The 115,343-nt window shown below is 72.3% G+C and carries 83 protein-coding genes, 1 tRNA gene, 1 rRNA gene and 1 other annotated feature (2 of these 86 running past the window's edge); of the genes, 28 read left to right on the top strand and 57 right to left on the bottom strand.

Features of this window, described 5'->3' with window-relative positions; translation table 11 throughout:
* Positions 1-2,412 carry the 5' portion of a discoidin domain-containing protein gene (locus ACFVS6_RS06675; protein ID WP_389701271.1) on the bottom strand. 1,875 nt of this gene lie to the left of the window's left edge, so the window shows 2,412 of its 4,287 coding nt (coding positions 1-2,412); its start codon is at positions 2,410-2,412; the stop codon falls past the left edge of the window.
* Between the two features lie 213 nt (positions 2,413-2,625).
* Here ACFVS6_RS06675 and ACFVS6_RS06670 point away from each other — a divergent pair, with 213 nt between their 5' ends.
* Positions 2,626-4,242: an ATP-binding protein gene (locus ACFVS6_RS06670; protein WP_389701269.1), complete on the top strand. Its 1,617-nt coding sequence runs from the start codon at positions 2,626-2,628 to the stop codon at positions 4,240-4,242.
* An 11-nt stretch (positions 4,243-4,253) separates the two neighbouring features.
* A complete protein-coding gene (locus tag ACFVS6_RS06665) occupies positions 4,254-4,937 on the top strand; it encodes a response regulator (RefSeq protein WP_389701602.1) in 684 nt (227 codons plus the stop codon).
* A 25-nt stretch (positions 4,938-4,962) separates the two neighbouring features.
* Here the strand turns inward: ACFVS6_RS06665 and ACFVS6_RS06660 are convergent, their stop codons facing one another.
* The 3 genes from ACFVS6_RS06660 to ACFVS6_RS06650 all read right to left on the bottom strand — a co-directional run bounded on the left by ACFVS6_RS06660 (position 4,963) and on the right by ACFVS6_RS06650 (position 9,310).
* The gene (locus ACFVS6_RS06660) at positions 4,963-6,555 is read right to left on the bottom strand and encodes a cation acetate symporter (RefSeq protein WP_389701268.1); all 1,593 of its coding nucleotides are present in this window, start codon (positions 6,553-6,555) and stop codon (positions 4,963-4,965) included.
* Positions 6,552-7,037, bottom strand: a complete 486-nt coding sequence (locus tag ACFVS6_RS06655; RefSeq protein ID WP_389701266.1) for a DUF485 domain-containing protein — start codon at positions 7,035-7,037, stop codon at positions 6,552-6,554. The genes ACFVS6_RS06660 and ACFVS6_RS06655 overlap by 4 nt, the downstream gene beginning before the upstream one ends.
* A 152-nt stretch (positions 7,038-7,189) precedes the next feature.
* Entirely contained in the window at positions 7,190-9,310 is a 2,121-nt protein-coding gene (locus ACFVS6_RS06650; protein ID WP_389701264.1) for a type IIA DNA topoisomerase subunit B, read from the bottom strand.
* Positions 9,311-9,757: 447 nt separating this feature from the next.
* Here ACFVS6_RS06650 and ACFVS6_RS06645 point away from each other — a divergent pair, with 447 nt between their 5' ends.
* On the top strand, positions 9,758-9,994 hold the full coding sequence (locus ACFVS6_RS06645) for a hypothetical protein (RefSeq protein ID WP_266573543.1): 237 nt from the start codon (positions 9,758-9,760) through the stop codon (positions 9,992-9,994).
* Positions 9,995-10,213: 219 nt separating this feature from the next.
* On the opposite strand, the gene ACFVS6_RS06640 is transcribed toward ACFVS6_RS06645, so the two are convergent.
* The 8 genes from ACFVS6_RS06640 to ACFVS6_RS06605 form a co-directional block, all read right to left on the bottom strand.
* Positions 10,214-11,050, bottom strand: a complete 837-nt coding sequence (locus tag ACFVS6_RS06640) for a S1 family peptidase (RefSeq protein ID WP_389701262.1) — start codon at positions 11,048-11,050, stop codon at positions 10,214-10,216.
* Positions 11,051-11,191: 141 nt separating this feature from the next.
* On the bottom strand, positions 11,192-12,766 hold the full coding sequence (locus ACFVS6_RS06635; protein WP_389701260.1) for an RNA polymerase sigma factor: 1,575 nt from the start codon (positions 12,764-12,766) through the stop codon (positions 11,192-11,194).
* 360 nt (positions 12,767-13,126) lie between these two features.
* On the bottom strand, positions 13,127-14,068 hold the full coding sequence (locus ACFVS6_RS06630; RefSeq protein ID WP_389701258.1) for a FadR/GntR family transcriptional regulator: 942 nt from the start codon (positions 14,066-14,068) through the stop codon (positions 13,127-13,129).
* A 147-nt stretch (positions 14,069-14,215) separates the two neighbouring features.
* Entirely contained in the window at positions 14,216-16,621 is a 2,406-nt protein-coding gene (locus tag ACFVS6_RS06625; RefSeq protein ID WP_389701256.1) for an ATP-binding cassette domain-containing protein, read from the bottom strand.
* 122 nt (positions 16,622-16,743) lie between these two features.
* The gene (locus ACFVS6_RS06620; protein WP_389701255.1) at positions 16,744-17,490 is read right to left on the bottom strand and encodes an NUDIX domain-containing protein; all 747 of its coding nucleotides are present in this window, start codon (positions 17,488-17,490) and stop codon (positions 16,744-16,746) included.
* Between the two features lie 294 nt (positions 17,491-17,784).
* The gene (locus tag ACFVS6_RS06615) at positions 17,785-19,860 is read right to left on the bottom strand and encodes a glycogen debranching N-terminal domain-containing protein (RefSeq protein ID WP_389701254.1); all 2,076 of its coding nucleotides are present in this window, start codon (positions 19,858-19,860) and stop codon (positions 17,785-17,787) included.
* A 422-nt stretch (positions 19,861-20,282) separates the two neighbouring features.
* Positions 20,283-21,572: a DUF4192 domain-containing protein gene (locus tag ACFVS6_RS06610; RefSeq protein WP_389701252.1), complete on the bottom strand. Its 1,290-nt coding sequence runs from the start codon at positions 21,570-21,572 to the stop codon at positions 20,283-20,285.
* A 121-nt stretch (positions 21,573-21,693) separates the two neighbouring features.
* Positions 21,694-22,944 carry an MFS transporter gene (locus ACFVS6_RS06605; RefSeq protein ID WP_389701251.1) on the bottom strand — a complete coding sequence of 417 codons (1,251 nt, stop codon included), beginning with the start codon at positions 22,942-22,944 and terminating at the stop codon, positions 21,694-21,696.
* A gap of 167 nt (positions 22,945-23,111) precedes the next feature.
* On the opposite strand from ACFVS6_RS06605, the gene ACFVS6_RS06600 reads away from it, so the two are divergent.
* Positions 23,112-24,014 carry a LysR family transcriptional regulator gene (locus tag ACFVS6_RS06600; protein WP_389701249.1) on the top strand — a complete coding sequence of 301 codons (903 nt, stop codon included), beginning with the start codon at positions 23,112-23,114 and terminating at the stop codon, positions 24,012-24,014.
* A gap of 41 nt (positions 24,015-24,055) precedes the next feature.
* Here ACFVS6_RS06600 and ACFVS6_RS06595 read toward each other — a convergent pair whose 3' ends face one another.
* Positions 24,056-26,215, bottom strand: a complete 2,160-nt coding sequence (locus tag ACFVS6_RS06595) for a RecQ family ATP-dependent DNA helicase (protein ID WP_389701247.1) — start codon at positions 26,213-26,215, stop codon at positions 24,056-24,058.
* A 351-nt stretch (positions 26,216-26,566) separates the two neighbouring features.
* Here ACFVS6_RS06595 and ACFVS6_RS06590 point away from each other — a divergent pair, with 351 nt between their 5' ends.
* Positions 26,567-27,196, top strand: coding sequence for a hypothetical protein (locus ACFVS6_RS06590; RefSeq protein WP_389701245.1), 630 nt, complete (start codon positions 26,567-26,569; stop codon positions 27,194-27,196).
* Positions 27,197-27,256: 60 nt separating this feature from the next.
* On the opposite strand, the gene ACFVS6_RS06585 is transcribed toward ACFVS6_RS06590, so the two are convergent.
* From ACFVS6_RS06585 to nrdR, 8 genes are all read right to left on the bottom strand, one after another.
* Positions 27,257-27,889 (bottom strand): hypothetical protein, encoded by a 633-nt coding sequence (locus ACFVS6_RS06585; protein ID WP_389701243.1) that lies wholly within the window; start codon positions 27,887-27,889, stop codon positions 27,257-27,259.
* Positions 27,890-27,948: 59 nt separating this feature from the next.
* Entirely contained in the window at positions 27,949-28,659 is a 711-nt protein-coding gene (locus ACFVS6_RS06580) for a ribonuclease HII (protein WP_281204858.1), read from the bottom strand.
* A 556-nt stretch (positions 28,660-29,215) separates the two neighbouring features.
* Positions 29,216-30,139: an ADP-ribosylglycohydrolase family protein gene (locus ACFVS6_RS06575; RefSeq protein WP_389701241.1), complete on the bottom strand. Its 924-nt coding sequence runs from the start codon at positions 30,137-30,139 to the stop codon at positions 29,216-29,218.
* 11 nt (positions 30,140-30,150) lie between these two features.
* Entirely contained in the window at positions 30,151-30,810 is a 660-nt protein-coding gene (locus ACFVS6_RS06570) for a histidine phosphatase family protein (protein WP_389701239.1), read from the bottom strand.
* Positions 30,811-30,885: 75 nt separating this feature from the next.
* On the bottom strand, positions 30,886-31,491 hold the full coding sequence (locus tag ACFVS6_RS06565) for a YdbC family protein (RefSeq protein WP_389701238.1): 606 nt from the start codon (positions 31,489-31,491) through the stop codon (positions 30,886-30,888).
* A gap of 32 nt (positions 31,492-31,523) precedes the next feature.
* Positions 31,524-32,381 carry an arylamine N-acetyltransferase gene (locus tag ACFVS6_RS06560; protein WP_389701236.1) on the bottom strand — a complete coding sequence of 286 codons (858 nt, stop codon included), beginning with the start codon at positions 32,379-32,381 and terminating at the stop codon, positions 31,524-31,526.
* Positions 32,382-32,670: 289 nt separating this feature from the next.
* Positions 32,671-35,562 carry a vitamin B12-dependent ribonucleotide reductase gene (locus ACFVS6_RS06555; RefSeq protein ID WP_389701234.1) on the bottom strand — a complete coding sequence of 964 codons (2,892 nt, stop codon included), beginning with the start codon at positions 35,560-35,562 and terminating at the stop codon, positions 32,671-32,673.
* Positions 35,563-35,700: 138 nt separating this feature from the next.
* Positions 35,701-36,213 (bottom strand): transcriptional regulator NrdR, encoded by a 513-nt coding sequence (gene nrdR, locus ACFVS6_RS06550; RefSeq protein ID WP_281204864.1) that lies wholly within the window; start codon positions 36,211-36,213, stop codon positions 35,701-35,703.
* A 588-nt stretch (positions 36,214-36,801) separates the two neighbouring features.
* Between nrdR and lexA the strand changes: the two genes are divergently transcribed.
* Entirely contained in the window at positions 36,802-37,593 is a 792-nt protein-coding gene (gene lexA / locus ACFVS6_RS06545; RefSeq protein WP_389701232.1) for a transcriptional repressor LexA, read from the top strand.
* Positions 37,594-37,766: 173 nt separating this feature from the next.
* Here the strand turns inward: lexA and ACFVS6_RS06540 are convergent, their stop codons facing one another.
* The 5 genes from ACFVS6_RS06540 to ACFVS6_RS06520 form a co-directional block, all read right to left on the bottom strand.
* The gene (locus tag ACFVS6_RS06540; protein WP_389701230.1) at positions 37,767-39,737 is read right to left on the bottom strand and encodes an ATP-dependent DNA helicase; all 1,971 of its coding nucleotides are present in this window, start codon (positions 39,735-39,737) and stop codon (positions 37,767-37,769) included.
* Positions 39,738-39,789: 52 nt separating this feature from the next.
* Positions 39,790-41,646, bottom strand: a complete 1,857-nt coding sequence (locus ACFVS6_RS06535) for an IucA/IucC family protein (RefSeq protein WP_389701228.1) — start codon at positions 41,644-41,646, stop codon at positions 39,790-39,792.
* 75 nt (positions 41,647-41,721) lie between these two features.
* A complete protein-coding gene (locus ACFVS6_RS06530; RefSeq protein WP_389701226.1) occupies positions 41,722-42,402 on the bottom strand; it encodes a GNAT family N-acetyltransferase in 681 nt (226 codons plus the stop codon).
* Positions 42,403-42,430: 28 nt separating this feature from the next.
* A complete protein-coding gene (locus ACFVS6_RS06525; protein WP_389701600.1) occupies positions 42,431-44,437 on the bottom strand; it encodes an IucA/IucC family protein in 2,007 nt (668 codons plus the stop codon).
* A gap of 1,817 nt (positions 44,438-46,254) precedes the next feature.
* On the bottom strand, positions 46,255-47,610 hold the full coding sequence (locus tag ACFVS6_RS06520) for a diaminobutyrate--2-oxoglutarate transaminase family protein (RefSeq protein WP_389701224.1): 1,356 nt from the start codon (positions 47,608-47,610) through the stop codon (positions 46,255-46,257).
* A 308-nt stretch (positions 47,611-47,918) separates the two neighbouring features.
* On the opposite strand from ACFVS6_RS06520, the gene ACFVS6_RS06515 reads away from it, so the two are divergent.
* Positions 47,919-49,094, top strand: coding sequence for a trypsin-like serine peptidase (locus ACFVS6_RS06515; RefSeq protein WP_389701222.1), 1,176 nt, complete (start codon positions 47,919-47,921; stop codon positions 49,092-49,094).
* A 240-nt stretch (positions 49,095-49,334) separates the two neighbouring features.
* Here the strand turns inward: ACFVS6_RS06515 and hflX are convergent, their stop codons facing one another.
* The 6 genes from hflX to miaA form a co-directional block, all read right to left on the bottom strand.
* A complete protein-coding gene (hflX, locus tag ACFVS6_RS06510; RefSeq protein WP_389701220.1) occupies positions 49,335-50,840 on the bottom strand; it encodes a GTPase HflX in 1,506 nt (501 codons plus the stop codon).
* A 253-nt stretch (positions 50,841-51,093) separates the two neighbouring features.
* A complete protein-coding gene (locus ACFVS6_RS06505) occupies positions 51,094-52,575 on the bottom strand; it encodes a M1 family metallopeptidase (protein ID WP_389701218.1) in 1,482 nt (493 codons plus the stop codon).
* Positions 52,576-52,706: 131 nt separating this feature from the next.
* Complete coding sequence (locus tag ACFVS6_RS06500; protein ID WP_389701217.1) at positions 52,707-54,788, bottom strand: RelA/SpoT family protein; 2,082 nt, start codon at positions 54,786-54,788, stop codon at positions 52,707-52,709.
* 140 nt (positions 54,789-54,928) lie between these two features.
* Positions 54,929-55,804: a diaminopimelate epimerase gene (gene dapF / locus ACFVS6_RS06495; protein ID WP_389701215.1), complete on the bottom strand. Its 876-nt coding sequence runs from the start codon at positions 55,802-55,804 to the stop codon at positions 54,929-54,931.
* A 74-nt stretch (positions 55,805-55,878) separates the two neighbouring features.
* Positions 55,879-56,418: a hypothetical protein gene (locus tag ACFVS6_RS06490; RefSeq protein WP_389701599.1), complete on the bottom strand. Its 540-nt coding sequence runs from the start codon at positions 56,416-56,418 to the stop codon at positions 55,879-55,881.
* 111 nt (positions 56,419-56,529) lie between these two features.
* Entirely contained in the window at positions 56,530-57,468 is a 939-nt protein-coding gene (gene miaA, locus ACFVS6_RS06485; RefSeq protein ID WP_389701213.1) for a tRNA (adenosine(37)-N6)-dimethylallyltransferase MiaA, read from the bottom strand.
* Positions 57,469-57,653: 185 nt separating this feature from the next.
* Here miaA and ACFVS6_RS06480 point away from each other — a divergent pair, with 185 nt between their 5' ends.
* Together ACFVS6_RS06480 and ACFVS6_RS06475 are read left to right on the top strand one after the other, a co-directional pair.
* Positions 57,654-57,884, top strand: coding sequence for a gliding motility protein (locus tag ACFVS6_RS06480; protein WP_389701211.1), 231 nt, complete (start codon positions 57,654-57,656; stop codon positions 57,882-57,884).
* 25 nt (positions 57,885-57,909) lie between these two features.
* Positions 57,910-58,158 (top strand): antitoxin, encoded by a 249-nt coding sequence (locus tag ACFVS6_RS06475; RefSeq protein ID WP_389701209.1) that lies wholly within the window; start codon positions 57,910-57,912, stop codon positions 58,156-58,158.
* A gap of 169 nt (positions 58,159-58,327) precedes the next feature.
* Here ACFVS6_RS06475 and ACFVS6_RS06470 read toward each other — a convergent pair whose 3' ends face one another.
* Together ACFVS6_RS06470 and miaB are read right to left on the bottom strand one after the other, a co-directional pair.
* The gene (locus ACFVS6_RS06470; protein WP_389701207.1) at positions 58,328-59,035 is read right to left on the bottom strand and encodes a class III extradiol dioxygenase subunit B-like domain-containing protein; all 708 of its coding nucleotides are present in this window, start codon (positions 59,033-59,035) and stop codon (positions 58,328-58,330) included.
* Between the two features lie 34 nt (positions 59,036-59,069).
* Entirely contained in the window at positions 59,070-60,548 is a 1,479-nt protein-coding gene (gene miaB, locus ACFVS6_RS06465) for a tRNA (N6-isopentenyl adenosine(37)-C2)-methylthiotransferase MiaB (protein ID WP_389701205.1), read from the bottom strand.
* 170 nt (positions 60,549-60,718) lie between these two features.
* On the opposite strand from miaB, the gene ACFVS6_RS06460 reads away from it, so the two are divergent.
* A complete protein-coding gene (locus tag ACFVS6_RS06460) occupies positions 60,719-61,714 on the top strand; it encodes a TAXI family TRAP transporter solute-binding subunit (protein WP_389701203.1) in 996 nt (331 codons plus the stop codon).
* Between the two features lie 72 nt (positions 61,715-61,786).
* On the opposite strand, the gene ACFVS6_RS06455 is transcribed toward ACFVS6_RS06460, so the two are convergent.
* Positions 61,787-62,773 carry an ROK family protein gene (locus ACFVS6_RS06455; protein WP_389701201.1) on the bottom strand — a complete coding sequence of 329 codons (987 nt, stop codon included), beginning with the start codon at positions 62,771-62,773 and terminating at the stop codon, positions 61,787-61,789.
* Positions 62,774-62,800: 27 nt separating this feature from the next.
* Entirely contained in the window at positions 62,801-64,114 is a 1,314-nt protein-coding gene (locus tag ACFVS6_RS06450) for a LacI family DNA-binding transcriptional regulator (protein WP_389701199.1), read from the bottom strand.
* A gap of 345 nt (positions 64,115-64,459) precedes the next feature.
* Here ACFVS6_RS06450 and ACFVS6_RS06445 point away from each other — a divergent pair, with 345 nt between their 5' ends.
* Positions 64,460-65,719 (top strand): glycosyl hydrolase, encoded by a 1,260-nt coding sequence (locus ACFVS6_RS06445; RefSeq protein ID WP_389701197.1) that lies wholly within the window; start codon positions 64,460-64,462, stop codon positions 65,717-65,719.
* Between the two features lie 156 nt (positions 65,720-65,875).
* Positions 65,876-68,059, top strand: a complete 2,184-nt coding sequence (locus ACFVS6_RS06440) for an endo-beta-N-acetylglucosaminidase (protein ID WP_389701196.1) — start codon at positions 65,876-65,878, stop codon at positions 68,057-68,059.
* 63 nt (positions 68,060-68,122) lie between these two features.
* On the opposite strand, the gene ACFVS6_RS06435 is transcribed toward ACFVS6_RS06440, so the two are convergent.
* Positions 68,123-69,535, bottom strand: a complete 1,413-nt coding sequence (locus ACFVS6_RS06435; protein ID WP_389701194.1) for an ATP-binding protein — start codon at positions 69,533-69,535, stop codon at positions 68,123-68,125.
* 12 nt (positions 69,536-69,547) lie between these two features.
* A complete protein-coding gene (locus ACFVS6_RS06430) occupies positions 69,548-70,264 on the bottom strand; it encodes a response regulator transcription factor (protein WP_389701192.1) in 717 nt (238 codons plus the stop codon).
* A gap of 282 nt (positions 70,265-70,546) precedes the next feature.
* On the opposite strand from ACFVS6_RS06430, the gene ACFVS6_RS06425 reads away from it, so the two are divergent.
* From ACFVS6_RS06425 to ACFVS6_RS06390, 8 genes are all read left to right on the top strand, one after another.
* Entirely contained in the window at positions 70,547-71,332 is a 786-nt protein-coding gene (locus ACFVS6_RS06425; RefSeq protein WP_281204886.1) for an amino acid ABC transporter ATP-binding protein, read from the top strand.
* A gap of 84 nt (positions 71,333-71,416) precedes the next feature.
* A complete protein-coding gene (locus ACFVS6_RS06420) occupies positions 71,417-72,274 on the top strand; it encodes a glutamate ABC transporter substrate-binding protein (RefSeq protein WP_389701189.1) in 858 nt (285 codons plus the stop codon).
* Positions 72,275-72,357: 83 nt separating this feature from the next.
* Positions 72,358-73,032, top strand: a complete 675-nt coding sequence (locus ACFVS6_RS06415) for an amino acid ABC transporter permease (RefSeq protein WP_319195874.1) — start codon at positions 72,358-72,360, stop codon at positions 73,030-73,032.
* Positions 73,029-73,907, top strand: a complete 879-nt coding sequence (locus ACFVS6_RS06410) for an amino acid ABC transporter permease (RefSeq protein ID WP_389701187.1) — start codon at positions 73,029-73,031, stop codon at positions 73,905-73,907. The genes ACFVS6_RS06415 and ACFVS6_RS06410 overlap by 4 nt, the downstream gene beginning before the upstream one ends.
* A 203-nt stretch (positions 73,908-74,110) precedes the next feature.
* Positions 74,111-75,691 carry an FAD-dependent oxidoreductase gene (locus tag ACFVS6_RS06405; RefSeq protein ID WP_389701185.1) on the top strand — a complete coding sequence of 527 codons (1,581 nt, stop codon included), beginning with the start codon at positions 74,111-74,113 and terminating at the stop codon, positions 75,689-75,691.
* A gap of 33 nt (positions 75,692-75,724) precedes the next feature.
* The gene (locus ACFVS6_RS06400) at positions 75,725-75,811 is read left to right on the top strand and encodes a putative leader peptide (protein WP_311318651.1); all 87 of its coding nucleotides are present in this window, start codon (positions 75,725-75,727) and stop codon (positions 75,809-75,811) included.
* 78 nt (positions 75,812-75,889) lie between these two features.
* On the top strand, positions 75,890-76,453 hold the full coding sequence (locus tag ACFVS6_RS06395; RefSeq protein WP_389701183.1) for a cysteine dioxygenase: 564 nt from the start codon (positions 75,890-75,892) through the stop codon (positions 76,451-76,453).
* Positions 76,450-76,839, top strand: a complete 390-nt coding sequence (locus ACFVS6_RS06390; protein ID WP_389701181.1) for a rhodanese-like domain-containing protein — start codon at positions 76,450-76,452, stop codon at positions 76,837-76,839. Before ACFVS6_RS06395 ends, ACFVS6_RS06390 begins: the two co-directional genes overlap by 4 nt.
* 97 nt (positions 76,840-76,936) lie before the next feature.
* Here the strand turns inward: ACFVS6_RS06390 and ACFVS6_RS06385 are convergent, their stop codons facing one another.
* The 4 genes from ACFVS6_RS06385 to ACFVS6_RS06370 all read right to left on the bottom strand — a co-directional run bounded on the left by ACFVS6_RS06385 (position 76,937) and on the right by ACFVS6_RS06370 (position 82,608).
* Entirely contained in the window at positions 76,937-79,492 is a 2,556-nt protein-coding gene (locus tag ACFVS6_RS06385; protein WP_389701179.1) for an FtsX-like permease family protein, read from the bottom strand.
* Between the two features lie 140 nt (positions 79,493-79,632).
* The gene (gene recX / locus ACFVS6_RS06380) at positions 79,633-80,211 is read right to left on the bottom strand and encodes a recombination regulator RecX (RefSeq protein WP_389701177.1); all 579 of its coding nucleotides are present in this window, start codon (positions 80,209-80,211) and stop codon (positions 79,633-79,635) included.
* Between the two features lie 3 nt (positions 80,212-80,214).
* Complete coding sequence (gene recA, locus ACFVS6_RS06375) at positions 80,215-81,330, bottom strand: recombinase RecA (RefSeq protein ID WP_389701175.1); 1,116 nt, start codon at positions 81,328-81,330, stop codon at positions 80,215-80,217.
* A 684-nt stretch (positions 81,331-82,014) separates the two neighbouring features.
* Positions 82,015-82,608 (bottom strand): MBL fold metallo-hydrolase, encoded by a 594-nt coding sequence (locus ACFVS6_RS06370; protein ID WP_389701173.1) that lies wholly within the window; start codon positions 82,606-82,608, stop codon positions 82,015-82,017.
* Between the two features lie 149 nt (positions 82,609-82,757).
* Here ACFVS6_RS06370 and ACFVS6_RS06365 point away from each other — a divergent pair, with 149 nt between their 5' ends.
* Positions 82,758-83,666 carry a GlxA family transcriptional regulator gene (locus ACFVS6_RS06365; protein WP_389701597.1) on the top strand — a complete coding sequence of 303 codons (909 nt, stop codon included), beginning with the start codon at positions 82,758-82,760 and terminating at the stop codon, positions 83,664-83,666.
* A gap of 74 nt (positions 83,667-83,740) precedes the next feature.
* Positions 83,741-84,508, top strand: coding sequence for a Clp protease N-terminal domain-containing protein (locus ACFVS6_RS06360; RefSeq protein ID WP_389701171.1), 768 nt, complete (start codon positions 83,741-83,743; stop codon positions 84,506-84,508).
* On the opposite strand, the gene ACFVS6_RS06355 is transcribed toward ACFVS6_RS06360, so the two are convergent.
* Together ACFVS6_RS06355 and ACFVS6_RS06350 are read right to left on the bottom strand one after the other, a co-directional pair.
* Positions 84,456-85,550: an AI-2E family transporter gene (locus ACFVS6_RS06355; protein WP_389701595.1), complete on the bottom strand. Its 1,095-nt coding sequence runs from the start codon at positions 85,548-85,550 to the stop codon at positions 84,456-84,458. The two genes, ACFVS6_RS06360 and ACFVS6_RS06355, sit on opposite strands and share 53 nt — an antisense overlap.
* A 228-nt stretch (positions 85,551-85,778) precedes the next feature.
* The gene (locus ACFVS6_RS06350) at positions 85,779-85,973 is read right to left on the bottom strand and encodes a DUF3046 domain-containing protein (RefSeq protein ID WP_389701169.1); all 195 of its coding nucleotides are present in this window, start codon (positions 85,971-85,973) and stop codon (positions 85,779-85,781) included.
* Between the two features lie 81 nt (positions 85,974-86,054).
* On the opposite strand from ACFVS6_RS06350, the gene ACFVS6_RS06345 reads away from it, so the two are divergent.
* Entirely contained in the window at positions 86,055-87,110 is a 1,056-nt protein-coding gene (locus tag ACFVS6_RS06345) for a hypothetical protein (protein ID WP_389701167.1), read from the top strand.
* Here ACFVS6_RS06345 and ACFVS6_RS06340 read toward each other — a convergent pair.
* The 3 genes from ACFVS6_RS06340 to ACFVS6_RS06330 form a co-directional block, all read right to left on the bottom strand.
* Entirely contained in the window at positions 87,079-87,387 is a 309-nt protein-coding gene (locus tag ACFVS6_RS06340) for an AzlD domain-containing protein (protein WP_281208991.1), read from the bottom strand. The genes ACFVS6_RS06345 and ACFVS6_RS06340 overlap by 32 nt on opposite strands.
* Positions 87,384-88,088: an AzlC family ABC transporter permease gene (locus ACFVS6_RS06335; protein ID WP_389701593.1), complete on the bottom strand. Its 705-nt coding sequence runs from the start codon at positions 88,086-88,088 to the stop codon at positions 87,384-87,386. The genes ACFVS6_RS06340 and ACFVS6_RS06335 overlap by 4 nt, the downstream gene beginning before the upstream one ends.
* A gap of 101 nt (positions 88,089-88,189) precedes the next feature.
* Positions 88,190-89,026, bottom strand: a complete 837-nt coding sequence (locus tag ACFVS6_RS06330) for an AraC family transcriptional regulator (RefSeq protein WP_389701165.1) — start codon at positions 89,024-89,026, stop codon at positions 88,190-88,192.
* Positions 89,027-89,106: 80 nt separating this feature from the next.
* Here ACFVS6_RS06330 and ACFVS6_RS06325 point away from each other — a divergent pair, with 80 nt between their 5' ends.
* The 4 genes from ACFVS6_RS06325 (at position 89,107) to ACFVS6_RS06310 (ending at position 96,500) form a co-directional block, all read left to right on the top strand.
* The gene (locus tag ACFVS6_RS06325; protein ID WP_389701163.1) at positions 89,107-93,714 is read left to right on the top strand and encodes an ATP-dependent helicase; all 4,608 of its coding nucleotides are present in this window, start codon (positions 89,107-89,109) and stop codon (positions 93,712-93,714) included.
* 164 nt (positions 93,715-93,878) lie between these two features.
* Positions 93,879-94,577: a hypothetical protein gene (locus ACFVS6_RS06320; RefSeq protein WP_389701161.1), complete on the top strand. Its 699-nt coding sequence runs from the start codon at positions 93,879-93,881 to the stop codon at positions 94,575-94,577.
* 294 nt (positions 94,578-94,871) lie between these two features.
* Complete coding sequence (locus ACFVS6_RS06315) at positions 94,872-95,696, top strand: Fpg/Nei family DNA glycosylase (RefSeq protein ID WP_389701159.1); 825 nt, start codon at positions 94,872-94,874, stop codon at positions 95,694-95,696.
* Positions 95,697-95,729: 33 nt separating this feature from the next.
* Positions 95,730-96,500, top strand: coding sequence for an SDR family NAD(P)-dependent oxidoreductase (locus tag ACFVS6_RS06310; protein ID WP_389701158.1), 771 nt, complete (start codon positions 95,730-95,732; stop codon positions 96,498-96,500).
* Positions 96,501-96,889: 389 nt separating this feature from the next.
* Here ACFVS6_RS06310 and ACFVS6_RS06305 read toward each other — a convergent pair whose 3' ends face one another.
* The 8 genes from ACFVS6_RS06305 to ACFVS6_RS06270 all read right to left on the bottom strand — a co-directional run bounded on the left by ACFVS6_RS06305 (position 96,890) and on the right by ACFVS6_RS06270 (position 110,787).
* Complete coding sequence (locus ACFVS6_RS06305) at positions 96,890-97,267, bottom strand: helix-turn-helix domain-containing protein (RefSeq protein ID WP_281208997.1); 378 nt, start codon at positions 97,265-97,267, stop codon at positions 96,890-96,892.
* A gap of 109 nt (positions 97,268-97,376) precedes the next feature.
* The gene (locus tag ACFVS6_RS06300) at positions 97,377-97,916 is read right to left on the bottom strand and encodes a CinA family protein (RefSeq protein WP_389701156.1); all 540 of its coding nucleotides are present in this window, start codon (positions 97,914-97,916) and stop codon (positions 97,377-97,379) included.
* A 17-nt stretch (positions 97,917-97,933) separates the two neighbouring features.
* Entirely contained in the window at positions 97,934-98,590 is a 657-nt protein-coding gene (gene pgsA, locus ACFVS6_RS06295) for a CDP-diacylglycerol--glycerol-3-phosphate 3-phosphatidyltransferase (protein ID WP_389701154.1), read from the bottom strand.
* Positions 98,587-100,080 (bottom strand): 30S ribosomal protein S12 methylthiotransferase RimO, encoded by a 1,494-nt coding sequence (rimO, locus tag ACFVS6_RS06290; protein WP_389701152.1) that lies wholly within the window; start codon positions 100,078-100,080, stop codon positions 98,587-98,589. The genes pgsA and rimO overlap by 4 nt, the downstream gene beginning before the upstream one ends.
* Before the next feature lie 125 nt (positions 100,081-100,205).
* A complete protein-coding gene (locus tag ACFVS6_RS06285; RefSeq protein ID WP_389701150.1) occupies positions 100,206-101,102 on the bottom strand; it encodes a helix-turn-helix domain-containing protein in 897 nt (298 codons plus the stop codon).
* A gap of 204 nt (positions 101,103-101,306) precedes the next feature.
* A complete protein-coding gene (locus ACFVS6_RS06280; RefSeq protein ID WP_389701148.1) occupies positions 101,307-104,135 on the bottom strand; it encodes a DNA translocase FtsK in 2,829 nt (942 codons plus the stop codon).
* A 232-nt stretch (positions 104,136-104,367) separates the two neighbouring features.
* Entirely contained in the window at positions 104,368-105,051 is a 684-nt protein-coding gene (locus ACFVS6_RS06275) for a two-component system response regulator (protein WP_389701146.1), read from the bottom strand.
* Between the two features lie 243 nt (positions 105,052-105,294).
* Complete coding sequence (locus ACFVS6_RS06270) at positions 105,295-110,787, bottom strand: HAMP domain-containing protein (RefSeq protein ID WP_389701144.1); 5,493 nt, start codon at positions 110,785-110,787, stop codon at positions 105,295-105,297.
* A gap of 202 nt (positions 110,788-110,989) precedes the next feature.
* On the opposite strand from ACFVS6_RS06270, the gene ACFVS6_RS06265 reads away from it, so the two are divergent.
* Complete coding sequence (locus ACFVS6_RS06265) at positions 110,990-113,539, top strand: SpoIIE family protein phosphatase (RefSeq protein ID WP_389701142.1); 2,550 nt, start codon at positions 110,990-110,992, stop codon at positions 113,537-113,539.
* A gap of 139 nt (positions 113,540-113,678) precedes the next feature.
* On the opposite strand, the gene ACFVS6_RS06260 is transcribed toward ACFVS6_RS06265, so the two are convergent.
* A tRNA-Thr gene (locus ACFVS6_RS06260) sits at positions 113,679-113,751 on the bottom strand.
* A gap of 5 nt (positions 113,752-113,756) precedes the next feature.
* Positions 113,757-113,873: ribosomal RNA gene (gene rrf, locus ACFVS6_RS06255) — 5S ribosomal RNA — on the bottom strand.
* A 74-nt stretch (positions 113,874-113,947) separates the two neighbouring features.
* Positions 113,948-115,343 (bottom strand) — a sequence feature (mutual gap in cmsearch alignment for this rRNA model is longer than 100) (it continues 1,648 nt past the right edge of the window).

Raw genomic sequence — 115,343 nt, 5'->3', positions numbered from 1 at the left:
GGTCGCGTCCTGGAGGGTGAGCGTGACCGCGTGCGGGCCGGGCGCCGAGGCGACCGTGCCCTGGTTGCGGACCGTCACGGCGAAGGCGACGGGTCGCCCCTCGGACGGGGCGGACGGCGACCAGCTCACCTCGGAGGCGACCAGGTCGGAGCTGTCCACCGCGCGGACCACCAGCGGGGAACCGGTGAAGGAGTTGTTGCTGTCGTTCTGCTCCACCACGGTGTTCGCCTCGTCGACGACGGCGGTGGGCTGGTACGTCCCCGCGTCGCGCGCGCCGATCCCGGCGCCGACGGTGGCGCTCGCCCCGGCGGCCAACGCGGGCACGGCCGCCGTGCCCACCTTCGTACCACCGAGCGTGAAGGTCACTGCGGTGGCGGGGGCGGGCGCCGAGCCACTGTTCCTGACGGTGGCGGAGAGGGTGACCGGGTCCGACTCCACGGGGGCCGCCGGTGCGGCGCTCAGCCCCGTGACCTCCAGGTCCGGGTTGGGGGCGGGCACCCCGATCACCTGGAACTCGGCGATCTGCCCGTTGGAGGAGCCGGTGTTGGAGGTGAAGCGCAACTGGACGTCCGCGACGCGGGCGGTCAGCGGGATGGTGACGGTGTTGCCGGACGCCGGGTCGAAGGCGTAGTCCTTCGCGGCGACCAGACCGGTGGTCGCGGAGGCGCCCTGCTCCCGTCCGAGGACCTGGATGTTCTGGGCGCGGGCGCCCCAACCGCTGTCCGGGTTCAGCTTCAGGACGAGGCGCTGCACGTCCGCGTTGGCGCCCAGCTTGACCGTCAGCGTGCTCGGGTACGCCCCCGCGGCGCCCTCCCAGTAGGTGGCCGTGTTGTTGTCGTTGGCGTTCTCCGCGACGAAGGTGTGGATCACGGATGAGCCGCTGACCGGCTTGCCGACGGCCAGGTTGGAGCCGCCGCCCCCGGTTCCGTTGCGGGTCACGGAGTTGCTGTCGCCCGAGCGGTTGCCCGCCGCGTCCCTGGCTCGGACGACGTAGCTCACCGTGGCGGTGGCCGGCTGGGTGTCGGTCCAGGAGGTGGTGTTCCCCGCGACGGTCGTGCGCAGCACGTTGTTCGCGTACACCTCGTAGCCGGTCACCCCGACGTTGTCGGTGGCGGCCTGCCAGGACAGTGCGATCCGGTCGGCGGCCGGTTCGGTCAGGGTGAGGGCGCCGGGGACCGTCGGGGCCTGGGTGTCGCCGGTGTCCGCCGCCCGGGTCACGCTGTTGCTGTTGGGCGACTGGTTGCCGGCCGCGTCCCTCGCTCGGACGTGGTAGGTGATCGCGGTCCCGGTGGGCTGCGTGTCGGTGTAGGTGGTGACGTCCCCGGCCACGCTCGTGCGCAGCTGGTTGTCGGCGTAGACGTCGTACCCGGTGACGCCGGTGTCGTCGGTCGCCGCCGTCCAGGTGAGCCTGATCCGTCCGGTCGCCGGTTCGGTGTACGCGAGCCCGGTGGGGGCCGTCGGCGCGGTGGTGTCACCGGTGCGCGGTCCGTAGACCTCCAGTTCGGAGAGCTGGCCGCCGGGTTGTTCCGTGTTGGCGGAGATCAGGACGCGCAGGTGGCGGGTGGTGGTCGCGTCGAAGGCGATGGTCACGGAGTTGCCGCCGGCGGCATTGAACAGGTAGCCCTTCGAGGCGGTCAGGTCCGTGTGGTCGGCGCCGTTGAGGCTGCCCTGGATCTTCAGGGTCTGGGTGCGGGCGCCCCAGGTTGCGGGCAACCGCAGCACCACCCGGTCGACGCGTACGGAGGCGCCGAGGTCCACCTGGAGCCACTGGGGCAGGGCGCCGTTCGCGCTCTCCCAGTAGCTGGCGGTGTTCCCGTCGTTGGCGTTGGCCGGCAGGTAGGTCTGGGTGCTGCTGCTGGCGGTGAGGGTCTTGCCGCGCGCCAGGTCGAGCGACGACTCGTCCGGGGTCCGCACCTGCAGCTCGGAGAGCTGCGCGGCCTGCCAGCCGGTGTTCGCGGTGACGGCGATCCGTACGTACCTGCTCCGGGTGGCGGGGAAGGTGATGGTGACGGTGTTCCCGTTGCCCGGGCCGAAGACGTACGCGGCCGACGCGACCAGGGTGGCGAAGCTCGTGCCGTCGTCGCTGCCCTGGACCGCCAGGGTCTGCGTGCGGCTCTCCCACGACGCCGGCAGCCTCAGTACCACCTGGTCGACACGGGTGGTGGCGCCGAGGTCGGTCTGCACCCACTGCGGAAAGGTTCCGCCCGCGCTCTCCCAGTAGGTCGAGGGGTCACCGTCGGTGATGTGGGCGGCGCTGTGGGCGCCGTTGCTGCTGCTCGCCGTGGCGGGCCGGCCGGCCGCGATGCCCGGACCGCCCGCGGCCGCGGCGGTCAGGGCGGGCCAGCCCATGATCAACAGGGCCGTACTGAGGACGGCGGCCAGCGCCCGCCACCTCCAGGTGTGCCTTCTCATAGGTCCTCGTCCCTCGACATGAACTTCCGGAAGCGGGTGAGACAGGAATTTGCGTGCTGCCGTGCGAGAATTGCAGAGCCCTGCTCAACCGTCCACACTTCTGACCGCACTTCCGTGCCTGCATCACTTGCGCAAGCTGGGCGTAAATAACGCAAGCGATTTGCGTGGACGAGGGAATTCCGCTGAGGCCGAAGCCGACCTACGGTGCTAGTCATGCGGTTCCTCCCCACCAGCGCTCGGCGCCTCGGGCTGCCCAGACGGGCCGTCTCCCAGATCCTGCTGACCCAGCTGGCCCTCGCGGCCGGGGTCCTCGCGCTGGCCACCGGACTGTTCCTGGCACCGCTGAGCGCCCAGCTGGACGACCAGGCCATGCGCCGCGCCCTGGCCATCGCCCAGAGCGCCGCGGCGGACCCGTCACTGGCCGCCGACCTCCTGGTGTCGGGCCCGGCGGCGGACACCCCGGTCCAGGCCGCGGCCGAACGGATCCGCCGGGCGACCGGGGCCGAGTACGTGGTCGTCCTCGACCTGACCGGCATCCGCCGCTCCCATCCGAGCACCGACCGGATCGGCCTGCCCGTGTCCACCGACCCCGCCGACGCGCTCGCCGGCCGCGAGGTGATGGAGATCGACGAGGGCACCCTGGGACGCTCTGCACGGGGCAAGGTCCCGCTCGTGGCCGCCGACGGGGAGATCGTCGGAGCCGTGTCGGTCGGCATCGCCTACGACAACGTCCGCGATCGACTGGTCGGAGCCATCCCCGGCCTCCTCGCCTACGCGGGCGGCGCCCTCGCGGCCGGCGCGCTCGCCGCCTACCTGCTGTCCCGCAGGATCCACCGCCAGACCAGGGACCTGGCCTTCTCCGACATCGCCGGCCTCCTCGCGGAGCGCGAGGCGATGCTGCACTCCATCCGGGAGGGAGTCATCGCCCTCGACGGGAGGGGCCGGATCAGGCTGGTGAACGACGAGGCCGCCCGACTGCTCGGTCTCACCCCTGACACCGCGCACACCCTCTCCGGCCTCCCCCTCGACGAGGTCCTCGGCGCCGGTCGCACCACGGACGTCCTGTCGGGCCGCGTCACCGGCCGCGACCTCCTCGCCGTGCAGGGCCCCCGCGTCCTGGTCGCCAACCGGATGCCGACCTCGGACGGCGGCGCCGTCGCCACCCTGCGCGACCGCACCGAACTGGAACACCTCGGCCGCGAACTCGACTCCACCAAGGGCCTGATCGACGCCCTGCGCGCCCAGGACCACGAACACGCCAACCGCCTGCACACGCTGCTGGGCCTGCTCGAACTGGGCCTGCACGACGAAGCCGTCGAGTTCGTGACCGAGGTCGTGGGAGTGCACCGCACCACGGCCGAGCAGGTGACCGAGCGGATCCACGACCCGCTGTTGGCAGCCCTGCTGGTGGGCAAGGCCACGGTCGCGGCCGAGCGGGGCGTCCCGCTCCGGCTCGCCCCGACGGCCCTGCTCCCCGACCGGCTGGTGGATCCCGGCGGTCTCGTCACCATCCTCGGCAACCTGGTCGACAACGCCCTGGACGCGGCGGCGGGCTCGGCCGCGCCCCTGGTGGAGGTCGACATCCGCGCGGACGGCCGCAGCGCCGTCCTGCGCGTGCGCGACAGCGGTCCGGGCATTCCCGCCGGACACCGCGAGGAGGTCTTCACGGAGGGCTGGTCGACGAAGCAGCCCCGGGCCCACCGCGAGCGCGGCCTGGGCCTCGCCCTCGTACGCCGTCTCGCGGAGCGGCAGGGCGGGAGCGCCCGGGCCGGTGAAGCAGCGGACGGAGGGGCGGAGTTCTCCGTCGTACTCCCGGAGGCCCTGCGGTGAACGAGACCCCGATGCACGTATTGGTCGTCGACGACGACGTGCGTGTTGCCCTGATCAACGCGGCGTACGTGGCGAAGGTTCCCGGGTTCCGGGTCGCCGCCCAGGTCCATTCCGCCGCCGAGGCACTGGAGTTCCTCACCGCCCACCCGGTGGACCTGATCCTCCTCGACCACTACCTGCCGGACGAGAACGGGCTCGACCTGGTCCGGCGCCTGCGCCAACTCGGCCACCACACCGACGTGATCATGGTCACCGCGGCCCGTGACCTGGCGACCGTCCGGATGGCCATGCGCCTCGGCGCCCTCCAGTACCTGGTCAAGCCCTTCACCTTCGCCGGCCTGCGCGGCAAGCTGGAGGCCTACGCCACCCTCCACCGCTCCCTGGCCGGCGGCGGCGAGGCCGAACAGGCCGAGGTGGACCGGATCTTCGGCGCGCTCGCCGCGGCCGGTACCCCCAACGAACTGCCCAAGGGCCACTCCCCCACCACGGCGGAACTGGTCCGCCAGGTCCTGCGCGCCGCAGAGGGCCCCCTGTCCACCCAGCAGGTCGCCGACCGGGCCGGGATCAGCCGCCAGACCGCCCAGCGCTACCTGAAGCTCCTCGACCGCGCCGGCCGCGTCACCCTCGCCCTGCGCTACGGAGAGACCGGCCGCCCGGAACACCGCTACTCCTGGCGGCCGCCCGGCGGGGCCTGACGGGACCGGGGGCCCGCCCCCGGACTCATACCGCCCCGGCCCCCGTCAGGGAGCGGACCTCGGTCTGCGCGTGCTTGCGCTCGTCCGGCTCCTCCCCGGACGTCACCGTGCCCAGCCAACCGGCCAGGAAGCCCAACGGGATGGAGACGATCCCCGGGTTCTGCAGCGGGAAGTACTGGAAGTCCACCCCGGGGAAGAGGGACTCGGGGCTTCCGGAAACCACCGGCGACAGCGCCACCAGCAACACCGAGGGAACCAGCCCCCCGTACACCGACCAGACGGCCCCCCGCGTGGTGAACCCGCGCCAGAAGAGCGAGTACAGCAGCACCGGCAGGTTCGCCGACGCCGCCACCGCGAAGGCGAGCCCCACCAGGAAGGCCACGTTCAGGTTCTGGGCGAGCAGCCCCAGGGCGATCGCCACCGCACCGATGCCGACCGCCGCCATCCGCGCGACCGCCACCTCGCTGCGCTGCCGGGCGTGCCGGCGCTTGAGCGAGGCGTAGAGGTCGTGCGCGACGGAGGCCGACGAGGCCAGGGTGATCCCGGCGACCACGGCGAGGATGGTCGCGAAGGCGATGGCGGCCACGAAGGCGAACAGCACGGCACCTCCCGTGGTCCCGGCGCCCCCGCCGAGGAAGGCGGCCAGTAGCGGTACCGCCGTGTTCCCCGAGGCGTTGGAGGCCCGCACCGCGTCGGGCCCCACGAGCGCGGCCGCGCCGAAGCCGAGCACGATGGTCATCAGGTAGAAGCCGCCGATCAGGCCGATCGCCCACACCACCGAGCGGCGCGCGGCCCGCGCGGTGGGGACGGTGTAGAAGCGCGACAGGATGTGCGGCAGGCCCGCCGTCCCGAGGACCAGCGCGAGCCCCAGGCTCATGAAGTCGAAGCGGGAGGTCCAGTCGCCGCCGTACTTCAGGCCGGGACTCAGGAACCGGCTCCCGTGCCCGCTGCGGTCGGCGGCGGTCGTCAGCAACTGGTCGAAGTTCCCGTGGAAGCGCAGCAGGACGAGGACGGTCAGGGTGACGGCCCCGCCCATCAGCAGCACGGCCTTCACGATCTGGATCCAGGTGGTGGCCCGCATCCCGCCGAAGGTCACGTAGACCACCATCAGCGCGCCGACCCCGATCACGGTCAGGGTCCGGGCCCCGGGCCCCGAATCCCCGAGCAGCAGGCCCACCAAACTGCCCGCGCCGACCATCTGGGCGATCAGGTACAGCACCGAGACCACCACCGAGGAGGTCCCGGCGGCGATCCGCACGGGCCGCTCGGCCATCCGCGCGGCGACCACGTCGGCGAGGGTGAAGCGCCCGCAGTTGCGGACCAGTTCGGCGACCAGGAAGAGGACCACGAGCCAGGCGACGAGGAAGCCGACCGAATAGAGCAGGCCGTCGTAGCCGAAGAGGGCGATCAGCCCGGAGATGCCCAGGAACGACGCGGCCGACATGTAGTCACCGGCGATGGCGAAACCGTTTTCCAGCGGGGAGAACAGCCGCCCGCCCGCGTAGAACTCCTCCGCGGAACCGTGCCGGTTGCGGCTGACCCAGGTGGTGATGCCCAGGGTGACGGCGATGAACAGGCTGAACAGGATCAGCGCCAGGGTCTGGTGTTCGGTGGTCACCGGAGCTCCCCCCGGGCCCGGTTCCGCTCCTGGTCGCGTTCCTGCTCGAAGACCGTCCAGCGCAGGTCGAGCGCGGCCCGGTCCCGCCGCAGTCGGGCGTGCCGGGCGTAGGCCCAAGTCAGCAGGAAGGTGCTGAGGAACTGCCCGAGGCCCGCGACCAGGGCGACGTTGACCGCGCCCACCACGGGCCGGGCCATCAGGCCGGGCGCCATCGTCGCCGCGATCACGTAGGCGACGTACCAGAGGAAGAAACCGACGGTCGCCGGGACGACGAACCTCCGGTAGCGGCTGCGGACCTCCTGGAAGGCGGCGCTGCGCTGCACTTCCAGGTAGATGTCGGATGCCCCGGGCGCGGGGCGGCCCCCGGGGACCTGGCGTGGAGGGACCGTTTCCTCGACCTCGCCCCAACCCACGGCGAGCGCGTCGTACCAGGGGTCGTCCAGCCGGATCGTTCCGGCATCGCGACCATCGTGCTTGTCCACCGAACTCTCCTTGTCCGCTGCCGCATTGGCCGCGTGCCCACAAGGATGTGCGGAATGAACGGTTTCCGGACTGGTGTCCCGGTCCTCTTCACTCCTTCAGGTGATGGAGTGAAGAGCACCGGTGTGCCGTGGCGCCGGAGGTGTCCGCCCGGTCAGGCGTCGATGCGCGAACGGTCCAGGGTCGCCGCCGAGCTGGTGATGAACTCCTTGCGCGGAGCGACCTCGTTGCCCATGAGCAGGTCGAAGACCTGCTCCGCGCCGTCCAGGTCACCGATGTTGATCCGCCGCAGGGTGCGGAAGCGGGGGTCCATGGTGGTCTCCGCGAGCTGGTCGGCGTCCATCTCACCGAGGCCCTTGTAGCGCTGGATGGCGTCCTTGTACCGGATGTTCTTGCGCTGGTACTCCAGGAGCGTCTGACGCAGCTCGTTGTCCGAGTACGTGTAGACGTACTTGTCCTGGCCGCGCTTCGGCTGGACGAGTTCGATCCGGTGCAGCGGCGGCACGGCCGCGAAGACCCGGCCCGCCTCGACCATCGGCCGCATGTACCGCTGGAAGAGCGTGAGCAGCAGGCAGCGGATGTGCGCGCCGTCCACATCGGCGTCGACGAGCAGGACGATCTTGCCGTAGCGGGCGGCGTCGAGATCGAAGGTGCGGCCCGAGCCGGCTCCTATGACCTGGATGATCGCGCCGCACTCGGCGTTCTTGAGCATGTCCGAGACCGACGACTTCTGGACGTTGAGGATCTTGCCCCGGATCGGCAGCAGCGCCTGGAATTCCGAGTTCCTGGCGAGCTTGGCCGTACCGAGGGCCGAGTCCCCCTCGACGATGAAGAGCTCGCTGCGGTCCACGTCGTCACTGCGGCAGTCGGCCAGCTTGGCCGGCAGCGAGGAGGATTCCAGCGCGGTCTTCCGACGCTGCGCCTCCTTGTGCTGACGGGCCGCGATCCTGGTCCGGGCGGCCGCGACGATCTTCTCCATCACGGAGCGGGCCTGCTGCTTGTCGTCGCGCTTGGTGGAGGTCAGGAAGGCCTTGAGCTCCTTGGCGACGACGGCGGCGACGATCCGGGTGGCCGCCGAGGTGCCGAGCACCTCCTTGGTCTGGCCCTCGAACTGCGGCTCGGCGAGGCGGACGGTGACGACGGCGGTCATGCCCTCCATCGCGTCGTCCTTGACCACGTCGTCCTCGGCGACGCGCAGCAGCTTCGCCGAGCGCAGGACCTCGTTCACGGTCTTGGCGACCGAGCGCTCGAAGCCGGAGACGTGCGTGCCGCCCTTGGGGGTGGCGATGATGTTGACGAAGGACTTGACGTTGGTCTCGTAGCCCGTGCCCCAGCGCAGGGCGATGTCGACGCCCAGCTCGCGGGTGACCTCGGTCGGGGTCATGTGGCCGCGGTCGTCGAGGACAGGGACGGTCTCCTTGAAGGTGCCCGTGCCGGTCAGGCGCAGCACGTCGCACACGCCCTTGTCCTGCGCCAGGTACTCGCAGAACTCGCTGATGCCCCCGTCGAAGCGGAAGGTCTCCTCGGTCTTGCCGGCACCCTCCAGGGCGCGCTCGTCGCGGACGACGAGGGTCAGGCCGGGCACGAGGAAGGCGGTCTGGCGGGCGCGCTGGTAGAGCGTCTCCAGGTTGAGCCGGGCGTCCTTGAGGAAGATCTGGCGGTCGGCCCAGTAGCGGACCCGGGTCCCGGTCTTGCCCTTGGCGATCCGCTTGACCTTGCGCAGGGCGTGGTCGGGGTCGAAGGGGCCGTCGGGGCCCTGCTCGGTGAACATGCCGGGGACGCCGCGACGGAAGCTGATCGCGTGCGTCGAGCTGCCCCGGTCGACCTCGACGTCGAGGCGGGCCGACAGGGCGTTGACGACGGAGGCGCCGACGCCGTGGAGGCCGCCGGAGGCCGCGTACGACCCGCCGCCGAACTTGCCGCCGGCGTGCAGCTTGGTCATGACGACCTCGACCCCGGAGAGGCCGGTCTTGGGCTCCACGTCGACGGGGATGCCTCGGCCGTTGTCCCGCACCTCGACCGAGGCGTCCTCGTGGAGGATCACCTCGATGTGGTCGCAGTACCCGCCCAGGGCCTCATCGACGGAATTGTCGATGATCTCCCAGAGGCAGTGCATCAGGCCTCGACTGTCGGTGGAGCCGATATACATGCCGGGGCGCTTGCGAACGGCCTCAAGGCCTTCGAGGACGAGCAGGTGCCGCGCGGTGTAGTTGGAACCGTCCCGGTCTGCTCCGGACAGCAGCGCGCTGGAAGGCACGGACGTGTCGGCGGTCACGCAGTTCGCTCCTCGCTGAATTTCTTTTCTGGCCCGGTCGGGCGCAGGGGTGGCACGGGTGCCGGTCCGAGGGTACCGAGGCCTGGTAGAGCCGATGCAACGCCACCCTCTCGCGTTCCTCAGCCTAGTGCAGATCCGTACGGGTGTTCGATCCCCCGGGAGGGTGAAGCAAACATCACGTTCCCTTCCAGGCATGAACCATTTAGTGTTCGGGCACGTCCTCATGAACAACCGGCGCTCGTGCCGGGGAGGACGGGAACTGCTACAAGCGAACGACTGACAACGCGAAACCGTAAAGCAACGCAATACGGCTCCTTCGCCGCCAACCGGCAACAGCCGGCCAGCTTCGGAAGGAAGTTTCGAGGAAAAGCCGCGAGCGGGAACGTTTTCGGCCTGGTTGGATGTTGACCCTGGTACGACAGCTCGTCGAGCTAGAGAAGAGGCGACGTGACTACTGTTCTGACACCCGCGACCCCGCTGACGGCCGCTGACCGATGCGACCGCTGCGGCGCCCAGGCATATCTGCGCGTCGTCCTCCTGAGCGGTGGTGAACTGCTCTTCTGCGCCCACCACGGGCGCAAGTTCGAGCCGGAACTCAAGAAGATCGCCGCGGAAATACAGGATGAGACCGAGCGGCTTACGTCCGCTCCGGCGGCCGCTGCCGCCGACACCGAGGACCGCTGACACTTAGGCCTGCACCTCGCATCCGACGAGCAAGGACCGGCCCAGGCCGGTCGACGGGCGGTGTCCCTGAGACCCAGGGATACCGCCCGTCCTCATGCTCGGGGCCCCTCCACAAACCCCCGACGTCCCCCGAACCCCAGGCACCGCTCCACGAGGCCTTGAGGGGTGCCTGTGGCCCCTCCCGACGACCCCCGGGTGTACTCACACCGCGCCGGGCCGCTAGCCCCTCTGTCGGCCGCTCACGAATTCGATCAACGGAGCCACCCGGGTGTAGACGCCGGGGCTGTCCGCCCGCCCGCAGCCGCGCCCCCAGGACACCAGGCCGATGAGTCGTCCACGGGCCACCAGCGGCCCGCCGCTGTCTCCCTGGCAGGCGTCCTTGCCGCCGTCGGCATCGCCCGCGCACACCATGGAATCGGCCCGGTACTCACCGTCCCGGTCCCCGGGGTAGGCCCGCCGGCAGGTGTCGTCGTCCAGCACGGTGACCGACGCGGCCCGCAGCCCGTACGCGTAGTCGCCGTACCCGCTCGTGTCGCCCCAGCCGTACACGGTCGCCCCGGTCCCGGGCTCGTAGGCGGCGTCGCCCGCGCCGGCCATGGGCAGCACGTGGTCGGCGGGCACCGCCTCGGCCAGTTCCAGGACGGCCAGGTCCCCCGCGTTGCTGGCCGGGTCGTAGCCCGGGTTGATCCGGGCCGCGCGCACCGCGATCTCCCGGCCGTCGGCGGCGCGCAGCTCCGTGCGCCCGGTGATGACCCGGAAGTCGGCCACGGATTCGACGGGGCCGCCCAGCACCTGGCCGCCCAGGCAGTGGGCGGCCGTCACCACCGTGGTCGGGGCGACGACGACGCCCCCGCAGAACTGACCGTCGCGGGTACCCCCGAACCGGTCACGGCTGGCGAGGGCCACCACCCAGGGGTTGTCGCCCGAGGTCACGGGCTTCCCGCCTATGACCACGCTGTCCGCGACCGCCCGGGGCGCCTGGGTGAGCGGCCCGGCGGCCGCTCCGGTCACCAGCGTCAGCGCACCCGCCAGGGCGCGGGCAAAGGGACGACGCATGAGGCCTCCTGACTCCGAGTGTGTATGACTCCACCCAGAGTGGTGTGCCCGGTGGCCGTGCGCACCCGCGCGGCCACCGTCGTACGCACCTCGGGACCGGTCCGACGCCCGGACCGGTCCCGAGGTCCCGCCACGAACCGATCAGTCCAGGTAGTCGCGCAGCACCTGGGAGCGGGAGGGGTGCCGGAGCTTCGACATGGTCTTGGACTCGATCTGCCGGATGCGCTCGCGGGTGACGCCGTAGACCTTGCCGATCTCGTCGAGGGTCTTCGGCTGGCCGTCGGTGAGGCCGAAGCGCATCGAGACCACGCCGGCCTCGCGCTCGCTGAGCGTGTCGAGGACCGAGTGCAGTTGCTCCTGCAGGAGCGTGAAGCTGACGGCGTCGGCCGGGACGACCGCCTCGGAGTCCTCGATCAGGTCGCCGAACTCGCTGTCGCCGTCCTCGCCGAGCGGGGTGTGCAGGGAGATCGGCTCGCGGCCGTACTTCTGGACCTCGATGACCTTCTCGGGGGTCATGTCGAGTTCCTTGGCCAGCTCCTCCGGGGTGGGCTCGCGGCCCAGGTCCTGGAGCATCTGGCGCTGCACGCGGGCGAGCTTGTTGATCACTTCCACCATGTGCACCGGGATGCGGATGGTGCGTGCCTGGTCGGCCATGGCGCGCGTGATCGCCTGGCGGATCCACCACGTGGCGTACGTGGAGAACTTGTAGCCCTTGGTGTAGTCGAACTTCTCCACCGCGCGGATCAGGCCCAGGTTGCCCTCCTGGATCAGGTCCAGGAAGAGCATGCCGCGGCCGGTGTAGCGCTTGGCCAGGGAGACCACGAGGCGGAGGTTGGCCTCCAGCAGGTGGTTCTTGGCGCGGCGGCCGTCCTCGGCGATGATCTCCAGCTCGCGCTTGAGCTTGGGTGCGAGCTTGTCGGAGTTCGCCAGCTTGTCCTCGGCGAAGAGGCCGGCCTCGATGCGCTTGGCGAGCTCGACCTCCTGCTCCGCGTTGAGGAGGGGGACCTTGCCGATCTGCTTGAGGTAGTCCTTGACGGGGTCCGCGGTGGCGCCGGCCACGACGACCTGCTGGGCGGGGGCGTCGTCCTCGTCGTCGGAGATGACGAAGCCCTTGTTCTCCCCGCTCTCCTCCTCCTCGTCCGCCTCGCCCTTCGCGGCGTCGGGCCCCTCCTCGGTGGTCTCCCCGTCGCCGTCGTCGGAGTCCTTCTTGCCCGCGGTCTTCTTCGCCGCCGTCTTCTTGGCGGCGGTCTTCTTCGCGGGTGCGGCCTTCTTGGCAGCCGTCTTCCGTGCCGCGGTCTTCTTGGCGGCGGGTTCGGTTCCGGGCTCGGCGGTGACCTCGTCGGTGGCGGGGTCCGTGGCCGCGACCCCTGCGGGTGCGGCCTCGTCGGCCGCGGTGCGGGCCGCCGTCGTCGTCGTCGCGACGGTCTTGGTCGCCGTCCGCTTCGCGGGGCTCTTGGCCGCGACGCTCTTGCGGACGGTGCGCTTGGGCGACTCCGCGGCACTGACCATCAGCGTCACACCCTCTTCCTCAAGGATCTGGTTGAGGCTGCGCAGGACATTCTTCCACTGGGTCGCAGGAATCTGGTCAGCCTCGAAGGCCCGACGCACGTCATCGCCGGCGATCTGCCCCTCGGCCTTGCCCCGCTCGATGAGCGCCATCACAGACTCGGAATCGGCGATCTCCGACGGGAGCGTACGGGATGTGCTGGCCGACACGAACAACCTCTCGGAACGATGGAAACGGCTTCCGACCCCGGCCTGGTGCTGGACCGGAGCCGACGACCACCGACTGGGGATGGGCCGGGGGCGCGGGCAGGGGCCGGGGAGCTGCACAGCATCCCCAAGGGCTGCTGTCTTCCCTCCGTCGGCCATCACCTCTTACGTCATCGCGTGACGTCGCGGAGCGTTACGCGACATCTTGGTGGCCAGGGTCACACCAGGCCCGGTCCGACACCGTTCGTACGGTCACACAAGCGCGTCCGGGGGCTGCGGACGACCCCCGGACGCCGGTGTCGCCGGACCCGAAACGGGCCCGGCGACCGGTGCTGCACCCCCGCGCCCCCGCGCGTCGGCGCGTCAGTGCTCGCGCGGGGCGGGAACCACGCGCTCGACCTCCGGATGCACCGTCAGGAGCTGGCGCATGGCGTTCTCGGCTCCCATGGCGTCACCGGCGGCGAGGGCCTCCACCATCCGCGCGTGGTGGGCCACGCAGGTCTCGCTCGGGCGGTCGCAGGCGGTGACGGGGCTACCGGAAACCTGGAGGGCGGCGGAGACGATGCCGGAGAGGTGTTCGAGCATCCGGTTGCCGGCGACCTGGATCAGCAGGGAGTGGAACTCGTGGTCGGCGCGACCGAAGGTGATCACGTCCCCCTGGCCGAGGGCGTGGCCCATGATCTCGACCATGTCGGCGAGGCGCTGCTGGACGTCGGGGCGACCGTGGCCCGCGGCGAGACGGGCGGCGAGCGGCTCGATCGTCAGGCGGAGCTCGCCCAGCTCGCGGCGCTGGTCGTCCCGCTGGGGTCCGAAGGCGCGCCATTCGATGATGTCCGGGTCGAGGAGGTTCCAGTCGGCGACGGGGCGGACCCGGGTGCCGACGTTCGGGCGGGCGCTGACGAGGCCCTTGGCCTCCAGGACCCGCAGGGACTCCCGGACGACGGTGCGGGAGACCTCGAAACGCTGGCCGATCTCCTCGGGAACCAGCGGGCGGTCGGCGCCGAGGTCACCGGAAACGATCATCTGGCCGAGCTGTTGGACGAGTTGGCCGTGCAGGCCGCGGCCACGGCTACCGGCGGCGCGGCGGCCGACACGGCTCAACTCGATGTCGGCGCCGTCCCAATGGGGAGGCCCGACCCGGTCGGACCCGGAGGTCTCCGCGTAGGGGTAGCGGTCGAGTTCGCCCGAGCCGGCGAGGCCGGTGTCGGCATGGCGGGCGGCGGTCATCATGGTGTGCGCAAGGGTACTCACGAATCCTTTGTCGGCCGTGCCTCCTTCGCCCTTGAGGTCTTTGGTGAAAAGCACACGAAAGGGTGATCGGTGCCACCTACGCAATTGACGACTTATCGTAAAGAACCGGGCCTTTCGCGGGGAGTTGTGATCCGCTTCACGTGATTTCGAGTGATCCGGTCTTCCGTGGTCCTCGGGACGTCGTCACCCGCACCCGAACGGTCACCAACGGACTCGGGCACGCAGTCCTGTGAACCCATAGGCGCACAACAGGACCATCAGCGACAACACCAGTGCGATCCCGACGGGTTGGGCCATCACCCGCAGTGCTCCGAGGACGAACCGGTCGGCCTCCGGCGGCCACTGTCCCCAGGACAGGCTCCGGATCCGGGAGCCGAGTCCGCCCACGGGGTAGGCGGACGGCCCCTCCAGGACCCTGCGGACCAGCGGTACGACCATCACCGGTACGGCGAGCACCGCGGCCAGGCCCGCCGTGGCGGACCGGAACACGCCGGAGGCGAGCACGCCCGCCCAGGCGCAGCCGACCAGGAGCCCGGCCCAACTCGCGGCCGGGGAGATCCACTCCGCGGGCGGGCGCAGGGGCGACGTCTCGAAGACGATGCGCAGGACCGCTGCGTCGGCGATGACCGCCAGGGCGCCGAGCAGCAGCGCGAAGGCGCCGCAGACCCCGAGTTTGGCGGTGAGCAGCCCCATGCGGCGCGGCACCGTGCCGCGGTCCGCGGCGAGCGCCGGGTACCGGTACTCCTCACCGAAGGCGAGGGCGCCGAGCAGTCCCGCGCCCAGTGCCGCGGGGGGCAGCGGGAGCAACTCGGGCCAGGCGGCGAGGAGGCGGCTCTGCGGGGTGTGGCCCGCGCGGGCGAGCACGAGGGAGATGAGCGTGGAGGCGACGACGACGGCGGCCGCCGTCAGGAGCGGCGTGGCGGTGCCGAGGATCCGGCGAAGTTCGTAGCGCAGCGGACGCAACGGTCCGCCGACGCGGCGCACTCCGGAGGTGGCCCGCCCCGGGTCCGCGCAACGGGGGCGTGCGGCTCCGGGGTACGCCGCATCGGCGCGCGCTGCCCCGAAGTGCGTCGCTCCGGAACTCGGCTGCTCGGTGCGCGGGACGTCCGGACGTACGTCATCCGACGGCCGCACTGCGAAGCGCGTGGCTTCGGCACGCGACAGTGGGTCACGTGAACCATCCCGACGCGCCACTTCGGGGTGTGCGGCGTCGGGACCCGTCGCCCCGGAACCCGCCGTTTCGGCAGCCGCTGTTTCGGAGCCCGCAGTTTCGGGGCGGTCGGCCGCGGAACGCGCGGCGCCGGTGGCTTCCCGCGCCGGATCGGCATCCACATGGGCTCCGGCGAAGCCCTCCGGACGGCTGTCCACGCCGCCCCCGGGGCCGTTGTCGTGGCGGGGGCCCGCGTGGGACGACGAACGGGGAGCGCCTTGGCCGCCGGGATCGACATCGGGCCGCGTGTCGGCCCGGGTCGCTCCCGTCGCCGTCTCGAAGCCTCCGCCGGCGCGGATCCGGGCGCCGACTTCGAGTCGGACGTCGGCGCGGGCCTCCGCGCGCGTCTCGGAACGGATGTCGGAGCCGGTCCAGGGGCCGGTCCCTGATCGGAGTTCCGGGCGCTGATCGGAACGGAGTTGGGCGCCGGCACGGGTGCGGGCCTGCGGGACGGGCGGTACCGGCGCCGCGGAGTCACCGACGATCCCGACGCCGATGCCCAGGCCGCCGGTGTCGCCCGTGTCGCCGGTCTGACCCGTCTCGTCGGCGAGCTGGTGGACCAGGACCCCGTGCCGGAAGGCGGCTTCGCCGATCTCGGCGCAGTCGCTGCCGTACACCGACAGGCGGCTGCCGCTCTCCTCGACGATCTCCACGGCGCGTTGGGCCGCCCGCGCCTCCCGGGTCAGCACGTCGGCCAGTCTCGCCGCGTGCGGGGTGCGCACCGCGACGCGCGGCCGCAAGCGGGTGCGGGCGAAGTCCACGGCATCCTGGTCGGCGACGAGCCGGCCCGACGCGATGGAGACGACCCGGTCGGCATGGCCGGCCGCTTCCTTGGCGTCGTCGGTGGTGAACAGCACCGCACCGCCGAGGGAGGCGTGGCCGCGGAGCAGCCCGTGCAGCCAGGCACGTTCCTTGACGGAGAGTCCGGCGCCGGGTTCGTCGAGGAGGAGGGTGCAGGGATCGGCGAGCAGGGCGGCGGCCAGCCCGACCCGGCGGTCCATGCCGAGGGAGAGCGATCCGAGCCGCTCGTCGCGCAGGCCCGCGATGCCGACGACCTCCATCATCGTCTCGGCGCGGGAGGCCGGCACTCCGGCGGCGGCGCACAGCATGCGCAGTTGGTTGCGGACGGTCCGCGCCGGATGGCCGGGCACGTCGCCGAGGAGCACGCCGACCTCACGGCCGGGATGCGGGATCCGATGGAGCGGGCGCCCCCGGAAGTACGTGATGCCCCGGCCCGGTTCGAGTTCGAGCATGAGCCGCAGGGCCGTGGTCCTGCCCGAGCCCGGATCGCCGAGCAGGGCGGTCACGCAACCCGGGCGGGCCTCGAAGCTGAGGCCGTCCACGAGGGGCGGGAGTTTCCGACGGGGGGTGCTGGTGAGTCCAATGGCCTGGAGCATCGCTTCTCTCGCGGGGGGTGAGACCGCTTTGCGGCAGTGTGAGTACCGCAAGCAAGATAACGCGATATGTCCGATTTTCTGCGCAGCCGGTCCGTGGTGGGACCGGTGTCGCATCGGGTGGCTCAGACCTCGGGGCGCAGCATCGGGGGGTTGAGGAGGGTCGCCCCGCCGGCCCGGAACAGTTGGGCGGGCCGACCTCCCTGACGGGTCGTGGTCCCCCCGGCGGGCACCAGGAATCCGGGGGTCCCGGTGACCTTGCGGTGGAAGTTGCGCGGGTCGAGGGACACGCCCCACACCGCCTCGTAGACCCGGCGCAGCTCGCCGACGGTGAACTCCGGCGGGCAGAAGGCGGTCGCCAGGGAGGAGTATTCGATCTTCGAGCGGGCTCGTTCCACGCCGTCGGCCAGGATCGTCGCGTGGTCGAAGGCGAGTCCGGCGGACGCCTCCGCGGGCACTTCCAGGAGTTCGTCCACCGGTGCCCAGCGGGCGCTGTTGGCATCGCCTCCCGCGCGGGGAGCGGGCAGGTCCGGGGCCAGGACCAGGTGGGCCACGCTGACCACCCGCATCCGGGGGTCCCGATGGGGATCGCCGTAGGTGGCGAGCTGTTCGAGGTGCGCCCCGTTTCCCGCGTCGGGTGCCGCCGGATCGTGGGCGCACAGCCCGGTCTCCTCGGCGAGTTCCCGGGCCGCGGCACCCGCCAGGTCCTCGTCCCCTCGGACGAAGCCGCCGGGCAGTGCCCAGCGGTCCTGGAACGGCTGCTCCCCGCGTCGCACCACGAGCGCGCAGAGCGCGTGGCGCCGCACGGTGAGCACGACCAGGTCGACGGTGACGGCGAAGGGCGGATAGGCCGACGGGTCGTAGGGCGACATGCCGCGATCATAGTCGTCTGCCTGACGATAAACAGGGCTTTGGTGATCCTGGAGACCGTGATCTGGAACCCAGCGGCCATCCTGCCGATCGCGTCGCCCCGGTCGAACCGTCGCAGGAGCTTCGCCGCGGCTGCGACCCAACGGTGATCCGGGCCGGCGGGAGCCGGTGCGGGCCGGCGTGGGGCACCGGGCCGGCGGCCGCCGGAGCGTCGACGGCCGCCGTCGCGGTGGCCGTGATCGCGTTGGCCGTGTGCACCGGGCACCGCCGACCCGACGGAACCGGGCGGGTCCGCCCTATCCACGGAGTTGGAGCACATCGGCGGCCTCCTCCACCATGCCGACGCCGAGCCTGCTGATCCGCACGGTGAACGGTTCCCCGACGACGCGTAGCCCCGAGAGGCGCAGGGCGCCGAGCGGCGCGCCGGCCGGCGGGGCCACCGCGACCGTCTCGGCCGGGGCGTCGGGCCGGATCCCGGCGAGGGCCGTCAACGCGTGGATCCCGGCGGCGGCGGCCACCGCGGCGGGCCTGCAGGCGGCCGGATGGGGAAGCGGGGCGCTGCCGGCGGTGCGCTGCTCGGCCGCGTACATCTCCGGGAGGCGGTATCCGAAGGTTTCCGCCGCGTCCAGGAGGCCGCGGAGCAGTCCGGCGGCTTCCTTCTCGAAGCCCGCCTGGACGAGGCCCGCGACGGCGACGGCGGTCTCGTGGGCCCTGACGGCGCCCGACCGGTGACCGAAGGGGTTGTGGCCCGGCTCCCGGGTGGCCATGCTCCGCAGTCCCCAACCGGAGTCCATGGCGGGGGCTCCGAGGAGGCGGGCCAGGTGTTCGGTACGAACCGGATCCAGCAGGCCGGGGGCGAGTCGGCCGCCGCCCAGCAGCCCGGTGTCCAGCAGGTGGGCGGCCGCGCCCGTGAGCCGGGGCAGCGGCCGCCCGTCGGGGTGCAGGGCCGCGGCGGGTCGGCCCCCGTCCGGTCCGTCGATCCAGAAACCCGCCCGGAACCTAGCCCTCAGCTCGGCGGCCCGCTCGCGCCATTCCGGGGCTCCGGACCGACCGCACGCGTCGAGCAGGTCGGCGCCGAGCAGCGCGGCCCGGTGTGCGTGGGCCTGGGTTTCGACGCGACGGGGTCCCCGTTCGGGGTCGGCCACGAAACCGTCCTTCCCGAAGGCTCCGCGCAGCCAGTCCAGGCAGCGTTCGGCCGCGGGGAGCAGGCGGGCCACTTCGTCCTCGGAAAGCCCCCATCGCCGCGCCTCGGCCAGGAGTGCGGGGAACCCGAGGGTGGCCTCCGTACCGGTGCACCCCGGTGGCAGCTGCGGTCCGGCGGCGCGCAGTGGACCGGGGATCTTCCCCGTGTCGGGGCCGCTGCCGACGGTTTGACTCCGGGCCAGGGTCCGCAGCGTGGCGGCGGCCAGTCCGGTGCCGAGCGGCAGCGCCATCCGCGCGGCCCAGAGGGACTCCGCCGGGGCCAGTCCGAGCCGCCACGGCACTCCTGCCGCCGCGAAGGCGTCGCCGGGTGAGTCGGGGGCCCTGAGGAGCAGGGCGCCGAGGTCGTCGAGGCTGGTGCGGAACCAGGCGTCGGCCCTCGGGTCGTCACCTTCGGCGCGGGCTGCGGAGAGCGGGTTCGCCACCTGTCCGGCGGGGGCTCTGCCGGTGCGGTCGTGCGTGGTCCGCAGCCCGATGGCGCGGGACTGTCCCGGCGCCAGTTCCATTTGCCAGCGCAGGAGTCCGGCGGAGGCGAGGGCGTCGTCGGGGGCGGGTTCGGCGGTGGTGACGGCCAGGGCCTCGCCGGCGCTCCAGCGCAGTCCGGCGGCGTGGACGGCCGCGGGCAGTTCGGGCCCCGGTCCACCCGCGGCCAGCGTGGCCAGTTCTGCCAGGTCGGTACCGAGGAAGACCTCCACGGTGAGCCGCATCGGGCGGGAGGCGAAGCTGCGCAGGGTGATCCGCTCGGTGCCGTCGGCGTGCCGGATGCGCTCCACGCCGATGTCCGGGTCGGGCCCGGCCTCGAATCCGGTACGGACGGTGGCTGTGAAGGCGGCCCGATCCGCGCCGAGGCTGCGCCCCTGGACGGCGACCGGGTCGCGGCCCGCGACGCGGAGCACGCAGCGGGACAGCAGCCGGCGCCCGGCGCGGTAGATCCCGTCGATGCCCCGCCCGGTGAGCTGGCCGTGTTCCGGGGAGATGGCCAAGCAGGGTGCGGAGACGCAGATGACGGCTCCGTGTACGGGTGGCAGATCGGCCCGGCGTGCGGCGGGTGCCCCGGGTGTCGGGGCGCCCTGGCGGCCCGGACCGTTCCCGGGCTCCTCCACGGCGCCGGGGCGCCCGCCGGTGCCGGTCGGGTCGCCCTCCGGTCCCGCCGTGCCCGGGGGCTCGTCCACTCCCCCGGTCCGCCGGCCGGGTGCCGGTGGGGCTGCCGCGTGTTCCGCAGGGCGGGCAGGTGCCGCGGCGGCGCCGGGCAGCCCCGCGTCAGGGCCCGGGCCGGGCCTGGTCGGCGTTCCGGGGGGCCGGTGGGCCGGGACTTCCGGCGAATGGGCCTGCGGGGACGTGGACGGCCCGGTGGGATCGGTGAGGGGTACGGGGGGAGCCATGTGCCGCCTTGTCTGCGCTCCGGCCGGTCGGGCGGGGCGGCGGCGCGGCCGGGCCCCCACCGCCCTCCAGGGGAACGCCCCGGCCCCCGCCCGGGTCACGGGCCCCGGTGGTGACTGGCCCCGGAGCGCGGGGCGGGTTGGGCGGAAGGCCGGGACCGCCGTCTCCCGGATCCGCCGGGCGCAGCCGCCGCCGTGCGGTCCGCGTCGGGCGCTCACTGCCCGTTCCCCTCGGTACGACGGGACTCCGAGCGGCGGGATCCGGGGCGCCGGGACTCCGGACGCCGGTCGGTCCGCCGACCGGGCGGGCGGGTGGTGGCCGCGGCCCGCTTCCGGCGCGGTTCGCGTCGGCTGCGTTCCTCCCTCAGGCACTGCCGCAGCCCCTCCGGGTCGATGCCCTCGTTGCAGGCGTGATGCAGGAGCTGCGCGAAGCGGTACTCGGAGTCGGCCCGCAGCGCCAGCCCGAGTGCGATCCGTGCGGTCGGCTCGTCCCCGCAGGACCAGGAGACCCAGCCCGCCAGGGTGAGCGGGGCCGCCGCGTGTTCTCCGTACGCCCCGACACAGCGTCGTGCCAGGGCTCGCCACAGCCTGAGGGCGGGGGCGGCCTCGTCGTCCTCCATCCACTCGGCGGCGATGTCCCGGATCTCACGGTCCTGGAGGCCGAGGATCACGGCCGCGGCCTCGTCGTGGCCGAGCAGGGCGTCGTCGCGGTCGTCGGCGCGGGATCCCGCTTCGGCGGGCGGGGCGAGCGCCAGGCGCCGCATCAGGGTCCTGGCCATGGACAGGGTCTCGGCGCCGACCTCCTCACGGGTCGCACCGTCGAGGATCTTCGGTACGAGGGCGACGGCCGCGCGATCCAGTGCGGCCTCCTGGCCGGCGGCGGGCACCCCGCGCAGGGGAGCGAGTCGGTCCTCGATGTCCTGCAGGGAGCCCCGCACCTGGAGCCCTGCATAGGTCGCGGCCGCCGCCATGACCGAAGTGCCGGGCGGGTCCATGGGCTTGCCCTCGACCGGGCAGCAGTCGGCGTCGTGACAGGTGTAGGACCAGTAGCGACCGCCCGAGAGGCACAGGGCTTCCAGTACGGGCACGTCGAGCGCCCCGCAGGCGATTCGCAGTCGCTGGGCGAGCGGCCGGAGGCGGGCCATGACACGACGGCCGCTCTCCCCCTCGCCCGGGTCCTGGCAGAGGAACACCACGATGCCGTCGGGCTTGGAGCCGCGTCGTTCGCTGCCGCGGATCAGGCATTCGGCCACCTGCCGGGCCGTCTCCTCCCATTCCCCGGGCGCCGGGGGGATTCCGACGCGGAGCCTGCCGCCGAAGCGACCTGCCTCGCCGTGGACGGCGACCATGACGAGGGAGTCCGTCGGGTGGAAGCCGAGCATGTAGGGCAGCGCGTCGGCCAGTTCGGCCGGGCTGCGCAAGGTGATCGGGGATGTGGTCGGGACTCCGGACGGGCTCGGGGAGGGGCGGCCGGACTGGCTGGGTGTTTCGTGGTTCGTCGTCATGCGTCGACGGTCCCGTGCCCGGCCCGATCGCGAAACCCCTGTGGATAACTCGTCCAACCTTCAATATCCACAGGTTGATTGCCGCCTGGGCGCGATGTCGGCCGCATCGGGTTCCATGGACTCATGAACACGGATCACAGCCCCTCGCCCGCTTCTCGACCCCGCCTCGGAGCCGCCCGGCGTCGGGTGCCTTGCCGAGCGCCGTCACCACGAGGGCGCCCGCCCCGAGCACGCATCCCAACCACATCACGGCGTTGACCCCGGCGCCGTCCGCCGCAAGGCCCCCGACCAACGCGCCCAGCGCGATGGCCCCGTTGAACACCCCTACGAACAGGGAGGACACGGCCTCACGCGCCTCGGGCGCCGAGGCCAGCAGCCAGGTCTGGGCGCTCACCGACACACCGCCGTAGGACAGGCCCCAGACAGCGAGCAGTACGCCCGCGGTCAGGACGGAGCCACCGAACACCGGCATCAGCCCGACCGTGGCCGCCAATACGGCGCTGATCACCAACAGGGTGGAGCGGGGCGACCGACCGGCGGCCGCACCGGCCGCGAAGTTGCCGGCCACACCGGCGATTCCGTACACCAGCAGCAGCGTGCCGATCATCCCGGCGCTCGCCCCGGAGACCTCCTCCAGGACCGGGCGCGCATAGGTGTAGGAGGCGAAGTGGCCGGTGACCAGCAGGGCCACCACACCCAGTCCGGTCCGCACCCGCGGGTCGGCGAACAGCCGAATGACACCACCGAGTCGGGCCTGCGGCTCGGCGGGCAACGACGGCAGCAACCGCGCCAGGGCGACGACAACCATCAGGGCGAGCACTCCCGTGGCCGCGAACGCCGCCCGCCAGCCGACGAGTTCACCGACGTACGCGCCGGCCGGGACGCCGAGCACCGATGCCACCGCGATGCCGCTGAAGATGAGGGAGGTCGCGGGGCCGATCGACCTCGGGGGCACCAGTCGCACCGCCAGGCCCGCCGCGATCGCCCAGACACCACCCATGCCGACACCGACCAGTACGCGGGCGACGACCATCACGGCGAAGTTCGGCGTCCACGCGGCAAGCAAGTTCCCCACCGCGAGGACGGCCATCAGCGCGCACAGCACCGTCCGGCGGTCGAACCGCCCCAGCAGAGGGGCCAGGAGCGGCGCGGACACCGCGCCCACCAGACCGGTGATGGTGAGGGTCAGCCCCGCGGTGCCCTCGGACACCCCCAGGGCGTCCCCGATGGGCGTGAGCAGGCCCACGGGCAGCATCTCCGACGTCACCACGGTGAACGTCGCGGCCGCGACCGCCACGACGCCCGACCGGCCGCGGGTCACGGCCCGTTCCGGCGCCCCGCCGGTGCCTGCGATTTCCTCGATCTGTGCCATGCCGACCAGCCAACCCGCCCCGACCTGCGGGAACAACGGCCGATCTCTCATCCTTCGATGAGCAGGGCTACTCGATCCGGCTACGCCGCCGCGCCCCGGACAAGGGCCCGCGCGTCGTGACGCGCGCTGCCGGGAGAAACATGGAGGAACACCATGGAGGGGACGGCATGAGCGGTGTCGAGATGCGCGAGCTGGAGGCGTTCCTCGCCCTCGCCGAGGAGTTGCACTTCGGCCGGGCGGGCGAGCGGCTGTACGTGTCCCAGAGCCGGATCAGCCAGCTCCTGCGGTCATTGGAGGGCCGCATCGGTGGCCGGCTCGTCGAACGCACCAGTCGTCGGGTGGGATTGACCCCGCTCGGCGAGAACCTCCTCGCCGACCTGCGCCCCGCGTACGACGCCCTGCGCGCCGCGGTCCACGATGCCCGGGCCACCGCGCGCGGCACCGGCGGGGTACTGCGCCTCGGCTTCCAGGGCACCGTCGACGACCACCTGGGTCGGGCGATCGCCCGGTTCGGCGACAGGTACCCGGACTGCGCGATCGACCTCGTCGAAATACCGCTCTGCGACCCCTTCGGGCCGCTGCGCCGACAGGAGGTGGACTGCGCGGTCGTCCTGCTGCCTGTGAGCGAGGAGGACCTCGTCGTCGGACCGGTCTTCTCCCGACAGCCGCAGACCCTGGCCGTGTCCGTCCGGCACCCGTTCGCCGCCCGTGAGTCGCTGCACGCCGAGGAACTCGCGGACTGCCGGCTCATCGGCGTGGGCGGCGACGCCCCCGACTACTGGCGGCGCGCCCAGGCCCCCGGACGTACACCGGGCGGACTCACCGTCCCGGCCGGTCCCCGCGTGAACACGCTCCAGGAAGGGCTGAGCCTGACGGCGGCCGATCGGGGTGCCATGTTGCTGTGCCGGGCCTCGGCCGACCAGCAGGGACGCCGCGACTCGCTGGCGTTCGTCCCGGTGCTGGGGTTGCCCGCCTCCGAGCTGGGCCTCGTACGTCGCCGCGTACGGCCCTCCGCCCAGGCTCGGGCCTTCGCCCTGGCGGTCGCCGAGGAGGTGGGTGCGGCGGCCTGAGGCGGGAGCACCGCCCGGCCTCGGGACCGCCGCCCGTCGGCTCAGCCCGACGTGGCGAGGACCAGCGGCAGGACCTGGTCCGCGCCGGCCTGCCGGAGCAGTCGGGCGGCGACGGCGAGGGTCCAGCCGGATTCGGTGGAATCGTCGATGAGCAGGACGGGGCCGGGGGCGGCCGCGAGGGCGGCCGCCAAATCGTCGGGGACGGCGAAGGCCCCGGACAGTGCCCGCAGCCGCTGGGCGGAATTGCTGCGGCGTGCGGAGTGCGCACCGTCCGGCCCGGTGTACGTCAGGCTGCCGAGGAACGGGAGTCGGCCGATGGTCGCGACGCCCTGGGCGAGGGAGCCGACCAGCTGCGGGCGCGTCATCGACGGTACGGCGACCACCCCGACGGGCCGGGCCGTGGCGTCCGGGACGTTCGGCGCCCAGCCGCCCGCGGACCGCGCCCAGTCGGCGATGACGGCCACCGCCGCCTGCAGGACGTCATCGGGCACCGGGCCGTCGGGCGCGGTGTCGGCCAGGAGCGGACGCAGTCGGTTGCCCCAGCCGATGTCCGAGAGCCGCCCCAGGGCCCGCCCGGTCGAGCACTGCTCCTTCGCCGGGATGCGGCCCTTGAGGTTGACGCCCAGCGCCGGCATGCCCGTCGGCCACATCCGGCGCGGCTCGACCTCGACACCCGGCCGGTCCAGTTCCCTGGCGGCACCCGTCAGGGTCTCCGCCGACACGGAGGAATCGGCCCAGGTTCCCGCGCAGTTGTCGCAGCGACCGCACGGGACGGCGCCTTCGTCGTCCAGTTGCCGGCGCAGGAACTCCATCCGGCATCCGGTCGCGCTCACGTAGTCCCGCATGGCCTGCTGCTCGGTGGCCCGCTGGCGGGCGACCCAGGCGTACCGCTCGGAGTCGTACGTCCACGGCAGGCCCGTGGAGGACCAACCGCCCTTCACCCGCTTGACGGCCCCGTCCACGTCCAGGACCTTGAGCATGGTCTCCAGCCGGGTGCGGCGGAGGTCGACGGCTGCCTCCAGGGCCGGTACGGAAAGCGGTCGTCCCGCTTCGGCGAGGGCCGTCAGGGTCTGCCTGACCTGCGCTTCGGGCGGAAAGGCCGTGTCGGCGAAGTAGCGCCAGATCGCCTCGTCCTCCTTGCCCGGCAGGAGCAGCACATCGGCGTGCTCGACGCCGCGGCCGGCGCGGCCGACCTGCTGGTAGTAGGCGATCGGCGAGGAGGGCGAGCCGAGGTGGATCACGAAACCCAGGTCGGGCTTGTCGAAGCCCATGCCCAGCGCCGACGTCGCGACGAGCGCCTTGACCCGGTTCTCCTGGAGGTCGGTCTCCGCCTGGAGCCGGTCGGCGTTCTCCGTGCGCCCCGTATAGGAGGCCACGTCGAAGCCGCGCTGCCTCAGGAACGCGGTGGCCTCCTCGGCGGCGGCGACGGTGAGGGTGTAGATGATCCCGGAGCCCTGGAGTTCGTCGAGGTGCTCGGCGAGCCAGCCCAGCCGGTGCGCGGCGTCCGGCAACCGGACCACGCCCAGGCGCAGGCTCTCCCGCTCCAGCGTGCCGCGCAGCACCAGTGCCTCACCGGCGCCGGTGCCCAGTTGCTCGGCGACGTCCGCGGTGACCCGCGCGTTGGCGGTCGCCGTGGTGGCCAGCACCGGTACGCCGGGGGCGAGCTCGGCGAGCATCGCGCGCAGCCGGCGGTAGTCGGGGCGGAAGTCGTGTCCCCAGTCGGAGATGCAGTGCGCCTCGTCGACGACGAGGAGGCCGGTCGTGGCCGCGAGCTTGGGCAGCACCTGTTCGCGGAAGTCGACGGAGTTGAGGCGTTCCGGGCTGACGAGCAGGACGTCGGTCTCGCCGCGCTCGACCTCGCCGTAGATGGTGTCCCACTCCTCCGGGTTGGCGGAGTTGATCGTGCGGGCCTGGATTCCGGCCCGGGCGGCCGCCTCGACCTGGTTGCGCATGAGCGCCAGCAGCGGCGAGATGATCACCGTCGGGCCGGAGCCGCGCCGGCGCAGCAGGGCGGTGGCCACGAAGTACACGGCGGACTTCCCCCAGCCGGTGCGCTGCACCACGAGGGCCCGCCGTCGCTCCTCCACCAGGGCCGCGACCGCCTGCCACTGGTCCTCCCGCAGCCGCGCCGACCCGCCCGGGGCGCCGACGAGCTCGGCGAGGATGGCATCGGCTTCGGTACGGAGCTCCAGGTTGGTCATGCCCCCATGCAACCCGATGGCACGGACAATCGGCCAACTCACCCAGCGTGACGCGCCGCCCACGCCCGGCCGCCGACCGCGCCGCCGGGTACGGAGCGGACCGGGTGTTTGCGCTGGTGCCCGCGCTCAGGACGCTCGGGATGCGTCATCCCCGATGCGATGGGGCAAGGATATGAACGGCATACCGGCGAATTCCGGTCTGCGGCCTCAAATGCTCATTGCCCCACCCTCGCGGGCCACGCGAGAATCGGAGTGCTCCCGCTCGGCTCGTCGGCACTCTCCAGGGCCGGGCTGCGGCGCGCCCACATCCCAGCCGTGCCCGTTCGCGGGCGTGTACCCGAAGGGAGGACCGTGACCTTCGGATTCGCCTCGCCCTCGCCCACGTCCCTGACAACGGCCACCGGCGGCGCCAGCCGGCACGGCAGACTGCTCGAACCCTCGCAATGGACGGCGGCGGGCATTCCCCTGCTGCGCAATCCGCGCGAGGTCGTGAGCGGCCTGCACTCCCGGCACGGCCCCGTGCCCTCCACCGCGGTGATCGCCGTACTCGGCCCCGAGGAGCGCCTCGTCGCGAGCGCGTCCTTCGCCCAGCGCTCGGTTTCGGCGGACGGCTGGGAGTACCGCAACGCCCTGTTGTCCCGGCTGCGCCGGATCCTCCCGCACGACCTGCGGCGGCGGACCCCGGTGCGCACGGCGGTGCTGCTGTACTGCCGTGACGGCGACGAGCGGTGGACCGAGGAGGACGGGGCCTGGATGTGGGGCCTGCGGGACGCCTGCACCCTGCACGGGCTGCGCTGCGGGGCCTACATCACGCTGACCCGCGGCGGCTGGCAGGTGCTCGGGGAAGGGCGCGGCGGCCGGCATCCCGGCTCGGATTCCCGGCCGGAGCGCCTCGGCGGCACGACGGGCGAGGTCACCTCGCTGACGTTGCGGACCGGCGGCGGGGCGACCGAGGCCCTGCGACGGACCGCGGCCCGCTGAAGGCCGGGCGGGGCCGTCGTCCGGCCCGCCCCGCCCCCGGCGCGTGCGGGATACGAGGCGTCAGACGCCCGCACCCAGCACGGAGTTGATCTGCTGCGCCTCGCCGCACACGATCAGCAGCGTGCCGGCCCGCGTGAGCGCGGCCGGCAGCGCGGTGGCGATGGTTCCGGTCGATCCGCCGTTGGCCGCGAAGACCACGACGGGACGGCCGGCGGCGCGCTGCACCTGCGCCGCGTCCGTGTAGAAGACATCGTCGCCGGCCTCGTGCTGGGCCCAGTACGAGGCCTCGCCGAAGGACAGCTCGTGGGCGGCCCACGGGTGCGGGTCGCCGGTGGTGAGCACCAGGATGTCGCCGGGCGCGCGCCCGGTGTCGAGCAGCAGGTCCACGGCCTCGTCGGCCGCGTCCAGCGCGCCCTCGGCGGATGCCGGGATCAGCTGGACCTGCGGCACGGCCGCGGAGACGGACGGGGTGGTGGGTGCTGCGGAAGCGGGTCCGGGGGCGGCCTGCGCCGCGCGCTGCGCGGGCGGGGCGGGCCGGGCGGGACCGGGGCGTCCGGGCCGGGGTACGGCGACGGGACGCGGACCAGGTACGGGGCGGGGGGTCTGCGCGGTGCGGCCGGCGGCCGGCGTGACGCGGGGACCCTGGGCACTCTCGTGAATCTGAGGCTCCTCGATGGCGGGGGTGAGAGGCATGAGTTGATATCTATCAAACACCGGTACGAAACGTACCGGTGGGTGGCACGTGGGTGCGATCAGAAATCGAAGCCGAGTTGGCCTCCGTCTTCCAATGCCGCCGCCTCCTCGCTGCGGCGCACCTTCTTGAGGTGGCGCCACCGCGGCAGTGCGTCGAGGTACGACCACGACAGACGGTGGTAGGCGGTCGGCCCCCGCTCCTCGAGCACGGCCCGGTGCACGGGTGACGGATAGCCGGCGTTCGCGGCGAAAGCGAAGTCCGCTATTCCGTCGCCCTGTTCGCCCAGTTCGGCCATCATCCGGTCGCGCCGGACCTTGGCGATCACCGAGGCCGCGGCGACGGCCACGCAGGACTGGTCGCCCTTGATCACCGTCCGGACCTGCCAGGGTGCGCCGAGGTAGTCGTGCTTGCCGTCGAGGATCACCGCGTCGGGGCGCACCGGGAGGGCCTCCAGGGCGCGCACCGCCGCGAGTCGCAGCGCGGCGGTCATCCCGAGCTCGTCGATCTCCTCGGGGGAGGCGTGCCCCAGGGCGTGGGCGGTGACCCAGTCCTCCAGGACGTCGAGCAGGGCGTCGCGTCTTCGGGGGGTGAGGAGTTTGGAGTCGGTGAGTCCCTCGGGCGGGCGGCGCAGGCCGGTGATCGCCGCGCAGACGGTGACGGGACCGGCCCAGGCCCCTCGTCCGACCTCGTCGACCCCGGCGATGACCTTGGCGCCGGTGGTTGCGCGGAGGGAGCGCTCGACGGTGTGGGTGGGTGCTTCGTACGGCATGGCGCCAGCAAGGGTACGCCGCCCCGGGCCGCCTGCACACCCCGGCCCGGGTCAAGCCGTCCACGGTTCGGTCGGAGCACGCGTACGGAACCTCCTGGTCGGCTCCCCCGCACCGCCCGGCCGTGCCCGGGCTCAGGGGGCGCACGACGGAGGGATCGGCACCGTCGGGGGCACGGATCCCCCGACACCCCCACCCGGCGGTTCGCTTCCGCACACAATTTCACGGTCCGTCGACATCGCCGGAATCCCATCGACCGCAAGAACACCTCCACATTCGACCGGAACAAAGCCCCCCGATTCCCTCGCGAAAGAGGCGCACGGATCAGCCGGCCGACGGATTCACGAACGTCGCGCCGGGACACGGACGGACCCGATCCACGGGCCACCGGTCGCTTTCGCGAAGCAAGCCACGCAGGCCGCTCCCCGCCCGAGAACACGCCCGGGAGCCACCCGTTCGAGAGTGCCGGCCCGGCTTGAGGGCCGGCGCCGTACGAGGGCCCTCGCGCGGGCCGATGGCTCCGTGCCCGGGCCCTCGTACGGACCAAACCGATGCGGACTAGCCGGCCCGGACCGGCTGCTCCGGAAGCCAGGCGGGCAGTGCTTCGGTGCGGGCCAGCCAGGCCTGCGGCAGCACCTCGTCGCCGCGGCCGCCCAGCACCCCGCCGACGATGGCGCAGGTCGTGTCTACGTCCCCGCCGACCTGTGCGGTGGTCCAGAACGCCCGCTCGTAGTCGTCCAGGGCCCGGGCCGCGGACCACAGGGCGAACGGCACCGTGTCATGGGCGCTGGTGCGCCGGCCGCAGCCCAGCACCGCCGCGACCGTCGTCGCGTCGCCGTAGTCCAGCATGTTCCGCGCCCTGCGCACCCCGGCGCCCACCGCACTGCGCGGAACCAGCTCGATGACCCCGTCGAGCAGGTCGGCGGCGGTCGGCCTCCCCTGCGGGGAGGACGCCAGCGCGGCCGCGGCGGCGACGGCCATCGCCCCGCAGACCGCCTCGCGGTGCTGGTGGGTGGTGTAGGCGGAGATCTCCGCCTGGTGGGTGGCCTGCTCGGGGTCGTCCGCGTACCAGGCGCCGAGCGGGGCGATCCGCATCGCCGCGCCGTTGCCCCAGGAACCCTGCCCGTTGAAGAGCTCGGCGGCCAGCGTGCGCCAGTCCTCGCCCTCCCGGACCAGCCGGAGCATGCGGTTCACGGCCGGGCCGTAGCCGCGGTCGAAGTCGTGGTGGGCGGCGAAGGAACTCGCCAGCGCGTCCTGGTCGATGCGTCCGTGCGCGGCGAGCACGGCGACCACCGAGCAGGCCATCTCGGTGTCGTCGGTCCACTGCCACGGGCCGCTGCCGACGGGCAGCTCGCGCCGTTTGAGCAGCGGGTAGTTCACGGGGACGAAGTACTGGGAGCCCAGGGCGTCCCCCAGCGCCAGCCCTCGAAGGCTGGACAGGGCGCGTGCGTAGCGCCTTTCGGGAGTGGTTTCAGCGGTCATCGCGCGTCACTCTAGCCGTCCAGGTCATAAGGCTCGGGTGTGGTCCAGCGCTCAAACGGGCGGTCCATCCGGTACCGGCCGTCCGGGCCGAGGAGCAGCACCCGGTATTCGCCGTTCCCCGGGTTGGAGAGGGCCTCGAACTCGTTCACCGACCAGTGGAACCAGCGCATGCAGAACAACCGCATCGTCAGACCGTGCGTCACGAGGAGCACGTTCTCGGGATGGTCCGGCGCCTCGAAGCTGCGGTAGAGACTCTCCAGGAAGGAGCCGACGCGGTCGTACACGTCGGCACCCGACTCCCCTTGTGCGAAGCGGTAGAAGAAGTGCCCGTAGGCGTCCCGGTAGGCCTTCTGCAGGCGCACGTCGTCACGGTCCTGCCAGTTGCCCCAGTCCTGCTCGCGCAGTCGCGGCTCCTCGCGCATCCGTACCCGCGTCGGATCGAGGCGCAGTTCCCGGAAGGTCTGCAGGGTTCGGCGGTAGGGGGAGACGTACGCGCTGATGTGCTCGTCGCCGAAGAGGTCGCGCAGCCGGACTCCTGCCTCGGCGGCCTGTTCGCGGCCCCGTGAGGTCAGGCGCAGGGCGTGGTCGGGTTCACGCTCGTACACCGTGTCGTCGGCGTTCCCCTCCGACTCCCCGTGCCGGACGAGGACAATGCGCCGTGGTCGTACCATCCCACGAGCCTATTCGGCCACCGGGGCCCGCATGGACCGGGGCGCGCCGGGCCGAGCGGTCGGGTCGTCGTACGGTCATACCGTCCAGCCGGGTTCGAGGTCCACGACGTCTCCGGTGAGCGCCTCGACGTCTGCTTCCGTCTGGGCGCGCAGGGAGAGCCGTTCGACGCGTTCCTGGCGGTACTTGCCGTGCTCCGCCGCCGCCCGCCACATCGACAGCACGAGGAACTCGCGGCCGGGCGCCTCGCCGAAGAGGCCGCGCACCATGCCGGGCGAGCCCGCCATGGCCGGGTTCCACACCTTCTCCTGCATCAGGGTGAAGTGCTCCTCGCGCCCCTCCCGCACCCGGGTGTGCGCGACCCGGACCACGTCGGCGTCGCTGAACCGGGGCTGGAATCCGGTCTTCACGTCGAATCGGTGGTCGAACAGCGTGACGCGGGCGTCGGTGTAGGTTCCGTTCTGGGAGGCCGCGAGCCGGTCGTGGGAGCGGGCCATGAAGGAGTCGTAGAAGGCGCGGCTCTCCCAGAACGCGAAGACGTGCGCGACCCCCTGCCGGCCTCGGCTCCAGCCGCCGCCCTGCCCCCGGAAGCCGGGCTCCCCGGGCAGCCCCGCCCATTTGCGTTGCCCGCGCTCGAACCCGCGTCGGTCCGTCACCGTGCAGCGAATCCACTTGACCAGCACCGCGCCATCGTACGGGCCGGGCGCGGCCCGGGTCAGTCCCTTGAGCGGTGGATCCGGACCAGTTCCGCCGCGTCCCGGTCGGACAGCCGGAGCCCGAACTCCCGGTCGAGGAGCCCGATCAGGTCCTCGGCGGCGACGGTCTCCCGCTCGGTCCGCCCGTCGGGGTGCAGACGCGTGAGTTCGCTGCCCACGAGGGTCTGCCGCACGGTGTCGCCGGGGAGCTGGACGAGGGTCCGCCCGACGAAGGAGGAGCTGGGGTGGGAGGAGCTGTAGTGGTTCAGCACGACGTAGTCGACGGGGTGGTACCGCTGCGGGGAGAAGGCGTACAGGTCACGCCAGGCCCCGGCGCGCAGGGCGGACAGGACGAGGATGCCGCCCGCCTCCTCGCGGACGCGGAACGTCCACTGCCCCTGGTGGACCTCGTGACCGGGCCGCGCGAGCGGTACGGGCTCGCGCGGGCCCTGGTAGCCGAAGCCCGCGTCGCAGAGCCACGGTTCGCCGTCGACGGTGACGACGAGGACGGCGTGCGTCACCGCGAGCAGGGTGTCGCCCCGGGTGCGGTTGCGGGCCCCGCGCCCGGTGACCTCGAAGCCGATCCGCTCCAGGGCGGCGGCCAGCAGCGAGTTCTGCTCGTAGCAGTAGCCGCCGCGACGGCCGTGCACGAGCTTGTCCTCCAGGGCTTTGACGTCCAGTTCGACGGGGCGGCCGAACAGGACGTCCAGGCTCTCGAAGACGATGGAGGCGGTGTGGGCCCGGTGCACTGCGTACAACGTGTCGAGGTCCGGCCGCAGTTCCCGCGCCCCGACGTCCGTTCCGTCGCTCCCGGTCCCGCTCCCGAGGCCGATCCGCGACAGGTACGCGTCCAGGTCCAGCTCGTCACCGTTCCACATGGTTCCCCACTCCCCCGCCGTGAAATTCCGGGGGCGCCCCCGACGGACGCGCCCCGCACAATGATCGCCACGACCTCGCCGCACACCAACCCGCCCGGAAGGTCTGTCCCGCATCGTGCCGGCGCGCCCCCGCCGGGCGCCCGCCACTCCTCGGGGTCGGGTGGGATCCGTCGGTCGGCCACGGACACGACGAAGGGGACCGCCCGTGGGTCGGTCCCCTTCGTGTTCCGCAGGTCAGCTACGTCCGCGTACTACCTCGGACGTGGCGCTCCCGGCGATTGCGCCCGGTTCAGCTGCAACCGCTGGTCGAGCCGCAGCCCTCGCAGATGTAGCAGGAGCCGGCGCGCTGCATCTTCGTACCGCACGAGAAGCAGAGCGGGGCGTCGGCGGAGACGCCGAGCTGCATCTCGACCAGTTCGGCGTTGCTGTGCGCCGTCTTCGGGGCCGGGACCGAAGCGATCGCGACGGGCTTCGGGGCCGCCGGGACGACCGTGACCGGAGCGGACTGCGCGAGGGTCTCGGTGTCCAGTTCCTCGCCCTCGAGCGGCTCGTAGGAGCCGGTGTCGAGGTGGCGCTGACGCTCCTCGGCGGAGTGGATGCCGAGGGCGGAGCGGGTCTCGAAGGGCAGGAAGTCGAGCGCCACGCGGCGGAAGATGTAGTCGACGATCGACTGCGCCATCCGCACGTCCGGGTCGTCCGTCATACCGGCCGGCTCGAAGCGCATGTTCGTGAACTTCGCGACGTACGTCTCCAGCGGGACGCCGTACTGCAGGCCCACCGAGACGGCGATGGAGAAGGCGTCCATCATGCCCGCGAGGGTCGAGCCCTGCTTGGACATCTTCAGGAAGACCTCGCCCAGACCGTCGTCCGGGTAGGAGTTCGCCGTCATGTAGCCCTCGGCGCCACCGACCGTGAAGGAGGTGGTGATCCCCGGGCGGCCCTTCGGCAGGCGCTTGCGGACCGGACGGTACTCGATGACCTTCTCGACCGCCGTGCGGATGGTCTCCTCGGCCTTCTCGGTGACCTCGGTCTTCTCCTCTTCCTTCTTCTTCGCGGAGAGGGGCTGACCGACCTTGCAGTTGTCGCGGTAGATCGCGAGCGCCTTGACGCCCATCTTCCACGCCTCGAAGTAGATCTCCTCGATCTCCTCGACGGTGGCCGTCTCCGGCATGTTGACCGTCTTCGAGATCGCGCCGGAGATCCAGGGCTGGATCGCGGCCATCATGCGGACGTGGCCCATCGCGGAGATGGAACGCTCGCCCATGGCGCAGTCGAACACCGAGTAGTGCTCGGGCTTCAGGCCCGGGGCGTCGACGACCACGCCGTGCTCGGCGATGTGCGTGACGATCGCCTCGATCTGCTCCTCCTGGTAGCCCAGGCGGCGCAGGGCCTGCGGGACGGTGCCGTTGACGATCTGCATCGAGCCGCCGCCGACGAGCTTCTTGAACTTGACCAGGGCCAGGTCCGGCTCGACACCGGTGGTGTCGCAGGACATCGCGAGACCGATGGTGCCGGTCGGCGCGAGGACGGAGGCCTGGGAGTTGCGGAAGCCGTTCTTCTCGCCGAGGCGCAGGACGTCCTGCCAGGCCTCGGTGGCCGCGGCCCAGATGATGTTGTCGAGGTCGTCGGTGCGCGGTGCGACGGCGTTGGCGTCGGCGTGCTGCTTCATGACGCGCTTGTGCGAGTCGGCGTTGCGGGCGTAGCCGTCGTACGGGCCGACGATGGCGGCCAGCTCGGCGGAGCGCTTGTAGGCGGTGCCGGTCATGAGCGAGGTGATCGAGGCGGCGAGGGTGCGGCCGCCGTCCGAGTCGTACGCGTGGCCGGTCGCCATCAGCAGGGCGCCGAGGTTGGCGTAGCCGATGCCGAGCTGGCGGAAGGCGCGGGTGTTCTCGCCGATCTTCTGCGTCGGGAAGTCCGCGAAGCAGATGGAGATGTCCATCGCGGTGATGACCAGCTCGACGACCTTGGAGAAGCGCTCGGCGTCGAAGGACTGGTTGCCCTTGCCGTCGTCGTCGAGGAACTTCATCAGGTTGAGCGAGGCGAGGTTGCAGGACGTGTTGTCCAGGTGCATGTACTCGCTGCACGGGTTCGACGCGGTGATGCGGCCGGACTCGGGGCAGGTGTGCCAGTTGTTGATCACACCGTCGTACTGGATGCCCGGGTCGGCGCAGGCCCACGCGGCCTCGGCGAGCTTGCGGAAGAGGGCCTTGGCGTCGACCTTCTCGATGACCTCGCCGGTCATGCGGGCCCGCAGACCGAACTCGGTGCCGTTCTCGACGGCCGTCATGAACTCGTCGTTCACGCGGACCGAGTTGTTGGCGTTCTGGTACTGGACGGACGTGATGTCGTCGCCGCCCAGGTCCATGTCGAAGCCCGCGTCGCGCAGGGCGCGGATCTTCTCCTCCTCCTTCACCTTGGTGGCGATGAAGTCCTCGACGTCCGGGTGGTCCACGTCCAGGACGACCATCTTGGCCGCGCGGCGGGTGGCGCCGCCCGACTTGATCGTTCCTGCGGACGCGTCGGCGCCGCGCATGAAGGAGACGGGGCCGGAGGCGTTGCCGCCGGAGGAGAGGAGCTCCTTGGAGGAGCGGATGCGGGAGAGGTTCAGGCCGGCGCCGGAGCCGCCCTTGAAGATCATTCCCTCTTCCTTGTACCAGTCGAGGATGGACTCCATGGAGTCGTCGACGGCGAGGATGAAGCAGGCGGAGACCTGCTGCGGCTGGGGCGTGCCGACGTTGAACCAGACGGGCGAGTTGAAGCTGAAGATCTGGTGCAGGAGCGCGTAGGTCAGCTCGTGCTCGAAGATCTCCGCGTCCGCGGGGGAGGCGAAGTAGTCGTAGTCCTCGCCGGCCTTCGTGTAGGTCTTCACGATCCGGTCGATGAGCTGCTTCAGACCGGTCTCGCGCTGCGGGGTGCCGACCGCGCCGCGGAAGTACTTGCTGGTGACGATGTTGACCGCGTTCACCGACCAGAAGTCGGGGAACTCGACGCCACGCTGCTCGAAGTTCACCGAGCCGTCGCGCCAGTTGGTCATGACGACGTCACGGCGCTCCCAGCTCACCTCGTCGTACGGGTGCACGCCCGGGGTGGTGTGGATGCGCTCGATACGCAGGCCGCTCTTGGCAGCCTTGGTCCCCTTGGTGCGGGAACCTCGCGCCGAGCCGCTCGCCGTCTCAGTCATGCCGCTTCCTCCCATATGCGGGCAAAAACGCCCTAAAGTGCCAGCGCTATTCCGCGGCACGGTGCTGTGTGTCTTGTATCTACGAATTTCGCCCTGCCGCCCGACCGGCCGGACCGCGCCGAGGTGCGGCCCGTCAGGTCAGTCGGTGGCGGAGGCGGGCACGGGGACGACCCGGGGGGTCCCTCCGGGCTCGCACTCGTGGGGAGGCCGGGGCTCGCGGAGTTCCGCGATGGCGGCCTCGAAGTCCTCAAGGGTGTCGAACGCTCGATAAACGGATGCGAACCGCAGGTAGGCGACGAGGTCGAGCTCCTGCAAGGGGCCGAGTATGGCCAGACCCACGTCATGGGTGGTCAGCTCGGCACTGCCGGTGGCGCGCACCGCCTCCTCGACCCGCTGGCCGAGCTTGGCGAGGGCGTCCTCGGTGACCGGTCGCCCCTGGCACGCCTTGCGGACGCCAGAGATGACCTTGGTGCGACTGAAAGGTTCGGTGACCCCGCTGCGCTTGATCACCATCAGCGAGGCAGTCTCCACCGTCGTGAATCGACGGGAGCAGTCGGGGCACTGACGGCGCCTACGGATCGACGTTCCGTCATCCGTGGTGCGGCTGTCGACGACCCGGCTGTCGGGGTGCCTGCAGAAGGGGCAGTGCATGGTTCCCTCACCCTTCTTGTGGCACGACCGAATCACCCCACGGCGCCCCTGAACGGCAGGGACGGGTCTCTGCCGGGGGCTCGTGAAGCAGCTACCAGCATATGCGATGCCGGAGACCCTGACCGACCGGGGACCACAACTTGTGGGCGGCGGCGCTCATCCAACCACTAGATCTTGGGTTGGGATGCATTTTCACCACTCCGCGTGTCGCGGCGCCCGACGGGCGGTGACGGGGCCCGCGGATGCCAGACTGAGCGTCGACACCACGGCGGCGGCCCCACCGGAAAAGGTACCGTAAGGACCGGGCGCGGCTCCGAACCCGCGTTCGGGAACGACGATCGGCCGAGCGTCCGCGGTCGATCGCACGACACGCTCCGGAAGTCACGGAACGTCACGATCGAAGAGGCCCGCACGAAGGGTCGCCGCCGGCCGAAACCACCGTCGATCACCCGTTCAGTCCGGCCATACACCCGCCGAAGTAACCCAGGTGGACGATCCTTAATTTTTCACTCGAACGTGTGTTTGGCGCAACCTTTCGAAAGCTACTACCGTTGTCCAGCCAGGGAGAACATTTCGAGAGGGGCCGACGTGACCACCACCGCAGACAGTGCCATCATCACTGCCCAGAACCGCTCCCAGAGCCGACTTGAGCCGGTGCATGCCATGAACGACGCAAGTGTGAACCCGGAAGCGGAGCCCGTACGCCCCGCACGGTCGCTGCCAGGGCGACCTCCAGGCATCCGCGCAGACAGTTCCGGGCTCACGGACCGGCAGCGGAGGGTCATCGAGGTCATCCGGGACTCGGTACAGCGCCGCGGCTACCCGCCGTCGATGCGCGAGATCGGCCAGGCGGTCGGCCTGTCCAGCACCTCGTCGGTGGCGCACCAGCTGATGGCCCTGGAACGCAAGGGCTTCCTCCGGCGCGACCCGCACCGTCCCCGCGCCTACGAGGTGCGCGGCTCGGACCAGCCCAGCTCGCAGCCGACGGACACCACCGGCAAGCCCGCCGCGTCCTACGTCCCCCTGGTCGGACGGATCGCGGCAGGCGGTCCGATCCTCGCCGAGGAGTCGGTCGAGGACGTGTTCCCGCTGCCCCGCCAGCTGGTGGGTGACGGGGAGCTCTTCGTCCTCAAGGTCGTGGGCGACTCGATGATCGAGGCCGCGATCTGTGACGGCGACTGGGTGACCGTCCGGCGCCAGCCCGTCGCCGAGAACGGCGACATCGTCGCCGCGATGCTCGACGGGGAAGCCACCGTCAAGCGCTTCAAGCGGGAGGACGGTCACGTGTGGCTGCTCCCCCACAACGCCGCCTACCAGCCCATCCCCGGTGACGAGGCCACCATCCTCGGCAAGGTCGTCGCCGTACTGCGTCGGGTCTGACCCCGCCGCCCCTCAGCCGGCTCCGGGACCCGCTGCGCCGGTCCCGGAGCTGTCGCGCGCCCGGGTCCGTACTGCGGTCCGACGCAACCGGGGCTCCTGAGCCCGGCACCGGCGGGTCGGGAGCCGGTGTGCTCCCGTCCGAACACCGGGGCGTGCTCGCGCCCCGCCGAGCCCTACTTGCCGTCCGCCTGCGCGGTGGCGTCGATCGCGGACAGGGAGCGACGGACCTGGTTGCGGTCCGTGGTGTACCAGAAGTCCGGCAGCGTGGCCCGCAGGAAGCTCCCGTAGCGGGCGGTCGCCAGCCGGGGATCCAGCACGGCGACGACGCCCCGGTCACCCGAGGCGCGGACGAGCCGGCCCGCTCCCTGGGCCATGAGCAGGGCAGCGTGCGTGGCGGCGACGGCCATGAATCCGTTGCCGCCGTGTTCCTCGACCGACTTCTGCCGCGCGCTCATCAGCGGGTCGTCGGGGCGCGGGAACGGAATGCGGTCCATCACCACGAGCTGACAGCTGGGTCCCGGCACGTCCACGCCCTGCCAGAGGGAGAGCGTCCCGAACAGGCAGGTCTTCGGATCGGCCGCGAACGTCTTGATCAGCTCGCCGAGCGTCTCCTCGCCCTGGAGCAGGATCGGGTTGTCGAGGCGGCCGCGCAGCTCCTCCGCGGCGGCCTTGGCCCCCCTCATGGAGGAGAAGAGACCCAGGGTGCGTCCGCCGGCTGCCTCGATCAGTTCGGCGAGTTCGTCCATCATGTCGCCGCGGGTGCCTTCCCGGCCCGGCGTGGCCAGGTGCTTGGCGACGTAGAGGATGCCCTGCTTCGGATAGTCGAAGGGGGACCCGACATCCAGGCCCCGCCAGACCGGGACGTCCTCCCCCTCGACCCCTTCCGCGGAGAGGCCGAGCGAAGCCGCGATCCCGTTGAAGTCGCCGCCCAGCTTCAGGGTGGCCGAGGTGAGGACCACCGAGCGGTCCTCGAAGAGCTTTTCGCGCAACAGCCCGGACACGGAGAGCGGGGCGACGCGGAGGGTGGCGCCGAACCGGTCGTGGCGCTCGTACCAGACGACGTCGTACTCGGATCCGGCCGTGATCCGCTCCGCCACGGAATGGACCGTCTCCACCGCTGCCAGCGCCTGCTTGCGCACGGCGTCCTCGTCCTGGACGGACTTGTCGCGGGTGGCTCCGATCGCGGAGATCACGTTGCGCGCCGCGTCCCGCAGCGACATCAGGGCGTAGCCGAGGTCCTCGGGGACCTCCTCCAGACGGCCGGGCAGCGCGAGCTCCATGACCCGCTCGAAGGACTCGGACGCGGTCTGGAGGGAGTCGGCCGTCTTCTCGTCGACGAGCTTCGCCGCCCGCTTCACGGCCCGGTTCACCTGGCCCGGCGTGAGCTCGCCGGTGGCGACGCCCGTCACGCGCGAGACCAGCTCGTGGGCCTCGTCGACGATCAGCACCTCGTGCTGCGGCAGCACCGGCGCTCCTTCGATCGCGTCGATGGCGAGCAGCGCGTGATTGGTGACGACCACGTCCGCGAGCTTGGCCCGCTCCCTGGCCGCCTCCGCGAAGCATTCGGCCCCGTAGGCGCACTTCGTCGCACCCAGGCATTCCCGGGAGGAGACCGAGATCTGGCTCCACGCCTTGTCGGAGACACCGGGGGTGAGGTCGTCACGGTCGCCGGTCTCGGTCTCGTCCGCCCAGTCGCGCAACCGGAGCAGGTCCTGGCCGAGCTTGCTGGTGGGGGCGGCCGCCTCGAACTGGTCGAAGAGCCCCTCCTCCTCGTCCTGCGGGGCCCCTTCGTGGAGGCGGTGCAGGCAGAGGTAGTTGGACCGGCCCTTGAGCATGGCGAACTGCGGGCGGCGGCGCAGCTGCGGGTGCAGCGCCTCCACCGTGCGCGGGAGGTCACGCTCGACGAGCTGGCGCTGGAGGGCCAGGGTCGCCGTCGCCACGACGACGCGTTCGCCGTGCGCGAGGGCCGGCACCAGGTAGCCGAGGGACTTGCCGGTGCCGGTACCGGCCTGGATCAGCCGGTGGGAGTTGTCGTCGATCGCTTCGGCGACGGCTTCGGCCATGGCCACCTGGCCGGGGCGCTCCGTGCCGCCGACGGCGGAGACGGCGGCGTGCAGCAGGTCGGGGAGGGAGGGCTTCGTCATAGCACTGCCAACCCTACGGGGCGCCACCGACAGCGGTGGCATCGATCGACCGTCACGGGCGGTGCAGGGGGTTGGGCACCGTGCCGTGCGTGACCGCGTGCGGGCGGTCCGGGCGGTCGCGGTAGCCGTCCTCGTACAGGCGGTTCCGGTTGAGGCAGAGCCGGTCGATCCGCTCGGTGAGCAGGTCGAACTGCTCGTGGCGGTTCTTCTGCTCCGGGAAGCGCGCCTGGTGGCGGAGGATTTCCGCCCGTACGAGGGACCAGAAGTCGCGCTCGGGGACGGCCAGCCGGTCCTCGCAGATCGCCGACAGGTAGCGGAAGACGCCGATGAACAGCCCGGAGTGGATGAACTGGGTGAGGTAGGACGGCGGCTCTGTCAGCAGCACGGCACGGACCTCGTCCGGCATGGAGGCGTGTTCGGGGAGCGGTGTGCGGCTGATGTTGATGTCGTCGACGAAGTCCTTGACCGCGAGGCGCACCGGCACGTCCTGCTCGTCGAAGATCACGATCGTGTTCTCGCCGTGCGGGGAGAACACGGTGCCGTAGCGGTAGAGGAAGTGGAGCAGCGGGGGCAGCAGGGCCGCGAAGAGCCGTTGCAGCCAGGCCGTGGGAGCAAGGCCTGAGCGGGCGACGAGTTCGGCGGCGAAGGAGCGGCCCCGCGGGTCCGTGTGGAGGAGGGAGGCCAGGGTCCGGGCCCGTTCCCCGGGGGCGAGCCGGCCGGTCAGGGGCTCGCGCCAGATCGCTCCGAGGAGTTCCTTGTACTGGTACGGGACCTCGGGGAGGCGGTCGTAGACCGGGTGGCGGACCGTGACGGAGGCGACCTCGCCGAGCAGGATCACACGACACTCGTCGCGGAGGAAGGGGTCGCCGTCGCGGAGCGAGTGGATCCAGGCGGTGACGGCCGGGGCCGCGAGGGAGAGGTCGCTGGGCAGGCCGCGCCAGACCATCGTGTTGAACACGGACAGCGGGAGTTTCACGCTGTGCCGGTCGGGACGTGTGAGGTTCAGGAAGGTACGGATCGACTGCTGCGGGAGTCTCAGGTCGGGATCCGCGGGCAGCGGCACGAGGGTTCCGGAGGCGAGGGCGGGGGCGAAGAGGGGGAGCACGACCTCGTCCCATTGCCACGGGTGGACCGGGAAGTAGAGGTAGCGGAGCGGGTCGAGTCCCCGGTCGCGCAGGACCCGGTCGAAGGTGGCTCTGGTGACGGGGTCGAGTTCGGCCGAGTGCAGGCGGGCGGGATCCTCCAGGCCTGCGGTACCGCGGTACTCGGCGAGGGAGGTGTGTGCGGCCAGCCACGGGAGTCGCTGGGGGGTACGGGCCTCGGGGGCCCAGGCGGCCGCGTCCGAGGCAGCCCATCCGACGCGGCCCTTGTTGAGGACGAGCCAGGGGTGACCGGTCTGGTGGCCTTCGAGCGCGGCGTAGTCGAGGTCGGCCAGGACGTCGGCGGTGAGCGCGTGGTGGTCGAGCCGGGCGTCGGCGGCGAGGGTGGCGCTGAGCTCGCGGACGAGGTGCCCGAGGGTGGGGCCGTCGAGGCGCAGGAGGGTGCGGGCACGGACCAGGAACTCGTACGGGTCCCCGAAGGCGACCGGGGGCTGCGGGGAGGGCGCGGGCGGGGTGAGGGTGAGGGTGTCGGGGGCGACCTGCCAGCTGCCGTAGGCGCGGCGGCGGGCGCGGAAGCCGAGGCTGCTGCCGTCGTCCAGCGTCAGGGTCCATGCGTCGCCGGCGGCGGCCGGGGTCGGAACCGGGCTGACGATCTCCTCGTACGCGAACTCGCCGAGCATCTTCGCCAAGAGCCGGCGGGCGGCGAAATCCCAGGTGGGACGGTTGATTTCGGGTGGGGTGCTTGGGCGTTCGGGCGACGACGGCAGGACGGGCTCCGTGGAGTCCGGGGCGGCGGGGAAATTCGACACGGGACTCCTCGATGATCGGGAACTTTGCTGCGTCGCGCAGAGTTTTCGAAGGGAGAGGTGTTGCTGGGCGGATCGTCAGAGGAGATTGCGCAGCGCTCGCTCCCGGAACATCAGGGCGGCGCGCTTCTCGGGGAGGTCGGTTTCCGCGGCGTAGCGGAAGCCGGCGGTCAGGAAGGCGGATACGGAGGGGGTGTTGGTGATGTCCGGTTCGGCGATGACGCGCGTGCACCGGGGTTGGTTGTCCAGGACGAGGTCGGCGACCGCGCGCAGCAAGGTGGCGCCCAGACCGCGGCCGCGGTTCGTGCCGTCTCCGATGAGCAGGTGGAGACCGGTGTCGTGGGGCTGCGCCGCGTAGTACTGGGACAGGGGGTCGAGGTCGGCCCGGTAGATCTCCCAGTAGCTCATCGGCGTGCCGTCGAGGAGGCCGATGCAGGGGGTGCTGTGGCCGTCCCCGTCGAGTTGGGCGCGCAGGTGCGCGGCGGTCACTTCGGTGGGTCCGGCGAGGTCCCAGTAGGCCGCCACCTCGGGGTCGTTCATCCAGCGCGTGAGGAGTTCCAGGTCCCTTTCCGGGCGCACGGTTTCCAGGCGGAAGGCGCCGACCGGGGTGGCTGCCGCGCCCCATCCGGCCGGGGAGTCGAGCAGGTCGGCCTCGGCGAGCAGGGGCAGCAGTTCGACGGCGAGCCGGCGTTCGGGGGCCGGGGAGGGGGCCGGTACGGCGAAGGACAGGGAACCGGTGGGGGCGTCGGTGGAGGGCATCGGCTCTTTCCGGGTCGGTGGGGGCGCGTCAGTCGTGGAGGGGGTTGGTGATGGTGACGTAGACGGACTGGGTCTCCACGGGGCCCACCAGCTCGTCGAGGCCGCCGAGGCGGGTGAGCAGGTTCGCCTTGCAGCGGAGGGTGGGTGAGTCGAGCAGTTGTGAGGGCAGCGGGCCGAGGTGTGCGGCCTTGCCGAGGAAACGCCGGAACGCGGCGAGGAGCACGCGTTCGTCGGCGAGCCTCTGGGCGCCGAAGGCACCGATGAGTCCGAGCACGTTGTTGATGCCGAGGTAGTAGGCGAAGCGTTCGTCGGTGACGGCGTCGGGAACGAAGGTGTCGCTGGTGCTGCCGATGCCGGGGAGTCGATGTTCCAGCTCCGTGCGGCGGGAGTCCCGGAAGTAGTAGCCCTGGTTGTCGCGGAAGCGACCGCCCATGGGCCAACCGGACGGGTCGAGGATCACCAGGGTGTTCTGCTGGTGCGCTTCGAGGGCGATGCCGGCGAGTGCGTCGAAGGCGAGGATCGGCAGGACGACGTGGTCGAGGTAGCGCAGGAACCACTCCGTGGACGCGGCCGAGGTGGAGCGTCCGGTGGCGGCGGCGAGACGAAGGACGATGTCGGCAAGCCGGGACCGCATGGTGGTCCGGCCCGGCCAGGGGCGGGGGGCGGTGAGTGCGGCGATGCAGACGGCGTCGTCGTCGGGGCGGAAGGGGTTGTGGCGCAGGAGGGCGTCGAGTCCTTGGACGGGAGAGCCGTCCAAGGCGTTGACGGCGACCCAGGCGGGGTCGCGGACGATGTCGAATCCGGGGTGGGCCGCCTGCCACTGCTCGGCGAGGCCGGTGCGCAACAGCCGGTGGACCTCGACACCGCGGTGGAGTTCCTTGCGGAGGTTCTCGCGGCGGGAGTTGGTGATGCGCAGGCCCAGGGAGAGCTTGAGCATGGCGGCGCTGCCGGGGCGGTGAACGGTACGGACGGAGGAGGTGGGGTACCAGGGTGCGCCGTGCGGACCGAGGTCGGAGAGGAGCCCGGCGTCGCGCAGGGCGGCGACGGCAGGGCGCTGGAGGAGGTCGTGGGCCTGCCAGGGGTGGAGGGGGAGGGCAGTGGTGCCGACGGGAAGTGGGAGGCCCGGGGCGAGGCCGGCGAGGAGTTGGGGGGCGGAGACCGGACGGCCCCGTTCGGTCCAGGCGGAGTCGGTGGCGAGGGCGGCCGGCGCGACCGCGAACCAGTGCAGGGGGAAGGAGCCGTGAAGTTCGGGTGAGTAGCGGCGTACGTCGGCCTCGGAGAGCCCTTCGCGGCTCTTGGGATCCGGTTGGAGGGGGTGACCGAGCAGGAGCGACTGCTCGGCGGTGAGGAAGCGGTCCGTGGCGATGGGTGCGGGGGCCGTGGGCCGTTGGCGCCGATCGGCGATGAACTCGGCCGTGCGGCGTACCGAGTCGGCGACGCGGCCCACGAGGTCGACGCCTGCTCGGCCGTTGCCCTCGCGGGCGATCAGGGCGGCGAGGGTGACTGCGTCCAGGGCGGGAGCCGTGGCGGGGGCGCCTTCGATACGGGCGGGGGCGAAACGGTGCCAGCCTGCCCGGGACCAGTACCGGACGGGGACGAGCAGGGTGGCGCCGGATGCGGGGAGGGGGACGCGCAGCAGCGTTCCGGGGGGCCCGTCGGGACGGCCGATGCCGCTCTCACGGACCCAGCACCGCAGCAGGTTCTCCACCGTGGCGGCCTCGGCGGCGAGGGCCGGGTCGGTGTGGTCCAGCAGGTCGGGCAACATCGCCGGGTCGGGCCCCACCGGCCCGACCCCGCCCACCCGATCCCGAAGCACCCCTTCCTTCTGCCGAGGGACCCCCACCGCCCGAACCCGCTCCGCCCCGTCCTCGGGGGTGCGGGCTTCGCCGGGGGCAGTGGCGGGGGTGGCCAGGTTCTCGGAAGCCGGTGGCACTTCGGGGGCGGGCGGCGTGGCGACTGCCGGGGCTGCGGGCGCCTCGCCGCCGGAGGCGGGCGGTGTCGCGGGGGTGGGTAGCGTCGTGGGCGCGGGCGTCATGAGGAAGGTGGGCTCCGCTGCGGGGGTGGCGGTTGCCGGACAGGTGGGCGGCTGTCCGGAGGCGAGCGATGTGGCACGGGTGGGCCCCGCCACGAGGGTGGCCGCCTCCTCGGAAGCCGGTGGCAGCATGGGGGTGTCGGCTGCGGGGATCAGCGGCATGCGGGTGGCGGCGAGCGGCGCTGCAAGCGTCTCGCCGGCGGCTGGCTGCGGGGTGGGAATCAGCTCCGACGCAGCGTGCGGTTCCGGGGTAGGGGTCGACTCCGACGCAGCGTGCGGCGCCCGGGTGGGAGCCAGCTCCGACGCATTCTGCGGCTCAAGGGTGGAGGCCGACTCCGACGGAGCAGCATGCGGCTCCGGGACGGGAAGGGCCGTCACCGAGGGAGCGGGCTCTACGTCGAAGGTGGTCGTGACCACCAGGGCCGGATCCTCGGCGAGGGAGGGTGGGGTGGTCAGGCGGTGCGGCATGGCGGGCTCGTAGGCGGCGGCCGGCTCTGCCGCGGGAACGGGCGGTGCGGGAGGCGTTCCGGCGGCCGGCACGTCCTGGTGGTCCGGTACGGCCTGCATGGCCTGGGCTGCCTCCACATCCACGGCTGCCTGCACGGCTTGGGCAACCTGCACGGCTTGGTCGTCCAGCACGGTCTGCAGTGCATGGGCGGCTTGGGCGGCTTCCACGTCCAAGGCGACCCGGATCGCCTCCGCGTCCCGATTGGGCTCCACGTCCAAGCCGGCCCGGACGGCCGCCGCTGCCCGATTGGGCTCCATGTCCTGGGCGGCCCGAGCGGCCTGCACAGCCTGCCGGGCGGGCACGGCCTGGGTCCCTGTTTGCTCGGGGTGCGAGGGCGTGTCGGGCGCCACCGGACGAGGGTTGTTCTCGTGCGGCGGAACGGCTTCCGTGGCGACCAGGAATGCCGGAGGTTGCGGGGTCGGGTGCGACCAGGGGGCTCCGGCCGAGGGAGTAACGGTGCGCCCTGTGGCGGGCATCGACGGCCCGGATGCCGGGTCAGACGGGACGGGGTGGGACCAGGCGTTCCCGCCAGAAGGCGCCCCGCCCGACTGGGTCACGCCCCGAGGAGCCCCGGCCAGAGAGGTCGGCTCCGGGGCGGATGTTGCTCCGACTCGGGGGAACAGGGCCGATGACTCGCCCGTCTCCGGCGTTCCGCCGTCCCCCGCGCAGCGGGTCGGCTCGCAGGACGGAGGTGTGGCAGGGGTCGGAGGGGCACTGCCCCCGGCGGCCACGGGCGTCCGGTCCGATGCGGACAGCACCGGACCGGGGTGCGGATCCGTCGCCGGGGACGGCCCGGCACCGGAAGCCGAAGCGACGGGGGAAGGTCGGCTGCCGCCCCCTGCGGGCCCGGGTGGCACCTGGGCGGCCACGGACGACGTGGACGTGGGAGAAGGGGCGGACTCCCCCGCCCAGAACGACAGGGCTCCGTAAGAGGAAGTGGATGAACTAGCAGTGGGCGGCTGAATGTCTCCCCCCGAGACCGAGACCGAGACCGAAGCCGAGGCCGCCCCGACGAGGGCGGCCGGCGCCGCGGAGGCCGCCGGTTCCAACGCCCAGGAGGACAGGGCCCCGGGAGACAGCACGACGTCGGGCGCCCCGGCGCGGGACCCGGCGGGCTCCGCGAGCGGGGTGGAGGGCGCCGCCGGCACGGCGGCCGGCAACCCGGCAGCAGGTCCCGCAGGGGCCGGCCGCAGCGCGGGGGCGGTGAGCCGGAGTGCGGGGGCGGTGGTGGACCGGAGCGGGAGGACCGGGGTGTCGCCGCCGGTGGCTGGGGTGAGGAACGGGTCGGGCATCGGGGTCCTTCGCGTGCGGGTCAGTGGGGGCGGCGGGCCGCGGCGGGAATGGCGTCCGCGAGCCGGTCCAGGACGGCCGCCGCCTGCTCGTCGGTCAGGGTCAGCGGGGGCAGCAGGCGGACGACGCCGGCGTGCCGGCCGCCGAGTTCGACGATCAGGCCGCGGTCCAGGCACGCCTGGCGCACGGCGGCGGCGAGGTCGGGTGCGGCGGCGCCCGTTTCGGGGTCGACGAGTTCGATGCCGATCATCAGGCCGCGCCCCCGGACGTCCCCGACGCAGGGGTGGTCGGCGGCGAGGCCGCGCAGCGCGGTCAGCATGCGTGCGCCCAGGACGGCCGCGCGTTCGGCGAGGCCGTTGCGGCGGACGTGGGCCAGGGTCGCGGTTCCGGCGGCCATGGCGAGTTGGTTGCCCCGGAAGGTCCCGGCGTGCGCGCCCGGTGCCCAGACGTCGAGTTCGGCCCGGTACACGATGACGGCGAGCGGCAGGCTGCCGCCGATGGCCTTGGACAGGACCATCACGTCGGGCACGACGCCGGCGTGGTCGACGCCCCAGAAGGCGCCGGTGCGACCGACCCCGGTCTGGACCTCGTCCGCGATCAGCGGGATGCCCCGGGCGGTGGTGATCTCCCGCATGCGGCGCAGCCAGCCGTCGGGGGCCGGGTGGACCCCGCCCTCCCCCTGGACCGGCTCGACGATCATGCCTGCGGGGGCGGGCACCCCGCCCTTGGGGTCGTCCAGCAGGTTCTCGGTCCAGTGCGCGGCGACCCGTGCGCCCTCGGGTCCACCGATGCCGAAGGGGCAGCGGTAGTCCTGCGGGTAGGGCAGTCGGGTCACCCGTACGTCGGTGGCGTGCCCGGAGGCGTCGAGGGCTCCGGCGGTCATGCCGTGGTAGGCCCCGGTGAAGGTGAGCAGGCCGGTGCGGCCGGTGGCGGCGCGGACCAGTTTCAGCGCGGCTTCGACGGCGTCCGTACCGGCGGGTCCGCAGAACTGGATGCGGGCGTCGGCGGCCAGTTCGGGCGGCAGGTTCGCGAAGAGTTCGGTGGTGAACGCGTCCTTGACGGGGGTCGCCAGGTCGAGGACGTGCAGCGGGGCCCCGGAGTCGAGGACTCCTCTGATCGCTTCGAGGACGACGGGGTGGTTGTGCCCGAGGGCGAGGGTGCCCGCGCCGGAGAGGCAGTCGAGGTAGCGCCGCCCGTCGGCGCCCTCGATGGTCAGTCCGCGGGCGCGGACGGGAACGATGGGCAGCGAGCGGGCGTAGGTGCGGGCGGCGGATTCCCGCAGCGCCTGTCTGCGGAGGATGCCCTCCGCCACGGCGGGGCCCCTGCTCCCCCGGGTCGGCACGGAGGCCGCTGCTGCGGCCGGCTCGGTCAAGGCCACGACTGTCGGTCCTCCCGCACGGAATTCCCTTCCGGATTGCGTCTCGAACATGAACGCTGGTGCACCATCCCCCGTACGTACCAACGACGGGGGAGGCCACGGATCACGGGTGGCCCGAAGATCCTTGGCCGCGATCGGACAAGACCGGGCACCGCGAACGGGAGGAGGGGAGGCCCATGACGGCCCGGTACCGCAGGAACCGCGGACCCGGGGACCGCCGTCCTCAGAGGCGGCGGCATAGTGGGGGGCTGCACGGCACCCCGATTCATTCCGCTTCAACACCTCGAAACACCAGGGGGACTGACGACATGCGACCGAACCGACCGGTCACCGCGATCCTGTGCGTGGCCGCGCTCGCGCTGACCGCCGCGGCCTGCGGACCCGGCGACGGGGAGGCCGGCGGCGACGCCAAGCCGACCGTGGCTGTGAACCTGCCTTCCGGCGCCCCGGACGGGATCAAGATCCCGGACGAGCTCAAGGACAAGCTCAAGCAGCACGGCTTCGACCTGGAGAAGTGGAAGGGGGGCGAGTGGAAGAACTGGCAGAAGGACGACTGGCTCCGCGAGGCGGGCGACTACATCAACCCGATCATCGAGGGTCTGTGGGACCCGGACCGGATGCGTGACGCGGAGCAGCCGCAGCGTCCGGCCGTGGATCCGGACGCCGGCAAGGACCAGGGCGTCACCGACCCGACCCCGGCCGCGGTGACGGCGAAGCCCGCCGCGACTCCGTACCACTCCAGCGTCCCCGCGTCGGGCAAGGTCTTCTTCGACGGCCCCGAGGGTTCGATGGTCTGCTCGGCGACCGTGGTGAAGGACCCCGCCCACCCGGGCAAGTCCAACATGGTCTGGACGGCGGGCCACTGCGTGCACGCGGGCAAGGCGGGCGGCTGGTACCGCAACATCGCCTTCGTCCCGTCGTACAACAACGCGGGCAAGCCGTCGGCCGCGCTGAAGGGCGCGCCGCGCGACCAGGTCGCTCCGTACGGCGTGTGGTGGAGCGACTGGGCGCAGACGTCCGACCAGTGGATCGCCACGGGTGGTCCGACGGGCGGTGCCGGTGCCCCGTACGACTTCGCGGTGCTGCACGTGACGCCGGAGAAGGGCAGCGGCAAGTCGCTGGAGGAGACCGTGGGCGCGGCGCTTCCGGTGGACTTCGCGGCTCCCGCGGTCGGGAAGGTCGCGAGCATCACGGCGACGGGTTACCCGGCGGCAGCTCCGTTCGACGGGCAGAAGGCGTACCAGTGCGCGGACAAGCCGGGCCGTCTGACGCTGAAGGCGGCGGAGCCGGTGATGTACCGGATCGGCTGCACGATGACGGGCGGTTCCTCGGGCGGCGGCTGGATCGCCGCGGGCGCGGACGGCAAGCCGGCGCTGGTGTCGAACACCTCGATCGGTCCGGCGAAGGCCGGCTGGCTGGCGGGACCGCGGCTGGGTCCGGAGGCCAAGGGGATCTTCGACGCGGTGAGCGGCAAGTTCAAGTAGGACGGTCCGCCGGGCCGGTCGCCACCGGCCCGGACCGCGGGCGCGGGACACCCGCGCACCGAAGACGGACGTGGATCGCATGCTCACGAACGACGGACGTGGGACACACGCCCACGAACGACGTGCGTGGCACACACGCCGACGGGTGTGGGAGACGAGTCCACGGCCGCCGACATGACGGAGGGCCCCCGCCGAAAGCGGGGGCCCTCCGTCATGCGTGCGGCGCGTGCCGCGTCGCCGTTACTGCTTCGCCGGTACGTACGGTGCCAGGTCCGCCGCCAGTTGCTGGTGGACGCGGGCCTTGAGCAGGGTGCCCTCCGGGGTGTGCTCCTCGGAGATGACCTCGCCCTCGGCGTGCGCCTTGGCGACGAGCGAGCCGCGGGTGTACGGCACCAGGGCCTCCACCTCGACCTCGGGCCGGGGCAGTTCGGCGTCGATGAGCGCGAGGAGTTCCTCGATGCCCATCCCGGTGCGGGCGGAGACGGCGATGGAGTGCCGTTCGATGCGCAGCAGGCGCTGCAGGACGAGCGGGTCCGCCGCGTCCGCCTTGTTGATCACGACGATCTCGGGCACGTTGACGGCGCCGACCTCGCGGATCACCTCGCGGACGGCCGCCAGCTGCTCCTCCGGCGCCGGGTGCGAGCCGTCCACGATGTGCAGGATGAGGTCGGAGTCGCCGACCTCCTCCATCGTGGAGCGGAACGCCTCGACGAGGTGGTGGGGCAGGTGCCGGACGAAGCCGACCGTGTCGGCGAGGGTGTAGACCCGGCCGGACGGGGTTTCGGCGCGGCGCACGGTCGGGTCGAGGGTGGCGAACAGTGCGTTCTCCACCAGGACGCCCGCGCCGGTGAGGCGGTTGAGCAGGGAGGACTTGCCGGCGTTGGTGTAGCCGGCGATGGCGACCGAGGGCACCTTGTTGCGGCGCCGTTCCTGCCGCTGGATGTCACGGCCGGTCTTCATCTCGGCGAGTTCCCGGCGCATCTTCGCCATCTTCTCGCGGATGCGGCGCCGGTCGGTCTCGATCTTGGTTTCACCGGGGCCGCGGGTGGCCATGCCGCCACCGCCGCCGCCACCCATCTGTCGGGACAGCGACTGACCCCAGCCGCGCAGTCGCGGCAGCATGTACTGCATCTGCGCGAGTGCGACCTGCGCCTTGCCCTCGCGGGACTTGGCGTGCTGGGCGAAGATGTCGAGGATGAGGGCAGTCCGGTCGACGACCTTGACCTTGACGACGTCTTCGAGGGCGATCAGCTGTCCGGGGCTGAGTTCGCCGTCACAGACGACGGTGTCGGCCCCGCTCTCCATGACGATGTCGCGCAGCTCGCGGGCCTTGCCGGAGCCGATGAAGGTGGCCGGGTCGGGCTTGTCGCGGCGCTGCATCACGCCGTCGAGGACGAGGGCGCCCGCGGTCTCGGCGAGGGCGGCGAGCTCCGCGAGGGAGTTCTCCGCGTCCTGCACCGTCCCGGAGGTCCAGACGCCGACGAGGACCACGCGCTCCAGGCGGAGCTGGCGGTACTCGACTTCGGTGACGTCCTCGAGTTCGGTGGAGAGGCCGGCGACGCGGCGCAGGGCCGCGCGCTCGGAGCGGTCGAACTGGTCGCCGTCCCGCTCTCCGTCGATCTCGTGGCTCCAGGCGACGTCCTCTTCCATCAGGGCATCGGCCCGAAGGCTCTCGGTGAAGCTCTGCGGGTCCCGCACGTTCTGCGCGTCCCGCGGGTCCTGGGAAGGGGAAGAAGAGGAGGTCATTGGATCCTTACGTCGATTCGAATGCGTCGCGCCGGCTGCGGTGGGAGCCGTTGCCGGGGCCTGTCCGGCGGGGCCCGGCCGGTTATGGCCAAAGGTACCGCCGCGCGTGACATCACACTGTCACGTGCAACGCGTCACCCCGTCCGGTGATTCCCCGGGAAGGCGTTCCCCGGTTCCCCTGACGGCCTCGTCGATGGTGACATGCCCGTTCCTCGCCCGTCATACCGTTTTCCCACCGCCCGGTATCGCGCCCCTACCGGCTGCCGGCCCCCGATGCGGCGTCCTTGCTCCCCGACGCCGCCGGACCGCTCCACTCCGGGTGTCCGGGCATGGGCGGGGTCTTCGCCCCGTAGAGCCACGGCTCCAGGAAGGGGCCGAGGTCCCGTCCGGCTTCCTGCGAGGCCAGGCGTACGAAGTCGGCCGTGCCGGCCACCCCGTCCTTGTGCTCGGAGACCCAGCGCCGCTGGATGCGGTCGAAGGCGGCCGTGCCGATCTCCTGGCGCAGGGCGTAGAGGATCAGCGCCGAGCCGTCGTAGACCACGGGCCGGAACAGCCCGATCTTCTCGCCCGGGCCGGAGGCCTTCGGGGCCGCCGGCGGGCCGCCCGCGGCCCGCCACTGGTCGGAGCGCTGGTACGCCTCGCGCATGCGGCGCTCCAGTGAGTACTTGCCGAGGCCGTCCGCGTACAGGGCCTCGTACCAGGTCGCGTGGCCCTCGTTGAGCCACAGGTCGGACCAGGTGCGCGGGCTGACGCTGTCGCCGAACCACTGGTGCGCCAGCTCGTGGACCATGACGGCCTCGACGTACCACTCGGGGTAGCCGGCCCCCGTGAAGAGCCCGTGCTCGAAGAGCGAGAGGGTCTGCGTCTCCAGCTCGAACCCGGTGGTGGCCTTGGCGATCAGCACCCCGTAGTTCTCGAAGGGGTAGCGGCCCACCCGCTCCTCCATCCAGGCCACGTGCCCCGGGGTCTTCTTCAGCCAGGGCTCCAGCTTCTCCCGGTCGGCGGCGGGCACCACGTCGCGCAGCGGCAGCCCGTGCGGGCCGGTGCGGTGGACGACGGCGGACCGGCCCACGGAGACCTGTGCCAGTTCGGTGGCCATCGGGTGCAGGGTCCGGTACGTCCACTCCTTGGCGCCGCCGGCCCGGGCCGCGGGCAGGGCGCCCGGCACCCCGTTGGCCACGGCGGTGAGCCCGGCGGGGGCGGTGATCCGGAAGGTGAACCAGGCCTTGTCGGCGGGGTGGTCGTTGCAGGGGAAGACGCGGTGCGCGGCATCGGCCTGGTTGGCCATGGCCAGCCCGTCCTCGGTCGGGACCCAACCGCCGTCCCCGCGTCCGCGCGGGTCACTGGTGTGCCGGACGGTGATGCGCAGCGGCACGCTCGCCGCCACCGCCCGCGCGGGCGTCAGTACGAGGTCCTCCCCGACGCTCTCGAACCGCGCCGGCTCGCCGTTCACCTCGGCCGACGCCACCGTGCCGTGGGTGAAGTCGAGGTTGATCCGCTCCAGCGGCTCCAGGCTGCGGGCTTCGATGACGGTGACCGCGTCCAGGGGGCTGCGATTGTCCTTGTACGTGAAGGACAGGTCGTAGGAGAGGACGTCGTACCCGGGGTTGCCGAGCTCCGGGAACAGCCGGTCGCCGATGCCCAGCGGCTGTGGCGGGGGCAGCACGGCGGCGACGAGGGTGAGGGAGGCTGCGGCCAGCAGGGCGGCGCGCAGGCGCGGGGAGGTGAGCTGCATCCACCACCGCTTACCAGCGGCGGCGCCCGATCCGCGCGCGACGCGCGATGCGACCACCCGAACGAGGCGCTCCCCCCAGGGACCGGCCTATGCGCGCCCCCGCGCGCGCTCCCCCTCCCCCGAAACCTCCGCTACGCGCGGCGGACGTCGTAGACGCCCGGGACATCGCGCATGGCGCGCATCAGGGCGGCCAGTCCCGTCGCGTCGGGCAGTTGCAGCGTGTAGGAGTGCCGGACCCGTTGCTCGACGGGCGGTTCCACGGTCGCGGAGACCACCTCGACCCCTTCGCGGGCGATGGCCTCGGTCAGGTCGGCCAGCAGGTGCGGACGGCCGAACGATTCGGCGAGGAGCGTGACCCGACAGTCCGCGGTGGCCCGCCAGTGCACGGCGACGGCCGTCCGACCCACGGACCGCATCTGGGCGACGGCCGGGCAGTGCACGCGGTGCACGGTGACGGCCCCGCCCCGTACGAGGAACCCGGCGACGGCGTCCGGCGGTACGGGTGTGCAGCAGCCCGCGAGGCGCACGGTGGCGTCCGGCAGGTCGGCGACGGCGTTGCCCCCGCCACCGCGCGCCCCGACGACGGACAGCGGGGCGCGGGGGGCCGCCGCGGCGGGGCCGGCCCCGTCCGGGTGGGACTGGAGCCAACTGCTGATGGCGATCCGGGCGGCGGGGGTCCTGGCGTGGTCCAGCCAGTCGGCGGCCGGACCGGAGGAGGCGTCCTGGGCGAGCAGCAGCTGGACGGTGTCCCCGTCGGACAGCGGGGAGGAGAGTGAGGTGAGGCGCCCGTTGACCCGGGCGCCGATACAGCGGTGGGCCGCCTCGCCGTGCTGGGCGTAGGCGGCGTCGATACAGGAGGCCCCGGCGGGCAGGCTCATCGTGCCGGAGGTGCTGCCGTCCTCGCGGTAGACGGTGATCTCGCGGTCCTGGGCGAGTTCGGCGCGCAGGACGGTCCAGAAGGTGTCGGGGTCGGGCGCGGACTGCTGCCAGTCGAGGAGCCGGGACAGCCAGCCGGGCCGGGTGGGGTCGACCCGCTCCTCGTCGCAGTCGGCGGGCTCGCCGGTGGCGTACGGGTTGCCGAGCGCGACGACCCCGGCCTCGGCGACGCGGTGCATCTGCCGGGTGCGGACGATGACTTCGGCGACGTAGCCCTCGGGGACGGCGACGGCGGTGTGCAGCGACTGGTAGAGGTTGAACTTCGGTACGGCGATGAAGTCCTTGAACTCCGAGACCACGGGGGTGAAGCAGGTGTGGAGCTCGCCCAGCACGGCGTAGCAGTCGGCGTTCTCGCCGACGAGGACGAGGATGCGGCCGAAGTCGGAGCCGCGCAGTTCGCCGCGGCTGCGCGAGATCCGGTGGACGGAGACGAAGTGCCGTGGCCGTACGACCACTTCGGCGGTGACACCGGCCTCGCGCAGGACGGCGCGCACCGAGTCGGCGATGGCGGGCAGCGGATCGGCCTCCCCCGCGTGGGCGGCGATGAGCGCCCGCGTGTGCTCGTACTCCTCGGGGTGCAGGATCGCGAAGACCAGGTCTTCCAGTTCGGTCTTCAGGGCCTGCACGCCGAGCCGTTCGGCGAGCGGGATGAGGACGTCGCGCGTCACCTTGGCGATGCGTTCCTGCTTCTCGGGGCGCATCACGCCGAGGGTGCGCATGTTGTGCAGCCGGTCGGCGAGTTTGATGGACATGACGCGGACGTCGTTGCCGGTGGCGACGAGCATCTTGCGGAAGGTCTCGGGTTCGGCGGCGGCACCGTAGTCGATCTTCTCGACCTTGGTGACGCCGTCGACGATGAAGCAGACCTCGGCGCCGAACTCCTCGCGGACCTGATCGAGGGTCACGTCCGTGTCCTCGACGGTGTCGTGGAGGAGGGAGGCGGTCAGCGTCGTCGTCTCGGCGCCGAGTTCGGCCAGGATGAGGGTGACGGCGAGCGGATGTGTGATGTACGGCTCACCGCTCTTGCGCATCTGACCGCGGTGGGAGGTCTCCGCGAGCAGGTAGGCCCGCCGAAGAATGGACAGATCGGCGTCCGGATGGTGGGCACGGTGGGCTTCTGCTACGTGTCCGATCGCGTCCGGGAGCCGGTCGCGGGACGTGGGCCCCAGCAGGGCCGCCCGGCCGAGCCGCCGCAGATCGAGCCGAGTCCGGCCCCGTCTGCGCAGCTCAGGACGCACTTCGGCATGTGCTTCGGGGTTCGTGGCCTCTGCACTCATGGGCACCTCCGGCGGCTTCGACCGGCGGTGGCGGGCATGGGGTGAGCCCTCAGGGCCGGTGCCTGATGTTACCGACCCCACCACGTGGCGCAGTCCACCTCTCGCTCAGCGTGAAACGGATCACCCATGAGAGGGAATCTTCAGGCGAAAGCCGTTTCGGTGAGCCAGGTGGGTTCGAACTCTCCGGAGGCGACGATGACGGCCGGTCCGGTCATGTCGATCCGCCCGTCGGGGTGCTCGGTGATGACCAGGGTTCCGCCGGGCAGGTCGACCGTGTAGGAGGCCGGGTCGCCGGTGACGGCGGGGTCGGCGCCGTCGCGCCGGATCGCGGCGACGGCGACGGCGCAGGCACCGGTGCCGCACGAGCGGGTCTCCCCGGAGCCGCGCTCGTGGACGCGCATCGCGACGTGGCGGGGGCCCCGGTCGACGACGAACTCGACGTTGACCCCGGTGGGGTAGGCGCTCGCCGGGCTGAAGGGCGGGGCTTCGAAGAGGTTCCCGGCGTCGTCGAGGCTGTCGACGAAGGCCACGGCGTGCGGGTTGCCCATGTTCACGTTCCGCGCGGGCCAGGAGCGGTCGCCCACGGAGACGGTGACGTCGCCCTCGGGGAGCTCGGCGCGGCCCATGGAGACGGTGACGTCGCCGGTCTTGTCGAGGTGGACCCGCTTGACGCCGCCGCGGGTCGCGACGGCGAAGTCGCCGGGCTCGATGTGGCCGGCGTGGTGGAGGTAGCGGGCGAAGACGCGCACGCCGTTGCCGCACATCTCGGCGACGGAGCCGTCGCTGTTGCGGTAGTCCATGAACCACTCGGCCTCTTCGGCCAAGTGGGCGGCGTCGGGGTGGGCGGCGGACCGCACCACGTGGAGCACGCCGTCCGCCCCGATGCCGGCCCGCCGGTCGCACAGGGCGGCGACGGCGGATGCGGGCAGGTCGATGGCGTTGTCCGGGTCCGGAACGATCACGAAGTCGTTCTCGGTGCCGTGACCCTTGAGGAAGGAGAGGGCGGTGTGCGTCACCAGGTCATGGTACCGAGGCGCTGTCCGCGATGACGGACGGGATCAGCGCGCCGTCAGCCGTGGGGCGGCGGGTTTCAGCGGAGCCGGGCCACCCGGTACACCGCGAGCGCCACGACGGCCAGCGCGAGCAGTCCGTACAGCGCGGCCATCCGCCAGTCGGGGCGACGGCCGCTGCCGCGGGGCGGGAGCCCGGGCCAGGAGTATCCGACGCGGCGGGCGGCCATCATGCCCCAGCCTCCGGCGCAGCAGCAGATGAGGAAGCCGAGCATGGCGACCACGGCTCCGCCGTCGCCGAACTCGAAGGCGAGGGGGAACGCGAACATCAGGGACCCGGAGGCGGCCAGGATCACGATGGGGGCGATCTGCCAGAGGCGCAGGCGGCGCTGCGGGCGCAGCTCGACCTCGAACTCGGGGCCGGAGACGTCCTCCGCGCCGACCTCGGGGGTGTCGGGGCCGTCGGGGGTCAGCCGTGCGGGCTCGGCGGGCAGACCGAGCCCGTCGGGTGCGTCCGGTCCGCCCGGTGCGTCGGGGTCGGTGGCCCCACCGGTCCGACCGGGCCCGCCGTGCAGCATCGGGTCCGCTTCCCGCCCGGTGTCACGAGGGCCGGCATCCATGGCCACGCGCCCTCCCCACTCGGACGTCGTACGTCGCTGTTCAGAAGTTTGATGATGGCACGGTCCCGGGCCCCCGACGGGCGTGCGGGGCGTCCCGATGCCATCACGTGATCAGGCTGTGACCGCTCGTTCGACCAACGACTGCGCGAGTCCGGGGAGTTCCCCGCGGTCCGCGACGGCCCCGCTGAGCCAGTGCACGCGGGGGTCACGGCGGAACCACGAGTCCTGGCGGCGCGCGAAGCGCTTGGTGGCCCGTACGGTCTCGGCGCGGGCCTCGTCCTCGGTGCACTCCCCGGCGAGGGCTGCGAGCACCTGTTGGTAGCCCAGCGCGCGGGAGGCGGTGATGCCGTCGCGCAGGCCTCGGGCCTCCAGGGTGCGGACCTCGTCCACCAGGCCCGCCTCCCACATGCGGTCGACCCGCAGCGCGATCCGCTCGTCGAGTTCCGGGCGGGCCACGTCCACGCCGATCTGGACGGTGTCGTAGACGGAGTCGTGGCCGGGCAGGTTCGCGGTGAAGGGCTTGCCGGTGATCTCGATGACCTCCAGGGCCCGGACGATCCGGCGGCCGTTGCTGGGCAGGATGGCGTGGGCGGCGGCCGGGTCGAGGGCGGCGAGGCGGGCGTGCAGGGCTCCGGGGCCGCGCAGGGTGGCCTCCTCCTCCAGCCGGGCCCGGACCTCGGGGTCGGTGCCCGGGAACTCCATGGCGTCGAGGGCGCCGCGCACGTACAGCCCGGAGCCGCCGACGAGGACCGGCGTGCGGCCCTCGGCGAGCAGCTTGTCGATCTCGGCGCGGGCCAGGCGCTGGTACTCGGCGACGCTGGCGGTCTCGGTGACGTCCCAGATGTCGAGGAGGTGGTGGTGGATGCCGCCGCGTTCCCCCGTCGTCAGTTTGGCGGTGCCGATGTCCATCCCCCGGTAGAGCTGCATGGAGTCGGCGTTGACGACTTCGCCGTCGAAATGGCGGGCCAGGTGGACGCCCAGATCGGACTTTCCGGCCGCGGTGGGACCGACGACGGCGATGACCCGCGGGGCGGGGGCTGCTTTCCTCACCGACCCAGTCTCGCAGCCCCCGGTCAAGACGCCGCCATGTACCCGATCGAGTTACGTGACGGGGTCGCGACGGGGTCGTTGCCCCTTGGAGGTTCCGGCCCGACGCACGCCTTCCGTGCGCCGGGTGGAGGCCGCTGCGGCCGGGGCGGAACTTCACTCCCACGAGTAACGTTAGAGGAGCAGACATGGGCGTTTTCAGCCGGTTTTTTGGCCGTAAGGACGAGGTAGCGACCGAGACGGTCGTGGCCGAGGCCGACCCGGCGGGAACGCCGGCGGCTGAGACCGGACCGGCCGCACCGGCCGAGGAGGCCGAGACGGCTGCCGGGGGTCCGACGGCGGAAGCCGTGGAGATCCCGAAGCAGCAGTCGGCGGAGGCCGCCGCGGACAGCGAGGCCGGCGAGGGCGCCCGTACGTAAACCATTCACCACTGGAAGGTGACCCATGGGCCTGCTCGACAACCTCAAGGCCAAGCTCGCTCCGGCCAAGGACAAGGTCGGCGACCTCGCGCAGCAGCACGAGGGCAGGATCGGCGAGGGTCTGGACAAGGTGGCCAAGGCCGTCGACTCCAAGACCAAGGGCAAGTACAGCGGCCAGATCACGAGCGGTACGGGCAAGGCGAAGGACGCCCTGGGCAAGATCGCGCACAAGGACGACACCCCCGGCGGGCCGACGCCGCCGGCGGCTTCCTGACGCGGTACGCGAAGGGGCGCGGGACCGATCCGGTTCCGCGCCCCTTCGGCGCGTCCGGGGGCGGGCGGAGGCGGTCGGCGGCGCCGGAACCGGGACCCGACCGGCCGGGGACCCGGGTGGACCAGGACCCGGGTGGATCAGGACCCGGGTGGATCAGGACCCGGGTGGACTAGGACCAGGCGGCGACGAAGTAGCCGACCCCGTACGGGGCGTCCTCGTACAGCAGGCGGCCGTCCAGGTGGGCGGCCTCGGCGGCGCCCGCGAGGACCTGCCAGGGGGCGCGCCCGGCGGCTTGGAGCTCGTGCGCGAGTTCCGCGTCGAGGGCCGCGAGGGCGGAGGTGTCGGCCCGGCCGAGGGCCTGCGCGGCGGCCGCGTCGAAGGCGGCGGCGCGGTCGTCGAGGTATCCGGGGGCCTTCAGCGTCCGGCAGGCGCTGCCGTCGCCCATGACGAGCAGCGCGACGCGTTCGTCCCGAGCGGCGAGGGCCCGTCCGGCGTCCAGGCAGAGCTCCGGTTCCAGCCGTCCGGCGACGCCGAGGCCCTCGACCGGGGCGGAGCCCCAGCGGGCCCGCTCCAGCAGCCAGGCGCCGACGGCCAGCGAGGGGGGCAGCAGGCGCGGCCCCTCGTCGCCCCCGCCGAGCTGGACGTCCGCCGGGACGCCGAACCCGCGGAAGGTGCCGCGGGAGCCCTGCGGGTAGGGCCCGAGGTGGTCCTGGTCGGCGGCCCCGACGACGATCAGCAGGTCGGGCCGGGAGGCGGCGAGCACGGCCAGCGCGTCGGAGCAGGCGGTACGGGCGGCGTCCAGTTCGGCGGCGGCCCCCGCGGCGACCTCCGGCACGAGGAGCGGCGGGGCGGGGCAGACGGCGGCGGCTACGAGCATGATCCGCAGCCTAGCCGCCCGCGACGTCGGACGGTCAGTCGATCGCGCAGCCCGAGGTGGCGACGGGCAACGGCGCCGGGACGCCCAGGGTGGGGATCCCGAGCATCACGCCGGCCGGCTGGGCCGGGGCGGCGTTGCGCTTCTCCCAGGCGTCGCCGGCGCGGGTGCGGCGCACGGTGCGGGTCGGGCCCTCGGCCAGGAGGTGGTGCGGGGCCGCGTAGGTGATGTCGACGGTGACCACGTCGCCGGGGCGGACCTCCTCCTCCGGCTTCGTGAAGTGGACGAGGCGGTTGTCGGGGGCGCGCCCGGACAGGCGGTGCGTGGCGCCGTCCTTGCGGCCCTCGCCCTCGGCGACCATGACCTCCAGGGTGCGGCCGACCTGCTTCTTGTTCTCCTCCCAGGAGATCTCCTCCTGGAGGGCGACCAGGCGCATGTAGCGGTCCTGGACGACCTCCTTGGGGATCTGCCCGTCCATGTCGGCCGCAGGGGTGCCGGGGCGCTTGGAGTACTGGAAGGTGAAGGCGTTCGCGAAGCGGGCCTCGCGGACGGTGTGCATCGTCTGCTGGAAGTCCTCCTCCGTCTCACCGGGGAAGCCCACGATGATGTCGGTGGAGATCGCGGCGTGCGGGATGGAGGCGCGGACCTTCTCGATGATCCCGAGGAAACGCTCCTGCCGGTACGACCGGCGCATCGCCTTGAGGATCGGGTCGGAGCCGGACTGCAGGGGCATGTGCAGCTGCGGCATCACGTTCGGGGTCTCGGCCATGGCCGCGATCACGTCGTCGGTGAAGTCGCGCGGGTGCGGGGAGGTGAAGCGGACCCGCTCCAGGCCCTCGATCCGCCCGCACGCCCGCAGCAGCTTGCTGAAGGCCTCGCGGTCGCCCAGGTCGGAGCCGTAGGCGTTGACGTTCTGGCCGAGGAGGGTGATCTCGGAGACGCCCTCGGCGACCAGGGCCTCGACCTCGGCGAGGATGTCGCCGGGACGACGGTCCTCCTCCTTGCCGCGGAGCGCCGGGACGATGCAGAAGGTGCAGGTGTTGTTGCAGCCGACGGAGATCGAGACCCAGGCGGCGTACGCGGACTCGCGGCGGGTCGGGAGCGTGGAGGGGAAGGCCTCCAGCGACTCGGCGATCTCGATCTGCGCCTCCTCCTGGATGCGGGCGCGTTCCAGGAGGACGGGCAGCTTGCCGATGTTGTGGGTGCCGAACACGACGTCGACCCATGGGGCCCTCTTGACGATCGTGTCGCGGTCCTTCTGCGCGAGGCAGCCGCCGACGGCGATCTGCATGCCGGGGCGCTTCGTCTTCATCGGGGCGAGCCGGCCGAGGTTGCCGTACAGCTTGTTGTCGGCGTTCTCACGGACGGCGCAGGTGTTGAAGACGACCACGTCGGCGTCGCCGTCGCAGCCCTCGGGGGCGCGCGTGTAACCGGCGCCCTCCAGCAGACCGGACAGCCGCTCGGAGTCGTGCACGTTCATCTGGCACCCGTAGGTGCGCACCTCGTACGTTTTCAAAACTGCAGCCTCGCCCTCGACACTCACCCCACAAGGGTAAGGGTTGGTCCCGGGCCGCCGACGCGGCAGCGGTCGCCGGCAGGGCCCGCCGGGGCCTCCGGGGCCGGTGCGGGCCCGGTGGGAGGCGGCCCGCCGTGACAGGACGGCGGACGGGTGGCAGGATCGCCGGCATGCCCCTCCTCCCGACCACCGCCGGCCGGCGCCGCACCCTCCGGGGCCTGGTGGCGGTACTGGCCGTGCTCGGGGCGTTGCTGTGGTGGCTGCGGCCCTTCGGCGAACCGGAGCTGGAGGGGGACCTCACCTTCAGCTCGGGCGTCCGTACCGGCGTCTACCACCGCTACGGGCAGCTGCTGGAGGAGGCCCTCGCGCAGGACATGCCCGGGATGCGGGTCAGGTTGGAGACGAGCGAGGGCTCGCAGCAGAACCTCCAGCGGGTGGCGGCGGGCGAGGCCGACTTCACGGTGGCGACGGCCGACGCGGTCTCCAAGTACCGCCTCGACGGCAAATCGGGCGCGGAGCGGCTGCGCGGCTGCGCGCGGCTCTACGACGACTACGTACAGCTGGTCGTGCCCGCCGCGTCGCCGGTGCAGTCGGCCCGTGACCTGCGCGGCAAGCGGGTCGCGATCGGCCAGGACGGCTCGGGGGTGCGGCTGATCTCGGAGCGCCTGCTGACGGCCGCCAAGCTGAATCCGACGCGGGACATCACCCCGGTCGCCATAGGGATCGACACCATGCCGGCCGAGCTGGAGGCGGGCCGGATCGACGCCTTCTTCTGGTCGGGCGGACTTCCGACCAGCGCGGTGCGGGAGCTGTCGGAGCGGTTCGAGATCCGGCTCGTGCAGCTGGGCGACCTCGTGGAACAGCTCCAGGCGGGCGGGAGTCCGGCGCGCTACTACCGGGCCGCGGTGATGCCGCAGGACGCGTACGCGCGGGCCCGCAACACCTCCGCGGTGGCGACGGTGGCCGTTCCGAACCTGCTGGTGACCAGGGAGGACACCAGTCCGGAGCTGACCGAGCAGTTCACCCGGACGGTGATCCTCAGCCGGGACCGGATCGGGCGCGCGGTGCACGCGGCCCAGCTGGTCGACCTGCGCACGGCGATCTACACGGACCCGCTGGAACTGCACGAAGGGGCCCGCCGCTACTACCGGTCGGTCAAGCCGTAGCCCCTTCGCCGGCCCCGTCGGGCGTCAGGTCGTGGGCGCCTCAGGCGGTGGGCACGTCAGGCGGTGGGCACGTCAGGTGGTGGGCAGCAGCATCATCGCCGCGGCGGCCGCGCCGATCAGGCCCGCGTCGGTGCCCAGGGTGGCCGGGACGACCCGGAGGTCCTGGACGAAGCCGAGGGTCGCGTACGAGGCCAGGTGCCGGCGGACCGGTTCGAAGAGGGTGTCGCCCGCGGCGGCGACCCCGCCCCCGATGACGGCTATGTCGGTCTCGACGAGCGTGGCGGTGGCCGCGATGGCAGCGGCGAGGGCGCGGCCGGCCCGGTCGAAGGCGGCCAGGGCGACGGGATCGCCCGCCGCGGCGGAGGCCGCGACACCGGCCGCCGTGGGGTCGGGTCCGGTCCAGCCCTGGGCGAGGGCCCAGCGCGCGACGGCGGTGCCCGAGGCCAGGGATTCGACGCAGCCGTGGCCGCCACAGACGCACCGCTCCCCGTCGAAGGCGACGCTGATGTGGCCGATGTGGCCCGCGTTGCCGGTGGGGCCCGGGTGGAGCTGGTTGTTGAGGACCAGGCCGCCGCCGACGCCGGTCGAGACGACCATGCACAGGGCGTTCGCGTGCCCCCGGGCGGCGCCCAGCCAGTGTTCCGCCGCGGTCATGGCCACGCCGTCGCCCGCCAGGACGGTCGGGACCTCGGCACCGCGGGCGGCGAGCTCGGCGCCGATCCGGGCCTGTACGGGGAAGTCGCGCCAGGCCCCGATGTTGACCGGGCTCACGGTGCCGCGGGTGGTGTCCACGGGGCCCGCGCTGCCGATGCCGCACCGGACGACCTGTGGCCACAGGTCGGCTTCGGACAGGTCGGCGATGACCTCGCCGACGGCCGCCATCACCGCGTCGGCGTCGGCGTCGCGCGGGGTCGGGCGGCGGGTGGCCGCCGTCATGGTGCCGTCGGGGTGGACCAGCGCGCCGGCGATCTTCGTGCCGCCGATGTCGATCGCCGCGGTCGGACCGGTGGCCGCGGCGGCCGTGCGGGGCACGGGGAGGGCTGGGGTGGGAGTGGTCACGGTGGCGCTCCTGGAAGAGGTCGGTTTTCAGTATGCGGCTGCGGGCGGGGCCGTACTTTCGCGGGGTTCCAGTCGGGGCAGCTCGCTGTCGCGGACGCGGGGCGCCGATCCGGCGAGGACGGCGAGGAGTTCCTCGGCCGCGAGCCGGCCGAAGCCCGCGGTGTCGCGGACGAGCGCGGTCAGCCGGGGGTGGGTGACCCGGCACAGCGCGGAGTCGTCCCAGGCCACGATCGACAGCCGGCCGGGCACGGCGATGCCGAGCTCGGCGGCGACCGCGCTGCCGGCCACCGCCATGACGTCGTTGTCGTAGACGAGCGCCGTCGGCGGCCGCGGTCGGGCGAGGAGCCGGCGGGTGGCGGCCGCGCCCTCGGTGTCGGAGTAGTCGGTGGTCACCGACTCCACCTGGTCCCGGGCGAGCCCGAGCCGCAGCGCCTCGGCGCGCAGCGAGGAGATGCGGCGGGCGGTGTGGGCGAGTCCGGGCAGGCCCGCGACGTGCGCGATCCGGCGGTGGCCGAGGGCGTGCAGGTGGCCCATGACGTCGGCCATGGCCCGGGCGTCGTCGGCCCGCACGAAGGAGAGGACCGGCCCGCCTGTGCCGGGCCGACCTGGGCGCGGGACGTCGGAGTGCGGGACGCCGGAGCGCGAGGCGTCGGAGCGCGGGACGTCGGAGCCCGGGACGTCGGAACGCGAGGCGTCGGAGCCCGGGACGTCGGAGCCCGGGACGTCGGAACGCGAGGCAGCGGAGTGCGAGGCCTCGGGGCCGACCTCGCCGAGGTCGATCCCGCCCGGGCCGATCCCGCCGGAGCCCAGGCCCTCGGCGTCGACCGTTCCAGAGGTGACCCCCGCGACGCCGGCCTCGCCGGCGTACGCCTCTCCGCTGCCGCCGATCACGACGGCGGGCAGGCCGAGCGCGGCGAGCAGTTCCGGCCGCGGGTCCCGCGTGCGGGGGTCGACGACGAGGACCCCGTCCACGCGGCGCTCGGCCCACCAGCGGCGGTGGACGGCGCACTCGGCCTCGATGTCCTCGACGACCTGGAAAAGGAGGGCCGTGCGGCTCGCCGCGAGCACCTCCTGGATGCCGGAGACGAGTTGCAGGAAGAAGGACTCGACGCCGAGGGTGTGCGCGGGCCGGGCCAGGACCAGCCCGACGGCGCCCGAGCGTTCGCCCGAGAGGGCACGGGCCGCGCTGTTGGGCTGCCAACCGAGTTCCTCCGCGACCTGCCTGACCCGGGCGCGGGTGTGGTCGGACACCCCGGGCCGGTCGTTGAGCGCGAAGGAGACGGCGCTCTCGGACACCCCGGCCCGGCGGGCGATGTCCTTGATGGTGGGTCTGCGGGCCATGCCTGCCTCATCCCTCGGTGCCGTGGACTTCGATGGGCGGACCGTACGCGATCCGACCCCGGGCGGGCTCCGCCGGCCACGGCCGCGGAAGTCGCCCGGGCGGTCGGACGATCGACTTGTTCTCCCCTCCCATTTCCCCGTTCCTTTCGGATCGACCTCATCCACTAAACCGCATTAGTCCCGACCTCCCCATCGGGCACGACCTCGCCGCCAACGGGCTCGGAACGCACGAGTCGCGGTGCGACGAACACCGACGATCCGCCCGTCGAGGCCCTGTTGACTTTCCCCGACGGCACACGGCAGTTTGGGGCGTCCGGTGAATTCCGCTGAACTCCGGGACTTTTCATGCCGCATGCCCCGCGCACGCTCCGCTTCGGCGCGAATTACACCCCGACCCGGGGCTGGTTCCACCACTGGCTGGACTTCGATCTCGACGAGGTCCGCGCCGATCTCGACTCGGTGGCCGAGCTCGGCCTGGACCACGTCAGGGTGTTCCCGCTGTGGCCGCTGTTCCAGCCGAACCGCACCCTGATCCGGCCGCGCGCCGTCGAACAGCTCGTCGCGCTCGCCGACGCGGCGGCCGCCCGCGGGCTCGACGTCGCGGTGGACGGGTTGCAGGGGCACCTGTCGAGCTTCGACTTCCTGCCGTCCTGGACGGCGACCTGGCACCGGCGCGGCATCTTCGACGACCCGGACGTGATCTCCGGGCAGGCGGAGTACCTGCGCACGCTGGCCTCCGCCCTCGCCGACCGGCCCAACTTCCTCGGCATGACGGTCGGCAACGAGATCAACCAGTTCGCCGGGGACCCGCACCCCGACCCCGACCGGATCACCCCTGCCCAGGCCGGCCGCTGGCTGGAACGCATGCTGGCCGCCTGCGAGGAGGGCGCCCCGGGCCGTTTCCACCTGCACGCCGAGTACGACGCCGTCTGGTACCGGGACGGGCACCCCTTCACCCCCGCCCAGGCGGCGCGGCTGGGCGCGGCCACCGCCGTGCACTCCTGGGTGTTCAACGGGACCGCGCAGCGGCACGGTCCCGCCGGGACGGCGACCGAGCACCACGCCGCCTACCTGATCGAGCTGTCCAAGGCCTGGGCGGTGGACCCGCACCGCCCGGTCTGGCTCCAGGAGGTCGGGGCGCCCGCCCCGCTGATCGGGCCCGAGGACGCCGTTCGGTTCGCCGAGGCCACCGTGGAGAACGCCCTGGACTGCCCCGAGCTGTGGGGGGTGACCTGGTGGTGCTCGCACGACGTGTCCCGCGAGCTCGCGGACTTCCCCGAGCTGGAGTACGGGCTCGGTCTGCTCACCAACGACCGCCGGGCCAAGCCCGTGGGCGCGGCCCTCGCCCGGATCGCCCGGCAGTGGCGTGGCCGTGCGCACCACCCCGCGCCCCGGTCCACCGCGCTCGTCCTGGAGGCGGGCCGGCTGCCGCGGGCCCCGGACCGTACGGTGTGCGCCCCGGGCGGCGCGTTCTTCGAAGCCTGGGCCTCGCTGACGGCCCGGGGGGTGCGCCCCGCGGTGGTCCTCGCGGAGCACGTCGGGGACTCGGCGTACCTGTCCGCGCGCGGCATCACCGACCTGCTCCGCGTACCCGAAGTGACCTGACCCCGGCCGGACCTGACGGCACCGACCCGTACCGCCGGCGCCGGGCGGACCCGGTCCCCACCGGCCGACCGCCACCGACACCGACACGGCACCGGCGCCGACCGCACGGACCGCTCAGCCCCACCACCCCGCCCAGCCCCGCGTGAGGAGACCCGCATGTCCGCGACCGACCCGGACGCAGCTCCCCGTACGTCCCCGGCACCCGACCCCCGCGTGCCCGGTGCGCCCCGCCCCGCGGCGACACCCGCCGCCCGGGGGCCCGCAAGGCGTACGGTGCTGGCCGCCGGGGCCCTCCCGCTCGCGGTCGGGGCCGCCACCCCCGCCCTGGCGGCCCCGCCCTTACCCCGTGCCGGCACCGACACCGGCCCCAACATCGCGGCCTCACCCGCGGCCCTCGCCCCGTACGCCTCCTACTGGTTCCCCGACTCGCTCCCCCCGGGCGAGCCGGGGCCCGGGATCGTGTGGCGGTCGTTGGCGGAGTGGAACCCCGAGTCGGATCCCGACCTGGCGCACAACGCGGCGACCGTCCCGCTCGCCCCGCGCTTCACCCCCGTGCCCCCGCACCGCGACGCCCGCGCGGGGCAGGCCCGCATCGCCTCGCTCGTCTCGTTCGGGCCGACCGCGGGGAACCCGTCCCAGGGGTCGGCGACGGCCGACTCGTACGCGCTCACGCACTGGGCGTACATCGACGAGCTGGTCTTCTGGGGCGGTTCCGCCGGCGAGGGCATCGTGCTCGCGCCGAACGCCCCGGTGACGGACGCCGCCCACCGCAACGGCGTCCGGGTCCTGGGCAACGTGTTCCTGCCGCCCGTCGCCTACGGCGGCGACCTGCGATGGACGCACGAGTTGGTGCGGCGCGACGCCCTCGGGCGCTTCCCCCTGGCGGAGAAGCTCGTACAGGTGGCGCGGACCCACGGCTTCGACGGCTGGTTCGTCAACGCCGAGACGGACGGCGGGGACAGTGCGCTGGCCTCCCGGGTGCGGGAGTTCCTGCGCGCCCTGCGCACCGCGGGCGCACCGCACGGCCTGCGCATCACCTGGTACGACGCGATGAACGCCACCGGCCGGGTCGGCTGGCAGGGCGCGCTGAACGCCCTCAACCAGGAGTTCTTCGAGGACCGGGCCGGAAAGGTCGCGGACACCCTCTTCGTGGACTTCCGCTGGACGGAACGGACCCTGGAGTCCTCCGGCGCACTCGCCGACCGGCTGGGCCGCTCCCGCCACGAACTGTGGGCGGGGGTGGACGTCGAATCCAACGGCCGTCACTCCGCCGTGCGTTGGGACGCGTTCGTCCCGCGCGGGCGCGACCACGTCGTCAGCTACGGCTTCTACCGGCCGGAGTGGACCCGCAACCACCTCACCGACCGCTCCCCCGGCGCGTTCCACCTGTCCGACGACCTGTTCTGGACCGGCGAGTCCCTGGATCCGTCGAGACCCGCACCCGAATCGGGCTGGCGCGCGCCCGCCACGGTCGTCGCCGACCGCTCCACCGTGACCGGGCTGCCCTTCGCCTGTTCGTTCAACACCGGCCACGGACTGCGCTGGTTCGAGGACGGCGAGGTCCTCGACGACGCGCCCTGGAGTCACCTCGCCCTCCAGGACCGGCTGCCGGGACGCCGGTGGGTGGTGGACACGACCGGTGAACGGCCTTCCGTAACCCTGGACTTCGCGGATGCCTGGCGCGGCGGTTCGAGCCTGCTCGTGGCGGGCCGGCCGGGCGCCCCGGTCGCCGTCGGCCTGCACGCCACCCGCCTCCCGCTGACCCCCACCACGGTCGCCGAGCTGGTGCACCGCACGGGGGCCTGCCCGGTCGACGTCGAGTTCGGCGTCGCCACCCGCGAGCCGGCCGCGCCCGGCGACCCGGTCCCGTACACGTGGCTGCGGGCGACGGTCCCGAGCGGCGACGGGGGCTGGCGGACCACCCGAGTGCCCCTGGGCACGCAGGCCGGGAGGACCGCGTACGCCCTCGCCGTACGGATCACCGGACGCGGGAACGAGCCCGTGTCCTGGCGGCTCGGGGCCCTGTCGGTACGCGACACCGCCCTTCCCCGGCACCCGGCCCCGCCCGCCCACCTGGAGGTGGTGGCCACGGCCCGGCGGGGGAACGAGGCGGAGCTCCGCCTGGCCTGGGACCGGGCGGTCGGCCCGGTCCGGCACTACGAGCTCCACCGCCTGCTCCCCGACGGCACCCGTCGTTTCCTCGGCGGCACCTGCGCCGCCGCCCTGTACGTCCCCTCCGTGACCCGGGCGGGCCCGGAGCGGGCGGTACTGCTGGAGCTGCGCGCGGTCGGGGAGACGTACGCGATGTCCGCGCCCGCCCGCACGGAGCTCCCCTGGTAGCGGCCGCCCGGGCACCGGGCCACCTGTTCGTCCGTGGGGCCGGGAAGCCGGGGATCCCGATCCTCAGGGGTTGTGCGGGTCCGTGCGCGGGACGGCGACCGTCACGCGCAGCCCGTGCGGCGGGTTCGTCTCGTAGGAGATGGAGCCGCCGCCGCCGGCGAGCAGGGCCCGCGAGATGGACAGGCCGAGGCCGGAGCCCTTGACGTTCTGGTGGCGGCCGCTGCGCCAGAAGCGGTCGCCGACGCGCAGCAGCTCGTCCTCGGTCAGGCCCGGCCCCCGGTCGGCGACGACGACGAGCGCGCTGCGCCCTGCCGCGGAGACGGAGACCTCGACCTCCTCGCCCGCGGGCGTGAACTTCAGGGCGTTGTCGATGACCGCGTCGAGCGCGCTGGACAGGGCGATCGGGTCGGCCCAGCCGGTGACTGCGGACCGGCCCGTCTCGGTGAGCCGTACGCCCTTCTCCTCGGCGTACGGCCGCCAGGAGGCGACCCGCTCGGAGGTCAGCGCCCCGATGTCGGTGAGGCTGATCTCGGCGGAGGCGTGTTCGGCCAGCGCGAGGTCGAGGAGGTCGTCCAGGACCTGGGTGAGGCGCTTACCCTCGGTCCGCACGGAGGCGATCTCCTCGTTCCCCTCGGGCAGTTCGAGGGCGAGCAGCTCGATGCGCAGGAGCAGCGCGGCGAGGGGGTTGCGCAGCTGGTGCGAGGCGTCGGCGACGAACGCCCGCTGCTGTTCCAGTACCTCTTCCACGTTGTCGGCCATCTCGTTGAACGAGCGGGCCAGTCGTTGGAGTTCCGGGGGGCCGCCGGAGGCCGCGACGCGGGAGTTCATGCGGCCCGTGGCGATGCCGTGGGCGGCGGCGTCCAGCGTTTGGACGGGCTTGAGGACCCAACTGGTGAGGCGCAGGGCGGCGCCGAACGCCAACAGCATGGCTGCGGCGAGTCCGGCCGTGATGAACAGCCAGCCCACCAGGATCCGGGAGCGCATCCGGTCGGTGGGCGATTCGGTGACGACGACGGCGACGACGTCCCCGTCGAGGACGACCGGGGAGGCGACGAGCAGCTTGCCGCGCGTCTGCCAGGGCCACACCTGACCCGGGTCGTGGCTGCGCCGCCCGGCGAGTGCCTCGATGAAGGCCCGGCTGCCTTCGTCATCGTCCGGCAGCTGCCACCAACCGGGCGCCCGGACAAGGGCGTTGCCGTCGCGGTAGAAGATGCCGACGCGGATGCCGTACAGCTCCTGGTAGCGGGCGAGTTCCTGCTGGAGGGTCTCCTGGCGTTCGTCGGCCCCGGTGGAGCCGGAGCCCTCGGCGTCGATGACGAACTGGGCGAGGGCCGCGAAGCGGGCGCTGTCGTCGATCCGGTCGACGACGACGTCCTGCTGCTGCCGGGCGGCCAGGCTGACGGCGAGCGGGAGCCCGAGGGCGATCAGGACGCCCGCCATGAGGACGACGAGGAGCGGGAGCAGCCGGGCACGCACGGCAGGCGCCCGCTAGGGCGCGGCCGGGGTGACGAGCCGGTAGCCCACCCCGCGGACGGTCTCGATGAGGGCGGGCAGGCCCAGCTTGGAGCGCAGCGAGGCCACGTGGACTTCGAGGGTGCGCCCGGTGCCCTCCCAGCTGGTGCGCCAGACCTCGCTGATGATCTGCTCGCGGCGGAAGACGACACCGGGCCGCTGCGCGAGCAGGGCCAGCAGGTCGAATTCCTTGCGGGTGAGGGGTACGTCGGCGCCGTTCACGCTGACCCGGCGGGTCGGCAGCTCGATGGAGACGGGACCCAGCAGGACCGCGGCCGGCGATCCCGTGGCGCCGGCGGTGGTCTCCTCGGAGGCGCCGGTGCGCCGGGCGACGGCGTGGATGCGGGCGAGGAGCTCGCCGGTGTCGTACGGCTTGGTGACGTAGTCGTCCGCGCCCATGTTCAGGCCGTGGATGCGCGAGCGGACGTCGGCCCGCGCGGTCACCATGATCACGGGCGTGCTGGTGCGCTTGCGGATCTTCCCGCAGACCTCGTAGCCGTCCTGGTCGGGCAGGCCGAGGTCGAGCAGGATCACCCCGTAGGGAGAGGCGCCGGGCGGGGATCCGGCCGTCAGCAGCGCCTGGAGAGCCTCCTCGCCGCTGCGGGCGTGGGTGACCCGGAAGCCGTGCCGGGCGAGGATCGCGGACAGGGCGGCGGCGACGTGGTCGTCGTCCTCTACGAGCAGCAGCCTCATGGCGTCCCCCTTTCCTGTTCACGACGTCCGGACGAAGAATGGCCCAACACGGGCCACCATGCATCCACGCCCATGAAGAGTCCCACGTCAAGGGGGTTCCGGTCCGGCGAGTCTTCCGTTATGCACCCGGTACGCGTACGGAACGCCCCGAGCCGGGCCACGCACGGAGCGTATCCGGGCGAGGCCGTATCGTTATGCTCAATTCTCCCTCAGATGTGATGACGCTGTGCGCGCCTCGTCACTACTGTCCTCCCAACCGACGGAGGACGGAGCAAGAAGCCGATGAGCGGAGTATCAGTGACCAAGGACGTTCAGGACGCGGCCGGTGCCGCGGACGGCCTGGTCGTACTGAGCAACGTCAACAAGCACTTCGGCGCGCTGCACGTGCTTCAGGACGTTGATCTGAGCATTGCCCGCGGTGAAGTCGTCGTGGTGATCGGTCCTTCGGGATCGGGCAAGTCCACGCTGTGCCGGACCATCAACCGGCTGGAGACGATCGACTCGGGCACCATCACGCTCGACGGGAAGCCGTTGCCGGCCGAGGGCAAGGAACTCGCCCGACTGCGCGCCGACGTGGGCATGGTGTTCCAGTCGTTCAACCTGTTCGCACACAAGACGGTGCTGCAGAACGTCATGCTGGGCCAGATCAAGGTCCGCAAGACGGACCAGGCGGCCGCCCGCGAGAAGGCGCAGTCGCTGCTGGACCGGGTGGGCGTCGGCTCGCAGGCCGACAAGTACCCGGCGCAGCTGTCCGGAGGCCAGCAGCAGCGCGTGGCGATCGCCAGGGCGCTGGCGATGGAACCGAAGGTCATGCTCTTCGACGAGCCGACCTCGGCCCTGGACCCGGAAATGATCAACGAGGTGCTGGAGGTCATGCAGCAGCTCGCCCGGGAGGGGATGACCATGGTCGTCGTCACGCACGAGATGGGCTTCGCCCGCTCGGCGGCGAACCGGGTCGTCTTCATGGCCGACGGAAAGATCGTCGAACAGGCCACGCCCGATCAGTTCTTCAGCAACCCGCGCAGCGACCGCGCCAAGGACTTCCTGTCGAAGATCCTGCACCACTGACGTTTCTCGTCCGGTAGTGATCCGTCCGACGGAGCACACATCCCGCTCGTCGCTCAACCACGTCTCACCCGAGGGAAGTTCACCATGAAGATCTCCAAGGTCGGTGCGGCCGCGGCCGTCGCCGTCGCCCTTGCCCTGACGGCGACCGCCTGTGGCGGCGGCAGCGGCGAGAAGGCTTCCGGCGATGCCGGTTCGTCCGGTGGCGCCAAGAAGGACAAGATCGTCATCGGCATCAAGTTCGACCAGCCCGGTGTGGGCCTGAAGACCCCGGACGGCAAGTTCACCGGCTTCGACGTCGACGTCGCGACCTACGTCGCCAAGGAACTCGGCTACCAGCCCGACCAGATCGAGTTCAAGCAGGCCATCAGCGCCGAGCGCGAGAACCTCATCTCCAACGGTGACGTGAAGCTGGTCGTCGCGAGCTACTCGATCAACGACAAGCGCAAGCAGCGCGTCGACTTCGCCGGCCCGTACTTCCTGGCGCACCAGGACCTGCTGGTCCGCACCGACGACAGCAGCATCACCAAGCCCGAAGACCTGAACAAGAAGAAGCTCTGCTCGGTCGCCGGCTCCACCTCCGCGCAGAACATCAAGGAGAAGCTGGCCCCTGAGGCCGACCTCAAGCAGGCGGCGGGCTACTCCGAGTGCCTGACCGGCCTGGAGAGCAAGTCCATGGACGCGCTCACCACGGACAACTCGATCCTGGCCGGCTACGCCGCGCAGGAGAAGAACAAGGGCAAGTTCAAGCTCGTCGGTCTGAGCATGAGCAACGAGAACTACGGCATCGGCCTGAAGAAGGGCGACAAGGACCTGCAGACCAAGGTCAACGCCGCGCTGAAGAAGATGGTCTCGGACGGCGCCTGGGAGGCGGCCGTCAAGAAGAACTTCGGCCCCGCCGACTACAAGAACGAGCCTGCCCCGCAGATCACCGAAGGCAGCTGATTCCCCGGTGAGGGGCGTCGCCGCCCGCCTGCCGCGGGCAGCGGCGCCCCTCACCGGCCACTCTGGGGAGAGCGCAGGGCAACGTGTTCGACTTTCTTGATTCCGGGCAGTACGACGTGCTCGGAGCCTTCTGGGTGACGGTTCAGCTCACCCTCTATTCGGCGGTCGGCTCCCTCATATGGGGAACCGTCCTGGCCGGGATGCGGGTCAGCCCGGTCCCGCTGATGCGCGGCTTCGGCACCACGTACGTCAACGTGGTCCGCAACACCCCGCTGACCCTGCTGATCATCGCCTGCTCGCTGGGCCTCAGCGAGACCCTGGGCATTTCACTGGGCGGCGAGACGTTCAAGGAGACCGGTTTCCGACTCGCGGTCCTCGGACTCTCGGCCTACACCGGCACCTTCGTGTGCGAGGCGCTGCGCTCGGGCATCAACACCGTGCCCGTGGGTCAGGCGGAAGCCGCGCGTGCGCTGGGCCTGAGCTTCTTCCAGGTGCTCACGCTGATCGTGCTCCCCCAGGCCTTCCGGGCGGTCATCGCGCCGCTCACCAACGTACTGATCGCACTCACCAAGAACACCACGGTGGCTGCGGCCATCGGCGTGGCCGAAGCGGCCCTGCTGATGAAGGACATGGTCGAGAACGAGGCCCAGGCACTCTTCGCCGTCTTCGGCATCTTCGCCCTCGGATTCGTCCTGCTGACCCTGCCCACCGGCCTGCTGTTGGGCTGGGTGGCCAAGCGAGTGGCGGTAAAGCGATGAACTCCGTGCTGTACGACGCCCCGGGACCGAAGGCGAAGTCCCGGAACTGGATCTACACCGTCGTCTTCGTCGTCCTGCTCGGCCTCGCCGTGTGGTGGGCACTGAGCCTCATGTCCGAAAAGGGCCAGCTCGAAGGCGAAAAGTGGTCCCCCTTCGTCACCGACAGCCAGGTCTGGACGACGTTCCTGATCCCCGGCCTGCTGGAGACCCTCAAGGCCGGCGCGATCGCCATGGTGATCGCGCTGCCGCTGGGCGCCGTGCTCGGCATCGGTCGGCTGTCCGACCACGCCTGGGTGCGCGTCCCCGTCGGCGCCTTCGTCGAGTTCTTCCGCGCCATTCCGGTGCTGATGCTGATGATCTTCGGCTCGGCCTTCTTCGTGCAGTTCACGCCGGTCTCCTCCGACATCCGGCCGCTGTACGCGGTGGTCGCCGGTCTGGTGCTCTACAACGCCTCGGTCATCGCCGAGATCGTCCGGGCGGGTGTGCAGTCCCTGCCCAGCGGGCAGTCCGACGCCGCCAAGGCGATCGGCATGCGCAAGGGCCAGACCATGGTCCACGTGCTGATCCCGCAGGCCGTCACCGCGATGCTGCCGGCCCTGGTGAGCCAGCTCGTGGTGATCCTCAAGGACACCGCGCTCGGCGGGACCCTGCTCGGCCTCGCGGAACTCCTCTCGATGGCCCGACAGATCTCCGCGAACTACAGCAACACCATCGCGACCTTCGTGGTGATCGCGCTGATCTACATCGCGGTGAACTTCGCCCTCACGAGCTTCGCGTCCTGGCTGGAGAGCCGGCAGCGCAAGTCGACGAAGGGCACCGGGGCGGTGGTCGGAGCGAACGAGGCGAACGACTTCGCCATCGGCAGGTCCACGTGACCCGACCGCGCCGAAGACCGCCCTCCGGTCTCCCGGCCCCCCGGGTCTGACATAGAGTCAGTCATAGTACGTAGCCCGCGTGGTGCGGCGGAACTCTTCCGCCGCACCACGCGGCGTTGTCGCGACGGGTGTCACTTGACGCGGGCACCTTCAGTGGGTTGCATACGTTCTGTGATCACATACCGGACATCGGGAGCCGCGCCATGGACCCGGTGATCGTCGTCGGCGCGGGGCCCGTCGGGCTGTCCCTGTCCCTCGCCCTGGCCGGCCACGGCGTACCGTCCGTCCTGCTCGACGAAGGGCCCGGCAAGGACGAGCCCAGGCCGGCCCGTTCCGTCGTGCTGCACGCCGACACGGCGGCCATGGCGCACCGCCTGGGCTGTACGACGCTGCGCGACGAGGGCGCGCGCTTCGCGGCCTGGCGCACCATGAGGCGCCGTCAGGAGGCCTCGCGGATCACCTTCGAGGAACAGCCCGCGCCCCTGCACCTGCCGCAGCACGCCCTGGCCCGCGGCCTGCGGGACGCGGCCGGCACGCACCCGCTGATCCAGTTGGTCACCGACTGCAAGCTGGACTCCCTGGAGCAGGACGAGCGCGGGATCACCGCGCACACCCGGGGCTCGGAGACCACCTGGTGGCGCGGCAGCCACCTGGTCGGCTGCGACGGCGCCCGCTCGACCGTGCGCAAGCTGCTCGACATCCGCTTCCCGGGCCGGACGGCGGTCGAGCGGCACGCCGTGGCCGCGCTCCGCGCCGAACTGCCCTGGCCCGGCGAGGCGTTGCTGCACCGCAACCCGCCGGCCGGTCCCGAGGAGGTCACCGCCCGGCCGCTGCCCGACGGCGTCTGGCGCCTCGACTGGCTGCTCCCGGCCCGTGGTGACCTGGTCACCCCGGACGCGCTCGTCACCCTGATCCGGGACACCCTGGCGGGATGGTGCGGGGGCACGACTCCCCCGTACGACCTGATCGACACCGGTGTGCACACCCTGCACCACCGTCTCGCCCGGCGCTGGCGCGACGGCCGGGCCTTCCTCGCCGGGGACGCCGCCCACCTGCTGGGCGCGCTGGGCACCCAGGGGGTCGAGGAGGGGCTGCGCGACGCCGAGAACCTGGCCTGGAAGCTGGCCCAGGCCTGGCACCAGGGGGCCTCCGAGGCGTTGCTCGACAGCTACGAGGACGAACGGCGCACCGCCGTCGCCGCCCGGCTGCGCGCCGCCGACCAGGCCATGCCCGCCCTGCGTGGCGGGGGCGGCCTGCGCACCCTGCTCCCCGGGTCGACGCGCTCCGCGCACACCCTGCTGACCGACGGCCACCTCGGCCGGGGCCCGCTGGGCGCGGAGCCCGTGTACGCCCCGCCGGTCGCCGTGCGCGAGGTGCCCACGGCGACGGAACCGGGCGGTCCGGTGGCGAACGTCCCGGTGACCGCCCCCGACGGGGCGACCGTCCCGCTGCGCGACCTGCTCGGCCGGGGCCGACTGCTGGTGCTGCTCGTCGCCCCGGGCACCGGCGTGTGGGACCGGCGGCACTGGGTGGGCGCCGGCCTGATGCCCAGGCTGGCCGCCGCGGTGAGCGCGCTGCCGGTGCGGGCCGAGTTGCTGGTCGCGGATTCCTACCCGGGCGCTCCGGCGCACACCGTGCTCCTCGTACGGCCCGACGGACACCTGGCGGCGACTTTCGCGGGTGTTCGACCGGCGGAACTGTACGAGGCGGCGGACGCCGTGCGCGGTGGTGCGCCGGAGCCCGTGGCAGCCGCCTCCACCACGCCTACAGCCGTGATCGATTGACCGTTCTCGGCAGCTCGTGGTTCACTCGCGGACATGACCGGCAACGACGTACGCCTGTGGCGGAGGGTTCACATGGACCTGCTCCGCTACGCGGGCTGCGTGTGTCGCCCTTCCTGCTGATTCGCCTTCCCTCCGCGCGCCCCGTGCCCTTCCGGGCCCGCGCGCACCTTCGCGAACTCCCAGGACGGTCATCACCCCATGTCTGCGCCGACGCACGCGCCCGCCCCCACGCACACCCCCACGCGCCTCCCCGCCCCCTCGGTCCCGTCAGGTCCGACGGCGGCCGAGCTCCTCGACTTCGCGCTGCGCACCGCCGCCGATCCGGCGGTCGTCGATTCGCTGCCCCTGGACCCGGAGGGCCGCACCTGGATCCGTCTGGAGGGGCCGGGCGGCAGTGAGGCCTGGCTGATCGGCTGGCCTCCGGGCACCGGCACGGGCTGGCACGACCACGCCGAGTCGCGCGGCGCGTTCGCCACCGCCCGCGGTCGGCTCACCGAGCACTCCCTGTCCGTGCGGTTGCCCTCCGAGGGGTGGCAGAGCCTGGAGCTGGCCGACGGGGTGGACCGCACCCGCACGCTGACCGCCGGGGCCGGACGCGGCTTCGGGGAGCACCACGTGCACGAGGTGCTCAACGAATCGGACACCGAGCACGCCGTCTCCGTCCACGCGTACTACCCGCCGCTGCCGCTGATCCGCAGGTACAGCCGCAGCGGGCCGGTCCTCACGCTGGAGCAGGTCGAGCGGCCGGCGGACTGGCAGTGAGCGCGCCCATCGGCATCGACGAGTACCTGGAGCGGGTCCGCGAGGGCTACGCGCGCGTCGACGCGCCGGCCGCCCACGAGGCCTCCCTGGCCGGGGCCCTGCTGGTGGACATCCGCTACCAGGCGCTGCGCGAGCGGGACGGCCTGATCCCGGGGGCGGTGGTCATCGAGCGCAACGAGCTGGAGTGGCGCCTGGATCCCCGGGGATCGCACCGCATTCCGCAGGCCACCGACCACGACCTCCAGGTGATCGTGATCTGCAACGAGGGCTACGCCTCCACCCTCGCCGCTGCCTCCCTCCACGCCCTGGGCCTGCACCGGGCGACCGACCTGACGGGCGGCTTCCAGGCCTGGAAGTCGGCCGGCCTGCCCGTCGCCGGGCCCTGACGGCAACGTGACGCCGGTCCGCGCCCCCTTCCTCGGGGCGCGGACCGGCGTCACTGCATCGCCACATCCATCACGTCCGCTGCTTGCGTCCCGTCCGTCACGCCTTGGACGTCGCCACGTCCACCGGCGCCACCCGCAGGGCGAACCGGCCGGGCACCGCGGTGGCCACCAGTGCCAACAACCCGGCCACCCCGACGACCAGCGCGTACACCGGCGCCAGCACGGCCGGTGCGACCGACCCGGTCATGCCCACGCTGAACGCGGTGAGGACGGACAGCGCGATCCCGGAACCGAGCACCACCCCGGTCAGCACCACGGCCAGGGTCTCCGTACGGATCATCCGCAGCACCTGGCGGCGCTTGGCGCCGGCCAGCCGCAGCATCGCGAACTCCCGGAACCGTTCGGCGGTGGACATCGCCAGGGTGTTGACGACCGAGACCGCGGTGAAGGCCAGTACGAGGCCCATGGCGAGGAGGTTGATCTCGGCGCCCGCCTCCTGCCGCTCGGCCCGCGCCGCGTCGGCGTCCGCGGCGGACAGCACCGCCACCCCCGGGTCCTCCTTCAGTGCGGCGGTCAGCCGGTCCCGTCCGGTTCCCGGCTCGGTCGCCACCAGCACGGCAGAGGCGAGCGGGTTGTCCATGTGTGCGGCCAGCAGGTCGTGCGGGAGGGTCAGGTCCCCGAAGCCGAGACCCCGCGCGTACACGGCGCGGACCGTGAGGGTCGCGGGCGTGCCGTCCCCGAGGGTCAGTTCCAGCGGGCTGCCGGGCTTCAGCCCCAGCTGCTCGGCGGCCAGTTCGCTGACGGCCGCGCCGTCCTCGCCGAAACCGTCCAGGCTCCCGCTCGTCACGGCCGGGTCCCAGGTGCGGGTCAGCCCGGCGGGGGTCACGCCCTGCGCCCCGTACTTGGCCAGGCCGACCCGCACCGACGTACGCACGACCTCGGTGGCCGCCGTGACCCCGGGCGTGTTGCGGATCCGCTCGGCGGTGGCCGGGCTCACGCCGGGGCCCTGCGCGGCGAGCACCCACGGGGCCCGGGTGCCCTCCCGCGCCTGGGCGCGGGCCGCGTCGCCGAGGGTCGGGGTGACGAAGAGCACGGTGCAGGTCATTCCGACGAGCAGCGCGAGCGGGGTGACGGCGGCGGCCATGCGGGTGGCGTTGCCGCGCAGGTTCGCGGTGGCCAGGTGACCGCCGGCGCCGGTCAGGCTCAGCGGTCCGGCGAGCAGTGCCGCCGCCGCCCGCACCAGCCAGGGCCCCAGCAGCGAGACCGCTCCGGCCAGCACCACCACGGCCAGGAAGGTCACCGGCGTGGACGCGGGCTCCGTGCGCAGCGATCCGAGCACGACGACCAGGACCGCCCCGCCGGCGAGCAGCAGCAGCCCGGCCAGGGTGCGGATCCAGGCGGGTCGTCCCCGTTCGACGGCGGCTTCCGCCAGTGCCTCGGCCGGCCTGATCCGGGCGACGCGCCGGCCGGTGATCCGGGCGGCGGCCCAGGCACCGAGGAGGCTCACCGCGACGGCTGCGACCATCGGGAAGATCCCGGCGGTGCGTTCCAGGGTCTCCGGGACGACCCCGGTGGCGACGAAGCGGCCGTACAACCAGGCGGCGAGGGGCAACCCGGCCGGCGCGCCGACGGCCCCGGCGGCCAGGCCGACGAGCAGCGCCTCACGGCCGATCAGGCTCCGCAGTTGGCGCGGGGTGGCGGCGATGGCCCGCAGCAGGGCGAGTTCGCGGTGGCGTTGCTGGACGGAGAGGGCGAAGGTGCCGACGACCACGAGGACGGCGACGAGCAGCGACGTGCCGCCCATGGCACCACCCATGGAGACCAGCTTGATCCGGGCGCCGGCGGCGTCGGGGAACTCGACCGGCCCCCGGGCGTCCCCCACGGCGACCCGTGCGGCGGCGGTCGCCGGGGTGGCCTCCAGGGCCCGCGTGATCCTGCCGGCGAGCTCCGCGGCGCTCACTCCGGGCACGGGCAGCACGCCGATGGCGGCGACCCGGTCGGCCCGGTCGGCGAGCCGCTCGGCCTCGGCGTCGCCGAAGAACAGGGCTCCCTGCCGGGTGAGGGCACCGCCGGCGGGCTGCGCCACACCGCTGATCGTGTAGGTCTTCGGCTCGCCGGTGGCCTGCACGGTGAGTCGGGATCCCGTCCTCAGACCGGCCCGGGCGGCCAGGGCGGCGTCGACGACGACCTCGTCGCCGCCCTGCGGGGCGCGGCCCTCGGTGAGCGCGAAGGGGGTGAGTGCGGCGGAGGTCCAGGCGTGGCCGTACGAGGGCGTGCCGCCGGACGCGGCCCCACCGATGGGCACGGCCTGGAAGGTGAGCTCGGGAACGACCCGCAGGGCTCCGGGGACGGCACGGACGGTGTCGACGGCCCCGGCGGGGAGCCAGGCCCGCTCGGCGACGGGCTTGGCCTTGTGCTTCGTCTTGGTCTTGCCCTTCTTCTCCGTGACCGTGGTCCGGTGGACGTTCTGGTCGGCGGAGACGACCACCGGTGCGGCCGCGTACCGCTCGGTGGCGATCCGGCCGCGGAGTCCGGTTTCCAGCAGCGTGCCGCAGGCGGTGATCAGGGCCGCGGCGCACACGAGGGCGACGAAGGCACCGAGGAAGCCGGCTGTCCGGTCCCGGACGGTCTGGAGGGCGTAACGCAGCATCATGCGGGCAACTCTGCCGCCGGGCCCGGTTCTTGACATTGGAGCGCTCCGGCGTCCCCACCCGGGGGCTACCCCCACCCCGGCCCGCCGGCCCGCGCCTCAACACCCCGCACGTCGACGCCCCGGGTCACCGGCCGTCGCGCTCAGCCCGCCGAGTAGCCCCGGTCGGCAGCGTTCATGGCGTCGTCGCCCTCGTCGACCTCCGCCTCCAGTGCGCGGCGGACCACCCGCAGGGCCATGCCCTCCGGGTACCCCTTGCGGGCGAGCATGCCCGCGAGGCGCCGGATCCGCTTGTCCCGGTCCAGGCCGCGGGTCGCGCGGAGCTTGCGCTCCACGAGCTCCCGGGCCGTCCGTTCCTCCTGCTCGGAGTCCAGCTGTTCCAGGGCCTCCTGCACGAGGGTGGTGTGCACCCCCTTGGTCCGCAGTTCCTGCGCGAGGGCCCGCCGGGCCAGGCCCCGGCCGCGGTGGCGGGACTCGACCCAGGCCCCGGCGAAGGCGGCGTCGTCGATCAGGCCGACCTCCTCGTACCGGGAGAGGACCTCCTGCGACACCTCCTCGGGGATGCCCCGCTTCTCCAGGGCGTCCGCGAGCTGCCGCCGGGTGCGCGGCATCCCGGTGAGCAGGCGCAGACAGATCGCCCGCGCCTGCTCCTCGGGACTCTGGGGCGGCAGTTCCTGGCGGCCTTCACGGCCGCCTCCGCCGCCCCTTTCCTGCTCCCGCACGGGTCAGCTCTTGGCGACGGCGGCCTTGGCCGGCGTCTTGGCCTTCGACGCCGGGGCGGGCACGGCCGCTGCGGCATCCGCCGGTGCGGCGGCACCCGCCTCGGCGGCGGCCGGGTCGACCTTGCGCACGCCCACGCCCAGCTTCTCCTTGATCTTCCGCTCGATCTCGTTGGCGAGGTCGGGGTTGTCCTTCAGGAAGTTGCGGGCGTTCTCCTTGCCCTGGCCGAGCTGGTCGCCCTCGTACGTGTACCAGGCGCCTGCCTTGCGCACGAAGCCGTGCTCCACGCCCATGTCGATCAGGCCGCCCTCGCGGCTGATGCCCTGGCCGTAGAGGATGTCGAACTCGGCCTGCTTGAACGGCGGCGCGACCTTGTTCTTGACGACCTTGACGCGCGTCCGGTTGCCGACCGCGTCGGTGCCGTCCTTGAGGGTTTCGATGCGGCGGATGTCCAGGCGCACGGAGGCGTAGAACTTCAGCGCGCGGCCACCGGTGGTGGTCTCCGGCGAGCCGAACATCACACCGATCTTCTCGCGGAGCTGGTTGATGAAGATCGCGGTGGTCTTGGACTGGTTGAGCGCACCCGTGATCTTTCGCAGGGCCTGGCTCATCAGGCGGGCCTGGAGACCCACGTGCGAGTCGCCCATCTCGCCCTCGATCTCCGCGCGGGGCACGAGCGCCGCCACGGAGTCGATGACGATCAGGTCGAGGGCGCCGGAGCGGACCAGCATGTCCACGATTTCGAGCGCCTGCTCGCCGGTGTCCGGCTGGGAGAGGATGAGGTTGTCGGTGTCGACGCCCAGGGCCTTCGCGTACTCGGGGTCGAGCGCGTGCTCGGCGTCCACGAACGCGACGGTGCCGCCGGCCTTCTGCGCGTTGGCCACGGCGTGCAGGGTCAGCGTGGTCTTACCGGAGGACTCCGGCCCGTACACCTCGATCACGCGGCCGCGGGGCAGCCCGCCGACGCCGAGGGCGATGTCCAGCGCGGTCGACCCGGTGGGGATGACCTCGATGGGGTCGTTCGGCTTGTCGCCGAGGCGCATGACCGCACCCTTGCCGAATTGCCGTTCAATCTGTGCGAGCGCGGCGTCGAGAGCCTTCTCGCGGTCGGTGCCTGCCATGGGTTCCACCCGATTTGCTTGAGTCGATCGCTTCACGCCATTGACGCTAACGCCTGCCACTGACAATGCGCTTCCACGCCGGGTTCGGCTGTGGATAACTCATCAGAATGGATGTTCGATTTCCCTGTCAAGCGCGCCACGCCCGCCCCACCCGCCCCGGCGCTCCGCGCCCGGCGGCCCCGGGCTCCGACCCCGCCGAGGACCCAGGGCGTCGTCCGCTTCCGGCGCCGCAGGCCATGGGAGACCACGACGACGGCGGCCGGCGGCCCCCGCAGGAGCATCGGCACACAACACGCATTCATGATCGATGCGGCCACGCCCTGCGGGCCCTCGGGGCCACCCGCCTCGGACGGCCAACCGCCCCGGACCATCTCCGTGGTCAGCGCGGTGACCACGAGCGCCCCCCATCGATGCGGGAACCACCGCGGCCCGGGGTCGCACGCGCCCGCCGCCCAGGAGCGGGATCCGGCGCGCCCGGCCACCTCCACGGAGCGCGGCACGACCGGGGCCGCGACCGTGGCCCCGGTCGCGGCGGGCAGCGTGTTCTCGCCGTCCCCCGCCGGCCGACCTCACCCGGACGGGGGAGCGGCCCTCCCCCTCGGGAGCCGCGCCCGGGGGCGGCCCGCCACCCGGCCCGGCGCCCGGCCGGCTCCGGAACGCGGGGTGCCCACAGCGGGGCGGGACCTACAGCGGAGCCGTGTGGTCCGCGGGGAAGGCGCCGCCGTGGCCGGGGACGATCAGGTCCGCCGCGGCCAGGACGCGGAGCCGGGAGGCGCGCAGGAGCCCGTGGTCCGGAGCCACCGGGTCCTCGACGGGCCCGTTGGGACGCCACCACAGGTCGCCCACGAAGGCGACGACGCCCTCGCCCGTGCCCGCCAGCAGCGTGATGTCCTCGCGGCTGTGGCCCGGGGTGCGGATCAGCCGCAGGGAGGGGGTGATCTCGTACCCCTCGGCGTCCCGGTCGGTCCACTGGTCGTGCCGGTATTCGGCCTTGTGGTCGTGGACGCGGGCCTCACCGAAGAGGCCGACGTTCATGGTGTTGTCCGGGTGGTGGTGGCTGAGCACCACGTCGGTGATGTCGTCGGGACCGAGCCCCAACTCGGCGAGCGGGCCGAGGATGCGGTCGCGGCCGGCCACCATGCCCGGGTCGACGATCACGTGGCGGTCCCCGTCGCGGACGTAGGAGACGGTGGCGGCGACGCCGGGCCCCGTCGAGAGGGTGTATCCGGTGGTCAGGATCGTGTACGTGGCGCTGCGGGCCTTCGGTGCGTCTGTCATGTGCACCATGCTCCCGGGCGGCTCGGGCGCCCACGAGTGGCAGTGATGCCAGTGATCGCGGGAATCGTGCCAACCCCCCTCCCGGCTGCGATACTTCCGGCGTGCCGCCCTTCGAGACCGTCGCCGCGTACGTACCTCCCGGGGCCGGCATGCTCGCCGTCGGCATCGTCACCGAGGTGTTCGGCCCGCACGGGCAGGGGCTGCCCGGCTTCGACTTCGCCCTGTGCGCCGACCGGCCAGGCCCGGTCCCCACCGACCTGGGCGTGCCGTTGACGGTGACGCACGGCCTGGACCGGTTGGCCGCCGCCGATCTGGTGATCGCCCTGCCGGGGGCCGGCTTCCGTACGCCGCCGGGTCCCGCCGTGCTCGACGCACTGTCGGCGGCGCACGGGCGGGGCGCGCTGGTCGCGGCCCACTGCGTCGGTACGTTCGCGCTCGCCGCCGCCGGGCTGCTCGACGGCCTGCGGGCCACCACGCACTGGCGGTTCGCCGCGCTGCTGGCGGACCGTCATCCGCAGGTGTCCGTCGAGCCCGACGCCCTGTACGTCGACGAGGGCCGGATCGTCACGGGCGCCGGCGCCGCGGCCGGTTTCGACCTGTGCCTGCACCTGCTGCGGCGCGAGCACGGCGCCGCGACGGCGAACGCCGTGGCGCGGGACATGGTGCTGCCCTCGCACCGCGACGGCGGGCAGGCCCAGTACTTGGCGGCGCCCGCCCCGGAGGACTGCCACGACGAGCGGCTCGCCGAGGTGCTGGCCTGGGTCCGGGAGAACCTGCACGAGCCGCTGCCCGTGGCGGAACTGGCCCGGCGGGCCATGATGAGCAAGCGGTCCTTCGCCCGCCGGTTCGCCGCCGCGACGGGCACGACGCCGCACGCCTGGCTGCGGGGCCTGCGGCTGAGCGGCGCCGAGGAGTTGCTGGAGACCACCGACCTGCCCGTCGAGGAGATCGCCCGTCGGGTCGGGTACGGCAGCGCGGCCGTGCTGCGCGAGCAGTTCGTGCGCCGCCGGGGCGTGCCGCCCCGTTCCTACCGCCGCTCGTTCTCCCGGACCCCGTGACCGTCCGGTCCACCCCACCGGCCACTGACAACCGAAGGTTGACACCCCCTGGGTGTCAACCTAGGGTTGCGCTCATGACGAACCCTTCCGTGGAACCCGTTCGCATGACCAACCCGGTACGCCTCGACGACCTCATCGAGGCCATCAAGAAGGTCCACACCGACACCCTGGAACAGCTCAGCGGCGCCGTCGTCGTCGCCGAGTCCCTCGGTGACGTGGCCGACCACCTCATCGGTCACTTCGTCGACCAGGCCCGCCGCTCCGGCGCCTCCTGGACCGACATCGGCCGCAGCATGGGCGTCACCCGCCAGGCCGCCCAGAAGCGCTTCGTCCCCAAGGCCGACAAGGAGGGCGAGCCCGGCCTCGACCCCAACGAGGGCTTCGGCCGCTTCACCCCCCGCGCCCGGAACGTCGTCGTGACCTCGCAGAACGAGGCCCGCGCCGCCGGCAACACCGAGATCCGCACCGAGCACCTGCTGCTCGGCCTGCTGTCCGAGCCCGACGGCCTCGCGGTGCACGCCCTGACCGCCCAGGGGGTCACGGCCGACGCCGTGCGCGCGGCGGCCACCGCCGCCCTGCCCGCCGCCGCGGCCGCGGAGACCGTCCCCGACCTCGTCCCCTTCGACGCCTCCGCGAAGAAGGCCCTGGAGCTCACGTTCCGCGAGGCCCTGCGACTCGGCCACAACTACGTGGGCACCGAGCACGTCCTGCTCGCGCTCCTGGAGCTGGAGCACGGCACGGGCCCGCTGAGCGGTCTCGGCGTCGGCAAGGACGCCGTCGAGGCCTGGGTCACCGACGCCCTGGCAGCCGTACTCGCCGCCCCGGACGAGACCGGGCAGTAGAGACGTCCGCGTGTTCCGTCAGCGCGTACCTCTTCACGTACGCGCCGAGGAACGCCTGCAACGTGGCGACGGCCGGGATCGCGATGAGCGCCCCGACCGCGCCCAGCAGGGCGGTCCCCGCGATGACCGAGCCGAAGGCCACCGCCGGGTGGATGTCGACGGTCTTCGAGGTCAGCTTGGGCTGCAGCACGTAGTTCTCGAACTGCTGGTAGACCACCACGAACCCGAGCACGTACAGCGCGTACCAGGGGTTGACCGTGAAGGCGATCAGCATCGGCAGCGCGCCCGCCAGGTAGGTGCCGATGGTGGGGATGAACTGGGAGACCAGCCCCACCCACACCGCGAGGGCGGGCGCGTACGGCACGTCGAGGAGCGCGAACAGGACGTAGTGCGCGACGCCCGAGATCAGTGCCATCAGGCCGCGCGAGTAGAGGTATCCGCCCGTCTTGGCGACGGCGATCTCCCAGGCGCGCAGCACCTCCGCCTGCTTGGCGGGCGGCAGTACGGAGCACAGGGCGCGCCGCAGCCTCGGCCCGTCGGCGGCGAAGTAGAACGAGAACAGGCCGATCGTCAGCAGCCTGAAGAGTCCGCCGAGCACGGTGGTCGACACGTCCAGCACGCCGGTGGCGCTGTTCTGCACGTACTTCTGGAGCCAGTCGGAGTGCAGCAGGCTGTCCTGGATCTCCAGCCGGGACAGCTCGGTGTGGAAGGTGTCGTTGATCGACTTGATCACCGAGTCGAGGTAGCGCGGGAAGCCCTCCACCATGTCGACGATCTGCCCCGCGAGCATCGAGCCGAGCAGGGCGAGGAAGCCGGCCGCGAACACGAACACCCCGAGGAACACCAGGAAGGTGGCCAGTCCGCGGCGCATGCCGCGCGCCGCCATCCTGGCCACGGCCGGTTCGATCGCCAGCGCGAGGAAGAACGCGATCAGGACGTTGATCAGCAGGCCGATCAGCTGGTGGAAGGCCCAGCTGCCGAGTTGGAAACAGGCGATGAGCGCCAGTACGAGGATCACCGCGCGCGGCAGCCAGCGCGGCATCCGCGCGTCCGCCCCGGCCGGGAGGGCGTCGGCGGGAGGACCGCCCGGCCGTCCCGGGTCGGCCGGCCACGGCCCCGCGCCGGGCGGACCGGCGGCCGTCACACCCGTGGGGGGCGCCGTGCCGGGGGCGTCCGCGGGCGGGTCGGTCGTCTCATCAGTCGCTGCCACGCGGCCAAGTCTCGCCCACCGGCGACCCTTACCGCGAAGCAGCGTCCCGGCCCCGCGATCTCAGCGCAGCGCGGCGGGCACGTCCATCGCCGAACACACCGCGCGCCACACGTCCTTGGCCTCCCAGCCCGCGTCCAGCGCCTGGTGGACCGTGCGACCGCCCAGCTCCGTCATGACGTGGTCCCGTGCGAAGGAGTCGGCGTAGCCGGCCCCGAAGTGGTCCGCCATCCGTTCCCAGAAAATCGTCAACCGCATGCCTCCAGTATCCCGCCCCGGAGAGTGCACCCGCTCCGTTCGTGCCGTGCGGCCCGGCCCCCGCGCCCTACGGTGTCACGCATGCCTGGAGACGAAGCTTCCACGCCGGCCCCATCGGGCCCATCGGCCCCACACGTCGCACAAGCCCCGCAGGGCCCGCCCACGGCTCAAGCCCCACAGGCCGCACAGGCCGCATCGGCGCTGCCGGCCCCGCTGGTCCGTGCCGAGCAGTTCATCTGGCTGACGGCCCGCGTCCTGGAGCAGCGCCGGTTCGCGTTCCACTTCCTCGGCGGGGAGGCCGACCCGGTGGACGCCGCCCTCGGCGCGTACCTCGGCGATGACGGCGGCTACGGACACGCCCTCGACCCCGATCTGCGCGGCCCGCTGAGCCAGCCGCTGCACACCGCGCACGCCCTGCGCGTCCTCGACAGCCTCGGCCGCTGCGCCGGGCAGCGCATCGAGCGGCTCTGCCGCCACCTGACCGGGGTGTCCACCCCGGACGGGGCGCTGCCGCTGGTCTTCCCGCCGCCGCGCCACTACCCGTCCGCCCCCTACCACCCCGTGCGCGACGACCCGCCGGGCGAGCTGCTGACCACGGGGCCGGTCGTCGGGCTGCTGCACCGCAACCGGATCTGGCACGCGTGGCTGTTCCGGGCGACGGACTTCTGCTGGGAGCGGGTGGAGAACCTGCGCCGGCCGCACCCGTACGAGGTCCGCAGCGCGGTGGCCTTCCTCGACGGCGCCCCCGACCGGGCCCGCGCGGCGGCGGCCGCGGACCGGCTCGGCCGGCTCGTGCGCGAGCGGCGGCTGGTGGTGCTCGACCCGGCCCGGCGCGCGGAGTACCCGCTCCCGCCGGGGTACGCGCCGGGCGAGCGGCTGTTCCCGTACGACTACGCGCAGCGCCCGGAGTCACTGGCCCGGAGCTGGTTCACGGACGAGGAGATGGGGCGGGCGCTGGACTTCCTGGCGGCGCAACAGCAGCCGGACGGCGGGTGGCCGGTGCTGCGCCCCGAGTGGGCGCCGGGCAGCTCGCTGGAGCGGCGGCCGATCGCCACCCTGGAGGCCCTGCTGACGCTGCGGGCGTACGGCCGGTCCCTGACGGGGGTCAGCCTGCCAGGGCCCGCACACCCGCGGTGACCACGACCGCCGCGCCGACCACGACGAGGAAGGGGGCCCGCAGCAGCAGGGCGGCCCCGGCGGCGGCGAGCCCGGCGGCCCGGGCGTCGAGGACGAGCTCGTGGCCGGTGCTGAAGGTCTGCTGGGCGGTGAGCGCGGCGAGCAGCGCGACCGGCAGGAGTGCGGCGAGCCGTTGGACCAGGGGTCGCTCCAGTGCCCCGGCGGGGACCAGCAGCCCGACGAGCTTGAGCGCGTAGCACCCGACGACGGTGATCCCGATGGCGATCCAGACGTTCACGAGCGGCGTCCCTTCAACCACAGAACGGCGGGGGCGGCCAGCGCGGCGATGAGCACGGGCACCCCGGCGGGCAGGAACGGCAGGAAGCCCAGTCCGAGGACGACGGCGAGCGCGGCGACGGCCCGCTCGGTGGCCGTCCTGAGCATCGGCGCGAGGAGGGCGAGGAACACGGCGGGCCCGGCGGCGTCCAGCCCCCACGCGGCGGTGTCCCCGATGGCCTCCGCGCCCAGTGCCCCGAGGAGGGTGGTGAGGTTCCACAGGACGTACAGGCTGATGCCGGTGACGGTGAAACCGAGCCGGGCCGACTTGCGGTCGGGCTGCGCGAGCGCCACGGCGGTGGTCTCGTCGATCACCCAGTGCGCGGCGAGGGGCCGCAGGAAGCGGGGCAGCGCGAGGAGCTGCGACAGCCTCAGTCCGTAGAAGGCGTTCCGGGTCCCGAGGAAGAAGGCACCGGCGGCCGCGGTGAACGGGTTGCCGCCCCCGGCCAGTGCTCCGACCAGCGCGAACTGCGAGGCGCCGGTGAAGACGAGCAGGCTCAGCACGCAGGCCTGGAGCAGGCTGATCCCGGCTCCGGCGGCGGTCACGCCGAACGCGAACCCGGACAGCCCGACGGCCACCCCCACCCCGAGCGCGTCCCGTACGACCGCGGCGCGCGGCCGTCCGTCGTCGTCGACCCTCCCGGGGGTCTCCCGCATCACCATCCGATGTTCTCCCACGCCCCGAAGGTACGCAGGCCGGGCCGGCCCCGTCTTGTACGTTCTTGCACGTCCGGCCCGGTACGGGGGCGCCTCGGCCCGCGCGGTCAGCCGGCCGCCCGTTCCCGTCGGTAGGCGCCCGGCGGGACGCCGACGATGCGAGTGAAGTGCCGGTTCAGGTGCGGCTGGTCGGTGAAGCCGACGGCGACGGCCGCCTCCGCCGGCACCGTCCCCCCGTCCAGCAGCAGGCGCGCCCTGCGGACCCGGGCGTCGGTCAGCCAGGCGTGCGGCGGCATGCCGTAGCGGGCGCGGAAGGCGCGCAGCAGGGCGAAGGGGCTGGTGCCCAGTTCGGCCGCGAGCTGCTCCAGCGAGGGCGGGCCCGCCATCCGCTCCGTGAGGACGGCCCGGGCCCGCTCGGCGTCGGCGGCGCCCGCGCGGCGCGGCGTACGGGCGGGCAGCGGGCCCGCGTGCCGGGACAGCATCCGGGCCACCACGCCCCGCAGGAGGGTGTCGGCGGCCAGCGCGTTGCCCTCCTCGGCGGCCCGGTGGACCTCGGTGATCGCCCGGGAGCCCGGGAGGTCGGTGATCAGCTCGGCGGTGAAGCCGGGCGTCCCGCGCAGGGTGCCGATCTCGGCGGCGACGTCGGCGATCAGGCTCCGGGACGGGTAGAGGGTGGCGTACGTCCAGCCCTCGGGGACACCGGCCCGGGCGGTGTGCGCGACCTCGGGGTTGATCAGGACGACACTGCCGGGCCCGGCCCGCACGGTGCCGCCGGGCAGGCCTATCTCCTCGACGCCACCGGTGACGGCGGCGATCACGTACCCGTCGTGGGCGTGGCGCGGAAAGGTGTGGCGCACGTAGCGGGCGCGCAGCAGGTCCAGGCCCGGCAGCTCCGCGTACTGCCAGTGCCGGGCCCACTCGCCGCGTCCCGCGTCCGTCCCCATCCCCCCATTCTGCGCCCGGTCGGGTGCGGGCGTTCTCGCAGGTCGGGCCGTATGTCGGTGCCGGGGTGCACGATGGGGGCATGTCCGGCTCCGCGCTCGCCTCGTTCTCCCCCGCGACCCGCTCCTGGTTCACGGGGGCCTTCCGTACGCCCACCCCCGCGCAGGAGGGTGCCTGGCGGGCCATCGGGGAGGGGTCGGACGTGCTGGTGGTGGCGCCCACCGGCTCCGGCAAGACCCTCGCGGCGTTCCTGGCCGCCCTCGACCAGCTCGCCTCGACCCCACCGCCCGCAGAGCCGAAGAAGCGCTGCCGCGTCCTGTACGTGTCCCCGCTGAAGGCCCTCGCCGTCGACGTGGAGCGCAACCTGCGCAGTCCGCTGACCGGGATCCGGCAGGAGTCGGCCCGCCTCGGGCTGCCCGAGCCGGACATCCGGGTGGGGATCCGGTCGGGGGACACCCCGCCGGCAGAGCGGCGCGCCCTGGCCACCCGCCCCCCGGACATCCTGATCACCACGCCGGAGTCCCTGTTCCTCATGCTGACCTCGGCCGCGCGCGACGCGCTGTCCGGCATCGAGACGGTGATCCTGGACGAGGTGCACGCCGTGGCCGGGACCAAGCGGGGCGCCCACCTGGCGCTGTCCCTGGAGCGGCTGGACGAGCTGCTGCCGCGACCGGCGCGCCGGATCGGGCTGTCGGCGACGGTCCGCCCGGTCGACGAGGTCGCCCGGTACCTCGCGCCGCGCGGCCGCGTCGAGATCGTGCAGCCTCCGTCGGGCAAGGAGTTCGACCTGTCGGTGGTCGTCCCCGTGCAGGACATGGGCGAGCTGGGCGGCTCCCCCGCCACCGACGGCAAGGAGGGCGGCGACAGGCCGTCCATCTGGCCCCACGTGGAGGAGCGGATCGCGGACCTCGTGCAGTCCCACCGCTCGACGATCGTGTTCGCCAACTCCCGCCGGCTCGCGGAGCGGCTGTGCAACCGGCTCAACGAGATCGCCCACGAGCGGGCCACCGGCGCGCCCCTGCCCGAGGGCGCTCCCCCGGCCGAGGTCATGGCGCAGTCGGGCGCGGCCCTCGGCGCCCCGCCGCTGCTGGCCCGTGCGCACCACGGCTCGGTCTCCAAGGAACAGCGGGCCCTGGTGGAGGAGGACCTGAAGGCGGGCCGGTTGCCCGCAGTGGTCGCCACGTCGAGCCTCGAACTGGGCATCGACATGGGTGCGGTGGACCTGGTGATCCAGGTGGAGTCCCCTCCGTCGGTGGCGTCCGGGCTGCAACGCGTGGGCCGCGCCGGCCACCAGGTGGGCGCCGTCTCCACCGGCGTGGTCTTCCCCAAGTACCGGGGCGACCTGGTCCAGGCCGCCGTGGTGACCGAGCGGATGCGCACCGGCTCGATCGAGTCGCTGCGGATCCCGTCCAACCCGTTGGACGTCCTCGCCCAGCAGGTGGTCGCGATGACCGCGATGGACACCTGGCAGTTGGACGAACTGCTGGCCCTGGTGCGCCGGGCGGCGCCGTTCGCGGCCCTGCCCGAGTCGGCGTTCACGGCGGTGCTGGACATGCTGGCGGGCCGCTACCCGTCGGACGCGTTCGCCGAGCTGCGGCCCCGGGTCGTGTGGGACCGCGTCGCGGGGACGATCACGGGTCGACCGGGCGCGCAGCGCCTGGCCGTCACCTCCGGCGGCACCATCCCCGACCGCGGGCTGTTCGGCGTCTTCCTCGCGGGCAGCGCCGCGTCCGACACGAAGAAGGGCGGCAGGGGCGGCGGCCGGGTCGGCGAGCTCGACGAGGAGATGGTCTACGAGTCCCGCGTGGGCGACGTGTTCACCCTGGGCACCACCTCCTGGCGCATCGAGGACATCACCCGCGACCAGGTCCTGGTCACCCCGGCGCCCGGGGTGCCGGGCCGGCTGCCGTTCTGGAAGGGCGACCAGCTGGGTCGCCCCCTGGAACTGGGCCGCGCCGTCGGCGCGTTCCTGCGCGAGCTCGGCGGCCTGAGCGCCGAGGACGCCCGACTGCGGCTGCTCGCGGCGGGCCTCGACGCCTGGGCCGCGGACAACGTCCTCGCGTACCTCGCCGAGCAGCGCGAGGCCTGCGGCCACGTACCGGACGACCGGACCATCGTCGTCGAACGGTTCCGCGACGAACTGGGCGACTGGCGGGTCGTGGTCCACTCGCCGTTCGGCGCACAGGTGCACGCCCCCTGGGCGCTGGCGCTCGGTGCCCGGCTGGCCGAGAAGTACGGCATGGACGCACAGGTCATGCACGCCGACGACGGCATCGTGCTGCGCCTTCCGGACGCCGACCTGCTGTCCATGGACCTCCTCGACCACGATCCCGCGCACGTCCCCACCCACGGTTTCGACGACGACCGGCCCCCGCTGGGCGCGGCCGACGTCACCTTCGACCGGGGCGACGTCAACGGGATCGTCACCGAACAGGTCGGCGGTTCGGCCCTGTTCGCCTCCCGCTTCCGCGAGTGCGCGGCCCGCGCGCTGCTGCTGCCGCGGCGCAGCCCCGGCAAGCGCACCCCGTTGTGGCAGCAGCGCCAGCGCGCCTCGCAACTGCTCCAGGTCGCTTCGGAGTTCGGCTCCTTCCCGATCGTGTTGGAAGCCGTGCGCGAATGCCTCCAGGACGTGTTCGACGTACCGGGCCTGACCGAGCTGATGGGGGACATCGAGGCGCGCCGGGTCCGGCTGGTCGAGGTCACCACGCCCGAGCCCTCGCCGTTCGCCCGGTCCCTGCTGTTCGGGTACGTCGCCCAGTTCCTGTACGAGGGCGACTCGCCGCTCGCCGAGCGCAGGGCGGCGGCGCTGTCCCTGGACTCCCGCCTGCTGGCGGAGCTCCTCGGCCAGGCGGAGCTGCGCGAACTGCTGGACGCGCAGGTACTGGAGGACCTGGAGCGGGAGCTCCAGTGGCTGACCCCGGACCGGCGGGCCAAGGACGCCGAATCGGTGGCCGACCTGCTGCGCCTGCTGGGCCCCCTCACCGATGCAGAGTTGACCGGGCGCGGCGCGGATCCGGCGTGGGTGCGCGAACTCGGCGCCGCCCGCCGCGTCGTCGACGTCCGGATCGGGGGCGTGGAGCACTGGGCGGCGATCGAGGACGCGGGCCGGCTGCGGGACGCCCTGGGCACGGCCCTCCCGGTCGGGGTTCCCGAGGCGTTCACGGAACCGGTCAAGGACCCCCTCGGTGACCTCCTCGCCCGATACGCCCGCACCCACGGCCCGTTCACCACGGTCGCCGTCGCGGCCCGGCTGGGCCTGGGCACGGCCGTGACCGACGGCGCCCTGCACCGGCTCGCGGCCGCGGGCCGGCTGGTCCAGGGCGAGTTCCATCCGGCGGGCATCGGCCAGGAATGGTGCGACGCGGCCGTGCTGCGCCGACTGCGCCGCCGCTCGCTCGCGGCGCTCCGCCAGGAACTGGAGCCGGTCCCGCCGACCTCGCTGGCCACCTTCCTGCCCCAGTGGCAGCACCTGGGCGGGGGCCTGCGCGGCATCGACGGCCTGGCCCGGGCCGTCGAACAGCTCCAGGGGGCCGCGGTCCCCGCCTCGGCGCTGGAGCGACTGGTCCTGCCGTCCCGGGTGGCCGGGTACTCCCCGGCCCTGCTGGACGAGCTGACCACGACGGGCGAGGTGGTGTGGGCGGGCGCGGGCGCCCTGCCGGGCAAGGACGGCTGGGTCTCCCTCTACCTGGCGGACGCCGCACCGCTGCTGCTCCCCGAGCCGCACCCCCTGGAGCTGGGCGAGCTCCACAAGGCCGTCCTCGACGCCCTTTCGGGGGGCTACGGCCTGTTCTTCCGCCAGCTCACCCAGAGCGTCCGCGCCTCCCACCCCGAGGTCTCCGACCTGGAACTCGCCTCGGTGGTCTGGGACCTGGCCTGGTCGGGCCGTCTGACGAACGACACCCTGGCCCCGCTGCGCTCCCTGCTGGGTTCGGGCCGGACGGCGGGCGCGACCGCGCACCGGGCCCGCCGCACCGTCCCGCGCGGGCGCTACGGCACGCTCGGCGCCAGCGTCTCCCGTACGGGCCCGCCGACGGTATCGGGCCGCTGGTCGCTGCTGCCCGCCGCCGCCCCCGACCCGACGCACCGGGCCCACGCCCTGGCCCGCACGCTGCTGGACCGGCACGGGGTGGTGACCCGGGGCGCGGTGGCGGCGGAGGGGGTGGCGGGCGGCTTCAGCGCGGTCTACCGGGTCCTGTCCGCGTTCGAGGACAGCGGCCAGGCCCGCCGGGGCTACGTGGTGGAGGGGCTGGGCGCGGCCCAGTTCGCGATGGACGGCGCCGTGGACCGGCTCCGGGCGGCCGAACGCACGCCTCCCCCGCTGGCGGCGGTCGTCCTGGCCGCAGCGGACCCGGCGAACGCGTACGGGGCGGCCCTGCCGTGGCCCGATCCCCCGGGCGACGCGACGCACAAGCCGGGCCGCAAGGCGGGCTCCCTGGTCGTGCTGGTCGACGGGGAGCTCACCCTGTACCTGGAGCGCGGCGGCAAGACGCTGCTGGCCTGGCCGGAGGCCGGGGACCCCCGGCTGTCGGCGGCCACGACGGCCCTGGTCACGGCGTCCCGTACGGGCACCCTCCCGGCGCTGACGGTGGAGCGGGTCAACGCCGCCCCGGCCCTGACGTCAGCCCTGGGCCCGGACCTGGAGGCGGCCGGTTTCCACGCCACCCCGAGGGGCCTGCGCCTGCGCAACTGAGGGGCGGCCGAGGACTCGGTCAGGTCTCGACTGTGCCGCCTCTGTTCTGGCCATGTCACGAAACTGCTGCCGACCGCCCCTGAGCTCGCACGCGCCCTTATCCATGCTTTATCAAGATGATCACAGCACCGCACGGGCGGTGCGCCGACATGGGGGAACGAAGAGTGAGCACCATCAGCATGCGCGGAACCACCCTGGGCGCGGTCGGCCTGGCGGTCGCCGGCACCCTGGCCCTCACCGGCTGCAAGAACGGCAACGAGGAACTCCCCGTGGCCCAGCCCAGCGCGTCCGCCTCCCAGCCCTCCCAGCCCGCCTCGCCCCCGGCCCAGGCCGGCAGTCCGGCCGCCCCGAGCTCGCCGGCGGGCGCCGGGGAGGCGCCCGTGCCCGGGGCGGACGGCACGGCGAAGTCGGGTCAGCAGTTCAAGATCGGCGAGGCCGCGCAGATCCCGTTCAACTACGGCAGCACGAAGGGCGGCCGGATCGCGCTCACCGTCACCGCGATCGAGCAGGGCAACCCGGCCGACCTGGACGCCCTCAAGCTGGGCGACAAGGTGAAGGGGATGATCCCCTACTACGTCCGCTACTCGGTCCAGAACACCGGCACGGTGGACCTGTCGCACACCTCCGTGGGCCACATCAAGGGCCTCCTCACGGACGGCAGCGAGGCCCAGGGCGTGTCCGTCATCGGCAAGTTCGAGAAGTGCCCCAACGAGTCGCTGCCGAAGGGCTTCACCAACGGCAAGACGCAGACCAGCTGCGCGATAGCCCTGGCCCCGTCGGCCCAGACGAAGGTCACCGCCGCCCAGTACTGGGGCGAGCCGTACAACATCCTCAGCAAGAACAAGGAACTCGTCTGGAAGTAGCGGGAACGGCCCCCGCGCCCTGCCCGCCACCGTCCCCGGAACCCCCGCGGCGCCCGCCCGCGGGGGTTCCCGCGTCCGGCCCCCACCGCCCGCCGCACCGTTCACCCCGCGCACCGCCGCACCACAGCCCCACGCCCCGCCGCACCGCTCGCTCCGGAGCCCCCCCCCGTGCCCGGCCGCACCACCCGGCCGCACCGCGCAGCACCCCACGGAGCCCGCATGCCCGCACGCCCGCCGCTCACGAACCCCGCGCCGCGCGCTCCACCAGCTGCCGCCCGGCGCGACAATGGCCCCATGCCCGAAGGAGACAGCGTCCACCGCGCGGCGAGCCGCCTCCACGCCGCCCTCGCCGGCAAGCCGCTGACCCTCAGCGACCTGCGCGTGCCGCGCTTCGCCCTCGCCGACCTCACCGGCCGCACGACCTTGGACGTCACCCCGCGCGGCAAGCACCTCCTCGCCCGCATCGAAGGCGGCCTCACCCTCCACAGCCACCTGCGCATGGACGGCGCCTGGCACGTCTTCGCACCGGGCGAGAAGTGGCGCGGCGGCCCCGAGTACGAGATCCGTGCCGTCCTCGGCACCGCCGACACCACCGCCGTCGGCTACCGGCTGCCCGTCCTCGAACTGCTCCGCACCGCCGACGAGGACAAGGTCGTCGGCCACCTCGGGCCCGACCTCCTCGGCCCCGACTGGGACCCCGGGCAGGCCGCGGCCAATCTGCTCGCCGACCCCGACCGCCCCCTCGGCGAGGCCCTGCTCGACCAGCGCAACCTGGCGGGCATCGGCAACATCTACAAGTCCGAGGCCTGCTTCTTGGCCCAGGCAACCCCCTGGACCCCGGTCGGCGCGCTCCCCGATCCCGAGGTCACCCTCCCCCGCTTGGCGGCCGCGGCCCAGCGCCTGCTGGCCGCCAACATCGGCGAGCACGGACGCCGCTCCACCACCGGCAGCCGCGTCCCCGGCCGGGAACTGTTCGTCTACGGCCGCTCCCGCCGCCCCTGCCTGCGCTGCGGCACCTCCGTCCGCGAGGCCCCGCAGGACGACCGCCCCACCTACTGGTGCCCGCGCTGCCAGTCCGGGCCCGCCCCCGCGCCCGTCGGGCACCGCCGCAGTGGTTGACGACCCGTCAGATTCACTCGTACGGTCCCTTGCATGCCCACATCCGCCATCGCGTACGACCTCACCGGCCGCACCGCCCTCGTCACCGGGGCCGCCAGCGGCATCGGCCGCTCCACCGCCGTACTGCTGGCCCGGGCGGGCGCGACCGTGCACTGCGCCGACCGCGACGAGCTCGGCCTCGCCGGGACGACGTCACTGATCACCGGGGCCGGCGGGGCCGCCACCGGCCACCCCCTGGACGTCACCGACCGGGCCGCCCTGCGGGCCGCCGTCGCCGCGGCCGGGCCGCTCGACGTCGTCGCCGCCATCGCCGGGGTCATGCACACCAGCACCGTGCTGGAGACCACCGACGAGGACCTCGACCGGATCCTGGACGTGAACTTCAAGGGGGTGCTGCGCACCTGCCAGGAAGGCGTCCGCGCCATGATCGCGGCGGGCCGCCCCGGTTCGGTGATCACCATGGCCTCCGGCGCCGTGGACGCCGCCCAGCCCGGCCTGCTCTGCTACAGCGCAGCCAAGGCGGCCGTGGTCCAGCTGACGAAGACCCTCGCCACCGAGAGCGGCCCGCACGGCATCCGCGTCAACGCCGTCGCCCCCGGGTGGATCCGCACCCCCATGACCGGCCGGCACAGCGCCGAAGTCCTGGAACGGACCGAGGCGACGATGGTGCGGATGTCCCCGCTGGGCCGGGTCGGCGAGCCCGAGGACATCGCCCAGGCCGTCCTCTACCTCGCCTGCGACGCCTCGTCCTTCATGACGGGCCAGATCCTTCGCCCGAACGGTGGAGTATCGATGCCCTGGTGACCTCGTCCGCGGGCTCCACCGCACCCGCCCGTCCCCGCCGTACCGTGTCCGCCCGCCGCGCGCAGTGCACCGGCAGCAGCCCCAGCCCCCAGCCCCCGACCGCCACCGCGCCTTCCACGGGCCCGGACTCGGCCGGTGCCAGCGCCAGCCGCAGGACGGCCCACCACCACAGCACGCCCATCGCCAGGGCGAGGGGTATGAGCAAGCGCCGCACGGCCACCTCCCAGCGGGCCGGATCCCGGACGGGCCCATCCTCCCGCACCGCCCCGCCGCCCGCACCCAGAACCACCCGCGACTACGCCCCGACGGCCCCCGCACGGCAAAGAGCCCCGGGCCGGTGCTTCACGCACCACCCGGGGCTCCCGCCACACTCACATGCTCACGTGCACTCAAGCGGCTACGACGTTCACCGCTTCCACGGGTGCCTTGATGGTCACCCGCTCCGGTCCCGTGACCGAGGCCACGGAGACGGAATTGAGCATCGGGCGCACCGGTGCCGGCACCGGTTCGCTTGCAGCTGCCGACTGCGCAAGCTCGGCCAGCGACAGCTCGTCGCTGACTTCGCGCATCAGCTCGGACATCCGTACGTCCAGCGCGTCGCAGATCGCGGAGAGCAGCTCGGAGGATGCCTCCTTCTGCCCCCGCTCCACCTCGGAGAGATAGCCGAGCGAAACTCGGGCGGACGAGGAGACTTCGCGCAGAGTACGGCCCTGGCGCTGGCGCTGCCGACGCAGCACGTCACCCAGCAGGCGACGGAGCAGAATCATCGGTGGCTCCCTCCTCTGACCGTGTAGCCGTAACCTTCACGCCCCACCGTACCGCCTCGCGCCGCGGCCGTGCGGGGAGCGATGTCGTGTTCACTCAGGGCTGCAAACATCAAATCCCCCCGTTCTGTTCCGTATCCTGCCCCCGCAGATTCTCGCGGAGTTCGCTCGACAACAGTTCGAGCACAGTCCGTGCACTCTCCCTACGAATTTCCGTACGGGAGCCGTTCAACCGCAGCCGGGCCGTTTTCCTGCCCCCCGGACCTGCCACGGCGATGAAGACGGTGCCCACCGGCTGCCCGTCCTGAGGGTCCGGACCGGCCACTCCGGTGGTCGCGATCCCCCACGAAGCGCCCATGACGCGCCGCACCCCGTCGGCCATCTCCTGCGCGACCTGCGCGTTCACCGCGCCTTCGGCCGCCAGTAGCCCCGCGTCCACGCCGAGGACGCGGTGCTTGAGCTCCGTCGCGTACGCCGTGACCGAACCGCGGAAGGCGCGGGAGGCGCCTGGCACCGCCGTGAGCTCGGCCGCGACCATCCCTCCGGTCAGCGACTCCGCCACGGCGACCGTCTGATCACTCTCCGCGAGCAGCCGCAGTACGTCCCCGGCCACCCCCGCGGTGCCTTCGAGCGCCCGTGCGACCTCCGGCACGTCCCCCGCCCCGTTCGTCACTTCGAGGCCCGCTCCGCGGCCAATCCAGCGCGACGCATGACGACGGCCTGCCGGATGTAATCCAAACCGGTGACCACGGTCAGCACGACGGCGACGGCCATCACCCAGAACCGCAGGGTCGCGAGCGGTCCGGTGAGCGCGAGGACGTACATGCCCACGGCCGTGCCCTGGGCGAGGGTCTTCAGCTTGCCGCCCCGACTGGCCGGGATCACTCCGTAGCGGATGACCCAGAAGCGCATCAGCGTGATGCCGAGCTCCCGGCCGAGGATCACTCCGGTGACCCACCAGGGCAGGTCACCCAGCCAGGAGAGACAGATGAGCGCCGAGCCCATGATCGCCTTGTCGGCGATGGGGTCGGCGATCTTCCCGAAGTCGGTGACCAGGTTGTAGGTCCGCGCGAGGTGGCCGTCGAAGATGTCCGTGATCATGGCGACGGCGAACGCCGCCCACGCCCACGCCCGCCAGACGGGGTCGTAGCCCCCGTCGGCGAGCAGCAGCATGACGAATCCCGGCACGAGGACGAGCCGGATCATCGTCAGGATGTTGGCGATGTTCCACAGGCTGGCCTGGTTGACGGCCGCAGTCCCGAGCTTGGTGCCGGGCGCGGGCCGGCGGCCGGTCCCGCCCGCCGCCGATGCCGGGACTCCGGTCATCCGGCCGCCTCCTCAAATTCCATGCCCAGGGGCTCGGCCACCAGGTCGACGCCGAGGCTGCCGACCACCTTTGCCGTGACGATACGCCCGGGAACCAGTCCCGTGCCGTCGGTGAAGACGACCTGGCCGTCGGTCTCCGGGGCCTGGTGGGCGGCGCGCCCGTAGGCGCCCTCGCCCTCCTCGGCCTCGTCGAGCGGGACGACCGTCTCGACGAGCACCTCCAGGGTCTCCCCGATGCGCTCCTCGGCGCGCTGCGACGTGAGCTCCTCGGCGAGGCGCTGCATGTGGGCGAGGCGCGCGGCGATGGTCTCCTCGTCCAGCTTCCCGTCGTACGTGACGGCCTCGGTGCCGTCCTCGTCCGAGTAGCCGAAGACGCCGATGGCGTCGAGGCGGGCGTGGGTGAGGAAACGCTCCAGCTCGGCGAAGTCCGACTCCTTCTCACCGGGGAACCCGACGATGAAGTTGGACCGGACGCCGGCCTGCGGGGCCTTGGAGCGGATGGTGTCCAGCAGCTCCAGGAAGCGGTCGGTGTCCCCGAAGCGGCGCATGGAACGCAGCACGTCGGGGGCCGAGTGCTGGAAGGACAGGTCGAAGTACGGGACGACCTTGGGGGTCGAGGTGAGCACGTCGATCAGGCCGGGCCGCATCTCGGCGGGCTGGAGGTAGCTGACGCGGACGCGCTCGATGCCGTCGACGGCGGCGAGCTCCGGCAGCAGGGTCTCCAGCAGGCGGATGTCGCCGAGGTCCTTGCCGTACGAGGTGTTGTTCTCGGAGACCAGCATGACCTCCTTGACGCCCTGCTCGGCCAGCCAGCGCGTCTCGCCGAGCACGTCGCTCGGGCGGCGGGAGATGAAGGAGCCGCGGAAGGACGGGATGGCGCAGAAGGAGCAGCGGCGGTCGCAGCCGGAGGCCAGCTTCACCGAGGCCACCGGGCTCTTGTCGAGCCGGCGGCGCAGGGGCGCGCGCGGGCCGGAGGCGGGGGCGAGGCCGTCGGGCAGGTCGGCCGGGGCGGCCTCGGGCTCCTGCGCGTGGCCGGGCAGGGCCACGGCGGCGTCCTGGCGCTCCGCCGGGCTGATCGGCAGCAGCTTGCGCCGGTCGCGCGGGGTGTGGGAGGCGTGGATGCCGCCGTTGAGGATGGTCTGGAGGCGGTCGGAGATGTCGGCGTAGTCGTCGAAACCGAGGACTCCGTCGGCCTCGGGGAGCGCTTCGGCGAGTTCCTTGCCGTAGCGCTCGGCCATACAGCCGACGGCGACCACGGCCTGGGTCCTGCCGTGGTCCTTCAGGTCGTTCGCTTCGAGCAGGGCGTCTACGGAGTCCTTCTTCGCGGCTTCGACGAAGCCGCAGGTGTTGACGACGGCTACGTCCGCGTCGGCGGCGTCCTGGACGAGCTCCCAGCCATCCGCCGCCAAGCGGCCTGCGAGCTCCTCCGAGTCCACCTCGTTACGGGCGCAGCCAAGAGTGACAAGGGCGACGGTACGGCGTTCGGGCATGGACTCAAGACTACTTCGTCCCGACCCCGGCCCCCGCCCCACGTCCCGCCACGACAGGATCCCCGGGGTCGACGGCGGGTGCCGCGCGACGTCCCGGGGATCCGGAATCTGCTATTCCGTGCTGGTCAGCCCGCCTGGGCCTGCCCCTGGCGCGGATCTTCCTTGGTGTAGGTGAGACGTTCCACCTGACCCGGCTGGAAGCTGTCCTTGATCTCCTTGCCGTTCACGAAGAGGTTCACGGCCCCGGCGTCACCGAGCACGAGGTCGATCGACTCCTTGTCCGTGAAGGTCTTCGACTCGCCCTGCGTGAGGGTTCCGTCGAACAGCAGTCGCCCGCTGTGGTCCTTCGCGGAGATCCAGCTCTCGCCCTCGCTGGCCGTCAGGACCACGGTGACGAGGTCCTTGGGAGCCGCCGCGATGGCACTGTCGGACGGCGTCGGCTTCGGCGCCTGGGGGGTCTGCTGGGGCTGTGCGGCGGGCTTGCCCGCCGTCTGCTTGGGTGCGGGCTTCGGGGAGGCGGAACCTTCCGCCAGCGGACGCTTGCTCTGGGCGTCGCCACCGCTGAAGGCGGTGAAGCCGACGAAGCCGATCACGGCGACGATGGCGGCGACCATGGCGGCGGTCCAGTTGGGCCGCTGCCTCTCGGGACGGATGCGCTCGGCTTCGAACATCGGCGCGGCGGGGGTGGGTGCCGGCCGGCCGCCGTGGGCCGCGTCGTAGCTGTCGATCAGGGGTGCCGGATCGAGGTGCACGGCGCGGGCGAGCGTACGGATGTGACCGCGGGCGTAGACGTCGCCGCCGCAGCGCGTGAAGTCGTCCTCTTCGATCGCGTGCACGATCGGGATGCGCACGCGGGTGGTGGAACTGACCTCGTCGACGGTGAGCCCGGCGGCGATCCGGGCCTTCTTGAGGGCCGTCCCGATCGACGGCTCTTCGACGGAACGTTCGACGATGCGGTCCTCGGACCGGTCGTCGGTCGAAGGCCGCTCTTCTTCGGGGGAGTTGGAGTTGCCGATGGACACGAGGGCGCCTTTCGAGCGTGTAGCCACCTGCTGGCTTACCAGTCTAGGGGGGTGACGAAAGGGTGGGGCAACCGGAGGGTCCTCTTCCTACGCCATCCGAATGGCTTCGGGAGGACCCCCGTCGTCTCCTCAACTTGACGCACGCCCAAGGGAAACGGTTGCCCGCCGATCCCATACGGTCGAGTGAGCCGGACGGAGCCCGTTCTACGGCGTGTCCTCGCCCCGGATCACGGCGAGCACGCCGTCCAGCTCGTCCGGTTTGAGCAGCACGTCGCGCGCCTTCGAACCCTCGCTCGGACCGACGATCCCCCGGGACTCCATCAGGTCCATCAGCCGCCCCGCCTTGGCGAAGCCGACGCGCAGCTTGCGCTGGAGCATCGAGGTGGAGCCGAACTGGGTCGAGACGACGAGTTCCGCGGCCTGGCACAACAGGTCCAGGTCGTCGCCGATCTCCTCGTCGATCTCCTTCTTCTGCTTCTGCCCGACGGTCACGTCGTCCCGGAAGACGGGCGCCATCTGGTCCTTGCAGTGCTGGACGATCCCGGCGATCTCGTCCTCGGTGACGAACGCGCCCTGGAGGCGGACCGGCTTGTTCGCACCCATCGGCAGGAACAGACCGTCACCCTTGCCGATCAGCTTCTCGGCGCCCGGCTGGTCCAGGATGACCCGGCTGTCGGCGAGCGAGGAGGTGGCGAAGGCGAGCCGGGAGGGCACGTTGGCCTTGATCAGACCCGTCACCACGTCCACGGAGGGCCGCTGCGTGGCCAGCACCAGGTGGATGCCGGCCGCGCGGGCGAGCTGGGTGATCCGGACGATGGAGTCCTCCACGTCGCGGGGCGCCACCATCATCAGGTCCGCGAGCTCGTCGACGATCACCAGCAGGTACGGGTACGGGTTGAGCTCCCGCTCGCTGCCCGGCGGCAGTTTGATCTTGCCGTCGCGGATCGCCTGGTTGAAGTCGTCGATGTGCCGGTAGCCGAAGGCGGCCAGGTCGTCGTAACGCAGGTCCATCTCGCGGACCACCCACTGGAGGGCCTCGGCCGCCCGCTTCGGGTTGGTGATGATCGGCGTGATCAGGTGCGGGATGCCTTCGTACGCGGTCAGCTCGACCCGTTTGGGGTCGACGAGCACCATCCGGACGTCCTCCGGGGTGGCCCGCACCATCACCGAGGTGATCAGGCAGTTGATGCAGGACGACTTGCCGGAGCCCGTGGCGCCGGCGACCAGCACGTGCGGCATCTTCGCGAGGTTGGCCATGACGTAGCCGCCCTCGACGTCCTTGCCGAGCGCGACCAGCATCGGATGGTCGTCCTCGGCGGCGTCCGCGAGGCGCAGGACGTCACCCAGGTTCACCATCTCGCGGTCGGTGTTCGGGATCTCGATGCCGACCGCCGACTTGCCGGGGATCGGGCTGATGATCCGCACGTCCGGGGAGGCCACGGCGTAGGCGATGTTCTTCGCCAGGGCCGTGATCCGCTCCACCTTCACCGCGGCGCCGAGGGTGACCTCGTAGCGGGTGACCGTCGGGCCCCGGGTGAAGCCCGTGACCTGCGCGTCGACCTTGAACTCGGTGAACACGTTGCTCAGCGAGGCCACGACCGCGTCGTTCGCGGCGCTGCGGGTCTTGCCCGGCCCGCCCCGTTCCAGCAGGTTCAGCGAGGGCAGTGCGTACGTGATGTCCCCGCGCAGCTGGAGCTGCTCGGCCCGCGGCGGCAGCGGCTGGGCCTCGGGCGCGGCGCGCGTCAGGTCCGGGACGGACAGCGTCCCGGAAGCGGCGGCGGTGCGCTCGTTCGGCCGCTCGGCGGCGACGGGCGCGGCGGGCGCGGGCTCCGACACCTCGGGTGCGGGCGCGGACGGTGCGGGCGCGCCCGCGGCGACGGTCCGCTCCTCCCGCGCGGGCGGCACCGGAGCGGTGATCTCCGCGCCCTCCGGCCCGGTGGAGATGCCCTGGGTGAGGTCGGCGACCAGCGGGGACGGGGGCAGCCCCCCGTAGACGACGCCGTCCAGCGCGGCGGCGGCGGCCGCGGCGACGTCGACGGCGTCCATCTCCCGCTCCCCCGGCCGGGAGGCGCTGCGCCTCGGCCGGCGCCGGCGGGCCAGCGCGGCCTCCTCGGCGGCGTCCGCCGGGTCCCCGTGGTCCGCGAGCTCCCCGGCGCGGGCCCGCCACTGCTCGGCGTCGTGCCGGTCGCGCCCGCCCTGCGGGGCGGCGCCCTCCGACTCCCCGTACCCCTCGTCGTACTCGTTCGGCGCGATGATGCCCAGCCGGATGCCGAGGCGGCGCAGCCGCTGCGGGATGGCGTTGACCGGGGTCGCGGTGACCACCAGCAGTCCGAACACGGTGAGCAGCACCAGCATGGGGACGGCCAGCGGCGCGCCCATCGTGAAGATGAGCGGCTTGGAGGCGGCCCAGCCGACGAGCCCGCCCGCGTTCTGCATCGCGGTCGTGCCCTCGTCGCGGCCGGGCGCCCCGCAGGCGATGTGCACCAGCCCGAGGATCCCGACGACGAGCGCCGACAGGCCGACGCCGATGCGCCCGTTGGCGTCGGTCTGTTCCGGATGGCGGATGAAACGTACCGCCATGACGCCGAGCAGGATCGGCACGAGCAGGTCCAGGCGCCCGAAGGCTCCGGTGACGAGCATGGTGACGAGGTCCCCGACAGGTCCGCTCAGGTTCGACCAGGTCCCCGCGGCCACGATCAGCGCCAGGGCCAGCAACAGCAGCGCGAGCCCGTCCTTGCGGTGGGCCGGGTCGAGGTTCTTGGCACCCCGGCCCACCCCGCGGAAGACCGCCCCGACCGCGTGCGCCAGACCGAGCCAGCAGGCGCGCACCAGTCGCAGCACGCCCCCGGTGGGGGACGGCGCCGGCTTGGCGGCGACCTTCTTCACCGGGGCGCGCCTGGCCGCAGCGGCCTTCTTCGCGGGGGGCTTGCGCGCGGGCGCGGACTTCTTCGCCGGCGCCGTCGTACGGCCGGTGCGGCCCTTCGCGGTGCCCGCACTGCTCGGGGAACCCTTGCCGGACGTACTTGAGGCCATGGGCCGAGGTTACCGGTGCGCGCGCCGGTGGACACGCGTGCCCACCCCTTCACCCGTTCGTGTCGCCCGGTCCGTACGCACTTTGACGCCCCGGCAGACCTGACGTCCCCCCAGCACGCTTACCGGAAGGCATCGTTCCGCCGAGTCGTCCGCCGGAGCCCGGCGACGCGGCCCGCGGACGGCCGCCCCGTCCCCGACGGGACGGCTCCGCCCGCTCGCCGACGCCGCCGGCTCAGCCCTGCGCGGGAAGCACGGCGGTCGGCCCGCCGGTGCCCGGCTCCAACGCGTCGAGCGCGCGCCGCAGCCCCGTCAGCTTCCGTTCCAGATGGGCGGCCGTCGCCACGACCGCGCCGTCGGCGGAGTCCTCGCCGAGCTGCTTGGTCAGCGCCTCCGCCTGCTCCTCGACCGCCGCGAGCCGCGCGGAGAGTTCGGCCAGCAGGCCCGCCGTCTCCTTGCTGCCGTCCACGCCGTTGGAGCCGCCGCCCTCCAGCTGGAGCCGCAGCAGCGCCGCCTGCTCCCGGAGCTGGCAGTTCTTCGTGTACAGCTCCACGAACACCGAGACCTTGGCGCGCAGCACCCACGGGTCGAACGGCTTCGAGATGTAGTCGACCGCACCCGCCGCGTAACCGCGGAACGTGTGGTGCGGGCCGTGGTTGATCGCGGTGAGGAAGATGATCGGGATGTCCCGGGTACGTTCCCTCCGCTTGATGTGCGCGGCGGTTTCGAATCCGTCCATTCCCGGCATCTGCACATCCAGCAGGATGACCGCGAAATCGTCCGTCAGCAGCGCCTTGAGCGCTTCCTCCCCCGACGACGCCCGGACCAGTGTCTGATCGAGCGCGGAGAGGATGGCCTCCAGCGCCAGCAGATTCTCCGGCCGGTCGTCGACCAGGAGGATCTTGGCCTTCTGCACCATGCCCTGTCCTCCTCGCCCCGGCATGGGGCCTCCCCGGCTCCGGGCGCCGGCCTGTGTGCCGGGCCCCGCCCCAGAGAACGGCATCCCTGAGCCGTCCGTCCTTGTGCCGGTCATCGTAGCCCCAGTCCCGAGATCGCCACACCCTGTCACCAAGATGTCACTGTGCACTAAGCGGAAACGTGAGGGGAGGGGAGAAGGTTCCCCTTCGCCCCGCCCACCACGCGCCCGCCTTCCGGTCGGTGATCACTCGTCGCGCATGTGCTGCTCCATCACCGACAACAGGTAGTCGGGCTCGACCGGCTTGGTGACGTAGTCGGACGCCCCGGAGTCGATGGCCTTCTCCCGGTCGCCCTTCATCGCCTTCGCCGTCAGCGCGATGATCGGAAGTCCCGCGAACTGCGGCATCCTGCGGATCGCCGACGTCGTCGCGTACCCGTCCATCTCCGGCATCATGATGTCCATCAGCACGAGCGCCACGTCGTCGTGCTGCTCCAGGACCTCGATCCCCTCTCGCCCGTTCTCGGCGTAGAGGACCGCCAGCCCGTGCTGCTCCAGCACGCTGGTCAGCGCGAAGACGTTGCGCACGTCGTCGTCGACGATGAGCACCCGCTCGCCGTGGAAGTCGTACGTCCGCGGCGGCGTCGGCAGCGGCTCCTCCAGGTCCCACCCGCCCCCGTCCGCCTGCCCCGGCACCTCACCGCGCACCGGCGCCTCGGGCTGGGCCTTGCGGCGCCGCCGGAACAACGCCGACGACCCCTGCCCCGACGGCTCCGCCGCGGGCAGCGCCGCCCGCACCGGAGGCGCGGACACCGGGGTCGGTGCGAACGCCACCGGCTCGGGCAGCGCCTCCTCGGCCGCCCTGCGGTAGTCCCCGCGCGCGCCGCCCGGCGTGGGCGGGGCGTACCCCTGCGGAGGCAGTTCGCTCGGGTGGAGCGGCAGGTACAGGGTGAAGGTCGACCCCCGGCCCGGCTCGCTGGCCGCGTGGATCTCCCCGCCCAACAGCCGGGCGATCTCCCGGCTGATGGACAGCCCCAGGCCTGTGCCGCCGTACTTGCGGCTCGTCGTCCCGTCCGCCTGCTTGAACGCCTCGAAGATCACCAGCATCTTGCTCGCCGCGATCCCGATCCCGGTGTCGGTCACCGAGAAGGCGATCAGGTCGGCGTCCGCCTCGCGCAGCGAACCGGCTTCCAGCAACTGCTCCCGGATCGCGGTCGGAACATCGCCTCCGGCCGGCCGGATGACCAGCTCCACCGCCCCGGTGTCGGTGAACTTCACCGCGTTCGACAGCAGGTTGCGCAGCACCTGCAGGAGCCGCTGCTCGTCGGTGTGCAGGGTCGCCGGCAGCTCCGGGGACACCCGCACCGAGAAGTCCAGGCCCTTCTCCGCGGTCAGCGGCCGGAACGTGGCCTCCACGTAGTCCACGAGCTGGACCAGCGCGATCCGCGTCGGCGAGACGTCCATCTTGCCCGCCTCGACCTTCGACAGGTCGAGGATGTCGTTGATCAGCTGGAGCAGGTCCGAACCCGCCCCGTGGATCGTCTCCGCGAACTCCACCTGCTTCGGCGAGAGGTTCTCGTCGGCGTTGTCGGCGAGCAGCTTGGCCAGGATCAGCAGCGAGTTGAGCGGGGTCCGCAGCTCGTGGGACATGTTCGCCAGGAACTCGCTCTTGTAGCGCATCGAGACCGCGAGCTGCTCGGCGCGCTCCTCCAGGACCTGCCGCGCCTCCTCGATCTCGGTGTTCTTCACCTCGATGTCCCGGTTCTGCTGGGCCAGCAGCTCGGCCTTCTCCTCCAGTTCCGCGTTCGCGGCCTGGAGGGCCTTCTGCCGGTTCTCCAGCTCGTCGGAGCGTTCCCGCAGCTGTTCCGTCATCTCCTGCGACTGCTTCAGCAGCATCTCCGTCTTGGAGTTGACGGAGATGGTGTTGACGCTCGTGCCGATCATCTCGGCGATCTGGCTCAGGAAGTCCTTCTGGATCTGCGTGAAGGGCTGGAAGGCGGCCAGCTCGATGACACCGAGCACCTTCCCCTCGAAGAGCACCGGCAGCACGATCACGTGCGCCGGCGGCGCCTCGCCGAGCCCCGAGGAGATCTTGAGGTAGCCCGGCGGGGTGTTCTCGACGAGGATCGTCCGCTTCTCCTCGGCGACCGCGCCGATCAGCCCCTCCCCGGGCCGGAAGGAGATGGGCATCTGACCGCCGGCGTACGCGTAGCTCCCGCGCATCCGCAGCTCGTACGAGCCGTCCGCGCCGCCGTCCGTCCCGATCTCGGTGCTCCCGCCGGTCGGCAGCGCCAGGAAGAAGGCCCCGTGCTGCGCGGAAACCACCGGGGTCAGCTCGCTCATGATCAGCGAGGCGACGTCGTCCAGTTCCCGGCGGCCCTGCATGAGGGCCGAGATCCGGGCCAGGTTGCCCTTGAGCCAGTCCTGCTCCTTGTTGGCCAAGGTGGTGTCGCGCAGGTTCACGATCATCGTGTTGATGTTGTCCTGGAGGACCTGGATCTCCCCCGCCGCGTCCACGTCGACCTTCAGGCTCAGGTCGCCCCGGGTCACCGCTGTGGCGACGGCCGCGATGGCCCGTACCTGACGGGTCAGGTTCCCGGCCATCTCGTTCACGGACTCGGTGAGGTCACGCCAGGTGCCGTCCACGTCCCGCACCCGGGCCTGGCCGCCCAGGATGCCCTCCGTACCCACCTCGCGGGCGACCCGGGTCACCTGGTCGGCGAACGAGGACAGCTGGTCGACCATCGTGTTGATCGTGGTCTTGAGCTCCAGGATCTCGCCGCGCGCGTCGATGTCGATCTTCTTGGTCATGTCGCCCTTGGCGATGGCGGTCGTGACCATGGCGATCTGCCGCACCTGACCGGTCAGGTTGGAGGCCATGAAGTTCACCGAGTCGGTGAGGTCCTTCCACGTCCCCGAGACCCCGGGCACGTGCGCCTGACCACCGAGACGACCCTCCGTACCCACCTCGCGGGCCACGCGCGTGACCTCGTCGGCGAACGAGGACAGGGTCTTGACCATCGTGTTCACGGTGTCGGCGAGCTGCGCGACCTCGCCGCGCGCCTCGACGGTGACCTTCTTCGTCAGATCGCCGTTGGCGACCGCCGCCGAGACCTGCGCGATCCCGCGCACCTGCGCCGTCAGGTTCCCGGCCATGGTGTTGACGTTGTCGCTGAGGTCCTTCCAGATGCCGGTCACCCCCCGGACCCGGGCCTGACCGCCGAGGATGCCCTCGGTACCCACCTCACGGGCCACCCGGGTCACCTGCTCCGCGAAGGAGGACAGCTGGTCCACCATCGTGTTCACGGTGGTGACGAGTTCGAGGATCTCGCCCTTGGCGTCGACCGTGATCTTCTTCGAGAGGTCGCCCATGGCCACCGCCGTGGTGACCTCGGCGATGTTGCGCACCTGTGAAGTCAGGTTGTTCGCCATGAAGTTGACGGACTGCGTGAGGTCCTTCCAGGTGCCGGAGACCCCCTTCACCTCCGCCTGACCGCCGAGGATGCCCTCCGTACCCACCTCACGGGCGACGCGGGTCACCTGCTCCGCGAAGTTCGAGAGCTGGTCGACCATCGTGTTGAGGGTGTTCTTCAGCTCCAGGATCTCGCCCCGGGCGTCCACGTCGATCTTCTGCGACAGATCACCGCGCGCCACCGCCGTCGCGACCTGGGCGATGTTGCGCACCTGCGAGGTCAGGTTCCCGGCCATGCCGTTCACCGAATCGGTCAGATCGCGCCAGACCCCGGCCACCCCGGGCACCTGCGCCTGCCCGCCGAGCCGACCGTCCGTACCCACCTCACGGGCGACGCGGGTCACCTGCTCCGCGAACGCCGAGAGCTGGTCGACCATCGTGTTGATGGTGTTCTTCAGCTCCAGGATCTCGCCCCGGGCGTCCACGTCGATCTTCTGCGACAGGTCGCCCCGCGCCACCGCCGTCGTCACCTGGGCGATCTGGCGCACCTGCGAGGTCAGGTTCCCGGCCATGAAGTTGACCGAGTCGGTGAGTTCCTTCCAGGTTCCGGAAACCCCCTCGACCCGCGCCTGACCACCGAGACGACCCTCCGTACCCACGTCCCGCGCCATGCGCGTCACCTGGTCCGCGAAGGACGACAGTTGGTCGACCATCGTGTTCACGGTGTTCTTCAGCTGGAGCATCTCGCCCGAGACGTCCACGGTGACCTTCTGCGACAGATCGCCGTTCGCCACCGCCGTCGTCACCTGCGCGATGTTGCGGACCTGCCCGGTCAGGTTGCGGAAGGCGGTGTTCACCGAGTCGGTGAGGTCCTTCCACGTCCCCGCGGCTCCCGGCACCTGCGCCTGACCGCCCAGTTCACCCTCGACACCGACCTCACGGGCCACCCGGGTCACTTCGGCACCGAAGGACTGGAGCTGGTCGACCATCGTGTTGACGGTGTTCTTCAGCTCCAGCATCTCGCCGGCCACGTCGACGGTGACCTTCTGCGACAGATCACCGTTCGCCACCGCCGTCGTCACCTGCGCGATGTCCCGCACCTGCGTGGTCAGGTTGCGGAAGACCGTGTTCACCGAGTCCGTGAGGTCCTTCCACGTCCCCGCCGCCCCGGGCACCTGCGCCTGACCACCGAGCAGCCCCTTGGCGCCGACCTCGCTCGCCACGCGCGTGACCTCGTCCGCGAACGTACGCAGCGTCTCGGTCATCTGGTTGATCGTTTCGGCCAGTTGCGCCACCTCGCCGCGCGCGCTGACCCGCACCTTCTGCGACAGGTCACCGTTCGCGACGGCCGTCGTCACCTGCGCGATCCCGCGCACCTGGGCCGTCAGGTTGCCCGCCATGGTGTTGACGGAGTCGGTCAGGTCCTTCCACACGCCCGCGACCCCGGGCACCTTCGCCTGACCACCGAGCTCACCCTCCGTGCCCACCTCGCGGGCCACCCGGGTCACCTCGGACGAGAACGACGACAGCTGGTCCACCATCGTGTTCACGGTGTTCTTCAGCTGGAGCATCTCGCCGGCCACGTGCACCGTGACCTTGCGCGACAGATCGCCCTTGGCCACCGCCGTCGTCACGAGAGCAATGTCACGCACCTGGGCGGTGAGCCGGTACGCCATGGTGTTGACGGAGTCGGTCAGGTCCTTCCAAGAACCGGACATTCCGCGCACCTGCGCCTGTCCGCCGAGCTTGCCCTCGGTACCCACCTCCAGTGCCACGCGCGTCACCTCGTCGGTGAACGCGGACAGCTGGTCGACCAGGTTGTTGACCGTACGACCGACCTTGAGGAACTCCCCGCGCAGTGGGTGCCCGGCCCCCTCCGAAGCCCGCGTGCGCAAGTCCATGCGCTGATCGAGATCGCCCTCGGCGACCGCCGAGAGCACCCGACCCACCTCGGAAACCGGGCGGGCGAGATCGTCCACCAACTGGTTCGAGGCGTCGATCGCGGCGGCCCAGGAACCCTCGCAGGCCCCTGTTTCCAGCCGTTCGCTCAGCTTGCCCTCACGGCCCACCATCCGTCGGACCCTGGACAGTTCACCGGTCAGGTGGAGGTTGCGGTCGGCAACCTCGTTGTAGACGGCGGCGATCTCCGCCATCACGCCGTCGCCGGACACCGTCAGCCGCTTGCGGAAGTTCCCGTCGCGCATCGACACCAGTGCCGTGAGCAGCCGGTTCAGAGCGGCGGTATCGACTTCCGTCGTGCCACCGCGCCGGGACCGGCCCCCCTTGGGGCGCGTTCCCGCACGCCGCACCGCTGCTCCAGACTCCACCGTGTCCCTCCCGAAAGGGTCGACCGCTGTTCCACCGGACATCCGAGTATCCAAAATCCGGCTCTCCAAGCCTGCCCAGTGTTTCACCCCGGCCCAACCCGGCCATAACACTCCGGCACCATCGCACACCGGCCGTACCCTGCGGGTGGAATCCCCCACGACGGCCTCCTTGCCTCCGCGAAGGTAAGTAACCTGGCATCCGATGTCCCACCGCGTCGAAGGAGACTTGTTGATCACGGCACGGGCGGCTGCCAGTTTCGACCCCCAGGGGCGCTCGGTCGCCGCTGCCCGAGCGTTCGTCCGCGACACCCTGCAGGGCTGGGGATTCGCGGACATCGTCGACGACGCCGTGGTCCTCACGAGCGAGCTCGTCACCAACGCCGTCGTCCACGCGGGAACCCGGGCCGAGGTCCTGTGCCTGCGCGCCGAGGACGGCATCCGCGTCGAGGTCGCCGACCACTACCCGGAGCGCGAGCTGCCGCTCGCCCACCCCGGCGAACGCCCCTACGCCGACCCCGACCGCGAGAGCGGCCGTGGCCTGATGCTCTGCGCCGCCCTGGCCACCCGCTGGGGCGTCGAGTACACGGCCACCCACAAGCACGTCTGGTTCCGGCTGGACCTGCCGGACCGTCCGGTCGGTACCCGCTCCTCGGGACCCGTCGTACCGGACCAGTTCCTCCCGCTGACCGACAGCCGGGTCCGCGTCGCCGTGATCCAGGTCGACGCGGGCGACGCCGTCGCCGCCTGGAACGAGGACGCCGAGCACATCTTCGGCCACCCCGCCGAGAAGGCCGTGGGCCGCCCGCTCGCGGAACTCGCGGCCTGGCCCCAGACCCCCGGCACCGGCACCGGCATCGCCGAGGCCCTGCGCCTGTCCCGCTGGGAGGGCAGCTACGGCATCCGCGGCGCCGACGGCCGCGTCATCCCCGTGTACGCCTCCCACCTGCGGGTGCGCGACGCCCACGGCGAACCCTCCATCGTCTGCCTCCTCGTCCACGACGACGAGCGCGCCCTGCTCCAGACCCCCGTACGGATCCCCTCCGACGGGGGCCACCCCGGCGAGAGCCGCCCGGTCGACCCCTTCGAGGTGTTCATCGGCTCCCCCGCCCCGGACGACCTGGAGAGCCTCCTCCAGCGCACCGTCGAGCGGGCCCGCGACATGCTCGACGCCGACGCCGCGTTCCTGCTGCTCGCCACGGACGACGAGACGGAGCTGGAGGTCCGCGCGACCACCGGCCTGCCCTCGACCCGCCAGCGGTTCGCCCGGGTCCCCGTCGAGGCGGGCACGAACCGGTACGGCTCGGCCCGCATGCCGGCCGTCCACGACGACCTCGCGGCCGTCCCGGGAGCCGTACCGCTCCTGGAGGCGACGGGCATGCGCTCGGCCGTCACGGTCCCCCTCAAGGTCGAGGGCCGCCTCACCGGCTCCCTCGGCATCGCCGCGGAGAGCCCCGGCCGCTACAGCAACGAGGAGGCCCTGCGCCTCCAGTTCGCGGCCGACCGCATCGCCCTCGCCGTCGAGTCCGCCCGCCTCGGCGAGCTGGAACGCCTGCGCCGCGGCTCCCTGTCCTTCCTCGTCGAGGCCTCCGACCTGCTCGCCGGCACGCTCGACCGGGACCAGACGCTGGCCCTCATGGCCCAGATGACCGTCCCGACCCTCGCCACCTGGTGCGCCGTCTACACGATCGCCGACCAGGCCTCCGATCCCTACCTCGCCTACGTCCTCCACGAGGACGAGGACAACATCGACGGACTGAAGGCCTTGCTGTCCCGGGTCAGCCCGCCCGAACCGGTCCGCGAGGCCGGAGCCCGCCCGTGGGCGGCCGCGGCCACCGCGGTCGGCGGCGACTCCGTCGTCCTGCCCCTCCTGGCCCGCAACCGCGTGATCGGCATGCTCACCCTGGGCAAGCCCCGCGAGGAGCACTTCCGCCAGGAAATCCTCGAACTGGCCGACGACCTGTCCCGCAGGGCGGCCCTGGCACTCGACAACGCCCGGCTGTACTCCGAGCGCACCGCCATCAGCCGTTCCCTGCAGCGCAGTCTCCTGCCGCCCGGCTCACCCGCCATCCCCGGCATGGAGGTGGAGGTCATCTACCGCGCCGCGGGCGAGGGCAACGAGGTCGGCGGCGACTTCTACGACGTCTTCCCGATCCGTGACGGCGTGTACGGCTTCGCCATCGGCGACGTGTGCGGCACGGGCCCCGAGGCGGCCGCGGTCACCGGCCTGGCCCGGCACGCGCTGCGCCTGCTGGCCCGCGAGGGCCTCGGCGGCCCGGCGGTCCTGGAGCGCCTCAACGCGGCCATCCTCGACGAGGGCGCCCGCAGCCGGTTCCTCACCCTCCTCTACGGCGAGCTCCACCCCCAGCCGGACGGCGGCGCCCTGATGAAGGTCGTCTGCGCCGGCCACCCGCTCCCGCTGCGCCTGCGCCCGGACGGCGAGGTCACCTCGGCGGCCGAACCGCAGCCCCTGCTGGGCGTCATCGAGGACCTGGACCTCTACGAGCAGACGCTCACCCTGGATCCGGGCGACGTCCTCCTCTGCGTCACGGACGGCGTGACGGAACGCCGCGAGGGCAGCCGCATGCTGGGCGACGACGGCCTCGCCGAGGTCCTGACGACCTGTACCGGGCTGACGGCCGGCGCGGTCGCCTCCCGCGTCCTGCGCGCGGTGGAACGATTCGCGGCCGAACCCGCCTCGGACGACATGGCCATCCTCGCCTTCCGAGTCCCCCACCAGCGCGAAGGCGCCTGACCGATACCTGCCGGCCTTGCCGGGAACCCGTGCTGAACGGATTCCCGGCAAAAGGCATCGCGAGGGGCATCACCATCGATTTGAACCCGGAACGCAAAAAGGCCCCCGCCAAGAGGCGGGGGCCTTTTTGTCTTACCTGAGCCCTTTAACGGAATCGAACCGTTGACCTTCTCCTTACCATGGAGACGCTCTACCGACTGAGCTAAAAGGGCGAGTTGTTCGGCGGCGTCCTACTCTCCCACAGGGTCCCCCCTGCAGTACCATCGGCGCTGAAAGGCTTAGCTTCCGGGTTCGGAATGTAACCGGGCGTTTCCCTAACGCTATGACCACCGAAACACTATGAAGTTGACCAACCGGGCATGGACACGGTTCGTTACTTCAGAACTAACACAGTGGACGCGAGCAACTGAGGACAAGCCCTCGGCCTATTAGTACCAGTCAGCTCCACCCGTTACCGGGCTTCCACATCTGGCCTATCAACCCAGTCGTCTACTGGGAGCCTTACCCTCTCAAGGAGGTGGGAATACTCATCTTGAAGCAGGCTTCCCGCTTAGATGCTTTCAGCGGTTATCCCTCCCGAACGTAGCCAACCAGCCATGCCCTTGGCAGGACAACTGGCACACCAGAGGTTCGTCCGTCCCGGTCCTCTCGTACTAGGGACAGCCCTTCTCAATATTCCTACGCGCACAGCGGATAGGGACCGAACTGTCTCACGACGTTCTAAACCCAGCTCGCGTACCGCTTTAATGGGCGAACAGCCCAACCCTTGGGACCGACTCCAGCCCCAGGATGCGACGAGCCGACATCGAGGTGCCAAACCATCCCGTCGATATGGACTCTTGGGGAAGATCAGCCTGTTATCCCCGGGGTACCTTTTATCCGTTGAGCGACGGCGCTTCCACAAGCCACCGCCGGATCACTAGTCCCGACTTTCGTCCCTGCTCGACCCGTCGGTCTCACAGTCAAGCTCCCTTGTGCACTTACACTCAACACCTGATTGCCAACCAGGCTGAGGGAACCTTTGGGCGCCTCCGTTACCCTTTGGGAGGCAACCGCCCCAGTTAAACTACCCATCAGACACTGTCCCTGATCCGGATCACGGACCGAGGTTAGACATCCAGCACGACCAGAGTGGTATTTCAACGGCGACTCCACAACCACTGGCGTGGCTGCTTCAAAGTCTCCCACCTATCCTACACAAGCCGAACCGAACACCAATATCAAACTATAGTAAAGGTCCCGGGGTCTTTCCGTCCTGCTGCGCGAAACGAGCATCTTTACTCGTAGTGCAATTTCACCGGGCCTATGGTTGAGACAGTCGAGAAGTCGTTACGCCATTCGTGCAGGTCGGAACTTACCCGACAAGGAATTTCGCTACCTTAGGATGGTTATAGTTACCACCGCCGTTTACTGGCGCTTAAGTTCTCAGCTTCGCAACCCCGAAAGGTCACTAACCGGTCCCCTTAACGTTCCAGCACCGGGCAGGCGTCAGTCCGTATACATCGCCTTACGGCTTCGCACGGACCTGTGTTTTTAGTAAACAGTCGCTTCTCGCTGGTCTCTGCGGCCACCCCCAGCTCACGGAGTAAATCCGATCACCAGTGATGGCCCCCCTTCTCCCGAAGTTACGGGGGCATTTTGCCGAGTTCCTTAACCATAGTTCACCCGAACGCCTCGGTATTCTCTACCTGACCACCTGAGTCGGTTTAGGGTACGGGCCGCCATGAAACTCGCTAGAGGCTTTTCTCGACAGCATAGGATCATCCACTTCACCACAATCGGCTCGGCATCAGGTCTCAGCCTT

It is taken from the genome of Streptomyces sp. NPDC057939 (assembly GCF_042887545.1).
Taxonomy (GTDB): domain Bacteria; phylum Actinomycetota; class Actinomycetes; order Streptomycetales; family Streptomycetaceae; genus Streptomyces.
Note: the sequence above shows the minus strand (reverse complement) of the source record. Positions and strands in the feature narration are given on the sequence as shown.

What these genes read in the sequence shown, in the direction of transcription:
- ACFVS6_RS06670 (WP_389701269.1), top strand. Translation starts at nt 2,626, where the DNA reads ATGCGGTTCCTCCCCACCAGCGCTCGGCGCCTCGGGCTGCCCAGACGG.
- ACFVS6_RS06665 (WP_389701602.1), top strand. Translation starts at nt 4,254, where the DNA reads ATGCACGTATTGGTCGTCGACGACGACGTGCGTGTTGCCCTGATCAAC.
- ACFVS6_RS06640 (WP_389701262.1), bottom strand. Translation starts at nt 11,050, where the DNA reads ATGCGTCGTCCCTTTGCCCGCGCCCTGGCGGGTGCGCTGACGCTGGTG.
- ACFVS6_RS06625 (WP_389701256.1), bottom strand. Translation starts at nt 16,621, where the DNA reads ATGCTCCAGGCCATTGGACTCACCAGCACCCCCCGTCGGAAACTCCCG.
- ACFVS6_RS06620 (WP_389701255.1), bottom strand. Translation starts at nt 17,490, where the DNA reads ATGTCGCCCTACGACCCGTCGGCCTATCCGCCCTTCGCCGTCACCGTC.
- ACFVS6_RS06610 (WP_389701252.1), bottom strand. Translation starts at nt 21,572, where the DNA reads ATGACGACGAACCACGAAACACCCAGCCAGTCCGGCCGCCCCTCCCCG.
- ACFVS6_RS06605 (WP_389701251.1), bottom strand. Translation starts at nt 22,944, where the DNA reads ATGGCACAGATCGAGGAAATCGCAGGCACCGGCGGGGCGCCGGAACGG.
- ACFVS6_RS06600 (WP_389701249.1), top strand. Translation starts at nt 23,112, where the DNA reads ATGAGCGGTGTCGAGATGCGCGAGCTGGAGGCGTTCCTCGCCCTCGCC.
- ACFVS6_RS06595 (WP_389701247.1), bottom strand. Translation starts at nt 26,215, where the DNA reads ATGACCAACCTGGAGCTCCGTACCGAAGCCGATGCCATCCTCGCCGAG.
- ACFVS6_RS06585 (WP_389701243.1), bottom strand. Translation starts at nt 27,889, where the DNA reads ATGCCTCTCACCCCCGCCATCGAGGAGCCTCAGATTCACGAGAGTGCC.
- ACFVS6_RS06580 (WP_281204858.1), bottom strand. Translation starts at nt 28,659, where the DNA reads ATGCCGTACGAAGCACCCACCCACACCGTCGAGCGCTCCCTCCGCGCA.
- ACFVS6_RS06575 (WP_389701241.1), bottom strand. Translation starts at nt 30,139, where the DNA reads ATGACCGCTGAAACCACTCCCGAAAGGCGCTACGCACGCGCCCTGTCC.
- ACFVS6_RS06570 (WP_389701239.1), bottom strand. Translation starts at nt 30,810, where the DNA reads ATGGTACGACCACGGCGCATTGTCCTCGTCCGGCACGGGGAGTCGGAG.
- ACFVS6_RS06560 (WP_389701236.1), bottom strand. Translation starts at nt 32,381, where the DNA reads ATGTGGAACGGTGACGAGCTGGACCTGGACGCGTACCTGTCGCGGATC.
- ACFVS6_RS06555 (WP_389701234.1), bottom strand. Translation starts at nt 35,562, where the DNA reads ATGACTGAGACGGCGAGCGGCTCGGCGCGAGGTTCCCGCACCAAGGGG.
- nrdR (WP_281204864.1), bottom strand. Translation starts at nt 36,213, where the DNA reads ATGCACTGCCCCTTCTGCAGGCACCCCGACAGCCGGGTCGTCGACAGC.
- ACFVS6_RS06540 (WP_389701230.1), bottom strand. Translation starts at nt 39,737, where the DNA reads ATGACGAAGCCCTCCCTCCCCGACCTGCTGCACGCCGCCGTCTCCGCC.
- ACFVS6_RS06530 (WP_389701226.1), bottom strand. Translation starts at nt 42,402, where the DNA reads ATGCCCTCCACCGACGCCCCCACCGGTTCCCTGTCCTTCGCCGTACCG.
- ACFVS6_RS06525 (WP_389701600.1), bottom strand. Translation starts at nt 44,437, where the DNA reads ATGACGCCCGCGCCCACGACGCTACCCACCCCCGCGACACCGCCCGCC.
- ACFVS6_RS06515 (WP_389701222.1), top strand. Translation starts at nt 47,919, where the DNA reads ATGCGACCGAACCGACCGGTCACCGCGATCCTGTGCGTGGCCGCGCTC.
- hflX (WP_389701220.1), bottom strand. Translation starts at nt 50,840, where the DNA reads ATGACCTCCTCTTCTTCCCCTTCCCAGGACCCGCGGGACGCGCAGAAC.
- ACFVS6_RS06505 (WP_389701218.1), bottom strand. Translation starts at nt 52,575, where the DNA reads ATGCAGCTCACCTCCCCGCGCCTGCGCGCCGCCCTGCTGGCCGCAGCC.
- ACFVS6_RS06500 (WP_389701217.1), bottom strand. Translation starts at nt 54,788, where the DNA reads ATGAGTGCAGAGGCCACGAACCCCGAAGCACATGCCGAAGTGCGTCCT.
- ACFVS6_RS06490 (WP_389701599.1), bottom strand. Translation starts at nt 56,418, where the DNA reads ATGGATGCCGGCCCTCGTGACACCGGGCGGGAAGCGGACCCGATGCTG.
- ACFVS6_RS06480 (WP_389701211.1), top strand. Translation starts at nt 57,654, where the DNA reads ATGGGCGTTTTCAGCCGGTTTTTTGGCCGTAAGGACGAGGTAGCGACC.
- ACFVS6_RS06475 (WP_389701209.1), top strand. Translation starts at nt 57,910, where the DNA reads ATGGGCCTGCTCGACAACCTCAAGGCCAAGCTCGCTCCGGCCAAGGAC.
- ACFVS6_RS06470 (WP_389701207.1), bottom strand. Translation starts at nt 59,035, where the DNA reads ATGCTCGTAGCCGCCGCCGTCTGCCCCGCCCCGCCGCTCCTCGTGCCG.
- ACFVS6_RS06460 (WP_389701203.1), top strand. Translation starts at nt 60,719, where the DNA reads ATGCCCCTCCTCCCGACCACCGCCGGCCGGCGCCGCACCCTCCGGGGC.
- ACFVS6_RS06450 (WP_389701199.1), bottom strand. Translation starts at nt 64,114, where the DNA reads ATGGCCCGCAGACCCACCATCAAGGACATCGCCCGCCGGGCCGGGGTG.
- ACFVS6_RS06445 (WP_389701197.1), top strand. Translation starts at nt 64,460, where the DNA reads ATGCCGCATGCCCCGCGCACGCTCCGCTTCGGCGCGAATTACACCCCG.
- ACFVS6_RS06440 (WP_389701196.1), top strand. Translation starts at nt 65,876, where the DNA reads ATGTCCGCGACCGACCCGGACGCAGCTCCCCGTACGTCCCCGGCACCC.
- ACFVS6_RS06430 (WP_389701192.1), bottom strand. Translation starts at nt 70,264, where the DNA reads ATGAGGCTGCTGCTCGTAGAGGACGACGACCACGTCGCCGCCGCCCTG.
- ACFVS6_RS06425 (WP_281204886.1), top strand. Translation starts at nt 70,547, where the DNA reads ATGAGCGGAGTATCAGTGACCAAGGACGTTCAGGACGCGGCCGGTGCC.
- ACFVS6_RS06420 (WP_389701189.1), top strand. Translation starts at nt 71,417, where the DNA reads ATGAAGATCTCCAAGGTCGGTGCGGCCGCGGCCGTCGCCGTCGCCCTT.
- ACFVS6_RS06410 (WP_389701187.1), top strand. Translation starts at nt 73,029, where the DNA reads ATGAACTCCGTGCTGTACGACGCCCCGGGACCGAAGGCGAAGTCCCGG.
- ACFVS6_RS06405 (WP_389701185.1), top strand. Translation starts at nt 74,111, where the DNA reads ATGGACCCGGTGATCGTCGTCGGCGCGGGGCCCGTCGGGCTGTCCCTG.
- ACFVS6_RS06400 (WP_311318651.1), top strand. Translation starts at nt 75,725, where the DNA reads ATGACCGGCAACGACGTACGCCTGTGGCGGAGGGTTCACATGGACCTG.
- ACFVS6_RS06395 (WP_389701183.1), top strand. Translation starts at nt 75,890, where the DNA reads ATGTCTGCGCCGACGCACGCGCCCGCCCCCACGCACACCCCCACGCGC.
- ACFVS6_RS06385 (WP_389701179.1), bottom strand. Translation starts at nt 79,492, where the DNA reads ATGATGCTGCGTTACGCCCTCCAGACCGTCCGGGACCGGACAGCCGGC.
- recA (WP_389701175.1), bottom strand. Translation starts at nt 81,330, where the DNA reads ATGGCAGGCACCGACCGCGAGAAGGCTCTCGACGCCGCGCTCGCACAG.
- ACFVS6_RS06370 (WP_389701173.1), bottom strand. Translation starts at nt 82,608, where the DNA reads ATGACAGACGCACCGAAGGCCCGCAGCGCCACGTACACGATCCTGACC.
- ACFVS6_RS06365 (WP_389701597.1), top strand. Translation starts at nt 82,758, where the DNA reads ATGCTCGCCGTCGGCATCGTCACCGAGGTGTTCGGCCCGCACGGGCAG.
- ACFVS6_RS06360 (WP_389701171.1), top strand. Translation starts at nt 83,741, where the DNA reads ATGACGAACCCTTCCGTGGAACCCGTTCGCATGACCAACCCGGTACGC.
- ACFVS6_RS06355 (WP_389701595.1), bottom strand. Translation starts at nt 85,550, where the DNA reads ATGCCGCGCTGGCTGCCGCGCGCGGTGATCCTCGTACTGGCGCTCATC.
- ACFVS6_RS06350 (WP_389701169.1), bottom strand. Translation starts at nt 85,973, where the DNA reads ATGCGGTTGACGATTTTCTGGGAACGGATGGCGGACCACTTCGGGGCC.
- ACFVS6_RS06345 (WP_389701167.1), top strand. Translation starts at nt 86,055, where the DNA reads ATGCCTGGAGACGAAGCTTCCACGCCGGCCCCATCGGGCCCATCGGCC.
- ACFVS6_RS06335 (WP_389701593.1), bottom strand. Translation starts at nt 88,088, where the DNA reads ATGGTGATGCGGGAGACCCCCGGGAGGGTCGACGACGACGGACGGCCG.
- ACFVS6_RS06330 (WP_389701165.1), bottom strand. Translation starts at nt 89,026, where the DNA reads ATGGGGACGGACGCGGGACGCGGCGAGTGGGCCCGGCACTGGCAGTAC.
- ACFVS6_RS06325 (WP_389701163.1), top strand. Translation starts at nt 89,107, where the DNA reads ATGTCCGGCTCCGCGCTCGCCTCGTTCTCCCCCGCGACCCGCTCCTGG.
- ACFVS6_RS06315 (WP_389701159.1), top strand. Translation starts at nt 94,872, where the DNA reads ATGCCCGAAGGAGACAGCGTCCACCGCGCGGCGAGCCGCCTCCACGCC.
- ACFVS6_RS06310 (WP_389701158.1), top strand. Translation starts at nt 95,730, where the DNA reads ATGCCCACATCCGCCATCGCGTACGACCTCACCGGCCGCACCGCCCTC.
- ACFVS6_RS06305 (WP_281208997.1), bottom strand. Translation starts at nt 97,267, where the DNA reads ATGATTCTGCTCCGTCGCCTGCTGGGTGACGTGCTGCGTCGGCAGCGC.
- pgsA (WP_389701154.1), bottom strand. Translation starts at nt 98,590, where the DNA reads ATGACCGGAGTCCCGGCATCGGCGGCGGGCGGGACCGGCCGCCGGCCC.
- rimO (WP_389701152.1), bottom strand. Translation starts at nt 100,080, where the DNA reads ATGCCCGAACGCCGTACCGTCGCCCTTGTCACTCTTGGCTGCGCCCGT.
- ACFVS6_RS06280 (WP_389701148.1), bottom strand. Translation starts at nt 104,135, where the DNA reads ATGGCCTCAAGTACGTCCGGCAAGGGTTCCCCGAGCAGTGCGGGCACC.
- ACFVS6_RS06275 (WP_389701146.1), bottom strand. Translation starts at nt 105,051, where the DNA reads ATGGTGCAGAAGGCCAAGATCCTCCTGGTCGACGACCGGCCGGAGAAT.
- ACFVS6_RS06265 (WP_389701142.1), top strand. Translation starts at nt 110,990, where the DNA reads ATGTCCCACCGCGTCGAAGGAGACTTGTTGATCACGGCACGGGCGGCT.